Origin of the sequence: Pseudocoprococcus catus, from assembly GCF_019734885.1 — a bacterium.
Classification (GTDB): domain Bacteria; phylum Bacillota; class Clostridia; order Lachnospirales; family Lachnospiraceae; genus Coprococcus_A; species Coprococcus_A catus.
On the sequence record NZ_JAAXCM010000020.1, the window covers coordinates 148,800 to 264,142 of the forward strand.

A 115,343-nucleotide genomic window follows, 5' to 3' on the forward strand; every position below is an offset into this window, starting at 1 on the left:
CCATGAACTATGTACCTTGAAAACTGCATATCAGAAACACATCAAGCCGTAAATCATCGAAAAGAAAAGATTTACAGATTTCAATGAAATCGAAGAAATAGAACCGACCGCATCATGACGCTACATGGTGTGGGAACAAAAGGTCAAGCAAGATAGGGCACAGGGCGGATGCCTTGGCACTGAGAGCCGACGAAAGACGTGATAAGCTGCGAAAAGCCGCGGGGAGGAGCAAATATCCATTGAGCCGCGGATGTCTGAATGGGGGAACCCGGCAGGAAGAACTCCTGTCATCATGCACTGAATCCATAGGTGTATGAAGGGAACCCGGGGAACTGAAACATCTAAGTACCCGGAGGAAGAGAAAGAAACATCGATTTCCTGAGTAGCGGCGAGCGAAAGGGAAAGAGCCCAAACCGGTGTGCGTGCACACCGGGGTTACGGACTGTCGTAAGTGAGCTGGAAGTTAGCCGAACGGTTTTGGGAAAGCCGGCCAGAGAGGGTGAAAGCCCCATAGGCGAAAACGGAAGGCAGCGGACAGGATCCAGAGTACCACGAGACACGTGAAACCTTGTGGGAAGTCGGAGGGACCACCCTCCAAGGCTAAATACTACTCAGTGACCGATAGCGCATAGTACTGTGAAGGAAAGGTGAAAAGGACCCCGGGAGGGGAGTGAAAGAGCACCTGAAACCCTGTGTCTGCAAGCTGTGGGAGGACGTTAAGGTCCGACCGCGTACTTTTTGTAGAACGGTCCGGCGAGCTGCCACATCCGGCGAGGTTAAGCACTTAAGGTGCGGAGCCGGAGGGAAACCGAGTCTTAACAGGGCGTTAAGTCGGATGGGGCAGGCCCGAAACCGGGTGATCTATCCATGTCCAGGATGAAGCTGTCGTAAAAGACAATGGAGGTCCGAACACACATCCGTTGAAAAGGGTGGTGATGAGGTGTGGATAGGGGAGAAATTCCAATCGAACCCGGAGATAGCTGGTTCTCCTCGAAATAGCTTTAGGGCTAGCCTCTTAAAAGAGTAACGGAGGTAGAGCACTGAATAGCCTAGGGGGCGTCAAAGCCTACCGAAGCTTATCAAACTCCGAATGCCGTATACTTGATTTAAGGGAGTCAGACTGCACGAGATAAGTTGGGCAGTCAAAAGGGAAAGAGCCCAGACCGCCAGCTAAGGCCCCAAAATGCATGTTAAGTGGAAAAGGATGTGGGATCTCTAAGACAACTAGGATGTTGGCTCAGAAGCAGCCATTCATTCAAAGAGTGCGTAATAGCTCACTAGTCGAGAGGTCCTGCGCCGAAAATGTCCGGGGCTGAAACATGCTGCCGAAGCTGCGGAACCGCAAGGTTGGTAGAGGAGCATTGAATGCGGGAAGAAGCTGTACCGTAAGGAGCAGTGGACTGCATTGAAGAGAGAATGCCGGAATGAGTAGCGAGAAATAGGTGAGAATCCTATTGGCCGAATATCCAAGGATTCCAGGGTAAAGCTGATCTGCCCTGGGTAAGTCGGGGCCTAAGGCGAGGTCGGAAGACGTAGCCGATGGACAACAGGTGGAGATTCCTGTACTGCATATGGTCAGAACTGTGGGGACACGGGGTGTTAACGGAAGCCGGGAAAGGAAAGACCGGCCCAAGCACAGGAGGCGTTGCGCAGGCAAATCCGCGCAACAAGCCAGAGGTGTGACGGGGAGCGAAATATAAGTAGCGAAGTCCGGATACATGCTGTCAAGAAAAGCCGCTATTGCGCCATATGTACCCGTACCGTAAACCGACACAGGTGGATGAGGAGAGGATCCTAAGGCCGGCGGGAGAAGTGTTGTTAAGGAACTCGGCAAAATGGCCCCGTAACTTCGGGAGAAGGGGCGCCCAGAAATGGGCCGCAGAGAAAAGGCTCAAGCAACTGTTTAGCAAAAACACAGGTCTATGCGAAACCGAAAGGTGAGGTATATGGGCTGACGCCTGCCCGGTGCTGGAAGGTTAAGGGGAGAGGTTAGCCGCAAGGCGAAGCTTTGAACTTAAGCCCCAGTAAACGGCGGCCGTAACTATAACGGTCCTAAGGTAGCGAAATTCCTTGTCGGGTAAGTTCCGACCCGCACGAAAGGCGTAATGATTTGAGCACTGTCTCGACAACACACCCGGTGAAATTGAAATACCAGTGAAGATGCTGGTTACCTGCGCCAGGACGGAAAGACCCCATGGAGCTTTACTCTAGTTTGATACTGGGACCCGGTATGACATGTACAGGATAGGTGGGAGGCTGAGAATTAATGACGCCAGTCATTAAGGAGCCGCTGTTGGGATACCACCCTTGTGATGCCAGGTTTCTAACGAGCTGCCGTGAACCGGCAGGCGGACAATGTCAGGCGGGGAGTTTGACTGGGGCGGTCGCCTCCGAAAGGGTATCGGAGGCGCTCAAAGGTTCCCTCAGAATGGTTGGAAACCATTCGGAGAGTGCAAAGGCAGAAGGGAGCCTGACTGCGACACCGACGGGTGGAGCAGGTACGAAAGTAGGACTTAGTGATCCGGTGGTATAAAGTGGGATTGCCATCGCTCAACGGATAAAAGCTACCCTGGGGATAACAGGCTTATCACTCCCAAGAGTTCACATCGACGGAGTGGTTTGGCACCTCGATGTCGGCTCATCGCATCCTGGGGCTGGAGTAGGTCCCAAGGGTTGGGCTGTTCGCCCATTAAAGCGGTACGCGAGCTGGGTTCAGAACGTCGTGAGACAGTTCGGTCCCTATCCGGCGCGGGCGTAAGAGATTTGAGAGGAGCTGTCCTTAGTACGAGAGGACCGGGATGGACGGACCACTGGTGTATCTGTTGCACCACCAGGTGCACGGCAGAGTAGCCAAGTCTGGAAGGGATAAACGCTGAAGGCATCTAAGCGTGAAGCCCCCCTCAAGATAAGATCTCTCATTCGAAAGAAGTAAGACCCCTTGAAGACGACGAGGTAGATAGGGCAGGGGTGGAAGGGCAGCAATGTCCGGAGCTGACTGTTACTAATCGGTCGAGGGCTTGACCTGAGACCTTAACGAAGGCGGAACGCAGTGGAGACTGAGTTTAGTTCGAAGGTCGTTCTCAGAGCGGAGCGAAGAGAACATACCCGAAAAGAGCCAGAGTTAAGAGAGCGGTTCTATGGCAGAGTGTTTTATGATATGCAGTTTTGAAGATATGTAATAAAAAAAGACCAGAAGTCACAAGATTTCTGGTCTTTTTTTGTGCAATTTGCGAAAATCAAAAAATCAACAATTTAGTTATTGACATAAATAGTTAGCTAGGATATAATTAGCACACAAAGTATTAGTAAGCTAAAAATGCTTCAACAAACTGAAAGGGGTTATAAGCAATGATAGGGTTTAATTTAACAGAAGAACAGAAAGAAATGCAGGCATTTTACCGTAAGTTTTCTCAGGAACGCGTAAAAGCAGCAGCTGAGAAGATGGACGAAGAAGAGAAGATGGATATGGATCTCATCCATGAGATGCAGAGCCTGGGTATGTTTGGTATTCCATTCTCAGAAGAAATCGGTGGTGCAGGCCTTGATGTTATGAACTATGTTCTTTTAATGGAAGAACTTTCCAAAGTTGATGCCAGCACAAGTATTACAGTATCTGTACATACTTCATTATGTGCATCCAGTATTGAAGAATTTGCAACACCTGAACAGAAAGAAAAATGGCTTCGTCCACTGGTTGACGGCAGCAAGATTGGATGCTTCGGTTTAACAGAGCCAGATGCAGGTTCTGACGTTGCAGGTGCTAGAACAGTTGCAGTTAAAGATGGCGATGAATATGTCATCAACGGCAGCAAGATTTTCACAACAAACTCTGGATTTGCTGATACATTCCTTGTATTTGCTTTAACAGATAAAGAAGCTGGCCCTCACAAGGGTATGTCCGCTTTCCTTGTTGACAGAAACACACCAGGTATTTCCGTACAGCCAGATATCAAACGTATGGGTATCCGCGGTGCATCCAACTCAGAAGTTGTTTATACAGATGTACGTGTACCTGCTGCTGATTTACTTGGTGGCGAAGGCAAAGGTTTCAAGATTGCTATGAAAGCACTTGACGGCGGCCGTATCGGTATTGCAGCTCAGTCTGTAGGTCTTGCTCAGGGCGCTTTAGACGAAGCAATCGCATACTGCAAAGAAAGAAAACAGTTTGGTAAACCAATTTCTGCATTCCAGAATACACAGTTCAGATTTGCAGAATTACAGGCTAGAATTGATGCAGCTCGTCTCCTGACATGGCGTGCAGCTACAGCTAAAGACAATGGCGAAGCATACAATGTATATGCAGCAGAAGCAAAACTGGTTGCATCTGATGTTGCTAACGATGTATGCCGTGCAGCTGTTCAGTTCATGGGCGGCTATGGCTACTGCCGTGAATACGGTGTTGAAAGAAAACTTCGTGATGTTAAGATTACAGAGATCTATGAAGGTACATCTGAAGTTATGAAGATGGTTATCGCAGGTGCATTACTCAGATAATTGCATCACTGATAATATAAAAATTAATTCATGTGAAAACAAAAAAACTCCCTAAAGTTAAAATGATTTAAAAGTAATGAACAGGACTGGCAGTCGAAAGATTTGCCAGTTTTGTTTGTATTTTTGAAAAAATTTTCGAATAATTGTAAAAATTCACAAAAAAGACTTGTATGAAGGGTAATAATGAGGTATAATAACACAGGAAAATGAATAGAATCTTCAGGGCAGGGTGAGAGTCCCTACCGGTGGTAAAGCCCACGAGCCGCGAGGTTGATTCGGTGAGAGTCCGAAGCCGACAGTATAGTCTGGATGAAAGAAGATAAATTGACGTAAGTTTGTGACTGAATTTATTGACTGCTCTGGTTAGTGTATATTGACCGGAGCATTTCTTTTATTATCGCATTGTATGTACATCCGGTACATACAGTTTTGTTGCAAGTTGACTGCGCACTGCGCAATTGAATGTAAGTTGTGATGCCTCTGAAGAATAGATTCAGGGGCATTTTATCGTTTCGCAGGAAATTTTTTCTATAAATTATAACGTAGATGATAAGGGGTTGAAGAATATGACAGACAGAGATCAGGAAGATCGTCAGTATATGCAGATGGCGCTTGATATGGCAAAGCTTGGGCGTGGTTATACAAACCCTAATCCAATGGTGGGTGCCGTGATTGTTAAAGAGGGCAAGGTGATCGCAAAGGGCTATCATCATTGCTGCGGTCAGGGACATGCTGAGGTTGAGGCATTTAAGGATGCCGGTGATCAGGATGTAACAGGAGCAACCATTTACGTCACGCTGGAACCGTGTTCTCATTATGGCAAGACACCGCCTTGTGCGGATAAGATCATTGAGAAAAAGATCGGACGTGTTGTTGTCGGTGCCCTTGATCCGAACCCTCTGGTGGCAGGACGGGGAATTGAGAAAATCCGCAATGCCGGTATCGAAGTAAAGACCGGTGTTCTTGCAGAAGAAAGCATCAAACTCAATGAGATTTTTATGAAATATATTGTGAACAAAGAGCCTTTTGTTCTGTATAAATCAGCAATGTCACTGGACGGAAAGATTGCAACATCAACAGGAGAATCACAGTGGATTTCCTGCGAAGCGTCAAGGCGGGAAGTGCATGAACTCAGACATCAGTATATGGCGATCATGGTTGGTTCACAGACAGTTCTGGATGACGATCCGATGCTGAATTGCAGATTGATTGAAGGAAAGGATCCAATCAGGGTTGTGGTTGATTCTGCATTGCGTATTCCTATGACTGCCAGACTGGTGAAAACTGCCAGAGATATCAGAACGATTGTGGCATGTACGCCGAGAGCTGATGAGAAGAAAATCAGAGATCTGCAGAATGCAGGTGTTGAGATATTAATTATTGAAGAAAAAGACGGCCATGTGGATCTGAAGAAACTGACGGAAGAACTGGGACGTATGCAGATTGACAGTATTTTGCTGGAAGGTGGAGCAACGCTTGCGGCGGCAGCTTTTGAGTCTGGAATTATTGACAAGGTTCAGATGTATATTGCACCGATGATCATTGGTGGCAATGCGGCAAGGACGCCTGTAGGCGGCAATGGAATTGAACATCTCACGGATGCCTGGCAGCTTACAGGCATAACAGCGAGAAACATAGGCAATGATATATGTATCACTGGCTATATCAGACAGGAGGCATGATATGTTTACAGGTATTATAGAAGAAATCGGGACAGTCAAGCAGCTTGTACCGGGAAAGGTATCTTACCGGCTGACGGTGAGTGCCGGTAAAGTACTGGAAGGGACTCAGGTCGGCGACAGCATTGCGACTAACGGTATCTGTCTGACAGTAACAGCAATCCACGGTAATAATTTTGATGCGGATGTGATGGCGGAGACTGTCAGAAGAACGAATTTTTCTTCACTGCATGCAGGAAGCCGGGTGAATCTTGAACGTGCATTGACACCGATGAGCCGGTTAGGCGGACATATTGTCAGCGGACATATTGATGGAACTGGTACAATTTCCGATATGACACGAGAAGATAATGCAGTGTGGGTGACTGTACAGACAAAGCCTGATCTGCTGAAGTATATGATAGAGAAGGGCTCCATTGCCATTGACGGCGTGAGTCTGACCATTGCCTATGTGGATGGCAGCTGTTTCAAGGTATCTGTTATTCCACATACAGGGGAAGAAACCATTTTACTTAAGAAAAAACCGGGAGATACAGTCAATCTTGAGTGTGATCTCATTGGTAAATATGTCGAGAAATTATTACTCGGCAAAGCGGAAGAAGAGAAACAGACGGCTTCCGGCGGCATTACAGAAGCATTTCTGGCAGAAAACGGATTTATGTAGGAGGAATTATAGAAATGAAGGAATTTGATCCAGTAGAGGAAGTCATCGAGGCTGTTCGTGGCGGCAAAATTGTTGTGGTTATGGACGATGAAGATAGAGAAAATGAAGGAGATGTGATTTGTGCTGCAGAGTTTGCAACACCTGAGAATGTGAATTTTATGGCATCCTATGCCAAAGGTCTGATTTGTATGCCTATGCACGTAGATTATGTGGAAAAACTTGGTCTGGATATGATGTGCTCAGTGAATACAGATAATCATGGTACAGCATTTACAGAATCCATCGATTACAAAGACACAGCAACAGGCATCTCTGCTTTTGAGCGTTCCATGACAGCCATGAAGGTTGTTGAAGATGGTGCAAAACCGGAAGATTTCAGAAGACCGGGGCATATGTTCCCACTGGTTGCCAAAAAGGGCGGTATCTTTGAACGTCCGGGACATACAGAGGTGACTGTTGACCTGATGGAGATGGCGGGACTTAAGAAAGTTGGTCTTTGCTGTGAAATCATGAAGGATGACGGCACGATGGCAAGAAGAGATGATCTGTTGGCATTTGCAGAAGAACATGATTTGAAGATCTGTACAATTGCGCAGATCAAGCGATACAGAAAAGAACATGAGAAATTGGTTGAATGTGTGGCAAAGGCAAAACTTCCGACAAAATACGGCGATTTCATGATGTATGGCTATATCAACAAGCTGAATGGTGAACATCATGTGGCACTGGTTAAGGGTGAAATCGGCGATGGCAAGGCTGTATTATGTCGTGTCCATTCAGAATGCCTGACAGGTGATGCGTTTGGCTCACAGAAATGTGACTGCGGTGAACAGCTCCAGACAGCACTTCGTATGATTGAAAAGGAAGGCCGAGGGGTATTGTTATATCTGAGACAGGAAGGCCGAGGCATTGGCCTGATCAACAAGATCAAAGCCTATGCACTGCAGGATCAGGGATATGATACGATTCAGGCCAATATTATGCTTGGTTTCCCGGCAGATATGAGAGACTATACCATCGGTTCCCAGATTCTTGAGGATCTCGGTGTTCATGAACTGAGACTGATGACCAACAATCCTGAAAAGATTGATGGTATTGCAGCCTTTGACCTGAAGATTATTGAAAGAGTCCCGATCCAGATGAAATTAGGCAAAAATGATGCTTTCTATCTTTTAACAAAGAAAGAGAAGATGGGCCATCTTCTGACATATCCGATGACACTGGAAGAGGAAGAACAGGCGAAAAAAGACAACAAGGATAACAAATAAATTATTTATATAAAATGAAAGGAAGTATAGAGATGAACGTATTAGAAGGAAAATTAGTCGCAGAGGGCATGAAGATTGGTATTGTATGCGCACGTTTTAATGAATTTATTACATCCAAACTGCTTGGCGGTGCCATGGATGCACTTGTAAGACATGGTGTTGCTGACAGCGATGTTGATGTGGCATGGGTACCGGGAGCATTTGAAATTCCTCTGGCTGCTCAGAAGATGGCTGCAACAGGAAAATATGATGCGATCCTTTGCCTTGGTGCGGTTATCAAAGGTTCTACATCTCATTATGATTATGTATGTGCAGAAGTATCCAAAGGTATTGCAACTGTTTCATTATCTTCAGGTCTTCCGGTTCTCTTCGGTGTTCTGACAACAGATAATATTGAACAGGCAATTGAAAGAGCCGGTACAAAAGCAGGCAATAAGGGCTATGATGTTGCTGTTAGTGCAATTGAAATGGTCAATCTGTTCAAAAATATGTAAAAATATCAACAAATATACAGCGTAATGCTATATTACCTCAAAATACCTGTCAGATTGATCTGACAGGTATTTTTTGCATCCAAACTGACCATGAAAAAAGAGAAAATACTAAAAAATGTTGTTCAATCTGCAAAGAAAATTGGAAAAAGAGAAAAGTCAACAAAGTTCCGGGAGTTTCTTTGGACAAAGCATCCATGGCTCTTTTGTCAAAAGTGTTGTAGTATAATAACAGTTATGACGATGAAGCAGTAGCGATACTGATTGTGAGGAGGAGCTTATGGCAAGTTTATCATTAAGAAATATTTATAAAGTGTATCCAAACGGATTTAATGCAGTTAAAGATTTTAACCTTGAAATTGAAGACAAAGAATTTATTATTTTCGTTGGTCCTTCCGGCTGCGGTAAATCAACAACACTTCGTATGATTGCAGGTCTTGAGGAAATCTCAAAAGGTGAGCTTTACATTGACGGCAAATTAGTCAATGATGTAGAACCCAAGGACAGAGATATTGCAATGGTATTCCAGAGCTATGCACTGTATCCGCATATGTCCATTTATGATAACATGGCATTTGGTCTGAAGCTGCGTAAGATGCCAAAGGCTGAAATTGATAAACGAGTAAGAGAAGCGGCAAGAATTCTTGATATTGAACATTTGCTTGACAGAAAACCGAAGCTGCTGTCCGGCGGACAGAGACAGCGTGTGGCAATGGGACGTGCCATTGTCCGTGAACCGAAGGTATTCCTGATGGATGAACCGCTTTCCAATCTGGATGCGAAGCTGCGTGTTCAGATGCGTCTTGAGATTTCAAAACTTCATCAGAGACTGCAATCTACCATCATCTACGTTACCCATGATCAGACTGAGGCGATGACATTGGGAACAAGAATTGTTGTTATGAAAGACGGCGTGATCCAGCAGGTGGATTCTCCTCAGAATCTTTATGATTATCCGGACAATCTTTTTGTAGCAGGCTTTATCGGTTCACCGCAGATGAACTTCATTGATGCAACAGTTGTTAAGGAAGGCGGAGAATTGTTCCTTGAATATGGTAATCATCACAGAGTGATCCTTACACCAGAGAGGGCAGCGAAACTGGCAGATTATGTCGGTAGGGAAGTGACATTTGGTATTCGTCCGGAAGATGTTTTTGCATCTGAGAAGTATGAAGCCGCACATGAACACAATACGGTAGAAGCAAGTGTACGTGTATTTGAGATGCTGGGTGCAGAGGTGTTCTTGTATCTGACAGTGGATGGATTTGATGTGACATGCCGTGAACATCCAAGTACAAAGGCTAAACCGGGTGATATCATGAGTATTTCTTTTGATGTGAATAAGATCCATGTCTTTGACAAAGAGACACAGATGACTATTACCAACTAGATAAAGAATTTTAACAATTTTAGAGGGAATGCAGGTTGTATTCCCTCTTTTTATGGTTTATGATTATAGCAGCTCAAAATCAGATAACAGAAGAAAAGGAGGAGTTGCAGATGGCATATAATCAGATGCTGCAAAGTACGATTGAAGGGGTTAAATCCATTGCCAGAACCGATCTGTGTCTGATGGACACAGAGGGCAATGTGATTGCGGCTACCAATGAGGATGCACAGCAGTACAAAGAATCTGTATTGGCATTTGTTGATTCACCTGCAGAAATTCAGGTTGTACAGGGATATCAGTACTTTAAAATTATGGATGGCACAAGTGTTGAATATGTCATGCTGATTCACGGTGATGGTGATGATATTTATACGATCGGTAAACTGGTGGCATTTCAGATCCAGAATTTATTGTCCGCATACAAGGAAAAGTATGACAAAGAGAATTTTATTAAAAATGTTCTTCTGGACAATATGCTGTTGGTGGATATTTATAATAAAGCAAAGAAGCTGCATATAGAAGCAGAGGCCAGAAGACTGGTATTTGTCATTGAGACAAACAAACATCGTGACAGCAATGCCATGGAAGTGATGAAGAGTTTATTTACAGGCAGACATGGTGCTTATATTACAGCGGTGGATGAAGAGAATATTATTCTTGTGAAAGAGTTAGAAAAGCGTGATACTTATGAGGAGATGCATCAACTGGCCAAAACGATTGTCGATCTGTTGAATACAGAAGCCATGATCAATGCCAAAATTGCCTACGGTACCGTTGTGCAGAATATCAAGGATATTTCCAGATCTTACAATGAAGCGAAAATGGCAATGGATGTGGGGAAGATTTTCTACGATGAGAAATCCGTGATCGCATATAATAAGCTTGGCATTGGGCGATTGATTTATCAGCTGCCGATCCCGCTGTGCAAAATGTTTATGGATGAGGTTTTTCCGGGCACAACACCGGATGAATTTGATGAGGAAACATTATTAACGATTCGTAAATTTTTTGACAATAGCCTGAATGTATCTGAGACTGCAAGACAATTGTATATCCACAGGAATACGCTTGTATACCGCCTTGACAAGGTAAATAAGGCCACAGGTTTGGATCTGAGGGTATTTGAAGATGCCATTACCTTTGAGATTGCGCTGATGGTTGTGCGTTATATGAATTACATGGAAAGAAAGCATTACTAATTTTGTCCATGAAAAAAAGTGATTTAATGATGAAACTTTGCATTTTTACTTAAAATTTGTAAAGTGTGCTTGAAATTGTCGGGCTTACATAGTAAAATGTGTATAGTATACACAAGGTTTGTATACTATACAATTTACGTGTTAAAAATGTAACAATGAGGTGCATATTTTGAACAGCAAATGGAGAAAAAGACTTGGTGCATGGGCATTTCTGATCGTGTTTGTTTTTCAGTTAACAGCGTGTCAGCAAGTCACGGGGCAGAGCAGTACCTCAGATGATGGGACGGCTTCTTCCTATATCTTTACGATGGGAACCGTTTTTGACATCAGAGTGTTTGCAGATGATGCCGATGATGTTATGCAGCAGGCGGAACAGGCAATCAACGGATGTGACAGGCTTCTTTCCTGGAGGGAAGAAGGGTCATTGGCTTACAAGTTTAATACGGAACATCAGACAGATATGTCTGAGATTAAGGAAGTGCTGGAAGATGCACTCCGGGTCAGCAAAGATAGTCAGGGCGCATTTGATCTCACTGTTTTACCGCTTTCACAGCTTTGGAATTTTGACAGGTTCGGGGACAGTGATTTTGATGTGTCAACCATGGAGGTCCCTGACCAGGCAGACATTCGCGAGGCCATGAAGAAAGTGGATTATACACAGCTTCGTTATAATGATGAGACAGGTATCCTTTCCACAGAGAATACGGATATTCAGATTGAGCTTGGCGCCATCGGCAAGGGATATGCTATTGAGCAGGCGAAGGAGATACTGACATCTTCAGATGCATCCGGCGGCATGATATCTGCCGGCAGTTCCATTTATGTCTATGGAAAGAAACCGGATGGCAGCAAGTTCAGAGTGGCATTGAGGGATCCCCGGGGCGATGAGAACTCGGCAATCGGTGTACTGACATTGTCGGACACCACGATTTCTACATCCGGTGACTATGAACGCTACTTTGAGAAGGATGGCGTGAGGTATCATCATATATTGGATCCGCGGACCGGTTATCCGGCGGACAGCGGTTTGATGCAGGTTACGATCATCAGCGATGACAGTGTGATGGGAGATGCTTTATCCACAGCATGCTTTGTGTCAGGCCTGGATGAAGGCATGAAGCTGGCGGAAAAATATGGTGTTGATGCGATTTTTGTTGATACAGACAAGAATATCTGGTACAATAATCCGGATGTCCTGAACAGCTTCGAATTTACAGGCAAAGATTCGGGATATGTTTTAAATGAATATAATCAGGCTCACAGTTGAGGCTGTGGACTGGTTTATATAATAAAGTTTTGCGGACGCAAGTCCAAAAATATCTAGAGGAGGATTCAAATGGCAAAACAATCAAGTGGACTTCTTGGCAGTTTAGGATTTGTTAAAAGCCCTGGAGCACCCGTACCTCACAGAAAACATACCAGTGCTTGTGAGACAGTTGAGATGCCGGTACCGGCATCTGTAACTATCGTTATGTCACAGCACATTGGTGCACCTTGTACACCATGCGTTAAAGCAAAGGATCAGGTGTTTGTAGGTACGCTTGTGGGAGAAAGCACTGCATTTATGTCAGCGCCGATACATTCCAGCGTGTCAGGTACAGTCAAAAAAATTGACACAGTTTTAATGCCGAATGGTACAAAGGCACAGGCAATCGTCATCGATACAGATGGTGAACAGACTGTTGACCCGGCTATTCAGCCACCAGTAGTGAATTCAAAAGAAGAATTTATTGAAGCTGTTAAACAGTCAGGTCTTGTAGGTCTTGGTGGTGCCGGTTTCCCTGCACATATCAAGTTAAATCCTAAAGACAAGATTGAATATCTCTGCATCAATGCGGCAGAATGTGAGCCTTATATCACAGCCGATGTCAGAGAAATCATGGAGAACCATGAGAACGTTCTTTACGGTATCAGCCAGGTTATGAAATATGTCGGTATCGACAAGGCTTTAATCGGTATCGAAGACAACAAGCCTGAAGCAATCAAACTGATGCAGGAGAAGACAGCACAGATGAGTAATGTTGAAGTTGTGACATTACCTTCACGTTATCCACAGGGTGCTGAGAAAGTTCTTATTGAACAGTGTACAGGACGTCAGGTGCCTCCTGGCAAACTTCCATCCGATGTGGGATGCATCGTTATGAACGTTGCATCTGTAGGTTTCCTCGGCGGTTATCTGAAGAATGGTATTCCTTTGACAACAAAGCGTGTCACTGTTGATGGCTCTGCAATTACAGAAGCTAAGAATGTCAGAGTTCCGATCGGTGCTCCGATTAAAGATATTATTGCATTCTGTGGCGGATACAAAGGTACACCGGCCAAACTGATTAGTGGTGGTCCTATGATGGGTACTGCATTGATGACCGATGACTTCCCTGTTCTGAAACAGAACAATGCTTTCCTTGCTTTCGATGAAGCAGAAGCAAAATCCCTTGAACCAACAGCATGTATCAGCTGTGGTCGCTGCGTTAATGCATGTCCTATGAATCTGATGCCTACAAAGCTTGAGGCGGCTACAATCTACAAGCGAGTAGACGACCTGAAGAAATATAGCGTCATGACATGTATGGAATGCGGCTGCTGTGCATTCGTATGTCCAGCAAACAGGAAACTCGTTCAGTCTATGAGAATTGGTAAAGCCATTCTTCGTAATGCAGGAAAGTAGGTGTACATAATGGATGGTAAATTAATTGTTTCTTCATCCCCTCATATTTCGAGTCCGGTGAAAACAAAGAATATCATGCTTGATGTTATCATCGCATTGATTCCTTCTTTGATTGCATCAATTTATTTCTTCGGACCGAGAGCTGCTGTGATTGTTATCGCTTCAGTAGCAACTTGTGTGATTGCTGAGTATATCTGCCGTAAAGTCATGAAACGTGAGCAGACAATCGGTGATCTCAGTGCAGTCGTAACTGGTATTCTTCTGGCATTCAACCTGCCTTCAAGTGTACCAATCTATGTGCCGATTATCGGTGGTCTGGTAGCCATTGTTATGGTTAAGCAGATGTTTGGTGGTCTTGGTCAGAACTTCGTTAACCCGGCTCTGCTGGCACGTATCATTCTGATGAACTCCTTCCCTGTACTGATGACAACATGGTATCCATCAGGCAACTTTGGAGCTGATACAACAGCAATGGCTTCACCACTTGCTAACATTGCAACAGGCAATGTGGATGCGCTTCCATCATACATGGATATGTTCATTGGTAACATCCCTGGATGTTTAGGTGAAACAAGTGCCCTGGCACTTTTGATCGGCGGTATTTATCTGATCGCCAGAAAAGTTATCTCCCCGATCATCCCTGTTACTTATATCGGTACAGTATTTGTTCTGTCCGCAATCCTCGGACAGGATCCTGTTGCTCAGATCCTCTGCGGCGGTCTTTTCATTGGCGCGATCTTCATGGCAACAGACTATGTAACAAGCCCTCTGACGAATAAAGGCAAATTCATCTACGCACTTTGCTGTGGTATCATCACTTGCCTTATCCGTGTATTTGCTTCCCTTCCGGAAGGTGTATCTTACTCAATCGTTCTGATGAATATCATCGTTCCTCTGATTGAGAGAGCTACAGTTCCTAAACCGTTTGGTACTGTAAAGGAGGCTAAGTAATGAATTTTAAAACGATTGGTATTCCTACAATTAAATTATTAGTCATTGCAGCAGTCATTACAACACTTCTGTTCCTGACAAACAATACAACAGAAGCGAAGATTGCACAAAATCAGGCAGATGCGAATGTTGCTTCCCGTAAGGAAGTTCTTCCGGATGCAGATGATTTTGATGAGAAAACAGTTAACGTTGACGGTGTGGATTATACATATTATGAAGCCAAGAATGGCGCAGGTTATGTATTCTCCGGCTCCAACAAAGGTTACGGCGGTGCGGTAGTTGCCATGGTTGGTATTTCTTCAGATGGCAAAGTTGTTGGTGTCAAAGTTACAGAAGCTTCTGATGAAACACCTGGTCTTGGTGCAAAATGGGTCGCAACAGATGCATCCGGTGATGAGAGACGTGCTCAGTTTATCGGTGATATCCCTGAAGGCGGTTCTTTTGCAGTTGCAAAAGACGGCGGTAAAATTCAGGCAGTAGCCGGTGCTACAATTACATCACGTGCTGTTACACATGATGTCAATGATGCGATCGCACAGTATAATGCTGTAGTAGGAGGTGCTAACTAATGGCTAAAAAAGAGAAAAGTTATGGCGAGATTCTGACAGCCGGTTTTATTAAAGAAAACCCTGTACTTCGTCTTGTATTAGGTACCTGTCCTACATTGGCCGTTACAACACAGGCTTTTAACGGTCTTGGTATGGGTGCCGCAGCAACACTGGTACTGATCGGTTCCAATGCTGTTATTTCATTACTGCGTAATGTTATTCCTGATAAAGTACGTATCCCGGCTTTCATCACAATCATCGCCGGTTTCGTTACAATTATTCAGATGCTTGTTAAGGCATTTGTACCAGCTCTGGATTCAGCGCTTGGTATTTATCTGCCGCTGATCGTTGTTAACTGTATCATTCTTGGCCGTGCAGAAAGTTTTGCCAGCAAGAATAAAGTCCTTCCATCCATTCTCGATGGTCTTGGAATGGGTATCGGTTTCACAATCGCTCTTGTACTGATGGGTTCCATCCGTGAGCTGATTGGTAATGGTTCTATCTTTGGATTTGTTGTCAACAGTGGTTCTGTAATTCAGCCAATGCTGATTCTTATCCTCCCACCTGGCGGTTTCTTTGTATTTGGTATGCTGATTGCACTGTTCAATCGTCTTGCTGAAGGTAAAGGTAAAGAACCTGCAACATTATCATGCTGTAATTGCCCACAGGCTGCCAGCTGTATGAAAGCATCAGAAGGAGGTTGTGAATAATGTCAATTACTGGTTTACTTTCAATTTTCCTTGCAGCCATTCTGACAAACAACTATATCCTGAGTAAATTCCTTGGTATCTGTCCTTTCCTGGGCGTTTCCAAGAAACTGGATACAGCAGTCAGCATGAGTGCTGCCGTTATCGTTGTAATGGTTGTTGCCACAGCTGTTACATGGCCAATCCAGACATTCTTACTTGATCGTTTTGGCCTTGGTTACTTACAGACAATTGTATTCATCCTGATCATTGCAGCGCTTGTTCAGTTCATTGAAACATTCATGAAGAAGAACATGCCGCCTCTTTATCAGGCACTGGGTGTATACCTTCCTCTGATCACAACTAACTGTGCAGTACTTGGTGTTACAACTCTGAATATCAGTTCTGGTTACAACTACCTTGAATCTCTGATTAATGCAGCTGGTTCAGGTTTTGGTTTCCTTGTTGCCATGGTCCTTTTTGCAGGTGTCAGAGGCAGACTGGAAACAGCAGATATCCCTAAATCATTACAGGGTCTGCCAATTACATTGGTATCTGCTTCTATCGTCGCTTGTTCATTCCTTGGCTTTGGTGGCCTTGTAGACGGCATTTTCAAATAGGAGGGATTGGACATGTATGGTATTTTAATCGTAGCGGTTATCGCGATTGTAGCAGGTTTGCTTCTGTCATGGGCTTCCATTCAGTTTGCAGTACCTGTTGATGAAAAACAGGCAGCAGTCAGAGAAGCACTTCCGGGTGCAAACTGTGGTGCCTGCGGTTTCTCTGGTTGTGATGGTTATGCAGCAGCACTTGCTGCCGGCACAGCAGAAATCGGTCTTTGTTCTCCTGGTGGTCCGGATGTTGCAGAAGAATGTGCAACAATCCTGGGCAAAGCAGCAGGTGAGATGGTCAGAAAGGTTGCGCTTGTACAGTGTAACGGTACTTGCGCCAATGCAGGTCAGAAACTGATCTATGATGGTGTTGACACATGTCAGGCAGTCAGCCTGATGTTTGCCGGCGACAGCACATGTGCATATGGCTGCCTTGGCCATGGTGACTGTGCAGCTGTTTGCCCTGAGAAGGCAATCATTGTTCATGACGGTCTGGCTATGATCGATCAGGACAAGTGTGTTGGCTGTGGTATCTGTGTGAAGACATGTCCTAAGCATGTGATTGCTCTTGTACCATTTGAGAAGAAACATCATGTACTTTGTGTCAATACAGATAAAGGTGCAGAAGCAATGAAAGTCTGCAAGACAAGCTGTATTGGCTGTATGAAGTGTGTGAAGACATGTGAACATGATGCAATTCATGTTACAAACTTCAATGCATCAATTGATTATGACAAGTGTACAAACTGCGGAGCATGTGCAGAAGTGTGTCCAAAGCACGCAATCTGTTAATTGCGGTCAATGCAGAATACTTGAATTAAGGCGGATGTCGAAAGGCATCCGCCTTTTTTTCTGAAATCGATCTTAGTATTTGCGATATAAGTGGTCATTCGATATAATAAATTATCATAAAGGTTAAAATCAGTAGGTATCGTCAGATATGCAGAGCAAAGAAAAGACAGACGAACTTAACTGTAAGAAAACTGAAAGAAATAACTGGCATTATTTTCAGAAATTTACGATAGAATCATAAATATCAAAAAACTGGCATATGAATTAGAGAGGCAGAGTATGGAACAGCAGACAATACTTATTGTGGATGATGACAGAGAAATTGTCAGAGTCATTTCAAAAATACTGGAGCTGGAAGGCTACAAAACATTGAAGGCTTATGATGGGCTTGAAGCTATGGACATGCTTGTGGGCAATGTGGTGCATCTGATTATGATTGACATTATGATGCCGAAGATGAATGGTCTTGCGGCGGTTATGAAAATCCGGGAGACAAACAATATCCCGATTATTATTTTATCAGCGAAGACCGAGGAAACAGACAAAGTGCTGGGATTATCCATGGGAGCGGATGATTATATCAGTAAACCTTTTAATACCCAGGAGATGATCGCAAGAGTGAAGGCTCAGCTCAGACGATATATGCGGCTTGGTGCCATGAATTCGGAAAGTATGCAGGACAGTATTCGTATCGGAGATCTTTATCTGGACAAGCATGCAAAAGAGCTGAATGTCAATGGCGAGACTGTCCATTTGACAGCAACAGAGTACAAGATCATGGAATTGCTGATGAGCAATCCGGGCAGAGTTTTTCCAGCAGAAGAAATTTATGAAAGAGTATGGCAGGAACCGGCGTATTCTGTTGAAAATACGGTCATGGTACATATTCGGAGAATCCGTGAAAAAATAGAGATTAATCCGAAACAGCCAAAATATCTGAAGGTGGTGTGGGGCATTGGATACAAAATTGAAAAAGATGACAGCAAATATTAAAGGGGTAAAAGGCTGGTTTATACTGACGGTTTTCGGATTGGATGTACTCCTTGGAATTGCCGGCGGAAATCTAATAAGCTCTTTTTATGGAGATGTCATTATTTATGTCGGTTTTCTTGTGACGGTTGCAGCAGGCATCATGTTGACGGTCAGCCTAAAGTCGGATAGCAGAGAATGGTCTTCTTTGACTATTTTTGACAGCTTTAAGACAGATACATTATTTTGGCTGGAGGTTTTTATTGTCACCTGTACAATGGCTGCCTTTGCCTGGATTGCCGGTTTATATGAGTCCTGGAGCTGGGCCTATCCTGCAATCTCAAGACTGAGAAAGCTTTTGTTTTTGGTGCTGGTGCTGCCTGAAGCATTTGTTGTGGTCAGCTGCTATGCTATATTTATCCGGCGCATGAAGGATCGGGAGAAACGCAGGATGTTGTGGATCCGATCTGTTTTTCCAAAACACGAAAAAAAACAGAAAGTCAAAAAGAAAAATCCTGTAAAAAAATTATATGACAAATTCAGAGAAGGTATTGTCTCTTTAAAAGCAGAATATGAACATTCTCTGGATTATGAAAAAAAACAGCTCATTTGCACAATTTTGATTGTAGGCGGCAATCTTTTTATCATCTGGGCTGTACTTTTTGCCAATAGCGGTATCCTTGTACTTATCCTGCTGATCATCAATATCGTCTATTTTATAAGGCAGAGAGGTTTTTATCGGAATGTAGGTGAAATTATCAGGGAACTGCATCACCTTTCTATGGGAGAGAAAGTGCGCCCGGTCAACATTTCTGAGACATCACCGCTTTATGAGGCAGGATGTGATCTTGAAAAGGTTAACGAAAGTCTGGATAAAAGTGTGAAGCGTCAAATTAAGAGCGAACAGATGAAAATAGAGCTGATCACGAATGTATCTCATGATCTTAAAACACCATTGACATCGATTATCGGATATATTGATCTGCTGAAAAAAGAGGATATGTCCCCGGAAGCCCAGGATTATGTCAGTGTCATCTCGCAGAAGTCTGAGCATTTAAAGGAAATGATCCAGGATCTTTTTGAAATCTCAAAAGCTACCAGCGGTAATGCTGAACTTGTTCTGGAGAAGCTGGATATGGTAAAACTTCTTCAGCAGACATTGGGGGATATGGAGGATCGTATCATCAGCAGCGGGCGTACCATTAAGACTGTACTGCCGGAAGAATCCCTTTATATCAGTGGTGACGGCAAGCGATTGTACCGTGTTTACCAGAATCTGATTGAGAATGCTCTTAAATATTCTATGGAAGGAACACGTATTTTTGTGGAAGCACGCGTGGAAGACCAAAAGGTCGTGACGGAAATAAAAAATATTGCATCTTATGAGATGGATTTTACTGCAGATAAGATTGTTGAGCGGTTCCAGCGAGGAGATGTCAATAGAACAACAGAGGGACATGGACTGGGGCTGGCTATTGCTAAAAGTTTTTCGGAAGCCTGCGGCGGCCATCTGGATATTGTGATTGACGGAGATTTATTTAAAGCGATTATTTCCTATCCATTATATTGGGAATCTTAGTGAAAGTGTCTGACTTGTTATTGTGAAATTGTACATTTTCTGATATAATTATAAAGAAATCAGTAATTTTTATGCGGGATATGCTTAGGCAGAGGTAATAGATCAATGGAGACAAGTGAACGGGCATATGAGAAAATTATAAATTATGTTGAGCGGCAGATCATGCAGGGTTCTTATAAGAAGGGGGATAAGCTTCCGCCGGAACGTGAACTTGCGGCACTTCTCGGTGCCAGCAGGAATTCTGTAAGAGAAGGACTCGGCATCCTTGAACGTATGGGAGTTATCTCCAGCCAGCAGGGGGCCGGGAACTTTATTTCAGATAATTTTGAGAAGACATTAATTGAAGTTATGACACTCATGTTTATCCTGGAAGAAGGAACTTTCAGAGAAATCAGTGAATTTCGATATGCACTGGAGACGCAGGCACTGTCATTGGCGATGAAGAATATCACAGAAGAACAGCAGACGGATATTGAGTATTATATGTCAATGCTGGAACAGACACCGGGTGAGGAACAGAAAGCTTATTATGATAAGAAGATTCATTACACCATCACAGCTGCATCCGGCAATCGGTTTATCATAGATAATCTTCAGGCACTGACGGAGGTGATGGATGTCTTCATCAAAGATATGCGTGCGAAGATCCTGAGTGACGGGAGCAACAGTGAAGGACTTATGTCAGCCCACAGACAGATGGTTGAAGCACTTCGGGAGAAGGACGAAAGCAAGGGATTAAAGGCATTGAAGGTCCATTTTGAATACATATATGCCTACATTGACGGTTAACCGTTATTGTTAACCTTAGATGAAGAAAACCCTTTAAAAACATGACAAAACCGACATGTTTACGTAGATGTGAAAGTAAGAAATGTGTAAATTATATGGAATGGGAATATGAACTCTTAAAAAAGAAGACAAAATTAATAAAATTCACTAGACAAATTGGAAATAATATTCTATAATAATAGACGTAAGTGGTAGGGCCAATGGTACAGAAACTTGTGCCCATTTTAAAAAAGTAGGAGGAAGTAAAAATGAGTGAGTATAGCAAAGTGACTCCGGAAATCGTTGAACAGATTAAAGCTGTCGTTGCTCCTAACAGAGTTTATACTGGCGCTGATATCAACGAAGACTTTTCTCACGACGAGATGTCAATTTATGGTAAGGCTATGCCTGAATTAGTAGTTGATGCTGTTTCTACAGAAGAGATTGCAGCAGCAATGAAGATTGCTTATGAAAACAACATTCCTGTAACAGCAAGAGGAGCAGGTACAGGCCTTGTAGGTGCTTGTGTTCCAATCGCTGGAGGTATTGTTATCAATACAACTAAGATGAACAAGATCCTTGAATATGATCTTAACAACTTCGTAGTTAAAGTTCAGTGTGGTGTTCTTCTGAATGACCTGGCTGAAGACTGCGTAAGCAAAGGCCTTATGTACCCACCAGATCCAGGTGAAAAGTTCGCTACATTAGGCGGTAACGTTTCTACAAATGCCGGTGGTATGAGAGCATGTAAATATGGTGCTACAAGAGATTATGTTCGTGCTATGGAAGTTGTTTTACCTACAGGTGAAGTTACACGTTTCGGCAGCACAGTATCCAAGACATCTTCAGGTTATTCTCTGTTAAATCTCATGATCGGCTCTGAAGGTACATTAGGTATCATCACAGAACTGACTCTGAAGATTATTCCTGCACCTAAGGAAGTTATCAGTTTGGTTATTCCTTTTGAATCTCTGGAAGATTGTATCGGTACAGTTCCTCAGTTCAAGAAGAACGGACTTGATCCTCAGGCTCTCGAGTTCATGGAGAAAGCAATTGTTCAGGCGTCTGAAAGATATATCGGCAAGAGCGTATATCCTCAGAAGATCGATGGTGTAGAAGCTGGTGCATACCTGCTTGTTACATTTGACGGCAAGACTAAAGATGAACTTGACAACATTATTGAAGAAGCTTCTGAAATCGCACTTGAAGCTGGTGCAATCGATGTTCTTGTAGCAGATACTCCTGCAAAGATCAAAGATGCATGGGCAGCAAGAAGCTCATTCCTGGAAGCTATCAAAGCTGAGACAAACTGGAAAGATGGTCTCGAAATGCTTGATGAATGTGACGTTGTTGTTCCTCTGGACAAGATCGCTCCATATGTTGAGTATGTATACGGTGTAGGCGAGAAATTCGGTCTTAGAATTGAATCCTTCGGTCATGCCGGCGATGGTAACCTTCATATTTACATCATTGGTGATGATAAGATCTCTGTTGCTGATTTCAAGGCTAAAGCAGATGAATTCTTCGATGATATCTATGCTGAAGCTACAAGAGTAGGCGGTCTGGTATCCGGCGAACATGCAATTGGTTCAGGTAAACTTGATTACCTTGCTAAATCTGTTGGACCAACTCAGATGAAACTGATGGAAGACATCAAGAGAGTATTTGATCCGAAGATGATCCTTAACCCTGGTAAAGTTTGCTACAAACTGTAATTTAAGTAATTATATATTGAGTGCAAAATCATGTGAAAGTGTTAACGTTTTCACATGAATGCACCCGTTTTAAGACAGTTGAAGCAACCTACATACAAAATAAATTACTTTTAAATCATTAGGAGGGATAGTAATGAATTTTCACTTTAATGAAGAAGAACAGGAAATTCTCAACATGTTACATGACTATGCAGTCAAGGAAGTAGCTCCTAGAGCTCACGAAATTGATGAGGAAGAAAAATTCCCTATGGAAGCTCGTAACGGTCTTGCTGAAATGGGTATGATGGGTATGTATTTCCCAGAAGAGTACGGCGGTGCTGGACTTAGCTACCTTTCTTACATCGCAGTTTGCGAAGAACTGGCTGTTCATTGTGCTACAACATCTGTTGTATTATCCGCTCATGAATCTCTTTGCAGCTGGCCTATTTACAAATATGGTTCAGAAGATCAGAAGAAGAAATACCTTACAGCTCTTGCATCAGGCGAGAAGTTAGGTGCTTTCGGTTTAACAGAGCCAGGCGCTGGTACAGATGCTGCTATGCAGAAGACAGTTGCTAAAGATGAAGGCGATCATTGGGTACTGAATGGTTCCAAAGTTTTCATCACAAACGCTCAGTATGCTGATATCTTCGTAGTATTCGCTATGGTTTACAGAGATGACTACAAAGAAAGACCATACACAAACAAAGATATCTCCGCTTTCATCATCGAAAAAGGTTTCGAAGGTTTCTCAGTTCAGGGTCATGAAATGAAGATGGGTATCCGTGGTTCATCAACATGCTCACTGTACTTCGATAACTGCATCGTTCCTAAGGAAAATCTTCTTGGCGAACAGGGCAAAGGCTTCAAAGTTGCTATGACAACACTTGATGGTGGTCGTATCGGTATCGCAGCTCAGGCTATCGGTATCGCTCAGGCAGCTATCAACGAAACAGTTGCTTATACAAAAGAACGTGTACAGTTTGGTAAACCAATCTGGAAATTCCAGAATACACAGTTCCAGTTAGCTGATATGCAGGCTAAAGTAGATGCAGCTCGTCTGCTTGTTTACCGTGCAGCTCAGGCTAAACAGGATGGCGAACCACACAGCCACTTAGCAGCTATGGCTAAGTTAGTTGCTTCTGAAACAGCTTCAGATGTATCTCGTCGTTGTGTACAGCTTGTTGGTGGTAATGGTTACTCTCGTGAATATCCATTCGAGCGTCATATGCGTGATGCTAAGATCACAGAAATTTATGAAGGTACAAGCGAAGTTCAGCGTATGGTTATCGCTGGCTGGTTAGGTGCTACAAAATAATTTTCAGGCTTGATACCTGTCAATTAATAAAAGATAAATTCTGAGGTTTCCTGTGATTAAAATTCATTTAGGAAAAAATTAAAGAGTTTTCACATGACTGGTGTGCAGGATACTTACTACACACCAGTTGTGCTATAAAGAATGAGGAGTAGATAACAATTATGGAAATATTAGTTTTGATCAAACAGGTTCCAGATGATTCCGTTGAAGTTAAGCTTGATCCTGCAACAGGTGCACCAAATCTGAATGGTGTAGAGGCTGTTGTAAATGCATTTGATACATATGCACTGGAAATGGCTAAAAGATATATTGAAGATAATGGCGGTAATGTTACAGTCGCTACAATCGGTGACGACGATGCAACAGCTGCTTTAAGAACATGTCTGGCTGTAGGTGCCGGCAAAGCTTTCCTGATTAAGGATGCTTCATTTGCAGGTTCCGATACAACAGCTAAGGCTTATATCCTTTCTAAAGCCGTTGCTAAGATTGAAGAAATCAACGGCGCTAAATTTGACATTATATTCTGTGGTAAAGAAGCTACAGATTTCTCTAAAGGTATGGTTGGTGTACAGCTTGCTTCTGAACTCGGCGTTGGCGTTGCAACAGATGTTATCGCTGTTAATCCTGCAGAAGGCGGTGTAACTGTTAAACAGGAAACAGAGACAGGCTACAATGTAATTGATCTGGCTACTCCTTGTGTTGTAACAATTCAGAAGCCTGATTATGATCCAAGATACCCAACTATCAAGACAAAGATGGCTGCAAGAAAAGCTACAATCAACGAGATTACTGCTGCAGATCTTGCAGTGGATGCAGCTAAAGTTGGTGAAGCAGGTTCTCTGACAAAAGTCCTTAAATTATATGAGCCACCTAAGAAACAGGCTGGTGTTAAGATTCAGGAAGAAACTGTTGCTGATTCTACAATGCGTGCGCTTGCTATGATTGCAGAAGCAAAAGTACTTTAATTTAAGGAGGAATTACAATGGATTTCGCAGAATATAAAGACGTTCTTGTTGTTTTAGAGCTTGATGAAGGCAAGCCGGTTAATGTCAGCCTTGAAAATATCGCTGCTGCTAAATCAGTAGCTAATGGCGGCAAGGTTATTGCTGTTACAGTTTGTGAAAATGCTGCAAAGGCAGCAATCGAATATGGTGCAGACAGCGCAATCGTAATTGAAGGCGCTCAGTTTGAAGCTTACAATGCAGATGCAGTAGCAGATGCAGTAGCTCAGATTGCTGCAGAAGTTAAACCAGCTGCAATCTTTACAGGTGCAACTGGCAAAGGCAAAGATTTAGTACCTAGAATCGCTGCTAAACTGGCTACAGGTTCAGTTTGTGATGCAACAGGTGTTAAATTAGATGAAGCTGGCAATATCGTATTTACAGTTCCTGCATATGGCGGCACTATCCTGACAGACGTTGTTATCGACAGCGTAAGACCTCAGGTAGCATCTATCCGTGGCGGTTCTGTTCAGAAACTTGAGCCAGAAGCTGGTAAAGCTGGTGATATCGCTAAGAAAGCTATCACAGTTGCTGATGATCAAATCAAACTTCAGATCAAAGAAGCTGTAAAAGAAATCGCTGAATCCGTTAATCTGGAAGAAGCAGAAGTTATCGTTGCCGGCGGTCGTGGTATGGGCAGCAAGGAAAACTTCGATAAATTACAGGAACTGGCAGACATCCTTGGCGGTGTTGTTGGTTGTACAAGACCTGCAATGGAATCTGGCTGGATCAGCCGTGCACATCAGGTAGGCCAGTCCGGTAAGATCGTAGCTCCAAAGGTATACTTTGCATTCGGTATTTCAGGTGCTACACAGCATGTATCCGGTATGATCGGTTCCGGTTATATCATCGCTGTTAACAAAGATGAAGATGCACCTATCTTTGATGTTGCAGATGTAGGTATCGTTGGCGGTGCTACAGAAGTTCTTGATATCATGATCGAAGAATTCAAGAAGAACAAATAATAGAATTTTATGTGACAGGAGAGGCTGATACTTCGGTATCAGCCTTTTTGTTTCTTAATTGTTTATAATTATTATATACTTCCTTCATTGACCGGAGAGGATTTTTGTTGTACTATTATCCTTAGAATATAGAAGTTAAACGAAAGAAGGTATTTCATGAAAGAGCGGTTACAACGGTTCATGATTGGGCGTTACGGCAACGATCAGCTGAATCAGTTTATTTTCATATTGGCCATTATCAGTATGGTACTTGAGATTTTTACGAGACAGTCTCTGTTTTATACATTGACATTGATTTTATTGATTATCGGATACGCGAGAACATTGTCCCGGAATATCAATAAACGTTATGAGGAGAATATGAGGTTCCTTGAGAAGAAAGATGCGATATTGAATAAGTTCCGCAAGCAGAAATATTATGCGGCGCAGCGCAAGGATTTTCATATTTATACATGTCCGACCTGCAAACAGAAAATTCGTATTCCGAAGGGAAAGGGTAAGATCAGTATTACCTGCCCGAAATGCAAGGCATCTTTCATAAAAAAGAGTTGATAATATCCAATTATTTTGTAATTTTTTTGAAAAATAAGATGTTTTTACCTGAAAAAGATGGTATAATAAATCTGTTGTATAATTTTTATGTACAGCAGGTTTTTATTTTACGCGAGCAACGAGCCAAAGTCCGTGCTTGCACGAGACCTTGGCGACTGCCGCGATAACTTGAGAAACTCGCGGAGCGTGTTTCTCATAGTTTTGATAGGTGTGAAGATTGGCTATCCTATTTGTACGGAGGGATGATTGAATATGGTTGAAAGGAAGGTTAAGGTTGCAATTCCATGCGGTATGCATATCAGGCCGGCTGGGATTGTATCACATACGGCAACAGGGTTTGAATCTGAATCAAAAATTATCTTCGGATATCATGTGATCAATACTGCCAGTATACTCAATCTTGTTGCCAGCGGTATTCAATGCGGGGATGTTGTAAGTGTTGAATGTGACGGTCCGGATGAGCAGGCTGCATTGGATGGTATAACGGCCGTATTGCAGGATTCAACGATCAAACAATAAAATATCATTGATAAAGGAGTATGAAGATGTTAGAGAAGATTAAGGCGCTTTTAGCAGAAGAACTTGGTGTGAATGAGGATGAGATCACAGAGGCAACTTCTTTCAAAGAAGATCTCGGTGCGGATTCTCTGGATTTATTTGAACTGGTAACAAATCTTGAAGAAGAATACAATATTGAAATTCCTGCGGAAGAGTTGGAGAAACTGACAACAGTTGGGAAGGTTATTGATTATCTGAAGAGTGTGAATATCGAAGCTTAGTTTTTGTGCTGCAGCAGAGAATCAAGGACTGATAGGAGAAAAAGTAGAATGAGTAAGAACAGCACCAAGAGTGCAAAAAAGGGCACAAAGAATGAGAAGAAAAAAGGTGTTAATTTTTTCTTTGTACTGGTTGAATTTGTACTGTGCAGTTTCCTTATAGCCAGTATTTCCATGAAGATGATTCTTCCGGGAATCCTCAGTGCGTTTCTGGCGGTCTTTATCACATCATTTCCGGATACAGTATTAGAGAAGCTTGGGAAAGAACCAATGAACAGGAATATCCGCTTCGCCGTCGGTGCGATTGGATTTGTTCTTTTGTGCTATATCGTTCCTGACGGTAAGATTGCTGAAGTGCGTCAGCGTCAGGTGGATGCGGCAGTAGCCAAGCAGAAGGCTGCGATGCAGTCGACAGAGTCGGAGAGCAGTATGGAGACAGAAATCGAATCAGTTTATGAATCTGCATCTGAGTAAGAATGGCCGAAATAGTTAGAGGACAAGTAAAACAGAGAGAATGGCAAAGCTTTCGGGCTTTGCTTTTCTAAAATTCGAATTATGAAAAAAATTCATAGCTTAAATGGACATAAAAGCTTCATGGTGTTATTCGGAAATGGTATAATCAATTTATGGAATGTAAATAATTGGATTATACTTTTTATGTAAATTTTATGTTTAGCGAATGGCATCATGATGGACGGTGTTATTTTTTTGTATTTCTCACTAAAGAGAAAGAGAGGAACAGGATGTATTATGAATTTGAAGCATTTATCGTATTTTGTGGATATATCAAAGCGTGAAAGTTTTACTAAAGCAGCAGACGATATTTATGTTTCACAATCTGCATTAAGTAAATCGGTGAAATCGTTGGAACAGGAATTGAATGTTACATTGATTGACCGTACAAGTAAGAGCTTTAATCTGACAGAAGAAGGCAGGATTCTTTATGCAGAAGGAGAGAAATTGCTGCGATATATAGATGAGAGTCAGGATGAGATTATAGAGAAGATACATCGGAGCAGGAGAAGACTCAGAATAGGTATTCCACCGGTTATTTCAACTGTTTATTTCAGCCATCTTTTATTTCGCTTTATCAAACAGTATCCTAATATTGAACTGGAAATCTCGGAAGTTGGTGCGAATATTGTCCAGAACCAGGTAGATGCGGGAAGCATTGATATCGGTGTTGTTATTTTACCTATTATTAATGAAGAGAATTATCAGATCATTCCGGCGATGTCCTCGGATAATGCATTGATTGTTAATAAAGATCATCCTCTGGCCAGCCATGATGAAGTCAGTTTCAGGGAATTGGTACATGAGGATTTTCTGATATTAGACAGTACCTATATGCTCCATGACAGGATCATCAAGAATTGTGAGATTGCAGGATTTTACCCTCATATTACAACAGAGAGTTCCCAGTGGGATTTCCTGGCAGAGATGGTTGCTTACAATCAGGGCATCAGTATTTTGCCGGTTCCGATTATGGAGAGATTTTATTCCAGTGAGAGAATTAAGATGGTCCGTTTGAGAGAACCGGAATTCCCATGGAATATTGCTATGATTTTCAAGAAAGAGAAATTAATCACAGCTCAGATGAAAGATTTTATACATTTTGTTGTCGATAATAAAGACACTGTTAAAGAATATACATAGTTTATTCAACTATTCCAATATGGAAACAAGTATAGAATTAATTCATGACCAATTGAATTATGCATACTTTACAAAATGGGGTGATATTTGTTAAAATGAAGATGCAAATTCACAGTACCTTTATATATTTATTTCACAATTATGTGGGTAAATGTTCATAAAAGATTGTATGCAGTTGCAGTGAATGACGATAGAGAGAAAGTTATTACTCGAATTGTATGTGATTTTTATAACAAAAGGTGCTTGTTCCATGTGAGAAACTGGAAATCTATTCCCTATCTTATATGGTTGCCGTACAGATAGTGATATTTGTCGTTAAGGTGTAAAAAGGGAGAAAAATCTTTAAAAAGGAGGGTATGATTATGACAATTCAGGAAATGAAGATTGGTGATCATGCAAGTGTAACTAAAACTGTTTCAGAAACAGATGTTTATCTCTTTGCTGGTATTACAGGTGATTTAAATCCTGCACATACCAATGAGGTAGCTGCTTCTAAGACAATGTTTAAGACAAGAATCGCACATGGTATGCTGGGTGCAGGTTTTATTTCTGCAGTACTTGGCATGTACCTGCCGGGCCCGGGAACAATCTACATGGGTCAGGAGCTGAAGTTCACTAAGCCGGTTCATATTGGTGATACTGTTACAGCTACTGCTACAGTTGAAGAGATCATTCTTGAAAAGAACAGAGTGATCCTGGATACTACAGTTGTTAATCAGGATGGCGAAGTCGTTATCAAAGGTAAAGCAACTGTTATGCCTCCAAAGGCTTGATCTTGCGGAAAAACTGCTTAGAAAAATTACATAAATAAGGGAGAGAAAATTATGTTATCAGTATTGGCGATTGTTATATCATTGGTATTGTTGATTTATTTGGGTTATAAAGGATGGTCTATCGTCCTTCTTGCACCGATTCTTGCTCTGCTTGCAGCTGTTCTGACTGCAATCGTTACAGGTGGTCAATTCCACATTCTTGCAACTTATACGGAAGTATTTATGACTAACATGGCTGGTTATGTTAAGAGCTACTTCCCATTCTTCCTGCTTGGTGCTATTTTCGGTACTGTAATGGATCAGTCTGGTTCAGCTATGGCGATCGCAGATTTTATCTTCGATAAGCTTGGTAAAGGTAAAGAGGCATTAGCTGTTGTTCTTGCTTGTGCAGTTATCACATATGGTGGTGTATCTCTGTTCGTAGCAGCATTTGCTATTTACCCAATCGGCGCTGTACTTTTCAGAAAAGCTGGTATTCCAAAGCGTTTCCTTCCAGGATGTATCGCTCTTGGTGCTTTTACATTCACAATGACAGCTATTCCGGGTACACCTCAGATTCAGAATACAATTCCTATGAAGTATTTCGGTACAGACGTTTTCGCAGCTCCTATTCTTGGTATTATCGCAGCCCTGATCATGTTCCTTGGTGGTATGGCTTGGCTGACAACACGTATCAAACATGCAATGGCTAAGGGTGAAGGCTATGGTGATCATCCAAACGAAACACTGGCTCAGATCGACCATTCTAATCTGCCATCCTTTGGTACAGCTATTATCCCGGTTATCGCAGTTATCGTTGTTAACTTCGTATTATCCAAGGTTGTATTTGTTGCTGCAAATGCAGACAAGTATGCTTATCTGGAAGGTGAACCATACAACACAGCACTTACTTCTGTAGCTGGTACATGGGCACTTGTTATTGCTTTGATCGTTGGTATTATTCTCGTTATCATCTTCAATGCGAAGAGATTCAAGAAAGGTATCGTTGAGACATTAAAAGAAGGTGTTTCCGGTTCTTTCCTTGCAGTTATGAATACAGCATCTGAGGTTGGTTACGGTAACGTTGTTAAGACACTTGCTGGTTATGAAATCCTTGCTCATGCAATGCTGGCATTATCAGCAGGCAATCCACTGGTTGGTGGTGCGATTTCTACATCTGTTCTTGCCGGTGTTACTGGTTCTGCTTCCGGTGGTATGTCTATCGCTCTTGCAACATTTGCAGAAACATTCAGCAAACAGGCCGAAGCAATGGGTATCAGCCACGAAGTACTGCATAGAGTAGTTGCTGTTGCTTCCGGTGGTATGGATACTCTGCCTCATAACGGCGCCGTTATCACACTGCTTGCAGTAACAGGTATGACACATAAGGAATCTTATATTGATATCGGTATGAATACAGTTATCATTCCTTTGATTTCTTGTGTAGTTATCATTATCCTTGGTTCAATTGGTATCTGCTAATCCAGGAAAAGGCAAATCTGTTTTTGACAGACTATACATATGAACATAATAAAAACTGCCGTTTTGACGAGCAATCGTCAGACGGCAGTTTTTTTGCTGTGTTCAGAATTTATTCCCAGACGGCGGTGCGGGATCCGGATACGTTGTCTGTGGAAAAACGAAGCGGTCCTATTTATTATGTAGCCGGCCGGGAGACGGTCACGTGACACAGAACTGACCCTGCAGTCTGTACTTATCTCATCCGGCCGTAAAGAATGTATTCTTTCTTCATTAACAGTCTATGCATCTGCAGGTGTATTTTATACATATAAATAGCTTGATTATCATGAAAATAAATGATAAAGTTGTACATGACATAATGATTTATAGAAATAGATGAAGATATAGGAGTAGATAAAATGGGACAGGCAGTTGTAGTGCTGAAAAAAGGTGAAGGACGTACCTTAAAGTCCGGCGGTGCATGGGTCTATGATAACGAGATCGCATCCGTAACAGGCAGCTATGAAGATGGTGATATGGTGATCGTAAGAGATTTTGATGGTTATCCTATGGGCCGTGGTTTTATCAATCGTCATTCCAAGATCAGAGTCCGTTTGATGACACGCCATGTGGATCAGGAAATTGATCGGGATTTTTTGAGGGAAAGACTTCAGGCTGCATGGGATTATCGTAAGAAAGTAACAGATGTATCCAGCTGCAGGCTTGTGTTTGGAGAGGCAGATTTTCTGCCGGGCCTGGTAGTTGATAAATTCTCAGATGTACTGGTGGTACAGGTGACAGCCCTGGGTATGGATCGAATGAAACTTGATATTGTCGATCTGCTGAAGGAGATTCTTCTGGAAGACGGTATCAATGTCAGGGGGGTCTACGAGAGAAGCGATGGCAAATACCGTGACCAGGAGGGGATGGAACGTGTCAAAGAGTTTATTGGTGAGCCTTTTGACACCAACGTTCCGATTATTGAGAATGGTGTCCGTTATATCGTTGATGTTAAGGACGGACAGAAGACAGGCTTTTTCCTGGATCAGAAGTATAATCGACTGTCTATTCAGAGACTGTGTAAGGGCGCCAGAGTGCTTGACTGCTTTACACATACAGGCTCTTTTGCATTAAATGCAGGTATTGCAGGTGCAGCTGAGGTCACAGGTGTGGATGCATCCGAACTGGCTGTGCACCAGGCAGAAGAGAATGCAGCTCTTAATGGTCTGCAGGATACAGTGCATTTTCAATGTGCGGATGTATTTAATCTGCTCCCTGAACTAGAGAAGCAGGGGGAGAAATATGATGTTGTGATTCTGGATCCGCCTGCATTTACCAAATCAAGAAATTCTGTTAAACATGCCATGAAAGGCTACAGAGAAATCAATATGCGTGGTCTGAAACTTGTGAAAGACGGAGGCTTTCTGGCAACATGTTCCTGTTCACATTTCATGACCTATGAACTTTTTACTGAAATGCTGCATCAGGCAGCAAGAAGTGTCCATAAACGTCTGCGTCAGGTAGAATACCGTACACAGGCTGCGGATCATCCGATCTTGTGGTCAGCGGATGAGTCTTATTACCTGAAATTCTATGTGTTCCAGGTTGTGGATGAGAAGTAAGCTTCAGATAAAAGTTAACCAGATGCAGGATGAATGGAATAAAGGATGTTTGAGAAGATAGTCATGAATGGAGGCCGATCATGAATTATGATGAGGCAATAGAATATATAGAAACAGTCAGCTGCAACGGGATTATGCCGGGACTGGTGAGAATTCAGGCATTGCTTGAAAAAACGGAACATCCAGAGAAAAAGTGCAATGTGATTCATGTGGCAGGAACTAATGGCAAAGGATCTGTTTGCAGCTATATTTCTTCTATATTGATGAAGGCTGGATACAGAGTGGGACGATATGTATCTCCGACACTTTTTGATTACAGAGAACGGATACAGATTAATGACAGCTGGGTTTCCAAAGCGGATACGGCTTATTGGATGAGCAGAGTGCGTGAGGCCGATGAAAAAATGCAGGCTGAAGGTATGGAAGGGGCATCAGCCTTTGAGTTGGAGACAGTGATGGCTTTTCTCTATTTTAAAGCATCAAGATGTGATTTTGTTGTTCTGGAGACAGGAATGGGGGGAAGACTGGATGCCACGAATGTGGTGCCGCATCCCCTTGTTTCGGTAATCACTTCTATTGGTATGGATCACATGAAATTTTTGGGGGATACCATCGAGGCCATTGCCTCCGAAAAGGGAGGAATCATCAAAGACAAACGTCCGGCGGTTATTGGGGCCGGGCGCAGGGAGGCTGTCGATACATTGGTTGAAATTTGTCATCAGAAACACTGCCGGTATCGGATTGTTGACAGAGACGCAGCAGTTATTCATACTGCGGATCTTTATGAGGGACAGATATTTGATTATGAGAACTGCCGTAATGTCAGAACCGTTATGGCAGGATGCTGTCAGCCCTGGAATGCATCCATTGCCATGGCTGCGGTGGAATTGCTCTGCGAACTTCCGGCAGGTGATTTTCCTGCGGGCATTTCAAAGCTGCCGGGGCAATGGATAGATCAGCAGAAGATGGCAGAGGGAATCGCATCTGCCAGATGGCCGGGAAGATTTGAGGTACTGGAAGATGTGCCGCCGCTTATCATTGACGGGGCACATAATCCGGATGGGGTAAAGAGTCTCATAGATTCTATAGCCCTATATTTGCGGGATTGGCCGGTGATTTTGGTTATGGGAGTTTTTGCAGATAAGGATTATACACAGATGCTGGAGATGGTATCGGCATATTCGAATACATTGATCGCGTTTAAACCCGGGAATCCAAGAGGTCTGTCATCCGACGCCCTGGCAGAGCGGGCGTCGCATTATTTTAAACAGGTGACGGCAGCAGCCAGTCAGGAAGAAGCCCTGAAGACGGCGAGAAAGCTTGGTGCGGGAAAGGCAGCCATTGTATGTTTTGGATCACTTTCCACAATGGCAGGGTGGTATCAATTAACAGGAAGGAAATCTTCAGATGGAGAATATTGACAGAATTATTCATCATCCCATTTTCAAAATGTCCATGAAAAAGATTGGTGAGTGTGAGAAGAACAGAGAATTCTGTTGCCATGGTATATCCCATAGTCTGGATGTGGCACGGATGGCGTATATTGTCAATCTGGAACAGCACCTGGGTATTTCAAAGGAAATGATCTACGGGGCAGCGCTGCTGCATGATATCGGAAGATGGCGGCAGTATGAGGAGGATATTCCCCATGAAGAGGCTGGAGCTGCCCTGGCGGCAGATATTTTGGAGGATACATCTTTTAGCAGGAATGAGATCAGGCAGATTCTCGAGGCAATAGGCAGCCACAGAGAAAAGCCATCTAAAGAAGTGGAAATTTTTTCGCATCTGCTTTATCAGGCAGATAAAAGATCAAGAGTATGCTGGCTTTGTGAAGCACAGGATGCATGCTATTGGCCGAAGGAGCAGAAAAACAGGACGATCATGGATTAACGGGAGGCATAGAATGCAGATTGGCAATAAAATATTTGATACAGCAAAGCATACGGCGATAATGGCTATTTTAAATGTGACGCCGGATTCTTTTTCAGATGGCGGCAGTTATAAAAGTATGGATGATGTCAGACATCGCGTGCAGCAGATGATCAAAGAAGGTGCAGAGATCATCGATATCGGAGGAGAATCAACGCGGCCGGGACATGTACAGATTTCAGATGATGAGGAAATTGCAAGGGTTGTGCCGGTGGTTGAATGTCTGAAAAGGGAGTTTGATATCCCGCTTTCTGTGGATACTTATAAATCAGCGGTAGCGAAAGAAGCGATTGGAGCAGGCTGTGATCTGATCAATGATATATGGGGGTTGCAGTGGGATTCGAAGATGGCAGGGCTGATCTCTGAGTCAGGTGTGGCCTGCTGCCTGATGCATAACCGCAAGGAGGCAGATTATCAGGATTTTCTTTTGGACTGCATGCAGGATATGAAGAAAATCATACAGACTGCAAAGCAGGCCGGTATAGCAGATGATAAAATCATTCTTGATCCGGGTGTTGGTTTTGGCAAGACCCTGGAACAGAATCTGTTGGTAATGAAAAATCTTGAACGTTTCAATGATTTCGGATATCCGGTGCTGCTTGGTACATCCAGAAAATCTATGATCGGCCTGACCCTTGATTTGCCGGTTGATCAGAGAGTCGAAGGAACGCTTGTCACTTCCGTGTGGGCCGTGCAGGCACATAATGGTTTTGTTCGTGTTCATGATGTGGCTGCCAATTACCGTGCCATTCGTATGGCAGAAGCCATCAGAGATGTCAGATAGGAAAGTGATGGATGCCGGGAAAATGTTCGGTAAAAATACAGCGATCCATTGTTTTTTTGTAACTGTTCAGAGCCAAGCAAAATTTCAAAAACAGGTATAAAATGCTTACATTTTTAAGTCTGTTTTTGAAATTTTATTTGGCGGATACGCCACACCGACGAAATGCGTAGCATTTTGGAGGTTAGCTCTGAACAGATACGATTTTTTAATAAATGGAAAGGGGAGACCTGATTTTGGATAAGATATGCATAAGAAGACTGGAAGTTTATGCCTATCATGGTGTTTATGAAGAAGAAAAGCGGTTGGGCCAGAAATTTTATATTACGGCAGAATTGGAATTGGATACTAGAAAAGCAGGTGTGACGGATGATCTTCAGGCATCTGTCAACTATGGTGAAGTCTGCCAGAGAATGGCAGAGTGGACAAAAAAGAACAGAAGAAAGCTGATCGAGGCAGCGGCTGAAGATCTGGCCAGATATTTGCTGCTGCAATACCCGATGGTCAGGAAAGTGACGTTAGAGCTGGAGAAACCGGGTGCGCCGGTGCCGTATGCATTTGATACGGTATTGGTTCATATTGCACGAAGCAGACACAGAGCACTTCTTGGCATCGGAAGTAATCTTGGAGATCGGCAGATGAATCTTGCGGCTGCCATTCAGCTGCTCGATACAGTGCCGGATGTAAAGGTATTGAAACGTTCGCCTTTTTATGAAACAGCACCGTATGGCTATACGGATCAGCCGGCGTTTATCAATGGATGCCTTGAAATTGAGACATTGTATACACCGGAAGAGCTTCTTGTACTGCTTCATGATATCGAACACAAGCTGGGAAGAACAAGAGAAATCCATTGGGGACCAAGAACGGTGGATCTGGATATTCTTTTTTATGATGATCTGATCCTGGATACACCGGATCTGCAGATACCGCATATTGATCTGGCCAACAGAGAATTTGTGTTAAAGCCGCTATCGGATATTGCCGGTACATTCAGACACCCGCTGCTTAATCAAACAGTCAATGAACTGCTGGCGGTATTGAAGAAAAAGAACAAATAATTACAATTGAGACAGAGGACAAACAGATGGATTTAGGCGTATTAAGAGACCATATAGATGACATTGACAAACAGATCATTCGTCTTTTTGAGGAAAGAATGGATGTGGCAGAACAGGTGGCCCGGTATAAGATCGGCTGCGGAAAACCTGTCTATGATCCGGTGAGAGAGCGCAGCAAAATTGAGAGAGCAAAGGATATGGCAACGAGCAGTTTCAACGCCCGGGGCGTGGAAACATTATTTAATCAGCTGATGGCCATTAGCCGTGTGCGGCAGTATGAACTGGTTGCAGAGGCACATCAGGACAATTTTGGCTTTGTGGAATACAGCGGGGATCATTCAGGGGCCAGGGTCGTCTTTCAGGGCGTAGAAGGGGCTTACGGCCATCAGGCGACACTTGGTTACTTTGGTAAAGATGCGGACTGCTATCATGTTAAAACCTTTGAGGATGTCATGAAGGAGGTTCATGAGGGTCGTGCGGATTATGGTGTTCTGCCGGTGGAGAATTCTTCAACAGGTATTATTACGGATGTCTATGATCTGATGCATCTTTATGACAATTACATTGTGGGTGAATATGTTGTGAAGGTGGAGCATGCGCTGCTTGGTCTTCCGGGAACAGAGATCGATCAGATCAAAACGGTTTATTCACATCCGCAGGGATTACTTCAGTGCAGCAGATTTCTTGATGAAAAGCCGGAATGGGAACAGGTCAGCCTGCAGAATACAGCGGTTAGTGCAAGAAAGGTGCTTGTGGAGCAGGATAAAACACAGGCGGCTATCGCATCACCTGCAGCAGCAGAATATTATTCACTGTCCGTGTTGAAGGAAAAGATCAGTGACAATGACAATAATTCCACGCGATTCATTATCATTCGCCACAAAAAGGAATATGTAAAGGGTGCGGACGGCATCAGCATTTCCTTTGAGCTGGCCAATGCCCATGAGACAGGAAGTCTTTATCATGCACTTGGCTTTATTATTTATAACAGTCTGAATATGACAAAGATTGAATCCAGACCGATCCAGGGGGCAAAATGGCGCTATCGTTTTTTCATTGATTTTGACGGCAATATCGGAGAAGCACCTGTTCAAGATGCCTTAAGAGGTATGGCGCAGGAAACAATTAATTTTAAGATACTTGGAAATTATATTCAGGTTGAGTAAATTAACAGGGGGGATCAGCATGTCATACAAAACGCTTGCTGCCATTAATGTGGGGTCCGGAGAGGTCAGTATGAAAATCTATGAGATTTCCAGAAAGACGGGTATCCGGGAAATAGACTACGTTCGTTACTATATCGAACTTGGCAGTGATACTTATACGAAAGGCTATATCGAATATGATCTTGTCAGAGAACTGTGTGATGTTTTGGAACGCTTTTCCATGAAAATGGAAGAATATAAAGTTGAAGATTATCTTGCTCTGGGCAGCAGTGCGCTGATCGAGGCCAGCAATTGTGAACTCATTGTAGACCAGATCCGTGTGCGGACAGGCCTTGAGGTGGGAACCATTGACAATGCCCAGCAGCGTTTCCTTTTGCTGAAATCGGTAGCCCGGGGGATGGAAAACTTTGAACAGCTGATTCGTGATGGGACAGCGATTGTGGATATGGGATCAGGAAGCCTTCAGATTACGATTTATGATGACGGCAAACTGATCTATACCCAGAATCTGAAGCTGGGGTCTCTTCGAATCAGGGAAATTCTGGCAGACTTAGAAGGGCAGACAGATAATTTCGTCAACGTCATGGAAGATTATATCGGCAATTATATCGATACATTTTCAAGACTTTTTATGCATGGGCGCAAAGTCCGGCATATTATTGCTGTCGGTGAGGAAATGGAGTCCATTGTCAAAATTATAGGCAGTGACGGCAGGAAGAGTTTTATGGAGCGACCTGCTTTTGATGCAGTATGCGATAGTGTGCTGGCAGCCGGAGAAGAAGAATTGTCTGCAAAGTTCAGCATTCCTTATGAACTGGCAACGGTTTTAAAACCGGCCATCATCGTTTACAGAAAGATCATCGAGATTTCCGGTGCGGAGAAAATATGGGCAGCAGGCTGTGATCTCTGCGATGGCATGATTGTTGATTATGCCGAAAAGCAGGAGGAGATCGAACCTGCCCATTATTTTGCGGATGATATTGTTTCTTATGCAAGAACAATTGCCAAACGTTATGACAGCAATAAAGAGCATACAGGCAATGTAGAAAAGACTGCGCTTGCAATATTTGACGGTATCAAAAAGAGGGCAGGACTGGATCCGAGGGACCGTATGTTGCTTCAGATGGCCTGTATTCTTCATGACTGCGGCAAATATGTCAATATGCTTGGGGGCACGGATTACAGCTGTGATATTGTCAGGGCCACGGAATTTGTGGGTCTTTCGGAACAGGAAAAGAGAATTGTTGCGGACACTATTAAATATAATGCCTGGAAATCTGTGCCGAAGCTTTCAGAGCTGAAGGCTCCGTTAAAGCGGATGAATTATATTCGTATGCTGAAACTGGCGGCGATTCTTCGTCTGGCTAATGGTATGGACAGAAGTCATAAACAGAAGATACGCAAGGTGACCACAACCTTTAAGGAGAAAGAATTGATCATTCGTGCGGATACGATCTATGATATAACTCTTGAGCAGAGTACGATTGAGAACAAGAGTCATTTCTTTGAGGAAATTTATGGATTTAAACCTGTATTGAGAATGAAGAGGAGGTAGGATCATGAGCCGTCGATTTGAACAGCCGGAAAATTACAGAAACCGTGAACTGAGTTGGCTGGAGTTTGATTACAGAGTACTGAGTGAAGCCAGGGACAAGAGTCTGCCGCTTTTTGAACGGCTGAAATTCCTAAGTATTACGGCCTCCAATCTGGATGAATTTTTTATGATCCGTGTGGCATCTTTAAAGGATATGGTCCATGCAGGATATACAAAACCGGATATTGCGGGCATGAAGCCTCAGGAGCAGTTAAAGCATATCGGCAAAAAGACTCATGAACTGGTGGGTGTTCAGTACAGCACGTATAATCGCTCTTTCCTGCCGGTTTTAAAACAAAATCACATGGTCATTATCGATCAGTTTGAAGATCTGAGCCCGACACAGGCGGAATTTGTCGATGAATACTTTATGAGAGATGTTTACCCTGTGCTGACGCCGATGGCAGTTGATTCATCGAGACCTTTTCCTTTAATCCGCAATAAAACACTGAATATCGGTGCGCTGATCAGAAATGAAGAGCAGGCGGGAGAGTATGATTTTGCAACAGTCCAGGTGCCGAATGTGCTGCCGAGAATTGTCATGATTCCTTCCGAAAATGAAGAGGATACGACAGTCATTCTTCTTGAGCAGATCATAGAGAAAAATATCCAGAAGTTATTTTTAAATTATGAGGTAATCTGTGCGCATCCGTACAGAATTATGCGAAATGCGGATTTGTCTATTGATGAGGAAGATGCGGCGGATCTTTTGAAAGAAATCCAGAGGCAGCTGAAAATGCGGCAATGGGGAGAGGTTATTCGTCTGGAAGTGGAAGAAAATATGGACCGGCGTCTGCTGAAGATCCTGAAAAAAGAACTGGATGTAGCGGAAGAGGCTATTTATCGGATCGGCGGTCCGCTGGATCTGACATTTCTGATGAAAATCAGTGGTTTTGAAGGCTTTGACCATTTAAGATATGACAAATATATTCCTCAGCCGGTAAAGGGCATGAATACCGAGGAAGATATTTTTACCCAGATCAGGAGAAAAGATATTCTGCTGCATCATCCCTATCAGACATTTACACCGGTTATAGAATTTGTCCGTCAGGCATCCAAAGATCCGGATGTGCTGGCAATTAAGCAGACGCTCTACCGTGTCAGCGGTAATTCTCCGATTATTGCTTCCCTCGCAGCGGCTGCAGAAAACGGCAAACAGGTAACTGTACTTGTGGAGCTGAAAGCACGTTTTGATGAGGAGAATAATATCCTTTGGGCAAAGATGCTTGAAAAGGCAGGATGCCATGTTATTTACGGTCTGAGGGGGTTAAAGACTCACAGCAAGATTACCCTTGTTGTCCGCAGGGACGAGGACGGTATCAGACGATATGTCCACCTTGGTACGGGTAATTACAACGACCAGACGGCCAAACTGTATACAGATATGGGTTTGCTTACCTGCTCAAAACCAATCGGCGAAGATGCGACTGCTGTCTTTAATATGCTGTCGGGCTATTCGGAACCGCCGTATTGGAATAAGCTGGTGGTGGCACCGATCTGGCTGAGAGACAAATTTTTAAAGCTGATTCAGCGGGAGGCGGAGCATGCCAAAGAAGGAAAGGCTTCTCGGATTATTGCGAAGATGAATTCGCTGTGTGATGCGAAGATTATTGCAGCACTTTATGAAGCTTCCTGTGCAGGTGTAGAGATAGACCTGATTATCAGAGGCATCTGCTGTCTGAAAGCCGGGATTCCGGGACTCAGCGAGAATATCCATGTGCGTTCCATCGTAGGTAATTTTCTTGAGCACAGCAGAATTTTTTATTGCTATAATGATGGCTGGGAAGATATTTATATGGGAAGTGCAGACTGGATGCCGAGAAATCTGGACAAACGTGTAGAAATCATGTTCCCTGTGGAAGACGAGGAATGCAAGAAGGCTGTCAAGCATATCCTCAGTGTTCAGCTGGCAGATAATGTAAAGGCCCATATCCTTCAACCGGATGGCAGTTATGTCAAAATTGACAAACGCGGCAAAACCCTTGTTAATTCGCAGGCATATTTTTGCAAAGAAGCAGTGGGAGAGGCAAAAGACATGGAAGAAGAAAGTCTGCAGATACGGAGAGTGTTTGAACCATTGTATCATGTGGATGAGTAGAAATTCTCTGAGGAATCTCTGTTTAGATTAACAGTTCAGATTCGCGCGAGTGCGCATCACAGTCGCGTTAGTGCCTTTTTATGTAATAGAGAATTCCTCAGAATTTCCTATTACATAAAATAATGGCGGTCACATGTGAATCACATATGCGGCCGCCATTTGAATGAGGGTGTGCTAATTATTCAATCGAAAGCATACGGTCGATCATTGTACCGTATTTTTCGTAAAATCTGAAAACATCTTCGGACTGATAGACATTACAGAAAGATTCAGACTTCAGTGTATCAAAATACTGACTGATTTCGCTGATCAGGCTTTCATTCTGTATGGTATAAAAGCTTGGTCCGCACTGGGTGGTATAATGCTCCATATTCTTCAAAAACAGTTTGCGCTTATTGTTGTAAACGGACATCTGGAAAAGATATTCGGAGTTCGGGATACATTCATCATCAATGATGAAGAAACGTATTTTGGGATTCTTCTGGACCAGTTCCAGCACATGCTGAATGTGTTCTTTGCGTTCTTCAACAGACATATGGTAGACAACATCCGCAAAATAGATGGTACCGTCGGTAATGTAACGCAGCAGGTTGGTCTTTAAAAGATAGAAATCAATTTCACCCTTTTCAAAGATTTCTTCCCAGGTGATACCAAGATGTGCCACAAGCTGTGCCATGCTTTCGTCAAACCCCTGATTTCTGGCAGCCTGAATGAGCCTTGGGTTGATTTGGGCAGGAAGAAGGAATTCGAATCCCCGGGTAACCATAATCTGAAAACTGTTGTGGGCATAAAATTCTGTTCGATAGCCATTATAAAACAGTTCTTCAGAATCTGAAGAGTGGATCATCAGGCGACTCAAGGTGAATTCAGAATTGATTTTCTGGTACAGACTGTTGACCTGTGAAATATCCGTGATAATATGAGCAATGCTGATGCGGTAATCCTTATCAAGAGCACACTGAACAGCCACGCAGTTTTTGACAATAAACAGATTCATGTAATCCATACAGCTGTTGTTATAAAAGTCAAAATTGATATCATTGTAATTGTTCAGAAAATAATACAGCTTCGGGATGTAAGAATGATCGACGCCTCTTCGCTCGGGATTAATGCCCATTTTAATATGGACAGGTGCATTGTAATGATTGGTGTGTCTGGCTTCATAGGATAGATCCGGGAGAAATCCGCAGATATCCATGGTGCATAAAATATGACATGGCTCGTTCAGGCACTTTAACATCTGAGGCAGTTCAGTGACAAAAAAATTCTTGATATCCAACTGCCACAGCAGCATGCGCGGTGCAGTCAAACCGGACATATTAGGGTTTTCGGCGGTATCCTCATAGGAACGTTTATACGCATCTTTTAATAGCTGGAAAATTGTTGACGAAATTGAACTTTCATCATACGGACCGGAAGCGTTGAATTCAGCTGCAAACAGTGTTGCGTCCTCCTGGGCAACAATTTCCCGAGCAAAAACATCAGCAAGACATTTATTGACATTAGGGGCGGCTTTAGCAGCAGGCAATTTGCCTTTGTTGCACCATTTGCTTATGTACGATGTGTCATAACCTACGATTTCGGCAAGATTTGTTAATTTAATATTGGTGAAACGGATCAGTTTCTTTAACAAAGTGCCATAGGCGTTCATTGTGCATACCTCCCTCATGGTTTTCTGATATCCAGTATAACACTTAGAAATTGAATTTTCAATCAAAATTGAATAATATTGATTCATAATTGATTGAAATGATGAAAAAAGACGAAAGAGATGTCTTGCTTGATTTCATTTCTATATACAAAAAAACGGAGTACAATAGAGTTATCTGATGAAGGTAATTGTCAGATTTTGACGCACAGTTATATCAGATCGGAAAACTGTGCAGGTGATGATTCATATTCTACCAAATCGAATCATACCCGGAATGAATAATTTTAGAATAACATAATGAGAAATCTCCTCCTTAACCCTACCACAATCTTAGAAGAAGATTGAACAGTATATTTTCTGATTTATTCACAGAAGAAACCTTCCATATTATTGCTTTATGGGCGCAATAATATGGAAGGTTTTTTTGCTGCACAGGAGATTATGTTCTATGCAGCAAAAATCATAAATTTTTACTAAAATAAATAAAAACAAATTATGAAACATCATTAAAAAATAGACGTTATGTTGACTTTTAAAAATCCTCCGTTATAATTAAAATAAATTACGGTAACTGTTGAGAGCTAACCTCCAAAATGCTACGCATTTCGTCGGTGTGGCGTATCCGCCAAATAAAATTTCAAAAACAGTCTTAAAAATGCAAGCATTTTATACCTGTTTTTTGAAATTTTGCTTGGCTCTGAACAGTTACAAATTACGAACAAATGCTGGAAGGAGGATGTGCCTGTGGATAATATGAATCATTTATTATTTGATTTTCTGGAATCACATGCCAATCTGTATGAAGGAAAGGATGCCATTGATCCGGAGCTGTATGATACGTACAAAGTAAAACGCGGGTTAAGAGATAAGAATGGAAATGGTGTTGTAGCAGGCTTGACAACGATTTCAACCATTGAAGCCTTTGACATGAAAGATGGTGAGAAGATTCCCTGCGACGGGCGTCTTTATTATAGAGGATATGATGTAAGAGAGCTTGTTTCCGGAGCAGTACGTGAGAAACGCTTCGGTTTTGAAGAAGCTGCTTATCTGCTTCTGTTCGGTTGTCTGCCGGATCAGAGAGAATTAAAGCAGTTTTGTGATGTATTGGGAAGTATGCGGACATTGCCGACAAACTTTGTCAGGGATGTTATCATGAAAGCACCAAGCAAAGATATTATGAATTCTTTGATGAAAAGTATCCTGACACTGGCATCTTATGATGACCGTGTGAATGATCTGAGCGAGGCCAATGTGCTTAGACAGTGTCTGATGCTGATCAGTGAAGTGCCGATGATGGCTGTATATGGCTATCATGCCTACAATCATTATGAGCGTGAAGAGAGTATGTATATTCACAGACCGTCACCGGAATTGTCCACGGCAGAGAATATTCTGATGATGCTCAGACCGGATAAGAAATATACGGTACTGGAAGCGAAAGTACTGGATGTGGCACTGATGCTTCATATGGAACACGGCGGCGGTAATAACTCTACATTTACGACCCATGTGGTGACTTCATCGGGATCAGATACCTATTCTGTCATGGCAGCAGCACTGGCTTCACTGAAGGGGCCGAAGCATGGCGGGGCCAATATCAAGGTTATGGAGATGATGAGTGATCTGAAGCACAATGTGAAGGACACAAAAGATGAAGATGAGATCCGGGTTTATCTTGAGAAATTGGTAGACAAACAAGCCTTTGACAGGAAGGGCCTGATTTATGGTATGGGACATGCTGTCTATTCTTTATCAGATCCGAGAGCAGTTGTATTTAAGAGCTTTGTGGAGAGTCTGGCAAAAGAGAAGGATCGGATGGATGATTATCAGCTCTACAGTACCATTGAACGCCTTGCGCCGGAAGTCATTGCAGATAAGCGTAAGATTTATAAAGGGGTTAGTGCCAATGTGGATTTCTACAGTGGTTTTGTGTACAGCATGCTGGATATTCCGGTTGAATTATATACACCAATCTTTGCCATGGCAAGAGTTGTGGGATGGAGTGCACATCGAATGGAAGAGCTGGTAAATGCAGACAAGATTATTCGTCCGGCTTATAAGAGTGTTGCCGGAAGGAAGCCATATCAGCCGATGACCAAGAGACAGGAACGTGAATTGGGCGGCGGAAATTACCACAAAATAGAAGAAAAATAAAATGTATGAGATTTAGTACAATCCCAAAAATGCATAACAAAATGAAAAAATAAAATAACTAAAACTTCTTTTAATAGGAAGAAAGACGATAACTGATTGTTAAAAAAATATCACACCTTTATGATGAAGGTGTGATATTTTTTTAGTTTGCATGCGAAATTTCTATAATAATTTCTGGCTATAATTTAATAATATACCATAATTGTTAAAAAAATAACGAAATAATAAATTGAAAATAAATAAGATCAAACGTTTTGTATGTTTTAATATTTATGGACAATAAAAAATAGAATATGTTATAATTATTGCATAAAAAGTAGGAGAAGAGGTTGCTTATGTTTGTATTGTTCTTTTTATTCTGGGTGATGCTCAATGGACGGATTACAGTTGAGATCACCATCTTTGGTCTGGTTATCTCAGCAGCGATGTACGTATTTGTATGCAAATTCACAGGCTTCAGTTTCAAAAAAGATATGCTGATTCTGAAAAAGCTGCCGTTGATCGCTGCCTATTGTCTGGTGCTGGTGAATGAAATTGTTAAGGCCAATCTGACAATGATTCATTATCTTCTTTCACCGCAGATTCTTCCGGAGCCGGCATTGGTGCGGTTCAGAACGGATCTGAAAACGCATACAGCACAGGTGCTTCTGGCGAATTCTATTACATTGACACCGGGTACGATCACAGTAGAAATGAAAGATGGAGAATATCTGATCCACTGTTATGACAAGACAATGGGGGAAGGTCTTGATTCATCTGTATTTGTTTCTATGTTAAAGAAACTGGAGGGATAGTATGGATACAGCTTTTAAATCTTTTTTTCTGATATGCATTATTATTTTAGCAGTTCTGACATTTCTTTGCCTGATCAGAACGATCAAAGGCCCTAGGCTTGTGGACCGTATCGTGGGCACGAATATGATCGGAACAATGACCATTGCGATTATTGCACTTCTTGCAGCTTATCTGAATGAGAGCAGTATTCTTGATATTTGTTTGATTTATGCCATTATGAGTTTTGTGGCAGTTATTGTATTAACGAAGATTTATATCGGCATTTATAATGAGAAGAAGAGTGCACAGCACAAAAAAGAGGAGGAGAGTCAGGATGAGTATTAGTCCGGTTCGTTTTATTATAGCGGCAATCTTGATCATGACTGGTATCTTGATCATGGTGATACAGACTTTCGGTGTATTTAGGCTGAAATATGCACTGAATCGTATGCATGCTGCGGCAATGGGAGACTCTCTCGGAATTATGATGATTATTCTGGGAATGATGGTTATCTATGGTTTTTCCTTTGCCTCCCTGAAGCTTTTGACAGTGCTGATTGTTTTCTGGTTTGCGTCGCCGGTGTGCAGTCATCTGCTCGCAAAACTTGAGGTCAGTACCAATGAACAGATTGAAGAAGAATGTGAGGTGCCTGAGGAATGACAGAGTTAAGAATTATATTGCTTGTGTTTCTGCTTGTCTGTGCTATAGCAGTCAGCTTTTCAAAGAATCTGCTGATTTCCGTAGTCATTTACATGGCCTTCAGTTTGATCATGGCGATTATATGGCTGATTCTGGAATCTCCCGATTTGGCGATTACGGAAGCGGCTGTAGGCGCGGGAGTGACAAGTATCCTTTTCTTTGTAACACTTAAAAAGATACGATCGATCAAGACGACAGCAGAGGAGGATATTGATGAGTAAGAAAAATCCCAATTATCAAAATAGTTTTGCTGACAAGTTTACAAGATGGGTAAAGGGAGATTACGATCCTATCGAAGGTCAGATGGAGATGAACGCACCGGATAAGGAAGTTTTCGGTGATGAGAGAATCCGATATGTTCATTTACATATTGTTAAGTCCAACAATTACAGTGAGCGTATGTTTGAAGAGGGACTGGCAAAGAATGTCAGACGTTTTACAGGTCTGTACAAGATATTTGGTGTGATTGTCTCTGTTTTTATTGCCTGTCTGCTGCTCTGGACGGTGAGCTTTCTGCCGAAATTCGGTGATCCGAATGCACCGGAGAACAATGAAGTGGCGACCCGATATATTGAGCAAGGACTCAGTGAAACCGGTGCTGTCAATATTGTAACAGGTATGATCCTTGATTACAGAGCGTTTGATACATTCGGCGAATCCTGCGTGCTGTTTGTGGCATCGTGTTGTGTTTTGATTCTTTTGAGAGTGGATAAGGATGAAGATCCGGAATCCAGAGCCATTGAGGATATGAATGACAGACATTATGAACCGCGAAATGATACGATTCTTCAGAAGGTTGCCGATTTCCTTGTTCCGCTGATGATCATCTTCGGTATCTATGTGGTGCTGAATGGACATATTTCACCGGGCGGCGGTTTCTCCGGAGGTGCCATTATCGGTTCCGGTCTGATCTTGTATCTGACGGCCTATGGTTTTGAAAAAACACAGCGTTTTATGAATGAGAAGGTTGTAAAAGCACTGACGGTGGGGGCACTGACATTTTATTGCTTCGCAAAAAGTTATTCATTTTATACAGGAGCCAATCATCTGCACAGCATTATCACACCGGGAACACCGGGTAATATCCTCAGTGCAGGTCTGATTGTTTACCTGAATATCTGTGTCGGCATTGTTGTTGCCTGCACGATGTACTCATTTTATACATTGTTCAGAAAGGGAGGAATTTGATATGGGCTCATTTGCCACCAATTATGAAGAAATCGTTGCGGTTCTTCTATTTGTTATCGGTATGAGTAATCTTGTTTTCCAACCGAATCTGCTCAAGAAGATTATTGGACTTGATATCATGGATGCAGCTGTCTATCTTTTTCTTGCAGCAAAGGGATATATAGAGGGCAGAACAGCACCGATTGTCGTTGATGGTATTTTGGATGCCAGTCATTATATCAACCCCGTACCGGCGGGTCTGGTGCTTACAGGTATCGTTGTATCTGTCAGTGTCAGTGCCTTGATGATGGCGTTGACGGTCTGTCTCTACAGAGAATATCATACCCTGAATATCGATGAGATTATGATGAAGCTCAGAAAGGAGGAAGACTAAATGGAATTTGTCCAGAATTTTCCGTTTTTCTGCATTATTTTGTCCATGTTCTCGGCAATTATTTCTTTTGTAATGAACGGCAGAATTGCAAAATACATTCACGTGGCCATGGTTACGGCAGTGCTGATACTTTCCCTGGCAACCCTTTCCTTTGTGGCAGGAACCGGTGAGAGCTACACCTTTATGATGGGGCATTTTCCGGCACCATGGGGCAATGAGATCCGTATTGGTGAACTGGAGGCACTGATGGCAGTCTTTTTCAGTCTGATCATGATGCTATCCGTTTTCGGCGGTATGGCACATATCGACAGAGAGGTGCAGGATTCCAAGAAGAATCTTTTCTATATTTTACTGGATCTGCTGATGGCTTCTCTGCTGGCGCTGATCTATACCAACGACCTTTTTACGGCTTATGTATTTATCGAAATCAATACAATTGCAGCCTGTGGTCTGATTATGATCAAAAAACAGGGCAGAACTTATGTATCGGCACTGAGATATATGATCATGAGTCTTGTGGGATCAGGGATGTTCCTGATCGGCCTGACATTACTTTACAGTATTACCGGACATCTCCTGATGTCTCCTGCCAAAGTAGTACTGGAACAGATTATTGCCGAGCACAGTTATCAAGTGCCGTTGATGGTCATTATCATTCTGGTAACAGTGGGACTTGGAATTAAGAGCGGTCTGTATCCTTTCCATACATGGATTCCGGATGCTTACGGTTATACAACGCCATCAGCCAGTGCGATTTTGTCATCACTTGTATCCAAAGGGTATATTTTTCTGCTGATCAAGATTTTTTACAGAGTACTTGGATTTGATTCAATTATCAGCAGTCACATGGTCAATATCCTGTTTGCATTTGGTGTCATCGGAATGATTATGGGTTCTGTGGCAGCGATCAAGGAACGCAACATTCGAAGAATGACAGCCTATTCTTCCGTTGCACAGATCGGATATATTTACATGGGTCTCGGGCTCGGTACAACCGCAGGGGTTGTTGCGGCAGTTTTCCATATTATTTCTCATGGTGTTATGAAGTCACTGCTGTTCCTGAGTATTTCCGGTCTGACAGAAGTATCCGACGGACGTTCTGATTATCTGTCCTTAAGAGGTGCAGGACTTCGCAATAAGATCGCAGGTGTGGCCTTTACAGTGGGTTCACTTTCTATGATCGGTATGCCGCTGCTGACAGGATTTATCTCCAAATATTTATTTGCATCTGCGGCGACAACAGCAGGCAATAAGATGATCACAGCATGGGTGGTGCTGGCTGTCAGTACGGTGTTGAATACCATGTACTTTATGCGTACGGTGCTGACACTATACAGACCTGTGTCTGCGGAGGTTCACAAAGAATATACGGTTGAGAAATCCAAAATAGAAAAAGCAGCAATTGTTGGATTGATCTTATTAAATATCGGACTTGGTGTGGCTTCCCAGCCTGTGATCAAAGCCATCGAAGCCGGTCTTGCAATGTTTGGCTGATAAGGAGGAAAAAATGGATATTAATAATTATTTTTTAGTTTTTCCGGTACTTCTGCCAATATTTGCAGGCGTACTGCTGATGTTTCTCAAGTTTGGGAAGAGAGAGCATATGCAGCTGTATATTCTTACAATTCTCATTGTTGATCTGGCCAGTATCGGCTGGATCGCACTTCAGCCGGAAGATACGCTGACACTGAGTCCGTTCTTTATTGCAGAGGGACTTCATGTGTTCTTTCATGTGGATATACTTTCAAAGATTTTCTCGGTGCTGACGGCTTTTGTATGGCTGATGGTTGGCATTGCATCCTTTGAATATATGGCTCATGAAAAGAATGAGCAGAGATTTTATTGTTTCTATCTGGTTGTAGGCGGTGTTTTATCGGCGCTTGCTTTTTCAGGTAATCTGCTGACGATGTATGTGTTCTATGAATTGATGACATTGACATCTATGCCGCTTGTCATGCACAATCTGAGCCATGAGGCCATCATGGCGGGTCTGAAATATCTCTTTTATTCCGTGGCAGGTGCCTTTATGGTACTTTTCGGATTCTTCCTGTTCAATGCAGAAGGAAGAGTACTGTATTTTTCACCGGGAGGCATTATCAATGAGGCTAATCCGCCGGGCATCATGCTGTTTGCGGTATTTTTGATGATTGTGGGCTTCGGCACGAAAGCAGGTATGTTCCCAATGCACGGATGGCTGCCGACAGCCCATCCGGTAGCTCCGGCTCCGGCCAGTGCAGTTTTATCCGGTGTCATTACAAAGGCCGGTGTGCTGGGCATTATCCGATCCGTTTATTATGTAGCCGGTCCGGATATGATCAAAGGCACATGGGTTCAGTATACATGGATCATCCTGTCTGTTCTGACAATCTTTATGGGCTCTATGATGGCCTATAAGGAGAAGATACTGAAGAAACGTCTGGCTTACTCGACAGTCAGTCAGGTATCTTATATTTTATTTGGCCTTTCTGTGATGCAGCCGGTGGCATTTGTAGGTGCTCTTATGCATGTGATCTTCCATTCACTGGTTAAGAATACACTCTTTGTGTCTGCTGGTGCGATTATCTGCAAAACAGGCAAAACAAAAGCACGCCAGCTTGTAGGCATCGGCAAGGAGATGCCTGTGACGATGTGGTGCTTTACTCTTGTGTCGCTGACATTGATTGGTATTCCGCCTACAAGTGCTTTTGTCAGCAAATGGTATCTGATTTCGGGTGCGCTTGATTCAGGTATCCTGGGGCTTTCATGGATCGGACCGATTGTATTGCTGATTAGTGCACTGTTAACTGCCGGTTATCTGCTGACGATCTCTATCAAGGCCTTTCTTCCGGGAGAAGATTACAACTATGCGAAACTTGTTAACCATGAACCGACATGGCGTATGCTGATGCCAATGATCGTGATGACTGCCCTGGCAGTGATCCTTGGTATCTGGCCTGGCGGTCTGATGAAAATGTTTGCAGATATCGCTGCATCAGTACTTTAAGGGAGGAGAAGAAGTATGCCATCTTATTTTATACTTGTACCGATTCTGCTGCCTGTGATCGCAGGTGTTCTGCTGCTGGTTTTCCCGATTGAGGATGCCAGAAAGAGAAATATCTGTATTGAGATTATTGTTGTCATCAATACACTGCTTGTCTTATGGCTGCTGACACACCGTCCGTCTGAAAGTTTTTATATGTTTTCGCTGGGAGCACGTCTTCCGCTGACATTAAATGTAGATGGACTGGCAATGTTCTTTGCGGGTCTGGTGGCCTGTCTCTGGCCTCTGGCTTCTTTGTATGCCTTTGAGTATATGAAGCATGAAGAACGTGTCAATACATTTATGGCGTTTTATACCATCACTTATGGTGTGACACTGGGTGTTGCCTTTGCAGGCAATATCATTACCATGTATTTGTTTTATGAATGTCTGACAATGGTCACACTGCCTCTGGTTATCCATACGATGACGAGAGAGGCCAGAAAGGCAACCAGACAGTATCTGTATTACATGATTGGCGGTACGGCCTTTGCCTTTATTGCCATTGTCTTTTATTCACTGTTCTGCAATGACATCGCCTTCGTCCTTGGCGGTAATCTGAATCTTGCAGCTATCAGCAATCATATGGATATTGCATTGCTGGTGTATGTATTCGGATTCTTCGGATTTGGTGTCAAGGCGGCCATTTTCCCATTCCATGGCTGGCTGCCGGCAGCTTCTGTAGCACCGACACCTGTAACGGCGCTGCTGCATGCGGTGGCAGTGGTTAAATCCGGTGCGTTCGCTATTATGAGACTGACGTATTATTGTTTTGGAGCAGAGACACTGCATGGAACATGGGCACAGATTGTCGTGCTGATTGCAGCACTGATCACGATTACCTATGGTTCCACACTGGGTGTCAGAGAGACACATTTCAAGAGACGACTGGCTTATTCAACGATCAGTAATCTTTCTTATATTCTTCTGGCGGTGGCCACTATGTCTCCGTTAGGATTGATTGCAGGTCTCAGTCATATGGTTGTTCATGCAATCATGAAGATCAGTGCTTTCTTCTGTGCAGGTGCCGTTATGCATCAGACAGAGAAGAATTATATCTATGAGCTGGATGGTCTTGGATTTGAGATGCCGGTAACATTTGTGGCGTTGTTTATATCCGGTCTGTCGCTGATGGGTATGCCGTTGTTTGCAGGATTTGTGAGTAAATGGAATATTGTCCATGCATTGCTGGAACATGAGTCTATGCTTGGTTATATCAGCGTGCTCGTTCTGCTTTATTCAGGCCTTATGACAGGTATTTATATGTTGACGATCATTGTCCGTGCCTGGTTCCCGCATGTGGGTTATCATAAGGATCTGGTGGAAGATTTTAAGGATCCGAACTGGCTGATGAAAGGGCCTTTGATTATCTTTTCCGTATTAACTGTCGTGATTGGCTTCTATGCACAGCCGATGCTCGATTTCATCCAAAAAATTGCTACTGGCATTTATTAACAGGAGGGACAGAAAATGATTGGTAATCCGATTTTATTATTATTAGTTGTCGGTCCCATGGCAGCAGCAGTCATAGGCTATCTGATCGGGCGGGTGAATAAATCTGCCAGGGATTATTTTGCAGACGCTGTGACAATACTGGCTTTTCTGACAATGGTGTATTTTTTCCTGACCTACAAAGAAGGGCAGCCGGTATCATTGTATGTTCCTGAGATCTGTGGGATGGGACTGTCCTTTAAACTGGACGGTTTCAGAATCATCTTTGCTTCAGTGACAGCCTTTATGTGGATGATGACCACTATTTTTTCAAAAGAATATCTTGCCCACGCAAGGAACAGAAACAGATATTACTTCTTCCTTCTGGTGACATTTGGTGCCACCATGGGCGTGTTCCTGTCAGATGATCTGTTTACAACATTTGTTTTCTTTGAAATCATGTCGCTGGCTTCCTATGTCTGCGTGATCCATGATGAGAAGAAGGAGACGATGTATGCAGGCGCTGTTTATCTTGCAGTTGCCGTAATCGGCGGTATGGTTACCCTCATGGGCCTTTTGATGCTGTACCATGCGGCGGGAACACTGCAGTTAGATGCGCTGCTTCCGGTCTGTGAAGAAATTTTCCCGGAGAATGCCAGATGGCTCTATATTGCAGGCGGCTGTATTCTCTTCGGCTTTGGTGCCAAAGCGGGTATGTATCCGCTTCATATATGGCTGCCGATGGCTCATCCGGTGGCACCGGCGCCGGCCAGTGCGTTATTGTCCGGTATTATTACCAAAACAGGTATCTTTGGTGTTATTGTAATTTCATCCCGTATCTTTTTACACAACGGATACTGGGGAATGGTCATTCTGCTGTTTGGCGTGATTACAATGATGTTAGGCGGTATTCTGGCTATTTTTTCTCTGGATCTTAAGAGAACGCTGGCATGTTCGTCCATGTCACAGCTTGGTTTTATCTTTGTGGGTATCGGTATGCAGGGACTTCTCGGGGAAGAGAATGCTCTGGCAGTCAGGGGTACCATGCTGCATATGTTTAACCATTCCAACTTAAAGCTGGTGCTTTTTATGGCAGCCGGCGTGGTTGTGATGAATCTGCATAAACTGAATCTCAATGATATCAGAGGTTTCGGACGTAAGAAGCCATTGCTGCTCTATACGTTTCTGATGGGTTCACTGGGTATCGGCGGTATCCCGCTTTTTAACGGTTATGTCAGCAAAACATTGATCCATGAGAGTATTGTGGAATATATTGAACTGCTGAAGGAAGGACACGGTGCAGCAACCTTTGCTTTTGCTTCAGGCGTGGATGCGGCGGTTCTGTTTAAGGTGATTGAATGGCTTTTCATTGTCACGGGTGCCATGACAGTGGCTTATATGACCAAATTGTTTGTTGTACTTTTTGTGGAGGAAAACAGCGATCCGGAGATCCAGAAGCAGTATGAAGCAAAGACACATTACTGCAATAAGGTGACAGCAGCTGTTCTTGCGGTGACAGCGACAATCCTGCCGATCCTCGGCGTATTTCCGACAAGAACGCTGGACAAACTGGCGGATATGGGACAGGGCTTTATGTTCGGTGTTTCACCTCATCATGCCGTTCACTATTTTTCACTGGTTAATTTAAAGGGCGGTCTTTATTCCATCGTGATCGGTGCATTGATTTATGTTGTGATCATCCGTGGATGGATGATGGTGAAGATGAAGACAGGTACAGTAATTTATATGAATCGCTGGCCGGAACGTCTTGACCTGCTGGAACTGATCTACTATCCGGTGATCATGATTATTTTGCCGAATGTGGCAGCGTTTATCTGCAGATGTATGGATTTTATGATGGACGGACTGATCCTGCTGGCAAGAAAGACAACACACCGTCAGCTCCACGGAGGCAAAAATCCGCCGAAGGGTTACAGACTTTCCTTCTGGTTGGGTGGTTTCTGCAATAAAATCGCTTTGTGGCTGAACAAGACGATTTACAAGAAACATCCGCTGAAGCGAGACTATATTCTTCGTTTTGCAGAAAAAGAGAGAGTGATCAAAGATGCCAACAAGATTATTGTGGCAAGTGTGTCATTCAGTTTACTGATGTTTGGCATCGGTATGATTATCACGGTTATCTATCTGTTTATGGCAGTATAGAGTATATACGAATATAGGAAATAAACAAAAGGTACAGTTTTTCGGGACTGTACCTTTTTTGATAGAAAATAAGCCTGATCGCAGTGTAATAAAAATCTAAGCACATATCACTATGTGCTTAAGAAGAGGAAGGTATATGAAAAAGATTTTCAGCAGACCAGATCTGATGAATTCCGGTTGTCAGATATGACCTGTTGTTATTATGCAGTATATCGGAGAAATGTAAATACTGCTATCAGCAGAGCATAAATTGCAGGTAAAGTTTTTGTGAACAAAAACAAAACATGTGTTTGAAGTACTAAATACTTCTTTCTTTTTACTGTCAAATGCGATATAATGAAAGGCATAAAATGACGGAGGAAAAGCAGATATGCCAGAGAAGGATAATCCCGGAATGGGCGAAAGAATTCAGTCGATGGTGGAAGACGCCATCAATTCCATGGACTTTGAACAGTTGAATAAGAATATCACAGGTTCTATACAGTCCGTTTTTGAAGAATTGAATATACAGCCGCCTGCGGGAACCAGATCAAAGGTCAGCAGCACTTCAAATGTGAGATATCATTACGGTACAGAGAAGAAGACCGGCGAGCGTGGGATGACCAGGTATGTGAAGAATCCGCCGGGCACAGTGACAGGGCCTCTCTGCACTGCATTAGGCGGTATGTTTACAGGCATATTTGGCATTACATCCATTGTGATGGCTGCTGTGCAGAGTGCGGTCCCTGCTGCTGTTATGCTCGGACATATTACTTTGTCCCTTACAATTCCGTTTACAGTTGCTTCAGCACTGGTATTGGCAAAGGGAATTTCCCTCAGCAGACGGGTGAGAAGATTTAGGAGATATACGAGAACGATCGGAGAGAGGACGTATTGTCAGGTGAAGGAGCTGGCATCCGCGGTGGGAAAGAGTGAGAAGGTTGTTGTGAGAGATCTCCAGAGACTGATCGAGAACCGGGCTTTTACCAATGGACATCTGGATATACAGAATACCTGTCTGATGCTTGATGATACGACTTACAGGCAGTATCTTGAGACACAGGAGGCTTACAGACAGCGAAGACTTGAGGAACAGGCGCGTCAGAGCGCAGACAAAAGCATTTTTTCATCAGAAGGCATTGAGAATCAGGATCTCATCCGGGCTATTGAAGAGGGCAATCGCTATATCGAAGCCGTCCGAAGAGCCAATGATGCGATACCGGGAGAAGAGATATCCGAGAAGCTATACAGACTGGAAACACTGATCAGGAAGATATTTGAAGTGCTGAAGCAGAAGCCGGAACAGCTGCCGAAGCTTCGCAAGTTTATGCAATATTATATGCCGACAACACTGAAACTCGTGCAGACTTATCAGGAACTGGATACGCAGCCTGCAGCAGGAGAGAATATCCAACAGTCAAAGGCGGAGATAGAGAAGACGCTGGATACCATCAATCTGGCCTATGAAAAGCTTTTAGACAGTTTTTTTGAGGATGCAGCCATGGATATCAAGTCAGATATCACAGTTCTTGAAACGATGCTGGCACAGGAAGGGTTGACAAAGAATCCATTTGATACAGAATCAGGGAGTGAGCGCAGATGAGTGAGATTAAATTAGATGAGACACCGACATTGACATTTGAACCATTTATAGAGGAAATGCAGCCGCCGGCCCGGGAACAGAAGAAACAGGTGACTGAAACTGTTCAGGCTTTTGATGACAGTATGCTCAGCGATGAAGAGAAGAAGATGGTTGAGGATTTTGCCGCGAAGATTGATATTGCCAATTCCACACAGGTGATGCAGTATGGTGCAGGTGCACAGCAGAAGGTGGCCGGTTTTTCGGAGAAGGCACTGGAGAACGTGAGAACAAAAGACCTCGGTGAAGTGGGGGATATGATCACAGGTGTTGTCACAGAATTAAAGAATTTTGATGCAGGAGAAGAAGAGAAAGGTCTCTTCGGATTTTTCAGGAAAAATGTGGATAAGCTGACAACCATGAAGACGAAGTACCAGAAGGCAGAGACGAATGTGAACCATATCGTGGAGGCTCTTGAACAGCATCAGGTTCTGTTAATGAAAGATGTTGCGACATTGGATCAGCTGTATGAACTGAATATGACCTATTACAAAGAGCTGACAATGTATATTCTTGCCGGGAAGAAGAAGTTATATCAGGTTGAGCATGTGGATATCCCTGCACTGGCAGCGAAGGCACAGGCATCAGGTCTACCTGAAGATGCACAGGCTGTCAGTGATCTGACTGCATTGGCGAATCGTTTTGAAAAGAAGCTGCATGATCTTGAACTGACGCGAACCATCGCTATGCAGATGGCACCTCAGATTCGTCTTGTGCAGAACAATGATACGATGATGTCTGACAAGATACAGTCAACCATTGTGAATACGATTCCCTTGTGGAAGAGCCAGATGGTGATCGCACTGGGAATTGCACATTCAGAGCAGGCTGCAAAGGTTCAGCGGGAAGTATCGGATTTCACCAACGAGATGCTGAAGAAGAATGCAGAGCGATTGAAGACAGCATCTGTGAATGTGGCCAGGGAATCTGAAAGAGGTATTGTGGATATAGAAACATTACAGACGACAAATGAACAGCTGATCAGTACATTGGATGAAGTGCTTCAGATCCAGAGAGACGGAAGAGCAAAGCGTCAGGCAGCTGAAGTTGAACTTCAGAAGATCGAAGGCGATTTAAAGGCAAAGCTTCTTTCAATGAGAGGTTCTGTACAGGGGTAGGAATGCTGTATGTCTGTGAAGCAGACTGAAAATCTACCCGCGGATTCGTAAATGGATCTTGAACTTCAGGTGATCAGCATAGTGTAGGGCAGGGCAGTTTTGAATATCAGAGCTGCCTTGTTCTGATAAAACAGACAGAAGATATATGAGTTAAAGGGGGCTGTTATGACAGAAGAAGGATATAAAGAGGCAGCGCAGAATGTGACAGCCTGGTATCGGAGCCATGGGCGCGATCTTCCATGGCGCCGGACGAAGGATCCATATGCCATATGGGTCAGTGAGATTATGCTGCAGCAGACGCAGGTAGAGACAGTGAAGCCTTATTATGAACGCTTTATCAATGAATTGCCGACGGCAGCGGATTTGGCCGAGGCGGAGGAGCAGCGTGTTTTTAAATTGTGGGAGGGGCTTGGATATTACAGGAGAGCTTCCCATCTGAAAGAAGCGGCCGAGACGGTTGTCAGGGATTATGCCGGCAGGTTTCCGGATACGTATGAAGAATTGCTGAAGTTAAAGGGTGTCGGCATGTACACGGCCAGTGCCATCGCAAGCATTGCATTCGGCATTCCAAAAGGTGTTGTGGACGGCAATACACTGAGAATTGTTTCGCGTTTACTGAACAGGGAGGACAATATTGCCCTTCAGAAGACAAAGAATGCTTTTGGAGAGGTAATGGATGCCATGATCCGTTATGCGGATCCTTCGGACTTTAATCAGGGAATGATGGATCTTGGAGCCATGATCTGTACACCTGCCAAACCGGTCTGTGAAGCCTGTCCCATCGCTTCATTGTGTCAGGCCAGATTGGCTGGAACAGTGGGACGTCTTCCGGTCAACAACAAGAAGATCAACAAGAGTATTTTGGAGTATATGACAGTGGTCATCAGAGAGAGTGACCGATATTTTATGATACCGAATGAAAACGGCCTGCTGCAGAATTTATACGGTTTTGCACAGTACAGCTGTGACACACCATCGGAGTTTGAGCAGCTTTTTTATGACCAATATGGTGTGAGAATACGCCTGACGGAGTATGTCAGCGATATAAAGCACGTTTTTACACACAGGGAGTGGCGGATGCATGTCTATGGCGGTGAAGTTGCCGGGGAGCGATCATTTGGGAACAGAACAGATTTTTACACCCTGGAAGAGATAGAGAAACTGCCTGTTTCAACGGCACATCTGAAGGTATTAAAGAGTTATTTGAAAGCTGTGAATTGACGACTTTTCGAAAAGGGGGAACCGGCAATGAATATTCGTGAGGAGAGAGAGGCATGGGAGCAGAGTTATCTGAGCCCATATGCGTCAAAGAGCAGTGAGACCATGGGAAGGGATCGTCAGGAAGATAAATGTGATATCCGTCCCGAGTATCAGCGTGACAGAGACCGGATTCTTCATTCGAAAGCATTCAGACGGATGAAGCACAAAACACAGGTGTTTCTGGCACCGAGAGGTGACCATTACAGAACAAGACTGACGCATACACTGGAAGTATCACAAACAGCGAGAACGATTGCAAGGGCGCTGAGGCTTAACGAAGACCTGACGGAGGCAATTGCCCTGGGCCATGATCTGGGGCATGCCCCTTTTGGACACGCCGGAGAAGCTGTATTGAATGAAATTTGTCCGGAGGGGTTCAGACATTACATACAAAGTGTCCGTGTCGTGGAAGTTCTGGAGAAGAATGGATTGGGACTGAATCTGACAAAAGAGGTCAGGGATGGGATGATGAATCATTCCACGTCGAGAATGCCAAAGACACTGGAAGGCAAAATTGTGAGACTTTCAGACAAAATTGCTTATATTAATCATGATATAGATGATGCGATTCGCGGGAAGATCATCATTGAGGAAGAATTGCCGGTGAAGTATACGGATATTCTCGGGCATGATTCCAAGGAAAGGCTCAATACGCTGATTCATGATGTAATCGACAACAGCATGAACAGGCCGGATATTCTGATGTCGGAGCATGTGGAGGATGCGATGCTTGGTATGCGTCGATATATGTTTGAACATGTATACAATAATCCGAAAGCCAAGAATCAGGAGACAAAGGCACAGAATGTGCTGAGAGAACTCTATGGGCATTATATGAAATATACAGAACAGATGCCGGAAGAATACAGAAGGCTTATTGCAGAGGGGCGCTGTTCGAAGGAACGGGCGGTGTGTGACTATTTGTCGGGAATGACAGATCAGTACACAATAGAAACCTATGAGGCACTTTATATTCCAAAGGCATGGAAGATTTACTAGAAGGATGTGACAGGGATGTATTATCCTGATGAAGTAATAGAAGAAGTCAGAAGCAGCAATAATATCGTGGATGTGATTGGCAGTTATGTACGGCTTCAGAAAAAGGGCAGTTCTTACTTTGGCCTCTGCCCGTTCCACAATGAGAAGTCGCCGTCGTTTTCCGTCAGCCCCAATAAACAAATGTATTATTGTTTTGGCTGCGGAGCCGGGGGCAATGTATTTACCTTTATTATGGAATATGAAAATCAGACGTTTCCGGAGGCTATGAAAGTACTGGCAGACAGAGCGGGAATCGCACTTCCGGAAGCGGAACTGACAGAAGAACAGAAAAGGGAAAGAAATAAACGGCAGCTGCTGTTGGAGATCAACAAAACAGCAGCCAACTATTTTTATTATCAATTGAATAATGAACAGGGACAGCAGGCCAGAGAATACCTGGAGAATAGAAAGCTGTCCAAGGAGACGCAGATCCATTTTGGACTGGGATATGCCAGCAAATACAGCAACGATCTTTATCTGTATCTGAAAAAGAAGGGATATTCGGATCAGATTCTGAAGGAGACGGGACTGCTCACTTATGATGAAAAACATGGTGCTCATGACAAGTTCTGGAATCGTGTCATGTTCCCGATCATGGATGTGAACAATAAAGTGATCGGTTTTGGCGGGCGAGTCATGGGTGACGGAACACCGAAGTATCTGAATTCACCGGAAACCATGCTTTTTGATAAGAGCAGAAATCTCTATGGGCTGAATTATGCCAGAACATCCAGAAAGTCATATATGATTATCTGTGAAGGATATATGGATGTGATCGCTATGCATCAGGCAGGTTTCACCAATGCGGTGGCTTCTCTTGGTACGGCCTTTACCATGCAGCACAGTGTTTTGCTGAAACGGTATACTCAGGAAGTCCGTCTGGCCTATGACAGTGATGGTGCAGGACAGAAAGCGGCCCTCAGAGCGATTCCGATCCTGAAATCTGCCGGTATCAATGTGCGGGTGATCCATATGAACCCCTATAAAGATCCGGATGAATTTATCAAAAATCTTGGGACAGAGGCCTTTCAGGAAAGAATTGATGCAGCGGAGAGCAGTTTTATGTTTGAAATCTCCGTATTGGAGAAAAATTATAAACAGTCGGATCCGGAAGGCAGAGCTTCTTTTATGAAAGCGATGGCAAGGAGATTGCTGCAATTTCCGCAGGAACTGGAGCGAAACATTTATATTGACGCCATTGCCGGACGTTACGGCATTGCATCGGAGGAACTGAAGCGGATGGTGAACAGTTTCGGTGCATCTATGAGCAGAGAACAGGTGGAAGAAGCTATTTATCAGCAGCAGGAGCAGGAAGAGATGCCTGTGAAGAAGCGTGCTGAGAAGGAAAACAGCGTACTGACTGCTCAAAAACTGTTTCTGACATGGCTGATTGAAGATCCGTCGCTTTATGATAAAATCAAAGATTATATTGATGAGGATGATTTTGAAGATCCGCTTTATCACAAAGCAGCAACACTTGTCTTTGAGGAATTAAAGGTAACCGGTCAGGTGACCCCTGCCAGAATATTGAATCAGTTTGAAGATGTGGAGGAACAGAAAACAGCAGCGTCGCTGTTCAATACAAAGCTCAAGACAGATGATGACCCTGCCATTCGTGAGAAGGCGTTGAATGAAACGGTGAAGCGGATCAAGAAAAACAGTCTGGAACTGAAGAGCAGAAGCGTCAGGGAGATTTCGGATCTTCAGAAAATCATCCAGGAGAAAGCAAAGCTTCAGAAGCTGTATATTTCTCTTTAATAATGGAAAACTACTAACAATATGCCCGGAGGAAAACAAATGGACGAAAATATGGCACTTTTTATGGATAAATTAAAAGAATTGGTTCCTTTTGCAAAAGAGAAGGAGCAGGAGCTGACACCGGATATGATCAGTGACTTTTTCGGTCATATGCCGCTGACAGAGGATCAGATAGAGAAGATATATGATTATCTGGAATCAAATGGTATTTTTGTGGATCGAAGCAATGATGAGCCGGATCGGAGAATGCTGGATGAGGTGGAGGAAGATATTGACCCGAATGATATTTCTGTCCCTGAGGGAATCGGAACGAATGATCCTGTCCGTATGTATCTGAAGGAGATCGGGAATATTCCGCTTCTGACACAGGAAGAGGAGATTGAACTGGCCAAAGAGATGAAGGCAGGAAGCAAGAAAGCTGCCAAAAAGATGGCAGAAGCAAATCTTCGTCTTGTTGTCAGCATAGCCAAGCGTTATGTGGGACGCGGCATGCAGTTTCTGGATTTGATCCAGGAGGGCAATGTCGGACTGATCAAAGCAGTTGAGAAGTATGATTATACCAAGGGTTACAAATTCAGTACCTATGCTACATGGTGGATACGCCAGGCAATTACCCGTTCTATTGCAGATCAGGCAAGAACCATCCGTATTCCTGTACACATGGTTGAGACGATGAATAAGATTACGAAGGCACAGCGTTCACTGACACAGGAACTTGGCAGAGATCCTTCAGTGGAAGAAATTGCGGAGAATGTGCATATGGACGCCGGCAGGGTGCGTGAAATCCTGAAACTGGCTCAGGAAACAGTCTCACTGGAGACACCGGTGGGAAGTGAAGAGGAGAGTCATCTGGCAGATTTTATTGAGGATGAGCATACACCGCTGCCTTCTGATGAAGCTGCATTCGGACAGCTCAAAGATGATATCAGAAGTGTCCTGGACAAATTAAATGAGCGTGAACAGAAGGTTCTCAGGATGCGTTTTGGCTTGGATGACGGCCATGAGCATACCCTTGAGGAAGTGGGTCAGGAACTCAATGTTACTCGTGAACGTATCAGACAGATTGAGGCTAAAGCGCTGCGCAAGCTGCGCCAGTCCGGCAAATCGGCGGGCCTTGAAGGTTATCTGAATCAGTAAGCGGAGGAAATATATGCAGTTATCAATACGAATGCAGGCGGTGGCCGATATGGTGACTCCCGGAGGAAAAGTGGCGGATGTCGGTACGGATCACGGATATGTACCGATTTATCTGATTGAACAGAACAAAGCCTTTCACGCCATCGCCATGGATGTGAGAAAAGGGCCGTTGGCAAGAGCGGGAGAGAATATTGTCCGGTTTGGCTGCAGCGGCCGGATAGAGACGCGTCTCTCAGATGGTTTGGAGAGACTTGAACCAAATGAGGCGGATACAGTGATCATTGCAGGAATGGGGGGCTTGCTTACTGTTCGTATTCTGGAAGCGGGACTGGAAGTGCTGAAGACGGTCAAAGAGTGTGTTCTGCAGCCGCAGTCCGATCTGGACAAAGTCCGTCAGTTCCTGCATCAGCATCATTTCTGCATTGTACAGGAAAAAATGTTGATTGACGAGGGAAAGTACTATACGGTTATGCGTGTAGTTCATGGAGAAGAATCGCCTTATACAGAGGCGGAGGATTTATATGGCAGACACCTGATCGATGATAAGAGCCCGGTATTGGCAAAATATCTTGCAGGGCAGAAGAATGTCAAAGAAAAACTACTTGAAGCACTTTACAGCAAAGATTCCGAGAAGAGCCTCAAGCGGCAGCAGGAGCTTTTACATGAGCTGCAGATGATAAATGATACAATAGCAAGGATGGTGGATGAGAATGCAGAGCAAAGAGCTGATTGAGAAATTAGAAAGACTGGCACCGCCTGAATATGCGGAGAGCTGGGATAATCCGGGACTTCTTGTGGGCAGTGCAAAACGTGAAGTCCATAAGGTATACATAGCACTGGATGCGGATGGAGAGGCTGTTGACCGGGCTGTCAGATGCGGCTGTGATATGATTCTGACACATCATCCGCTTCTGTTTTCTGCCGTCAAATCTATCAGGGATGAGGATTTTATCGGTCATCGCCTGATGATGATGATTGAGAACAGAATCAATTATTTTGCCATGCATACGAATTTTGATACAGCAGTGATGGCAGATCTGGCAGCAGACAGACTGAAACTGCAAAATAAGCAGCCGCTTGCCATGGTCAGAGAAACAGAAAGCGGATTAAAGGGCATTGGCTCAACCGGTGATCTGACAGAGGAGATGACATTGGCCGATCTGGCCATCTTTGTCAGAAAAGCATTTAATCTGCCTCAGGTGAGATGTTACGGAAAACCTGATACAAAGATCCGACGGGTATCTATGTGTCCGGGATCCGGCAAAGGGATGGACGGAGATGTATTAGAAGCCGGCGGCCAGGTCTTTATTACAGGCGATGTGGATCATCATTATGGTATCGATTGTGTAGAAAAAGGAATTTGTGTGATCGATGCGGGGCATCATGGACTGGAACATATTTTTGTGCCCTTTATGGAGCAGTGGATGCAGGAAAACTGTCCGGAAATTGAGACAGTGACAGATGGCAACCAGTCACCTTTTTTTGTTGTATAAATGACCGGAGGACGTTGCCATCCTGAACAAAGGAAAACACACAGAATTTTGACAGTGGGGGGATGCAAATATGCCAAAAATTCATTTAAAAGTGAGAGAAAAAATTTTTGAATATGAAGCCGGACTGACACTGGAAACAATCAGCAGGGATTTTCAGAAGGCTTATCCGCATGATATTATTCTAGCCCGGGTAGACGGTAAGCTGGCTGAATTGATGAAGACAATTGATGAGGATGTATCAGTGGAGTTTATTACAACCGGAGAGATCATCGGCAATGAAGCTTATCGACGAACGGCCAGTATGATGATGCTGAAAGCTTTCCAGGACGTGATGGGTAGAGAAAATTTTGAACGTCTGACGGTTCAGTATTCTCTGGACAGAGGATACTACTGCGAATTAATATCGGATACGTCACTGACAAAGGAGCTTTTGGATCGTGTGAAGCTGCGTATGCAGGAAATTCAAAAAGAAAATATACCGATTATCAAAAAATCAATGCCGAAAAGAGAGGCCATTGAAATCTTCCGGGAACATAAAATGTACGATAAAGTCAATCTGTTCCATTATCGGCGCAGTTCCAGGATCAACGTTTATACTCTGGAAGATACCGTTGACTACTTTTACGGCTATATGGCACCAAATACCTCTTATGTCCGATATTTTGATTTATACTTGTATGACGATGGATTTGTACTGCAGATGCCGGAACCGGCATCACCGGAGACAGTGGATGCCTTTGAACCGCCGGAAAAACTGTTCAATGTGCTGAAACAGTCCGCCAGATGGGGGGAACTTCTTGGTGTGCGTACTGTGGCAGATATCAACAATGCCCTGGCAGACGGCAGCTTTTCAGAATTGATGCTTGTACAGGAAGCACTGCAGGAAAAGAAAATTGCGGAGATCGCGGAGAGTATCATTGAAAGCGGCAAGAGGATCATCTTGATCGCCGGTCCTTCTTCATCAGGTAAAACGACTTTTTCACATCGTTTATCCATTCAGCTGCGGGCTCATGGACTGAAACCACACCCGATTCCTGTAGATAATTATTTTGTAAATCGGGAAGATACACCTCTTGATGAGTACGGAAAACCGAATTTTGAATGTCTTGAGGCACTGGATATCAAAGAACTGAATAAAGATCTGCATGGGCTTCTGGCGGGTGAAGAAGTAGAGCTGCCTGTTTTTAATTTTGTCACAGGCAAACGTGAAATGAGCGGCGAGAAGATGAAGATCGGCGATCGGGATGTGCTTGTAATAGAAGGTATTCATTCATTGAATGATGCCATGACCTATTCTATTGATCAGAGCAATAAGTTTAAGATTTATATCAGTGCGCTGACTCAGCTGAATATTGACGAACATAACCGTATACCGACAACAGATGCAAGACTTCTTCGAAGAATTGTCAGGGATGCAGCCAAACGCGGTACCAATGCGGCAAAGACGATTTCCATGTGGCAGTCTGTCCGTCGCGGAGAGGAGGAGAATATCTTCCCTTATCAGGAAAACTGCGATGTGATGTTTAATTCTGTGCTGATTTATGAACTGGCGATTCTGAAGCAGTATGCAGAACCGCTGCTGTTTTCTGTCAGAGAGGATCAGCCGGAATATGAGACAGCCAAATATCTCATCAAGTTCCTGGGATATTTCCTTGGTGCGAGCAGTGAGAATGTGCCGAACAACTCTATTCTCAGAGAGTTTATCGGCGGCAGCTGTTTTAACGTCGGATAAAAGTGTTTACTTTTGAAAATGAATATGATATGATAGGGAACGTAAGTCTGTCGGATAATCGCGGCTGCAAGCGTCGAAAGACCGCAGGTGAGGAAAGTCCGAGCTTCTTAGGGCAGAGTGCCGGATAACGTCCGGTGGAGGCAACTCCAAGGCCAGTGCAACAGAAATAAACCGCCTGCTTCGTCAGGTAAGGGTGGAAAGGCGAGGTAAGAGCTCACCGCTTCTCTGGTAACAGAGGAGGCTCTGTAAACCCCACTCGGAAGCAAGACCGCATATAAAACGATACGTCGGCCCGGCGTGTTTTAGGGTAGGTCGCTCGATCCTGCTGGCAACAGCAGGGCTAGATAGATGATTATCGTATCCGGTTTCCGGATTCACATAACTCGGCTTATAGACAGGCTTACAATGCAATGATTTTCAGAAGGGAGCTGTCGCTTTAACTAAGAGATTAGTGAAGCGTCAGCCCTTTTTGTTGTCGGCCTTTTTTTCTTTCAGAGTATGTTAAGGTTTTTGTAAGGACTTAAAAGGCGGGGCTGTGCTAGAATAAAAACAGATGAGAGAATCGTTAAGAACGGAGGAAAGATAAATGGCTGAACAGATTGAAATTCTGGTAGTAGATGACGACAAAGAGATTGCGAATCTTGTAGAGATATATCTGTCAAGCACCGGATATATTATCTATAAAGCATATAATGCCATGGATGGATTGGCACTATTGCAGAAGCATGATATTAAACTGGCAATTATCGATGTGATGATGCCGAAGATCGACGGCATTGAGATGTGCCGGAGAATCCGGGAATGCAGAAATATTCCGATTATCATACTGAGTGCTAAATCAGCAGATGTGGATAAGATTCTCGGGTTAAGTGTAGGGGCGGATGATTATATGATCAAACCGTTTAATCCGATGGAACTTCTGGCGAGAGTGAAGTCTCAGCTTAGAAGATATTTGGAATTGAATCCGGGGGTGTTGGCAGATAGCAATACAATCGAAGTACAGGATGTGGTTATTGATACGAAGAAACACCGGGTAACGGTGGATGGCAGGGATGTGGTACTGACACCTATTGAGTTCAGTATTCTGCAGCTTTTGGCCAGTCATCCCGGCCGCGTATTCAGTACAGATGAGATTTATGAGAATGTCTGGAATGAGAAGCTTTATGAGGCCAACAATACAGTTATGGTACATATGCGGAGATTGCGGGAAAAGGTTGAGAAGAGTCCGAGATCACCGCAGCTGATCAAAACAGTCTGGGGAGTGGGATACAAGATTGAAGGTTAAATTTACAGAAAGTTTCAGAATGCGTGTCATGATGTATACATGCATCAGCCTGCTGGCGGCGGTACTGACGGATCTGGCCGTATTGTTTTTGTGTATCCGTTCGCGCATACTGGTCAGTGATTATGGCCTGAATAATATGAATATTCATGCAGGCAATAATAACTATGTGCTTAACAACAGTCGTATCCAGGCATCCACTAAAAGTATGCTGAGTGAATCGAATATTTTTTACAGAATTTTTGGGGTAGGTATCAAAGTACAGCTGATTATCATCTTGTTCATCCTTGCTCTTGTTGTCTTTTTGCTGGTCTTTTTTGCACTGACTCACCAGGTAACGGGTTATATTACAACTATTCTCCAGGGAGCCTGTAAAATGGCAGACGGGGATTTTTCCCACAGAATTAAAATGGCAGACGGGGATTTTTCCCACAGAATTGATGTCCGGTATCAGGATGAATTTTCCTGCATTGCCGATAGTATCAATCGGATGGCAGATACGGTTGAGACGATGAAGAAGAAAGAGGAAGAGGCCGAGGAGACAAAGAATGAGCTGATTACCAATGTGGCACATGATCTTCGTACGCCGCTGACATCTATTATCGGCTATATTGACATTGTCAATAATATGCCGGATCTGACGGAAGCGCAGCGTTCAGAGTATCTGAAGATTACATGGGAGAAAGCCAGAAAGCTTGAGAAACTGATCAATGAACTGTTCAGTTTTACAAAGATCAGCTATGGCGGTATGCCCATGCATATGGAGAAGATCGACCTGATCAAGCTGCTTGAGCAGGAGGTAGATGAACTCTATCCGACATTCAAAGACAACGAGTTGGAGTGTGTACTGGAGACGGATACGGACAGCTGCATGGTTATGGCAGACGGAGAACAGCTGGTGAGAGTATTTGATAACCTTCTCGGGAATGCAGTCAAATACGGCAGATACGGCAAGATGATCAGAGTGCGCACCGTGACAGAGCAAAGTCAGATCCGAATTCAGGTTGTCAATTATGGCAGTGTGATACCGGCGGAGAATCTTCCGTTTCTGTTTGAAAAGTTCTACAAAATAGACACATCCAGACAACCCTCCAGTGAGGGAATAGGGCTGGGACTGGCTATTGCAAAAAGCATTGTTGAAAGTCACGGCGGCAGTATTTCTGTGAAGAGTTCCTTTGACGGGACTGTTTTTGAAGTTATTCTTCCGACAGCGGAAAAGGCTCAGAATGAGGTGGCATAATGACAAAACAATTAAAAAGACTGATCTGGCTGGCTGCATTGTTTATGATTCTTATTCCTGCTGTTTATGTTTTGGCAGATGAGACTGAGGCGGATCATGACAGATTTACTGTCAGCTGCTCTGAAGTGGAAAATGATATTATTCCGGAAGACAATACATGGGCATGCAGCGTCAGAATGCAGATAACAAACAATGGAGAAGATTTTGACGGTACCATCAAAATACTTGCGTTTGAGGGCAGTGAAACGGATGCTGTGAATGCCATCGGGAAAACCCTTGAGTTTAAAAGCGGAGAGACAAAGCCAATTTATTTTAAAGTTCCAAATGTTTCCTATGACGGTACACCGTATAGAATTCCGCTGCGTGTAGATTTCCTTGATGAAGATGGTAAACTGCTTTGTCGGACAATGACAGATTTTCAGGCGGCGTCGGATGATAACTATACAGTTGCTGCAGGCATTTATACCGATGATACCCGGAAAATGACGGTGATCGATCAGTCGAAGATCAAATATGAGACGGCCTCTATCAGTGGTGATGTGACCATGAAGTCCCGCAGGATGACAGAAGAGGAATTGGACAATATCCAGGAAATGAATGTGAACCTTCTGATATTGGACAAAGCACTTTCTAAGAGTGAGTGGGAATATATTTCAAAATGGGTGATGTACGGCGGTCATGTGATGGCGGAACAGAGCGTTTATGACCGTTTGATCGCAAAGACACTGAATGACGAGAATATGACAGATTGGGGAAAAGGCAGGATTCTTGTGTATACATCGGAGGAATGGAGCGGTACATTTTTTTTGAAAGCTGTCAGAAATATATTTGGCGATGAGGGCTTTAACGCACTGTTTGGCGGTGATTATACCGATAATTATTGGAATGTAACGTCTATGCTCAATTATGATACTGGCAGTGAACTGCCATCTGTATCTGTTTATGTGTTCTGTCTGCTGATTTATATTTTATGTATGGGTCCGGCTGTCTATCTGTTCCTTAAGAAAAAAGATAAGAGAGAGTATATGTGGCTGGTTATACCATGTACAGCAATTTTATTTTCGGTGATTATCTATATGGCAGGAAATTCAACCCGCTATACAGAACCTTTTATACGCTATTATTCCTCAGTGGATCTCACGGATGAGGCGACGGTAGAGAATACCAAAATACTGCTGACAAGTCCGGATAAGGAAAGGTCGGTGATGAGTATTGAAGGAGATTGCCGCATGGTGCTGCTCAGTGATGAATATTATCTGCCGCTTCAGACGGGAATGAAGGAAAGATTTCAACGTATGAAGACAAAACTGGGTGAAGCAGAATACAATACGGCCATGTCTGTTTCTGATACAAGAACGGACGTGCTTGTCAGGGGCAGAAGTGCTTTCGACAAAAATTATTTTTCAAATTCAAGAATATTGAAGACGGAAGGCAGTATCAGTGCTGATATGTTCTACTACAAAGGTGCATTGTCGGGAACCGTAACCAACACAACAAAATGGAATCTTCATAATGCCTTTGTCATCCATAAAGGATTGATTTTTATGATCGGTGATCTGGCGGCCGGTGAGACAAAGACACTGGATCAGCTGCAGAATGTACAGTTACTGAAAAGCCGCAGTGTCAAGTTAGATACATGGCAGATGGACAATCCGGGCAATACAGCTGCAGTTTCCTCGGTAATGAGCGGCATGATGGATAACCTGTCTTCTAATATTTCACGGGAAGAAGATATGGTGGGCGGTTTTACCATGGATTATGATATCGGTGTACAGGATAACGACCAGATTTCTTCCGTTTGCGGTCTGGCATTGATCAAATCCGGAATTGAAGTGGCAGACAGTGGAAAGGGATGGTCGTCCCAGGTTATGCTTGAACCGCAAGAGGCGGAGAATGAAGAAGAACTCTATAATTTTGATCCCTTCAGTTATCTCATTTACGGTTCGGATACATTGAATGCCAGATATATTGTCGGCGATGTAACGGGAATGCTTTACATGAAGTGGCTGAACAAAGATGATTTGATGAATGTGGCTTTTTATAATCTGTCCACCGGTGTGTATGATATAGTGATGGAAGACAGTGACATGATGACGTCAGAGCAGCTGAAGGACTATATCTCAAAGGATAATGTCATTAAAGTGCGTGTTCAGCTTGAGAATATGGATGAGGATCATTATATGCCTGTATTTACCCTGTCAGGAGGTGAAAAGAATGATTGAGATCAAACATCTTTACAAAGCTTTTGACAATCATATGGTGCTCAGAAATCTGAATATGAAGATCAATGATGGTGCCATCTATGGTTTTGTTGGTCCAAATGGAGCAGGCAAGACAACGACAATGCGGATTATCGCCGGACTGCTGAAAGCTGACAGCGGACAGATCCTTATAGATGGCATGGATATTGGCAGCAGACACAAAGAGATGATCGGGTATATGCCGGATTTCTTTGGTGTTTATGATAAACTCAAGGTGAAAGAGTATATGGCTTTTTTTGCATCCATTTATAGTCTTGACCGGGAAAAAACACAAGAAAAAACAGAGCAGTTGCTGTCACTGGTAAAATTAACAGAAAAGAAAGAGGCCTATGTGGACAGCCTTTCCAGAGGTATGAAGCAAAGGCTGTGTCTGGCAAGATGCATGATCCATGATCCGAAGCTGCTGATTCTTGATGAACCGGCTTCTGGTCTGGATCCAAGAGCCAGATATGAGTTTAAGGAAATTATCAGGCAGCTGCGAAAACAGGGAAGAACGGTTATGATCAGTTCACACATCCTTTCAGAACTTTCGGAAATGTGTACGGATATTTGTATTATTGATGAAGGAAGAGCTGTTATGGATGGCAGTGTGGAAGAAATTGAATATCATATGATTACGGCTTCTCCCCTGGTTATTCATACTGCAGGCAGGCAAGAGGATGCCATCGCCCTGATCAGAAAGAACGAGATGGTCGAAACGCTGTCTTATAATGAGAATGAGATACGGGCGGTATTTAAAGGCGGTCGTGAAGATGAGGTCATGTTGCTTCATGAGCTGGTAGCAGAGGGTATTCCGGTCTGTTCTTTCGGGAGAGACAAAAGCGGCCTGGAAACATTGTTTATGCGTATTACAGATCCGGAGGTGAAAGAGCATGCATATGAATCCGGTCTATAAAAATGAACTGAAGATGTCAGCCAGATCCATGCAGATACCTGTTCTGGCAGTGATCTTTAACAGCATATTATCCGTTGTGACTTTGAGCGTTCTGTATTCTATTCGGCAGGGATATATCAGAAATGGATCAGAACCCTATTCTTCCATGATGCTTCTTTATGTGGTGGTCCTGACAATAGAGGTTGTCCTGCTGTGTCTGTTTGTACCCTCGGCGGCAGGAGGAAGTATAGCAGGAGAAAGGGAAAGGCAGACACTGGATATTCTGCTGTCATCGAGAATGTCAGTGGGGGAAATCGTCATGGGAAAACTGCTGTCCTGCATCAGTACGGCTGTTTTGCTGGTGTTTACAAGTGTTCCGATTCTGGCTGTTACTTCCATGTATGGCGGTATGCAGCTGAGCGTGCTTTATCAGTCTGCGGCCTATGTAGGATTTTTTATTTTATTTATCGGCAGTATCGGAGTTTTTTGTTCATGCCGCTTTAAGAAAACAACTTATGCCTCCATATCAGCCTATGGCGTGATCATTGCGTTGACAATAGGCACGGGACTGCTGGTTGTTCTGCTGAATATGGCTGTCGGCGGTTTTTACGGCAATTATTTTATAACATCTTCAACAAGTGAACTTTCTTATGCCTACAGCAGTATGGTGGATACTGCCTCCAGTGCTTCTGCGTCACATCCGGTTGCCGGTATCATTTATCTGTGGCTTCTGAATCCGGCAGTTACCTATGTATTGATTGTTTTTCATCAAATTGGAGAGATGAGTCTGGTAGAGAACTTTCTGCATGAGCTGGGGGCAGCTGATGTTGTCGTCAGTCACTGGCTGTTTATCAGTTTGATTTTCCAGGCAATTTTTATTATAGTGATGATTGTTCTGGCGACAAAATATCTGAATCCGCAGAATGAGCGTTTTAAGACAGGCACAAAAATCTTAAAAAAGCATAAAACAAAATAAAATCTGTTGCATAACCTGAAGGAATCGTGTATAACAGATGAGAGATGCGTGAGGGCATTGGTTCGATCTTGAGATAAAGGAGTTTGGGTTATGACACAGGAGAGCTGGTTTCGAAGGATATGGGGGCTGATCACACCGGAGTTGATTTATCTGGCTATATGCTACTTGATTGATATTGCAGCAGCGGGATACTGGGCTTTTTCCATGGCCGGAGATTATTCTCAGAGCAATATGGATGCTTTTGTGACGGCGTTGTCGGATAAACTGATTAAATATGCGATGGTTCTGCAGTCGGCAGCGGCGTTTTTCAGTATTCTGATCCTGCTTCGGATGTACTTTAAAGACTACAAGAAGCGGCGTTTTGTATTTGACAGAAAGGGTACGGCGCCGGGATGGTGGCTGATACTGATCCCCATCGGGGTATTTGTTTCGCTGGCAGGTAATCTGCTGATCAATGTTTCGGATTTGGCGGCTATGTCAGAAGGCTTTGAACAGTCACAGCAGATGTTGTTTTCCGGGCCGTTGGCTGCACAGATCATTGGCATAGGTGTTATTATTCCTATTTGCGAGGAACTAATCTACAGGGGACTGATCTTTATGCGTCTTCGCCAGTACTGCAACGTGAACCTGGCTATCGGTATTTCAGCCCTTCTGTTTGCTGCTTTTCACGGCAATATTGTTCAGGGAATCTATGCTTTTGTCACAGGGATACTGTTTGCTTATGTTTATGAGAAGTATGGTTCGCTGAAGGCACCGATGATTGTACATATTTCTGCCAATTTGCTGTCTCTTGGGCTTGCGTGTCTGAATTATACTTTTGAAAGCAGGATGAAAGTATTGGTGGTCGGCGTTATTGCAGCAGTAATCTGTCTGGCATTTGTCTGGGTGATGGACAGACATGTGTCTGCAAAGCGGATTTATTTGAACCAGGCAGAAGCATCAGAAGCTTAATTTGAGAAGAGCTAGAAGAAATATTTGAGAAGGCGGAAAATTTCGACGGACAAACTCGAAATTTTCCGCCTTTTGTTTTTTAGCGCAGAAAACTTTGTCAATGAATGATAATTGCCGTATATTTTTGGATATGCTATACTTTTTATGTCATCAGGGATTCGAACATTTTGAAAAGGGCATTGACTTTTCAAACGGGATAGTGTAATATAAACATTAGTTCGAAGAACGAATGTTCACAAAACATATGAACGATAATTTTATCATATACAAGAATGAAGCAGAGTCATGAAGGCCAGTTGGCTGCCACAGAATAAAGGAGATTTGGAATGGATAACAGTGAAAAGTTGAAAGCTTTGGATGCGGCGATTTCGAAGATTGAGAAGGATTTCGGCAAGGGTGCCATTATGAAGCTTGGTGATAAGAGCAAGAACATGGATGTTGAGACAATTCCGACAGGCTCCTTGAGTCTGGATCTTGCCCTGGGGCTTGGAGGACTTCCGAAGGGACGTGTTGTGGAGATTTACGGACCAGAATCTTCAGGTAAGACAACCGTTACATTACATATGGTTGCAGAAGTGCAGAAGCGGGGCGGCATCGCGGGCTTTATTGATGCAGAGCATGCCCTGGATCCGGCTTATGCACGCAGAATCGGCGTAGACATTGATAATCTGTACATTTCTCAGCCGGATAATGGTGAACAGGCACTGGAGATTACAGAGATGATGGTTCGTTCCGGTGCGGTAGACATTATTGTTGTGGACTCGGTTGCAGCCCTTGTTCCGAAGGCTGAGATCGATGGTGATATGGGTGATTCCCATGTGGGCCTTCAGGCGAGATTGATGTCACAGGCTCTTAGAAAGCTGACAGCTATCATCAGCAAGTCTAATTGTATTGTTATCTTTATCAATCAGCTGCGTGAGAAGGTCGGCGTTATGTTCGGAAGTCCGGAGACAACGACAGGTGGTCGTGCCCTGAAGTTCTATTCATCTATTCGAATGGATATCCGCCGTATTGAGGCAATTAAGCAGGGTGGTGAGATTGTCGGCAACCGTACACGTGTGAAGGTTGTGAAGAACAAGGTGGCACCTCCGTTCAAGGAAGCAGAATTTGATATCATGTTTGGCAAGGGAATCTCCAGAGAAGGTGATATTCTTGATCTTGCAGCCAATACCGGTATTGTCAACAAGAGTGGTGCATGGTATTCCTACAATGATGCGAAGATTGGTCAGGGACGTGAGAATACAAAGACTTATTTCCGTGAACATCCGGAGATTATGGAAGAAGTAGAACATAAGGTTCGTGTCCATTTTGGTTTGGAGACGGATGGCAGCGATGAGAATTCAGGCAGTCAGAGAGCAGACAGTGTGAAAGCTGATTCTGATGTGACAGCTTCAGAGACAATGATGGAGAATGAATAAGAATAATGACAGTTACAGCAATTGAGTCTGTGACGCGACATAAGATGCGGGTTTCCCTGGACGGGGAACCTGCATTTGTGTTCACAGACAGGGAGATCAGAGAGTGGAATCTGACAGAAGAGATGGAATTTGATAGAGCAGAAGAAGAGGCACTGGTTCAGTATGTCTGCCGCGAGGCAGCCAGAACAGCGATGAATCTTCTGGTGAAGAGGGATTATGCTCAGGCAGAATTATATCGAAAGTTGAGAGAAAGAGGATATAGTGAATATTTTGCACGGCAGGGAATAGCGTATGTATCCTCGTATCATTATCTGGATGATGAACGTTATGCAAGACAGATGATCGGAAGATACAAGGGCACAGCGAGTCGGAAGATGATGATGAACAAGATGAAGCAGAAGGGGCTTTCAGATGATGTCATCCGTGAGGTGATGGAAGCATCCGAATGGACAGATGAGATGGGAATTACCAGAGAGCTTCACAGACGTTTTTCATCGGCAGAGCAGATTGAAGAAATGGCAGATAAAGAGCGTCAGAAGCTGATCCAGTCACTGATGCGCAAGGGTTATGGTTATGGTGATATCACGCATGTGATGCGGTATTTTGAGGAAATAGACCAGGAAAGAGTATAGGACTGGGATTTTTTTCATGGGATTGATTTTTATAAAAATGATGTCAGGTGAGAGTGCACAAAATTATGATTAACCCAAAATAAATCGTCACAAAATTTTGACAATTCAAGGGGTTTTATGCATAGGATACTTGACATAAGTTCAAAAAAAGTATAAAATTTAAGTGTTGTATTCTAATACAATGAAATTAAATAAGGAGGTGCTCCTGTGCCAGTAATAGCTATTATTGTGCTTGTTCTTGGCATTCTCCTCATTTTAGCTGGACTTTATCTGATCAAAAGCAATAAAGATAAAGCTGAGAAGATTGGCAATGCAGAAGAAAAGGCCCGTAACATTATTGATGAGGCTTTGAAAGCTGCAGAGACCAAGAAAAGAGAAGGTTTGTTGGAACTTAAGGAAGAGACTTTAAGAAATAAAAACGAACTGGAGAGAGAGAGTAAGGAACGTCGCGCAGAACTGCAGAAGTTCGAGAAGCGTGTTCTTGCTAAGGAAGAAGCACTTGACAGAAAGGGAGACTCACTTGAGAAGCGCGAGAGTCAGCTGGCTTCCAGAGAAGATAAGCTGAACAAACGTCAGGCTGAAGTGGATGCCCTGAGTGAAAAGAGAGTACAGGAACTTGAACGAATCTCAGGATTGACCTCCGAACAGGCAAAAGATTATCTTCTGAAGACTGTGGAAGATGAAGTGAAACATGAAACAGCAATGTTAGTGAAGGAACTTGAAACCAGGGCAAAGGAAGAGGCAGGCAAGAAAGCCAAGGAATATGTGGTAACAGCGATTCAGAAATGTGCTGCTGACCATGTAGCAGAGACAACAATCTCTGTTGTACCGCTTCCGAATGACGAGATGAAAGGTCGTATTATCGGTCGTGAAGGCCGGAATATCCGTACACTTGAGACGATGACAGGTGTTGATCTTATTATTGATGATACACCGGAAGCAGTTATCCTTTCGAGCTTTGACCCGATCCGCCGTGAGGTTGCCCGAATTGCCCTTGAGAAATTAATTGTCGATGGACGTATCCATCCGGCCAGAATCGAAGAGATGGTAGAGAAGGCTCAGAAGGAAGTCGAGACAATGATTCGCGAGGAAGGTGAAGCTGCTACACTGGAAGTCGGTGTACATGGTATTCATCCGGAACTTGTACGTCTCCTGGGTAAGATGAAGTTCAGAACAAGCTATGGTCAGAATGCTTTGAAGCATTCTATTGAAGTGGCTCAGTTATCAGGATTACTGGCAGCTGAGATCGGCGTTGATGTTCGTATGGCGAAACGTGCGGGATTATTGCATGATATAGGCAAGTCTGTTGACCATGAGATGGAGGGATCTCATATCCAGATTGGCGTTGATTTATGTAAGAAGTACAAAGAGTCACCGATTGTTATTAATGCTGTTGAATCACATCATGGTGATGTAGAACCGACATCGTTGATTGCATGTATTGTACAGGCTGCAGATACAATTTCAGCTGCAAGACCTGGTGCAAGACGTGAAACACTTGAAACCTACACAAACAGATTGAATCAATTAGAAGATATTACCAACAGCTTTAAGGGTGTTGAGAAATCTTTTGCAATTCAGGCAGGTAGAGAGATTCGTGTAATGGTAGTTCCAGAGCAGGTAAGTGATGCAGATATGATCTTACTTGCAAGAGATATAGCGAAGCAGATTGAAGCGGAGCTTGAATATCCAGGCCAGATTAAAGTAAATGTAATCAGAGAGTCAAGAGTGATGGAATATGCAAAATAGCTTGCGGTAAGTGAGTGTATATCCGACAAACGATTTGTTTATAAACTTTGATAGGGAATAATAGAGGCAGAATAGATCGATGATCGGTGTTCTGCCTCTTTTTAATGACAATACGATTCAGAAGACGCAGGTATACTTGGAAAAATCCTAGTACTATGCATAAAAAGTGAAATGTGGTATAGTTGTACTATACGTTGAAAATAAGAAAGGGTGTAAATACAATGAGTGAAGCATGTAATGAATCAAGCTGCAGTTCATGTTCTGTAGAGGGATGTTCATCAAGAAAAGCAGCAGATATGAAAGAACCGGCCAACCAGTATAGCCATATTAAACATGTAATTGGTATTGTCAGCGGTAAAGGCGGTGTAGGAAAGTCACTTGTAACATCAGAATTGGCAGTGAAGCTGCACAGACAGGGATATAAAGTCGGCATTTTGGATGCAGATATCACGGGTCCTTCTATTCCGAAGGTATTTGGTATTCATGAGAAGGCTGTAGGCAATGATAAGGGTGTTTTCCCGGCTCAGACACCGGAAGGAATTAAGATTATTTCGGTTAATCTGATGCTTGATAATGAAGAAGATCCGGTTGTCTGGAGAGGCCCGGTTATTGCAGGTGTGGTAAAACAGTTCTGGAATGAAGTTATCTGGGGCGATCTGGACTATCTTCTTGTTGATATGCCTCCAGGCACCGGGGATGTTCCTCTGACAGTATTCCAGTCTCTGCCGGTAGATGGCGTTATCATTGTTACGTCTCCTCAGGAACTGGTTGAAATGATTGTCAAGAAAGCCTATAACATGGCGAAGATGATGAATGTACCGGTACTTGGTCTTGTTCAGAATATGAGTTACCTGCTTTGCCCGGATTGCGGCAGAATGATTTATATTTACGGTGAGGGCAAGGGAGAACAGACAGCTAAGGAACTTTCTATTCCATCCTATGCAAGTCTTCCAATCGATCCGTCCATTGCAGCTTTATGTGATGCCGGCAGGATTGAGGAATTCGATCATCCTTATCTGGATGCAATGGTGAAATACTTGTCATCTTTAAATTAATTCACACTAAAGGGAGAGAACATGTTTACTATCAGAGAATATGCCATGCCTGAGACACTGGATGAGGCCTATACAATACTGAAATCCAGAAAAGGCAATCAGATCCTTGGCGGATGTGCATGGTTACGATTAGGGAAAAAAAGAATTAATATCGCAGTTGATCTGACAAAATGTGGTCTTGATTACATTAGAGAAGATGACGAACAGATAGAGATTGGGGCCATGACTTCTTATCGCAGTGTGGAAACCTGTGATATTCTGAAGAAGTATTTTAACGGTGTGATCGCCGACTCAGTTTCTTCTATTATCGGTACACAGTTTAGAAATACGGTGACAGTGGGCGGTTCTGTCTACGGCCGTTTTGGTTTTTCGGATTTTCTGACACCGCTTTTGACGTTGGATACATCTGTTGTACTCTACAAGAGAGGAAGCATTTCGCTGGAGACATTTATGACGATGCCTTATGAAAAGGAGATCATTGAGAAGATCGTGATCAAGAAAGACGGACGGAAGTCCTCTTATCAGATGTTTCGCAATTCCAGAGGGGATTTTCCTATTCTGAATCTTGCAGCCAGCAGGACAGAAGCAGGACAGTGGATTGTGACTGTGGGAGCCAGAGGACCGAAAGCCATCAGGGCGGAGAAGACAGCGGCTTTTCTGAGTGACAAATTGTCACAGAATGCATTGAAAGCGGAAGATGTTGAAGCTGTTATTCAAGAAGCAGGAGAAATCCTCGTCAGTGAAGTGACGTTTACAAGTAATATGCGGGCAAGCGCAGAGTACAGACGTATTCTTGGCAAAGTGCTCTTAGGTAAGGCAGTCAGGGAGGTGATGGCATGCTAGTTCATATTTTTATCAATGGAGAAAAGAGAAAAGTGCATTGCCAGCCTGATGCCATGCTTTTGGAAGTACTCAGAGATGCTGGCTGCAAGAGTGTCAAATGCGGCTGTGATACGACCAACTGCGGTCTTTGTACCGTATGGCTGGACGGCAAACCGGTGCTGTCCTGTTCTGTTCCGGCAGCCAGAGTGAATGAACGACATGTGACGACACTGGAAGGTATTCAGGATGAAGCGGAAGCTTTCGGTAAGTATCTGGTGGGTGAAGGCGCAGAGCAGTGCGGTTTCTGCAGTCCGGGACTCATTATGAATGTCGTTGCCATGAAGAAAGAACTGGATCATCCGACAGATGATGAGATTCGTCACTATTTGGAGGGCAATCTCTGCAGATGTACCGGATATATGGGACAGATGCGTGCCATCAGACAGTATGTGGATGAGGAGGTAGAAGCATGAGATATGTCAGCCAGCCTGTAAAGAAACTGGATGGTATGCCGATCGTCAAAGGCAAGCCTCTTTATACCAATGACCTGGCTCCGAATGAGTGTCTGATAGTTCTGGCCCTCAGGAGCCCTTATGCTTACGCAAGGATCAAATCCATCGATACAAGCAAAGCAATGCTGGTTAAGGGTGTTGAATGTGTTCTGACGTACAAGGATGTCCCACATGTGAGATTTACCAATGCCGGACAGACTTATCCGGAATGCTCGGCTTATGACCGCCTGATCCTGGATGAATATGTCCGTTATGTGGGTGACGAAGTGGCATTAGTGGCTGCCAACAATGAGAAAGCAGCCCAACAGGCACTGAAGATGATCAAGGTTGAATATGAAGTCCTTGAGCCGGTCCTGGATTATAAAAAAGCTGTGGATAATCCAACGATTGTGCATAATTATGATGATTATTTCATGCATATTCCAAGCTTCAATGCGGACAATAAGCGTAATATTGTTGTTGACGGCGTGGAAGAGCACGGGGATGTGGAGAAGGAATTTGCTGAGAGCGAAGTCATCGCGGAGGGCGAATATGAAGTTCAGGCTCAGGAACAGTGTATGATGGAGTCTTTCAGAACTTATACTTATCTGGATCATATGAATCGTCTTGTTGTGGTATCTTCAACGCAGGTGCCTTTCCATGTCAGAAGATCCCTTGCTAGAGCGCTTCAGATTCCACAGTCCAGAATCCGTGTTGTGAAGCCTCGAATCGGCGGTGGTTTTGGAGCCAAACAGACCATTGTTTCCGAATATTACCCGGCGATTGTGACTTTGAAGACCGGCAAGGCAGCGAAGATGATCTATTCCAGAAAAGAGACTTTTTCCTGTTCCAACAGCCGTCATCAGATGTGCATCAAAGTCCGTGTCGGCGCAGATAAAGAGGGCAATATCCATGTGATTGAGTTGGATACATTGTCTAACCAGGGGGCTTACGGCGAACATGGTACAACGACCATTGGTTTGTCCGGTCATAAAGCAATCCCTCTGTACAATCAGGCGAGAGCCCATCGATTCAAATACCGCGGTGTTTACACGAACATGATGCCTGCGGCTGCATTCAGGGGCTATGGTGCGACACAGGGGCAGTTTGCACTGGAATCCACTGTGAATAAACTGGCACATATGCTGGATATGGATCCGCTTCTGCTTCGTGAGAAGAATATGCTGCGTATGGGCGAAATCATGCCGGCTTATTACAATGAACCCCTTAACAGCAGTGCATTGGATCGTTGTATCCAGCGTGGTCGGGATATGATCGGATGGGACGAGAAATATCCATGCAAAGAGATCAGTCCGACAAAAGTCAGAGCTGTCGGTATGTCTATTTCCATGCAGGGTTCCGGTATTTCAAATGTAGATACAGCCGGTGCTGAGATCAAGCTCAATGATGATGGCTTCTATACACTGAAGATTGGTGCAACGGATATGGGAACCGGATGTGATACATCTATGACCCAGATTGCGGCTGAAACGCTGCTGGCTGACATTGATCAGTTTATTGTTGCCGGTGTAGATACAGATATTTCACCTTTTGACCCAGGGTCTTATGCCTCCAGCACAACCTATGTGACAGGTATGGCTGTTTATAATGCAGCCTGTGACCTGAAGAACAAGATTATCACTGCCGGAGCGAAGATGATGTATCCGGAACGTTTTCTTGATGAGACAGACAAGGTGAATCCGAAAAAATTTTACTTTGACGGCAACAGAGTGATGGAAGTGTCAACGGGCAAGACAATAGCCCTTCATGATATAGCCGTGCATTGTGCCGGCACAAGCGACGGTAATTATTTAAACGGCACAGGTTTTTATTCAAGTCCGGTGTCACCGCCGCCTTTGATGGCTGGTTTTGTTGAGATTGAACTGGACAAAGAAACAGGTAAGTTTGACATTGTAGATTATGTGGGCGTTGTTGACTGTGGTACGATCATCAACAGCAATATTGTCCGCGGACAGACAGAGGGCGGTATCTGTCAGGGTATCGGTCTGGCCATGTATGAGGACGTTCAGTATGATGCCAAAGGTCGTATGATGACAGATTCCTTTATGCAGTATAAGATCCCGAATCGTGTGGATGTGAAGAAGATCCGTGTTGAGTTTGAATCCAGTTATGAACCAACAGGACCTTACGGAGCAAAGTCCATCGGTGAAATTGTTATCAATACACCGGGACCGGCCATTGCAGAAGCTGTTTATAATGCCTGCGGTGTACGTGTCACATCATTGCCGATCACACCTGAAAAGGTCAAGATGGGTATGATGAAGAACGAACTGGAGAAACAGAAATAATGAAAGATTATCGGATTCATGTTGAAGAATTGCTGGATCCGCTGTACAGGCATGGCTGCAGGGTGTTTTCAGTCGTTGGTTCCGGCGGCAAAACAACATTGATCCGTCAGGCGGCTATGCATTATGCCAGATTATATCAAGTGGGAGTTGCTGCTTCAACAAAAATGTGTCTTCCGGATGGGCAGTGGGAATATAAAGGCTGTCCTCCGGCTGTTGTGTCGTCTGACGGGCAGGGAGATGCGAAGAGGCAGGCGGCTCCTATTTGTTTTTATACGGAACATATTCTGCCGTCAGGCAAAATCTGGAATCTGGGGGAGCAGATGTTAGGGCAGGCACTGGAAGAAAGTGATCTGCTTTTGATAGAAGCAGACGGATCCAACCGAAAGCCCTTAAAGGGCTGGAGAGAAGATGAACCGGTCATTCTTCCGGCAACAGAAGCCACCATTGGTGTTTTGCCGATGCATTGTCTGGGAGAAATCATAGATGCGACAAAGGTGCATCGCATGGAGAAATTCACTGCAATAACAGGATTAAAATCCGGTGATGTGATGACGGAGGAGGCCTATCTGCAGCTGATTACATCGGAAAATGGTCTTTTTGGGCATAGTCTTGGCAGCAGATGGCTGGTACTTAATCGAGTAAATGATCCGCAGCTTTATCAGTCCGCAAAGAGGATTGCCGAAGCTGCTGTGACATCAGGTGTCATAGACGGATGGATTGCGGGGTGTCTGGAGAATGAATAATCCGACAGCAGGGATAACGGCTGTAATATTGGCATCCGGTTTTTCAAAAAGAATGGGGTGCAATAAGTTATTGCTGCCTGTGGAAGGCAAAGCGATGATTGCACATGTTTTTGATGCGGTCAGACAGGTGGGATTTGAGCAGACGGTTGTGGTGACGGGATTTGACAGCATTGCACAGTTGGCAGTTGGAAATGGCTTTCTGACGGTGGATAATGACAGCCCTGAGATAGGACAAAGCCATTCGGTTGTGTTGGGGGTACAGAAAACGTCACAATCGGCAGGATGGATGTTTTTTAATGGCGATATGCCCTGGCTGAAATCGGATACCATTGGAAAATTGCTGGAATATGCGGATGCAGCGCATATTGTGGTGCCAAGGTATGGCAGCCGTCCGGGGCAGCCGGTTTATTTCCCGGCTGCTTTTAAAGCAGAATTACTGGCTTTGACAGGAGATCATGGCGGACGGACCATCATACGCAATCATCCGGATCGAGTCTGCTATGTGCCCATTGACAATATCAGACAGGGCGTGGATGTTGATACGCCTGAGGGTTATGAGAAGGTAAAAGGGGGAGATTGGGTTGAATAAGACGATTATTATCAGAGGCGGCGGAGACCTGGCAACAGGAACTATCAGCTGTCTGCATCAGTGCGGATATCAGGTACTGGTTCTTGAAATCGCAAAACCGACGGCTATTCGGAGAAGTGTTGCTTTTTCTGAGGCTATGTATGATGGGGAGACAGAGGTTGAGGGGATCAAAGCCAGAAAAATTACGCAGTTTTCAGAGGCAGAGGCCTGTTGGCAGGATGGGGTTATCCCGATTATCTGTGATGAAAAAGCAGAAGCAGTCAAAGCAGTACCACATTTTGCTTTTGTGGATGCGGCTATTGCCAAGAGAAATCTCGGAACCACCATTGATATGGCGGATTTTGTCATTGGACTGGGGCCGGGATTTACTGCCGGCGTGGATGTGGATGTGGTCATTGAAACAAAGAGAGGACATCGTCTCGGACGTATTATCCGGGAGGGTCAGGCCATTGCCAATACAGGTATCCCGGGTATTATCGGCGGTTATGGCAAAGAGCGTGTCATTCATTCCGAGAATGCAGGTGTTTTCCATGGTATTGCCCATATCGGAGATCTGGTGAAAAAAGGCGATCTCATTGCGAAGGTTGATGATGCACCGGTGTATGCGACACTGGATGGCGTACTCAGAGGTATTCTAAGAGATGGCTTACCGGTACCGGAGCATTTTAAGATTGCGGATATTGATCCGCGTTTATCAGAAAGAGAAAATTGCTTTACTATTTCAGATAAAGCAAGAGCCATTGCAGGCGGTGTTCTGCAGGCCATTTGTATCTATGAAAACGGGCTTCGCAGCGGAGAAGGGAGAAAATAATTATGAAATGCATACCTGTTCAAGAGGCAGTGGGGGCTATTTTGTGTCATGATATTACCCAGATTCTGCCTGGAGAATTTAAGGGACGTCGTTTTAAGAAGGGACATATTATTCAGGAAGAGGATATTCCGGTGCTTTTGTCCCTTGGTAAGGATAATATTTATGTCTGGGAAAATCTGCCAGGGATGGTCCATGAAAATGATGCGGCTACTTTTTTGAAAGATATTACCATGGGAGACGGTCTGACTTTTGGAGAAATCAAGGAAGGCAAGATTACTTTTACAGCAGCCCATGACGGCCTTCTGAAGGTGGATGCAGACCGGCTATTCCAGCTTAATATGCTGGGAGAGATTTCATTTGCCAGTCTTCACAATAATCTGCCAGTGAAAAAGGGTGAAGCTGTTGCCGGAACCCGTGTCATTCCGCTGGTCATTGATCAGAAGAAACTGGATGAGGCCAAAAATCTTCTGGATGGCCATAAGATTATTGAAGTGAAGCCAATGAAGTCTTTTAATATCGGTATTGTGACAACGGGCAGTGAAGTTTATTATCATCGTATTGAAGATAAATTCGGCCCAATCCTCAGAGGCAAAATGGAAGGCTATCATTGTACGGTTGCCGGTCAGACTTTTGTGCCGGATAATAAAGAGATGATTGAACAGGCCATCAAAGAATGGTTGGATAAGGGTGCAGATATGGTCTTCTGTACAGGCGGTATGTCTGTGGATCCTGATGATCTGACACCATCGGCTATTCGAGATACGGGATGTGAAATCATTACTTATGGTACGCCGGTGCTTCCGGGAGCCATGTTCCTTTTGTCCTATTATACAGACGGCAGACCGGTACTGGGACTTCCAGGATGCGTCATGCATTCCAAAGTAACTGTATTTGATCTGATCTTTCCGAGAATCCTGGCGGGAGAGAAGATTACAATGGCAGATATTGCGGCCTTTGGACATGGCGGTCTGTGCAGCAACTGTGCGGAATGTCATTATCCAAACTGCCATTTTGGCAAATAGGAGGCGAAACATCGGTAGTTCTTGGTGGACATAAAAAATATCAGTTTCAGAGCAGGCACGTTTGCACTGCCCATTTCTGGCAGCGGTACGTAAGGTGCTAAAGGACAGCCCCTAAGTACCGGCCGAAATGGAAGCACCTGCTCTGAAGCTGATATTTTTTATGTCCATTCGAGGCTATTGACGTTTCGCATAGATGTTATATGCAGCTCCTGCTTTTGAATGGCTGTTTTTATGTTCTAACAGAAGAATTATTGACGTTTTGCAGTGAGATTAGCAGGAAAATGGCAAGTCTGGATAATGACTTTGGGATATTATTAAGAAGAATTATAGATATTTTGCAAATAAGATAACGCCTGAACAAAGACAATTGCTGTTCTATGTTCAGGCGTTTGTACACTATAAGTAAATATAAAACTTTCAGAGAATGTTATAAGTCTGCTTCTGTGAATTCGATGAGTCCGCGTCCGAGCTTGGATACTCTGGCGAGGGAGCGCACTTCGTAGCCGTTGTCTTCAAGACGCTTACGGCCGCGCTGGAAAGCCTTCTCGATGAGGATGGCAATTCCTGCGATGCGGGCACCGCCCATTTCAACAAGGCGTGTTGCGCCGGTGGCAGCTTCGCCATTAGCCAAGAAGTCATCGATAACAAGAACAACATCATCCGGCTGAATATAATTCTGAGATAATGTCAGTTCATAGCTGGTTCCCTTTGTGAAGGAAGTGATGTTGGTCTGGAATACATCGCCTGTCAGTATCTTGGATGTCTGCTTCTTCAGGATCACCATTGGTACACCAAGTTCCATGGCTGTGTAAACAGCCGGTGCAATACCGGAACTCTCAATCGTAAATACTTTGGTAATGCCTTTATCCTTGTAATAAGAAGCAAGTGTCTTGCCAATTTCACTCATCAAAACAGGATCAACCTGATGATTGATGAAGCCATCTACCTTAAGAACGGTTTCGCTGAGAGCCCTACCCTCGGATCGTATCTTTTCCTCTAATAGTTTCATTATTTTATACCTCACAACTCTTTTATGACATTATAGCACATAAAATTCGCCAATTAAAGTTAATTTGTCACTAAAAAAAGATATTTTACTCTGAAAATATTATAACATAGTCAGAATATATAAATCTATAGGGCATTCAAAGTATTGCTGGTTTTGAATCAGAGGTGACATTGACAATTCCATGTGAAAAAATCACACATTTATCATAAATCTCTGGTATACTGTAAATACAATATGAAAATGGAAAAGAATACCCAAGCGGAATGTGAGGTAGAGTATATATGGAAAGTTTGAAGATTTTAGTGGTAGATGATGAGAGCAGAATGAGGAAGCTTGTGAAGGACTTTTTGACGAAGAAAGGATTTACTGTTATTGAGGCCGGAGACGGCGAGGAAGCGGTGGACAAGTTCTTTGAAGTGAAGGATATTGCACTGATCATTCTGGATGTGATGATGCCGAAGATGGATGGTTGGCAGGTATGCCGTGAAATCAGACAGTATTCCAAGGTTCCGATTATTATGCTGACGGCTAAGAGTGATGAGAAGGATGAACTGCAGGGCTTTGATCTCGGCGTGGATGAGTATATTACGAAACCTTTCAGCCCGAAGATCCTTGTGGCGAGAGTCGAGGCCATCCTTCGGAGAAGCAATGTGCTGGCGGCAGATGATACCATGGAAGCCGGCGGTATTGAACTGAATAAGGCTGCCCATGAAGTACTGATTGATGGCAAGTCTGTAGAACTCAGCTATAAGGAATTTGAATTGTTGGCTTATTTCATGTCCAATCAGGGTGTGGCCTTGTCCAGAGAGCGTATTCTGAACAATGTATGGAATTATGATTATTTTGGTGATGCCAGAACCATTGATACCCATGTGAAGAAGCTCAGAAACAAGCTGGGAGCTAAGGGCGAGTATATTAAGACAATCTGGGGTATGGGCTATAAATTCGAAGTCGATCAGTAAGAGGCGGTAGTATGTTTCGAAAAAAATCATTAAAGGTCAAATTATCGTTGATCCTCATCGGAATGGTATTGCTGATATCTGTTTCGTCTGTGCTGCTCAGTAATATTTTTCTGAAGAGGTTTTATCTGGCCAAGAAGAATCAGACGCTGATTTCTACATTTGAGAAGATTGACGATATGTATGCGGCGGAGCTGCAGGGAAAGACGACAGAATCCGGGGAAAGCAGCAGTACAGATGAGAGTTTGGGAAGCTATGCTATACCAGACAGCGGTATTTCCGATGAACTTTATCTGCAGTTGGACAAACTGAGCCAGACAAGAAATCTGTCGGTTATTATTTACAGGGATATGAGCAGCCCGATTTTTGATTATATGCTCAAGAGCAATACGAAACTGCTTTTATATTCATCTCTGGGTATGAATCAGAACAGCAAGGTTGAGAGCAGTAATATTTACAGCGATTATATCAATGCGGACAAGTCCGGTGATGCAGCCTCGGTTAAGACGGATAGCTATGAGATTGAGAAAGTCAATGTTAAGCGTCTGGGTGCATCGTATATCTATCTTGCCGGTACATTTAAGAATGGAGATCATATTTTGATCCGTGCCTCTTTCTCAAGCATTACAGAAAGTGCAGCACTGTCGAATCAGTTTTTCCTATATATTTCCCTGGTTGCCGCGCTTATCGGGTTTGTGGTGATGTATTTTGTCAGCAATCGCTTTCTGGGGCCGATCACTGTGCTGACGAATATTGCAAAGCGAATGTCTGAACTGGATTTCACGGCCAAATACGAAGTGAAGACAGAGGATGAAGTCGGTGTTCTCGGAAATAGCATGAATATGTTGTCTGAGACGCTGGAACAGGCGCTGGCAGAATTGAAAGAGGCCAATACGGAGCTGAAGAAGGATCTTGAGAAGAAGGAACAGATCGATGCTATGCGTAAAGAGTTCCTGTCCAATGTATCCCATGAGTTGAAGACGCCGATCGCTTTGATCCAGGGATATGCAGAGGGCCTGATGGACAACATCAATGACGATGAGGAGAGTAAAGAGTTTTACTGTGAAGTCATTGTGGATGAAGCCCGCAAGATGAATCAGATGGTGAAAAAGATCATGGATCTGAATCAGCTGGAGTTTGGCTACAATACAGTGACTATGGAACATTTTGATATCATTGCCATGATTCGCGCAGTGATCGCCAAGTCAGATATTTTATTGAAGCAAAAAGAGATCAATCTTGCCTTTGAGGAGGATGCACCAATCTACGTATGGAGTGATGCGTATATGTCAGAAGAGGTATTTACGAATTATCTGACCAATGCCATCAACCATGCAGATGGGGAGAAACGCATTGATATTCAGCTTGAGAAGAAGGAAAAGACGGTTAAGATTACGGTTCACAATACCGGTGAGCAGATACCGGAGGAAGATCTGTCAAAACTCTGGGATAAATTCTACAAGGTGGATAAAGCGAGAACAAGGGAGTACGGCGGCAGCGGTGTCGGCCTTTCCATTGTCAAGGCATCCATGGAGCAGCTGGGACAGCCATACGGCGTTTACAACTGTGAGGACGGCGTTTCCTTCTGGTTTGAACTGGATTGCCAGGATGCGGCGGAGATGATCCAGGAACAGGCATAAGGGAGTTTTGGCGGAATGATGGATGTCAGAATCTTTATAAAGATCATAGAATTCTGATAATGATAAAGAGGCTTTTGCATCAATTGATCCAGAAGCCTCTTTGCTGTTTGTATGTAGAAATCGATTCGCAATAACGTGTTGGGTTATGCTGCCATTATTCATACAATTTGATATGACCTGAAAAGTCGCCGTTAATAGTATAGTAGCAGGCGTCATCTTCAGGTTTTGCATAAATATTTAAATCCTTGATGTCTTTGATCTTGTTGCCTTCTGCAACCCAGATCTCTTTGATCTTGGCGATCAAAGCCTTTTCTTCAACCTGTCTGCCATAAGATTCTACGTAAAATGCCGTTTTCATATAAATAGCCTCCTTACTTTACCTTATGAATAAAAACATACATATTTATCATATTACAAAACGTCTTAAAAAGCAAATGTAAATGTAACATAAATTTCCTTTGGATTTGAAGAAATACAGACAAATATAACTAAATTGCGGATAATTTGATAAAATATCTGGCACAGATGGTGATGATGTGGTAAAATCGAAGAAACATTAACTGTTGCGTGCTAACGTAAGAAAGTATGGCAGCCTGAAAAAGGATTTTGTTTGCTATACCTTGGGAAGCGAGTTTTGAAATAAATGGAGGATAACCTATGATAGCGATCATCGACTATGATGCGGGCAATATGAAGAGTGTGGAGAAGGCTTTTCAGTATTTAAATGAAGATGCAGTCATTACAAGAGACAGGAAAGCGATTTTGGAGGCTGACCGGGTGGTACTTCCGGGCGTAGGTGCCTTCGGTGATGCTATGGAGCGGCTTCACAGCTATGACCTTGTGGAGACCATTCAGGATGCTGTGAAGTCAGGAAAGCCGTTTCTCGGTATCTGTCTCGGATTGCAGCTGTTGTTTGACAGCAGTGAAGAGACGCCGGGGGTAAAGGGCCTTGGTCTGCTTCCGGGGGAAATCCTTCGTATACCGGCGGCAGAAGGGCTGAAGATTCCGCATATGGGCTGGAATTCTATTGATATTAAGGAAGGCAGCAGGCTTTTTGAAGGAATAGACCGTCAGTCGTATATGTATTTTGTACATTCTTATTATCTGAAAGCAAGAAATCTTGAAGATGTGGCGGCAACAACCTGGTACAGTACGGATATCCATGCTGCTGTGGAACATGATAATATTTTTGCCTGTCAGTTCCATCCGGAGAAGAGCAGTGAACTGGGTCTTAGAATTTTGAAGAATTTTGCTGATTTACGGCTGTAGGACGGAGGAAAGATATGTTTACAAAGAGAATTATTCCATGTCTGGATGTCAATAACGGACGTGTTGTCAAAGGTGTGAATTTTGTGAATCTGAAGGATGCCGGTGATCCGGTGGAGATTGCGGCAGCTTATGATCAGGCCGGTGCGGATGAAGTTGTCTTTCTGGATATCACAGCTTCCAGTGATGGAAGAAATACAGTGGTGGATCTTGTGCGAAGAGTGGCAGAAAAGGTGTTTATTCCTTTTACTGTCGGCGGTGGTATCCGTACAGTAGATGATTTCCGCGCGGTTTTGAGGGAAGGTGCAGATAAGGTTTCTGTTAATTCAGCGGCTATTGACCGTCCGGAGCTGATCCATGAGGCGGCAGAGAAGTTCGGTAGCCAGTGTGTGGTAGTGGCCATTGATGCCAAGAAAAGAGTAAACGGCGAAGGCTGGACAATTTATAAACATGGCGGTAGAATAGATACAGGTATTGATGCTGTTGAATGGGCGAAGAGAGTCTGTGATCTCGGTGCAGGTGAAATCCTTCTCACCAGTATGGACTGCGATGGCACAAAGGCCGGATATGATATTGAACTGACAAGGGCTGTAGCAGAAGCAGTTTCAGTTCCTGTCATTGCTTCCGGTGGTGCAGGTACAATGGCGCATTTTTATGATGCGTTGACGGAGGGAAAGGCAGATGCTGCACTGGCGGCTTCACTGTTTCATTACAAAGAGCTTGAAATCCGGGATTTGAAAGAATATCTTGCCTCCCGTTCAGTCAGTGTCCGATTATAAATAGTTATTATTTTATGAATGGGGGAACTTTGCATGGGAGCAATCGCCAATGACTGGCTGGAACCGTTGAAACCGGAATTTGCCAAGCCTTATTATGCGCAATTATATAAGAAAGTGAAAGAGGAATACACGACACATCAGATTTTCCCGCCCTCGGATATGATTTTTCATGCTTTTGAGGTGACACCTTTAGAGGATGTCAAGGTGGTTATTCTGGGGCAGGATCCTTATCATGGGGATGGACAGGCACATGGACTGTGTTTTTCCGTTCAGCCTCAGGTGGCGATCCCGCCGTCACTGGAAAACATCTACAAGGAACTGCAGGATGATCTCGGATGCTATATTCCAAATAACGGCTATCTTGAGAAATGGGCGAAACAGGGTGTTCTGCTCTTGAATACAGTTTTGACCGTTCGTGCTCATCAGGCGAATTCCCATAGAGGAATCGGCTGGGAACAGTTCACAGATGCAGCTATTAAGATATTGAATCAGCAGGACAGACCGATCGTGTTTATTCTCTGGGGGCGTCCGGCACAGCAGAAGAAAGCCATGCTGAACAATCCGCATCATCTGATACTGGAAGCACCGCATCCAAGCCCTCTTTCGGCTTACAGAGGATTTTTCGGCAGCAAACCATTCAGTCAGACAAACAGGTTTCTGGAGGAGCATGGTGTAGCACCTATTGATTGGCAAATTGAAAATATATAACTGTTCAGAGCCAAGCACAATTTCATATAACTGACATAAAATGTTTGCATTTTTAAGGCAGTTTATGAAATTGTATTTGGCGGATACGCCATACTGACAAAATGCGAAGCATTTTGGAAGTTGGCTTTGAACAGTTGTTTTATAGAAAAACAGCGGTTGTTTTTTGACAATTCACGTTATACAATTCATTCGCTAAATGTTTATTGGATGAATTGTATAATGTTGTAAATGTGAATTGATTCAAGAGACAGGCTGTTTTTCTTTTATATAAAAATAGTTGTCGAATTATGAAACTGTATAATAGTATGTGTAAGAAGTCGTCGATTTCAGTATGGCAATGAGCTATAAAAGAACAACAGCGCTTTCCTGTGGTGCAAGTATAATATCCTGACCAATTTCTGTGCGGTTCATGTTAGATAAAAGGAGCTTCTTTGGTTCGGCTGACAGATGAAGCGCTTCTTTCTTTTCACCGAAGTTTCCAAGAACAAGAATACGTTTGTCGTCTTTTTCGCGGCAGTAAGCCATCAACATCTCTTTTTCCAGAAATACAGGAATAGTTTTTCCGTAGGTAAAAATATCTTTGTATGTATCGGATTTACGCAGTGCTATCAGTTTTTTATAGTAGTTTAAAACAGAGTCGGCGTCTTTCTCCTGGGCGGCCACATTGACATCCGGGTAGTTGTCATTTAAGCGGAGCCATGGTATTCCTGTTGTAAACCCTGCATTGGAAGAAGTGTTCCACTGCATTGGGGTTCTGGCGTTATCACGGCTGAGTCTGCCGATTTTATCTAAGGCATCTTTTTCTGATAAACCGGCTTTCAAAGCTAGATGATATTGATCAACGGTATTGAGATCGTCAAATTCATCAACACTTTGCCAATTTGTGTTGGTCATGCCGATTTCCTGCCCCTGGAAAATAAATGGCAGACCGCGAAGCAGCAGACTCATAGTGCCGAGCATTTTGGTGCCGCAGGAATTACGGGCATAAACCGGAAGATATCGAGAAGCACCCCGGGGTTCGTCATGATTCTCGATAATATTGGATTCGAAACCACAGCCATAAGCTTGATCCTGGGCATGAAAAATAGCTTTTTTCCATGCAGGGAAAGCAACGTCAGGGGCATCATACCAACCGTGTTCACCGGCGGAGAGAAGTTCCGTACTGAAGTCGAAAATAGTTGAAAAATAACCATTTTCTCCGATAAAATCAGACAGATCATCATCAGTAATATTAAAAACTTCACCCACAGTAAAAGCACCATGCTTATCAAAGGTTTCACGTTTTAATTCGCCGAGCATTTCGGAGACCCCGTCTTTTGTACCAAGGGTTTTGGTACAGAAAGCAAGACCGTCCAGGCCGTCCGGCTCAAGCATTGGAAAATCAAGATTCTTTTTGATATTGATAATAGCATCAATTCGAAAGCCGGCCAGTCCTTTGTCCAGCCACCAGTTGACCATTTTGTAAATCTCCTGTCGAACCTTTGGATTCTCCCAGTTGAGGTCAGGCTGTTCTTTGGCAAACATATGAAGGTAATATTTGTTAGTACCCGGAATCGGTTCCCAGATATTGCCGCCGAAATAAGAGCGGGCATTGTTGATGGGCTGTCCGTTTTTACTCTCGCGGATATAAAAATAATCGCCGTATTCACCTTCAGGGTCGGCCATGGCTTTTTTGAACCATTCATGTTCACTGGAACAGTGATTCACAACCAGATCCATCAGCACATACATATTTCTTTTCTTCGTTTCTGCGATTAGTTCATCAAATTCCTCCATGGTACCGAACTGCTCACCAATGGCATAATAATCAGAGATATCATAGCCCTGATCAACAAGGGGAGAGCGGTAGATGGGGGAAAGCCACAGAATATCGATACCAAGTTCTTTCAGATAATCCAGTTTTGAAATAATACCACGCAGATCGCCAATGCCATCACCATTGCTGTCCATAAAGCTCTTCGGATAAATCTGATAAGTCACCTTGTCGTGCCACCATTGCTTCTTCATATCAAAACCTCCTAAAGGAAAATAAAATCAAAATTGCGTAAATATTCTAACATGAAATCCGTTACATTGGAAGAAAACTTGATCAAACAAATATATTGCTGCAAATGGAAAAATCCCAAGCCTTCAAATTGATACTCAGAGTGGAATAAAATTGCCATAAAAATATCGGGATAGGAGTGAACCTATTATGAATATAGAAAAAATACAACACGTCAAAATAATTACGAGATGTATAACTTTCTGAAAACGTTTGGCGATGAGCCTGTTTGTAGAAAGTTATACGATCTGTAATGACTGGACGTGTTGTATTTTATCTTTTATGCGTCAAGTTTCTTATGTAAGTTTTTGTTGGCTGTTGCCAGCATCAGTTTGATTCGGTTGACCTGGTTGACTTCACTGGCACCCGGGTCATAATCAATGGCTACGATATTGGCTTCAGGATGCTGATGGCGCAGTTCCTTGATAACACCTTTGCCAACGATATGATTCGGCAGGCAGCCGAATGGCTGTGTACAAACGATGTTCGGTGCACCGTTGTGGATCAGTTCCATCATTTCACCTGTTAGGAACCATCCTTCACCGGTCTGATTGCCGATGGAAACAATTGGTTCTGCGTATTTTGCAAGATCACGAATGTTGGCAGGCGGGTCAAAGCGTTTGCTGGCTTTTAATTCATCGTTGGCGGTCTTGCGGATGGCTTCAAGGAAAGCGATACCGGCATTGCCGAGAATCTGTCCCTTCTTGGATTTGCCAAGCTTCTCATACTTAAAATTCGAGTTGTAGAATGAGTAGAGAAGGAAGTCCAGAAGATCAGGCATGACAGCTTCAGCACCCTCGGATTCGAGAAGATCCACAAGATAGTTGTTGGCAGACGGTGAGAACTTAACAAGAATCTCGCCTACAATACCGACTCTTGGTTTCTTGATGGTTTCATCCAGCGGAAGATTATCAAAGTCATGGATAATACCTTTGACGTTCTGTTTGAAACTGTTTTTGCCTTTGCCGATCATGGAATCCAGACAGATATTCTTCCATTTCTCATGGAGCGCATTGGCAGAACCTGGAACCTTTTCATAAGGACGTGTCGCATAAAGTACGCGCATGAAAAGATCACCGTAGACAATCGCCTGGAGGGCATTCTTTAACATTGGCAGTGTGTATTTGAATCCAGGATTCTTCTCGATACCCTGCGCACTGATGGAGACAACCGGAATCTGTGACATACCGGCATTGCCAAGGGCACGGCGGATAAATCCAACATAGTTGGTTGCACGGCAGCCGCCGCCGGTCTGGGTCATGGCGATAGCTACATGATTTAAGTCATATTTGCCGGAGAGCAGTGCCTTCATAATCTGGCCGACAACGCAGATGGATGGGTAGCAAGCATCGTTGTTGACGTATTTCAAACCGGTATTGATGGCTTCTTTATCACAGTCAGGCAGCAGTTCGCAGTTCAGACCTTCATGGCGAAGAGCCGGAATCAGCAGATCGAAATGAATCGGTGACATATTTGGAACAAGAATGGTGTAGTTGTCTGCACGCATTTCTTTTGTGAACAGCTGACGATGATGGGCACTGCTTTCAATATGACCGTGGATACCATGCTGCTCACGCAGACGGATAGCTGCAATCAGAGAACGGATACGGATACGGGCAGCACCGAGGTTGCTGACTTCATCAATCTTCAGACATGTATACAGGCGTCCGGAACCGTTTAAGATATCCTTCACCTGATCTGTTGTAACTGCATCCAGACCGCAGCCGAAGGAGTTCAGCTGAATCAGTTCCAGATCTTCGTGTTCTTTGACATATTCAGCGGCACAATAGAGTCTGGAATGATACATCCACTGATCGGAAACGATGAGCGGACGGTCCGGTTTGGCCAGATGGGAGATGGAATCCTCTGTCAGCACTGCAAAGCCATAAGAAGTGATCAGCTCAGGAATACCATGGTTGATCTCTTTATCAATATGGTAAGGACGTCCGGCAAGGACAATACCTTTCATATGGTGCTGCTTCATGTAAGCCAGGGTCATCTCACCGTGGCGCTGAACAGAAGTGTGGACAAGTTCAAGCTCTTTCCAGGACTTCTGGACGGCTTCTTTGATCTCACGAGGGTCAATACTGAAGCGTGCAGCAAACTCTTCAACAAGACGTTCTTCCAGATGACGTTCACTTTCAAAAGTCATGAAAGGATTCATAAACAGAATGGAAGGATCAGCCAGTTCTTCAACGTTATTCTTGATATTCTCAGCATAAGAAGTAACAATCGGGCAGTTGTAGTTGTTGGTGGCACCTTCTGTTTCCTTGCGCTCATAAGGAATACATGGATAGAAGATGAATTTCACATCATGCTGCAGCAGCCACATAATATGACCATGAACAAGCTTGGCCGGATAGCAGGCAGATTCACTCGGAATGGATTCAATACCAAGATTGTAGATTTCATGGGTAGATTCCGGTGAAAGCACAACAGAAAATCCGAGCTCAGTAAAGAAAGTATGCCAGAACGGATAGTTCTCATACATATTCAGAACTCTCGGAATACCGACGATGCCTCGTGGGGCAGTGGCCTTGTCTAATGGTTTGTAGTTAAAAATACGATTGTATTTGTATTCAAAAAGGTTCGGCACGTCGCTGTTGGTCTTAGCACGACCGAGGCCGACTTCACATCTGTTGCCGGAGATATAGCGTCTGTTGCCGGTGAATTTGTTCACTGTCAGACGGCAATGATTGGTGCATCCGCCGCAGCGAGTCATACTCGTTGTGTATTTCAGGTTGATGATGTCATCAAGAGAGAGCATTGTTGTTGCTTCGCCTGTATAACGGTCACGGGCAATCAGGGCAGCACCAAAAGCACCCATGATGCCGGCGATGTTCGGACGAACAGCCTTGCAGCCGGAAATCAGTTCAAAGCTTCTCAGTACGGCATCATTGTAGAAGGTACCGCCCTGTACAACGACTTTCTTACCCAGATCCTTCGGGTCTGTAAGTTTGATAACCTTCAGCAGCGCATTCTTGATAACGGAATAAGCCAGTCCGGCGGAGATATCGCCGACTTCGGCCCCTTCCTTCTGAGCCTGTTTGACATTGGAATTCATGAAAACAGTACATCTGGAACCAAGGTCAATCGGATGTTTGGCAAAAATGGCAATCTTTGCAAAGTCTTCCACAGAATAATTCAGAGAATGGGCGAATGTTTCGATGAAAGAGCCGCATCCTGAGGAACATGCTTCGTTCAGAAGCACATTATCAACGGTTTTATTGCGAATCTTGATACACTTCATATCCTGTCCGCCGATGTCGAGGATACAATCCACGTCCGGTTCAAAGAAAGCGGCAGCATAGTAATGAGCTACTGTCTCAACTTCGCCTTCATCCAGCATAAATGCAGACTTCATCAGTGCTTCGCCGTAACCTGTTGAGCATGAACGAACAATTTCGGCATCTGCAGGGAGAATATTCTTAATCTCCTGGATGGAACGGATTGCTGTCTTCAAAGGGCTGCCGTTGTTGTTGCTGTAGAAGGAATAGAGCAGGGTGCCGTCTTCGCCGACAACAGCAACCTTTGTTGTTGTGGAACCGGCATCGATGCCAAGGAAACATTTGCCGTGGTAATCAGCAAGATTGCCTTCTGTTACAGTATGTACGGAATGCCATTTCTTAAAGGCATCGTATTCTTCCTGATTCTTAAAGAGCGGATCCATACGAGCGGTCTCTGCCTGAATCTTGATATCGGAAGAGAGCAGACGAATCAGCTCGTCAATGGAAGTGGTCACATCAGCCTTGTAGTTCATAGCGGCACCCATAGCTGCAAACAAATGGGAATTGGCCGGTGCAATGACTTCTTCGTCTGTCAGGTGAAGCGTGCGGATAAAAGCTGCCTTCAGCTCTGAAAGGAAGTGGAGCGGACCGCCAAGAAATGCCACATGACCGCGGATCGGTTTACCGCAGGCCAGACCACTGATGGTCTGATTGACAACGGCCTGGAAAATGGAAGCAGATAAGTCTTCCTTGGAAGCGCCGTCATTGATCAGAGGCTGGATATCTGTCTTGGCGAAAACGCCGCACCTGGCGGCAATCTGATAAATCGCTTTGTAATTCTTCGCATATTCATTTAATCCAGGGGCATCTGTCTCAAGAAGACTGGCCATCTGGTCGATAAAAGAACCTGTACCGCCGGCACAGATACCGTTCATACGTTGTTCCACATTGCCGTTTTCAAAATAAATGATCTTCGCATCTTCACCGCCAAGCTCAATGGCAACATCTGTCTTCGGCGCAAAATAGCCAAGGGCACTGGAAACGGAGATAACTTCCTGAACAAAAGGAACATGAATATATTTGGAGATGGACATACCGCCGGAACCGGTGATCATCGGGTGAAGATCGCGGTCTCCAAGTTCCGCACGGGCTTTTGTCATCAGATCGAGCAGTGTCTCTCTGATATTGGCAAAATGTCTTTCGTAATCGGAAAAAAGGACGTTGTTGTCTGCATCCAGAATGGCTACCTTGACGGTAGTAGAGCCGACATCAATACCTAAAAATAAAGTTGCATCCATAAATAAAAGCTGATTCCGAAAGGGGAATCACTACCCTCCTTATGTAAATATATGAATAGACAAAATAGTCTATATAAAATAGGAAACTACGAATTGCGTGATAGCAAGTCCATCTTATTATACGACATGATGTTTTAAAAAACAACCGTCAACTTTTTTGAAAACCATTAAAAAAAGGTAAACATTTCTATAAAAAAGAAGAAAATTCTCTTTGCACATTTTAAAAATGAGCCGCATAGATTATAATAAAAAGGCAGGAATTAATGACCATGAATTATTATGTCAGCGGTGAGAATGTTAATGGACGCCCCTGCAGAGGCGTTGTTCATGTGGTTAAAAAGGGAGATACCCTATACAAAATAAGTCGTGTTTATGATGTGAAAGTTGCGGATCTGATCTGGATGAATCCGGGGGTGCGTATCTATAATCTTCAGGTGGGTGACAAAATCTGTGTCCCGGTGAGCAGTTGGGAGATGCCGGATGCAGATCATGACAATGCCGAGACATTGCCGTATATTGTCCGGGCCGGAGAGACACTGGATGAAATCCTTCAGACCTTCAGATTGACTTATGAGGAGCTTCGACAGCTTAATAAGGACATTTCTCCGGCCTATGCCGAAGGAACAGTCTTGAATATTCCTTCGAATCGGATTCTTCGTCGAGGACAGGAAGCACAGTAATAGTAGCAGCAGCGGATGAATATTGTCCATCCGCTGCTGTGCGGCTGTATATTTTACACCGTATTGATTGACAAAAATTCATGGAAAATCTATAATTACAGCATAGCTTATAAGAATAAACGTAAAGGAGAGAATCTATTGGAGAAATTTTTAAATAAAATGGAGAGAAAATTCGGCCGTTATGCGATTCCCGGTCTGATGAAATACATCTGCGTTTTATACATTATCGGTTTATTTATCAACATTGCATCACCACAGATTTACTATTATTATCTGAGCTTGAATCCCTATCGGATCCTGCACGGTGAAGTATGGCGACTTGTGACATTTCTGATCCAGTCACCGAATTCGAATGTGATCTTTTTTATTTTTACTTTGTATCTTTATTATATGCTTGGACAGACACTGGAGCGCGTTTGGGGGGCGTTTAGATTTAACCTGTATTATTTTGCAGGTGTTTTATTTACCATTATCGGTTCTTTTGCTGCCTATTTCATGACTGGACAGGTTTATCTCATGGATACCTATTATATTAATATGTCTCTGTTCCTGGCCTTTGCGTTTGTTTTTCCAGATATGGAGATGCTTTTGATGTTTTTGATTCCGATTAAGATTAAATGGCTGGCATATCTGGATATTGCATTGTTTGTGTATGAGATGGTCGTCGGCAACATCGGGACGAAGATTTCTATTGCCATGGCACTTCTCAATTTTGTAATCTTTTTCTTTGGCTTCATGAGAAAGAGAGTTTCACCGGCCCAGATGCACAGACGGGCGGCTTACAAGAAGGCTGTGAAGAAGATGCCGAGCAGACATCGCTGTGCGGTATGCGGCAGAACGGAGGAGACGAATCCGGAGCTGGAATTCCGCTTCTGTTCCAAGTGCAACGGCAACTATGAATATTGTCAGGACCATCTTTTTACCCATACCCATGTCCAGTAGAGGGGGTGCCCTTCAGCTGTAAAAGATAAGCCGTTGTGTTTAATTATGATAAAAGTGGAAAGACTATCAATGATTAGCAGGAGTTAATGATGCGCTGGTATAACAAAATGTATTTGGGAAAATCCATTCAGGGAAAGAAAATGTATTATCAGTATGCGATCCGGCATACAAAACGGCTTACAGGCACCTATTGTCTGATGCCGGCTGCCTGTAAGGATGATCTGATAGATATATGTGGCAGCGACCTGCTTCGTGTATCGAAGCAGTATCCGAAGGACCAGCTGGTTATCGGACTTGCCGGCAGTTACAGGGAGGCCTGTCTGCTGGCGGGAGAGATTGTGCTTGATGTTCTGAAGAAGACAGGAAGCACAGATATCAGGGCATATTTAAGAGATTCCGGAGAGGATATCTGATCGAGATCGACTGTAAGAAACATCTGAAGCGGTCGATTGGATAATAAAGTGAATAGAGAATCTCAGCGTGAAAAAGGGGTGTAGAAGTGCTGTTATTACATATACTGCTTTTTCTTCTGAAACTGATCGGCATTGTACTGCTTGTCATTCTTGGTTTGATTGTGCTGGTATTGACCATCGTCCTTTTGACACCGATTCGATATCGAATCGGTGCTTCGAAGTATCAAACAATACAGGCGGAAGGAAAGGTTACGTGGCTCTTTCGTCTGATTGAGATGGTATTTAAGCTGGATACAGGTGCTGAAGAAGGAAAGCGTCTCCATCTGAGTTTCAGGATTGCGTGGCTGAAGCTGTATGACAATCAGAAACTGAAGGAAAAACGTATAAAACAGAAAAAAACAAGAAAAACTAAATTAAAGCCGGAATCTAAGCAGTCGGAAAAGGTAATTCAGGCAACAAAGCCTGAACAGCCGGAGGCAAAGGTACAGCCAATAAAAACTGAACAGGCGGCTGAAATGAAGAATGAAATGCCGAAAGCGGTGCATCCGGAGAGGATATCTTCGGAGAACCCGGGAAATGAATCAGCAGAGAAGCATGAAGAGAAGCTGATTGAAGGACCGAAGGAATCTGCGGTGGAGAAAATCCTTCGTCTGGCTAAGAACGCAGCCAATAAGATTCTGTCGTTGATCCGGGGTGTTTTCTCTCTGATCTGCAGCATTTTGGGCATTCCGTCAAAAATCATGAATGGACTTGAAAAGCTTGAGAATTTCTTTACAAAACTCCGTGAGAAGAAGGAAGCAGTTCTTGCGTTTTATTATGAAGAGCATAATCATCAATGGTTTGCGGCTTTCTGGCACCGGCTGAAGAAACTACTACTTAGAATATTACCGAGGGCAGACAGATTGTATCTGCATTTTGGCTTTGAAGATCCGGCGACAACGGGCCAGGTGCTTGGAGGTTTAAGTATTCTTTATCCGATCTGCGGCGAGAAGATGGAGCTGTGCCCGGAGTTTAATGAAGAAGTATTGGAGGGCGAAGTAAAGTTTCATGGCTGTATACGGCTGGTTACTCTAGTTGTATTTGCAGCTAAAAGCTTTCTAAATAAACAATTTTTTGCGATAGTGAAGCAGTTTAAAGGCCTGTTAAGGGGCGAATAAGAGGATGGAGGAATTGGATATGTCAGATCACACATTTAATGAAACAGTTGAATCTCTCTTTAAAGGAATGGACAATTTTTTGACAACAAAAACTGTTGTTGGTGAGGCCATTCATGTCAACGATACATTGATTCTGCCTCTGGTGGATGTTTCATTCGGCGTTGGTGCAGGTGCATGGAGCCAGGAACATAAAAACAGTGCAGGCGGCGGTATGGGCGGCAAGATGACGCCAAGTGCGGTGCTTGTCATCAAAGACGGTTCTGTTCGTATGGTGCCGGTCAACAACAATGATCCTGTCAGCAAGATTATTGATATGGCACCGGATGTGATTCATCGCTTTATGAACAAGTCAGAAGATGATGCAGCTGTGGAAGAGGCAGTTGAACATATTTCAGAAGAAGAATAAAGAATGAATAGCAGAATAAACCAATGGGCATAAAATAAAACAGGCGAGTCTTGGATATAATGGTGAATGCTATGAAAAAGATGTGTGGTTTTGTCCTGTTCTGGATAGCTGCGGGCATGACCATTATGCTGTTTGTCAAGTCCTGTGTATTGGGTATTTGCCTGATTATTTTCTGTCTGGTATTGGCTTATAATCTGTTTTGTTCAAAATAGAAAACGAAGGGTGAAAAAATGAATCAGTTATTACAAATGCAGTCTGAAGGTAAAAGAGAGCTGCTTGTTTACCATTATCAAAAAATACAGGATGTGGATGAAGTCATTTTGCAGCTTCTTAATGAAGCGGGGCTGGATGGCTTTATCAAAAGTTCAGTGGATAAATCGACATTGGTTATTAATTACGATATAACAGGATACAAAAAATGGGCAGATATGACAGCGGAGAATACGACGGCAGATCATATGGCATCTGTGCTGGAAGATTTATACCGGCTGTTGGCTTATCTGGAAGATTCTTTTATTGATATTGAATATGTTTTGCTGGATACAGATTATTTGTTTATCAATCCTGATACAGGCAAAGTTCAATTGGTTGTTATACCTTGTCAGTCAATCGTGAATGAAGGATATACGCTGGAAGATTGTGTGAATAAAATGTTTGAGAAGTTTTCATATGATCAAAATGGAGATATAGGCAGACAGATCTGTGAAAAGTTGAATTCCGGCATTCGTTCACTTCGTGATTTGAAAGAGATTGCGGAAATACTGCTTTCTTCAGATAATGAGGTAAAAAATACAACAGATAGTAAAGCGATACTTCCTGAGCTGACTGAGCAATTTGAAGGAACAAGGGATTCTGAGAATTCTTTGATTTTTGATGAAAAATCAGAAATAGAGAATGAAATAGGAACACCTGCAGAATCGGTAGAAGAACAGGAGACGGATGTACCGCTGTTTGATTTTAAGGAATATAAATTCATGTCTGATGAGGAGAATGCAGCAGAGAAAAAAACTAAGTTATCGGATGAGACTGCGATTTTGGAAGAAATAGCAAAAGATGCAGAAATGGCCAAACAGAATGAAGCAGATCTTTCCAGTGATGCGGAATTTATGCGCCAGCAGCTGAGAGCGGATATCCGTCGTGATTTGGAAGAAGAGTTAAGAGAAAAAGCTAAACAAGATATTCGTTCCGAAAGTGAGAATAAACTCCGGGAGAAGATATGGGCAGAATTGTCGGATACTTTTACTCAGAATATGCGGCATGATATAGAAAATGAATTGAGAGAAAAAATCCGGAAAGAACTGGAAGAAGAGTATGCGGAGAAAGCCAAAGCTTTAGAAGCAGAGAAAAACAAGGAAGAAACAAAGCAGGAAGCGGATGAAAAATCGTCATATCTGATCCGTAAGAAAACAGGAGAAATTATCCAGCTGAATAAACAGACATTTATTATCGGTAAGCTGGATACATGCTGTGATTATGTGATCAGAGGCAACAATGCGATCAGCCGTCTGCATGCGGTGATCAAATACAGAGAGGATTCAGACAGTTATTTTATTGTGGACTGCAATTCAACAAATCATACATATCTCAATGGACGACGCATCGAGGCAGAACAGCCTGTAGAACTGAAAGACGGCATGCATATCCATCTGGCATTGGAAGAGTTTATCTTTCAACTGACTTAAATGCAAACTATGAGAAACGCGCTCCGCGAGTTTCTCAAGTTATCGCGGCAGTCGCCTAGGTCTCGTGCAAGCACGGACTTTGGCTCGTTGCTCGCGTAAATGAAAAAAAGCCCTGTTTCAAATGAAACAGGGCTTTAAGTTTGCATATTAAGCTCTTTCAACTAATCCTGATCTTAAGCAGGAAGTACAAACGTACATCTTAGATGGTGTACCGTTCACGTTCACTTTCACTTTCTTAATGTTGGATTTCCACATTTTATTTGATCTTCTATGTGAATGAGACACCTGAATACCAAAGTGAGCTCCTTTTTCACAGATTGCACATTTTGCCATTGTAAAACACCTCCTCGTGCCAAATTAAACCTTAATGAGACGCACAAAAACGCCTTACAGGCTTACAACAAATCAATCATAACAGATTCGACCGATAATTGCAAGCATAGATTTCATAAAATATAAAAAAAATATTTTCTTTTCGGCAAAAAGCGGTTATAATAGTTGAGTAGAAAGTAAGAATAATATTGGAGGTACCATATGAAGGGACGTATTATTACAGATATAGGTCAGGTTTCCGTTGATACAGATGTTATTGCCAAGTACGCAGGAATGGCAGCGGTTGAATGCTTTGGTGTTGTCGGTATGGCGATGATCAGTGTGAAGGACGGACTGGTTAAGCTTCTCAAACGCGAGAGCATGACAAAGGGTGTCGGTGTTACGGTCAACGAAGATAATCAGATTACGATTGATTTCCATATTATTACAGTTTACGGCATAAGTATCGCAACGATTGCAGATAATTTAATGAATAACGTCAAATATAAGGTGGAAGAGTTCACAGGTATGAAGGTTGAGAAGATTAACATCTTTGTTGAAGGCGTACGTGTGATTGACTAGTATAACGATTAAGGAGGACCCTGTTGTGGGAGTAAATACAATTGATGCGAACATGTTGAAGAATATGTTCCTTGCAGGTGCAAAACGCATTGAAGCAAAGAAAGAATGGATTAATGAACTGAATGTTTTCCCTGTTCCTGACGGAGATACAGGAACAAATATGACCATGACCATCATGTCAGCGGCACGGGAAGTGAGTGCTTTGACGAATCCTGATATGGAGAGCCTTTCCAAGGCAATCTCCCAGGGAGCTTTGAGAGGTGCAAGAGGTAATTCCGGTGTCATCCTTTCACAGCTGTTTAGAGGATTTACACGTCCGATCAAGGATGAGAAAGTGATCGACAGTGTAATTGCGGCTGAGGCATTCAAGAAAGCCAGTGAGACAGCATACAAGGCGGTTATGAAGCCGAAGGAAGGTACGATTCTTACTGTTGCCAGAGGTATGGCTGAGAAGGCGGCAGACGTTTTTGACACAACAGATGATCTGGCAGAGGGGCTCCGTCAGATTATTGAATACGGTGATTATATGCTGAGTCTGACGCCGGAGATGCTGCCTGTTCTGAAGCAGGCCGGTGTTGTGGATTCCGGCGGCCAGGGATTGATGACCGTGCTGAAAGGTGCTTATGATTGCCTGATGGGTATTGAGACAGTGGATGGCTTTGTTGCTGAGGTTAAACCAACTGCGCCTGCAGGCAATGCCGGAAAGATGGGGCTTGATGAGATCGAGACAGCGAATATCCGTTTCGGATACTGTACAGAGTTTATTGTGATGCTTGAGAAGCCGTTTGATGAGAAGGATGAAGAGGAATTTAAGGCATTCCTTTCATCTATTGGAGATTCTATTGTATGTGTTGCCGACAGCGATATCGTGAAGGTACATGTACATACCAATGATCCGGGCCTTGCGATTCAGAAGGGCTTAAGTTATGGCTCACTGACAAGCATGAAGATTGACAATATGCGTGAAGAGCATCATGAGCGTCTGTTTAAGGATGCGCAGAAGCTGGCATCCGCTCAGGCTCAGGCTCAGACACAGAGAGCGGCAGAGGCTGAACCTGAGAAAGAAATCGGCTTTGTTGCGGTTTCCATGGGTGATGGTATGAAGAAGATATTTTCGGAACTTGGTGTAGATGAGATCATTGAAGGCGGACAGACCATGAATCCGAGTACAGCAGATATTCTTGATGCTGTGGAACGTGTGAATGCAAAGACAGTTTTTGTTCTTCCTAATAATAAGAACATTATTCTGGCAGCTCAGCAGGCCAGGGAACTGGTTGAAGGAAAGAAAGTGATCGTTATTCCGTCAAAGACTGTGCCCCAGGGAATCACAGCTGTCATCAATTATATTAACGGCAGCTCCGCAGAAGAGAATGAAGCGGCTATGAACGAAGAGATGCAGCGTGTAAAGAGTGGCCAGATTACGTATGCAGTCAGAGATACAGTGATTGATGATAAGACCATCAAGGAAGGCGATATCATGGGACTTGGTGATGACGGACTTCTGGCTGTGGGAGAGAATATCGAAGATACAACCCTTGAGACAATAGCAGCACTTGTAGATGAAGACAGCGAGATTATCAGTCTTTATTACGGGGAAGATGTGTCAGAAGAGGATGCTGAGAATCTGACAGAGAAACTCGAAGAGAAGTATCCGGACTGTGAAGTTGAATTGAATCAGGGCGGACAGCCGATTTATTATTACGTTGTTTCAGTTGAATAAGGAATGAGATCAGGATGGGTGATTATCCCGGTGCTGATATTTGTAATGACTGCTGCAGGCGTGTTTGCGGCAGTCATTTGCTTTCATTTGCGCGTGATGTGCGCAGAATAGATCCGCAATAGAAAGGAGGGTATCAGATGAATTCCGAAGACAGGGTCTCAGCAGTGAAAGGAATCGGAGCCAAAACAGAAAGTCATCTGGCCCGCATCGGTATTTATACAGTTGGAGATTTTATAGAACATTATCCAAGGGAATATCATACCTATGATGTGCCGATTTCCATTGACAATACAGAGTTCGATAATTGCAGGCAATATGGCTACAGTGTTGTGTTGTCAGAAATACCGAAGCTTTTAAAACGAGGCAGAACAGCGATTGTATCCGTAATGCTTCATGAGGGTACAGCATCTGTACAGGCGGTCTGGTATCACAGCCCTTATATTCGTCAGCAGCTACAGCCGGGAAAACGGATTGTACTTTATGGGAAAATCATACGAAAGGGCAGTCGGAGAATTCTTGAACATCCGGATATTTATACAGAAGAACAATATGCGCTGCTTCAGAAAAGCCTTCAGCCGGTCTATGGTCTGACAGAGGGGGTGACACAGAATTTTTTTATCAAGACGATGCATCAGATCCTTGACAGCGGTATGCTGGTGCCGGATCCGCTTCCGACAGATATTCGCAGAGCGTATCATCTGGCAGAATATAATTATGCACTCCGTCAGATCCATTTTCCAGAGAATGAAGAAAGCTGCAGACTGGCGAGAAGACGTCTGGTTTTTGACGAATTTCTTGTGTTTGCATTGTCTGTTAAGCGATTAAAAAAGGAAAATCATCAGATACAAAATCATTACCCGATTCGGGAGGAAAGTGCAGTTGAAGATTTTATGGCATCGTTGCCTTATACATTGACAAGGGCACAGCTGCGTGTCTGGCAGGAAATTGCGGGTGATCTGAAAAGTCCTGTGGTTATGAACAGACTTGTGCAGGGGGATGTGGGATCAGGCAAGACTATGATTGCTGCACTGGCGATGTTTGCAGCTGCCAGCGCCGGGTTCCAGAGCTGCATGATGGCACCCACAGAAGTACTGGCAAAACAGCATTATGAAAATCTTCAGGCATTATTTGAGCCTTTCCATATAACAACAGTGCTTTTAACAGGTTCCATGACCGCATCGGTTAAAAGAAAAGTATATAACAAGATTGATAATCATGAAGCAGATGTGATTATTGGTACGCAGGCACTTTTTCAGGAAAAAGCGGTATATGATAAACTGGCATTGATCGTTACAGATGAACAGCATCGCTTTGGTGTCCGTCAGAGAGAGCAGCTGGCGATGAAAAGTCAGGATGGAGAGCCCCATGTGCTTGTTATGAGTGCGACGCCGATTCCAAGAACACTGGCGATTATTCTTTACAGTGATCTGGATATTTCGGTTGTGGATGAAAAGCCGGCTAACCGGCTGCCTATTAAAAATTGTGTGGTGGGAACCGGTTATCGACCGACGGCCTATCGTTTCCTTCAGCAGCAGGTGATGTCCGGACATCAGGTGTATGTGGTCTGTCCAATGGTAGAGGAAAGTGAAAATATTGAAGCGGAAAATGTTCAGGACTATACAGAAAAACTGAGACAGGCACTGCCTCAGAACATCAAAGTGGAATATCTTCACGGACAGATGAAACCTGATCAAAAGAATCAGATCATGGAACGTTTTTCAGCAGGGGAGATACAGATTCTTGTATCTACAACTGTTATCGAAGTCGGTGTGGATGTGCCGAATGCAACGGTGATGATGATCGAGAATGCGGAGAGATTCGGGCTCGCCCAGCTTCATCAGCTGCGGGGCCGTGTGGGCCGGGGGGATGCCCAGTCTTACTGCATCTTTATCTATGGTCAGGACAACAAGAAAGTCAAAGAACGTCTGGATATCATGCTGAACACGAATGATGGATTTAAAATCGCATCAGAGGATCTCAAGCTGCGGGGACCGGGAGATATGTTCGGTATTCGTCAGAGCGGCAGTATGATTTTCAAAATAGGCGATGTATTTGTGGATTCAGCATGTCTTGTGGAAGCGGGAAAAGCCGCAGATACCATTTTCGAGGAAGATCCGGAACTGGAATCGGAGAAATATGCACCTTTGAAAAGAAGAATCACAGTAAACCTGTCGGAAAATAGTGAGCAGATCATTCTCTAAATAAAGTCGAACAATGCTAAAAAATACATGAAATATTTGATAACCGGTTGACAAATGAGTCAAAAAATATACAATATAACTAGCGCGATTATTCTGCATATCGGATATGCAGAATGGGCAATAAAGAACAGGATGTGATGACATGCGAGTGATTGCAGGCAAAGCGAGGCGTATACAGCTGAAGAGCATGGAGGGGATGAATACGCGCCCAACCACAGACAGAATTAAAGAGACCTTGTTTAATATGCTGTCGCAGAATATCTATGGATGTCATTTTCTTGATCTGTTCAGCGGAAGCGGGGCCATCGGCATCGAAGCATTGAGCCGTGGTGCTTTGTCTGCCGTCTTTGTGGAGAATAACCGGCAGGCTGTGACATGTATCAGGGAGAATCTGACGAAGACAAAATTAATGCCTCAGGCAGAGATTATGTCTGTAGATTGTCAGACGGCCATTGACCGTCTGGAGAATGGAAAGCGGCATTTTGACATTGTCTTTATGGATCCACCATATAATAAGCAGCTTGAGAAAGAGATGCTGGAAAGGATGCAGCATGTATCTTTTATAGATGAAGATACAATGATCATCATTGAAGCATCGCTTGAGACTGAATTTGACTGGCTGGAAGCATATGGTTATGAAATCACGAAGGTAAAAAAATATAAAACGAATCAGCATGTATTCGTTCAGAGGGTATTGGAGAAATAAAATGAGAACAGCAATTTATCCGGGCAGTTTTGATCCGGTCACATATGGACATATTGATATTATTAAGAGATCTGCAAAGATGGTCGATAAGCTGATTATCGGCGTTTTAAGCAACAGCTCAAAAACACCGTTGTTTTCTGTTGAAGAACGTGTTAAGATGTTAAAGGAAGTGACAAAAGACATACCGAATGTCGAAGTAACCTCTTTTGCAGGGCTGCTGATTGATTTTGCAGATGCCTGTAATGCGAAGATTATTGTCAGGGGGCTGAGAGCAGTAACTGATTTTGAATATGAATTGCAGTGGGCACAGGCCAACAGAGCTGTCCGTCCACATCTGGATACTTTGTTTTTGGTAACTAATGTTGAATATTCCTATCTGAGTTCCAGTGCGGTACGTGAACTGGCGAGATATCATGGTGATGTCAGTCTTTTTGTGCCTCCGTATATTTCTCAGATGTTAGATGAAAAGTTAGATTCGAAGGAGAATGAAAATGAGCAGAATTGAGCAATTGATTGATGAAATAGAAGAATATGTAGAAGGATGTAAACCGGCACCTTTTTCACAATCAAAGATTATTGTACAGAAAGAGCAGCTGTATGAATTACTCACAGAACTGCGCCTGAAGACACCGGATGAAATTAAGCGTTATCAGAAGATTATCGCTCAGAAAGACAAGATTATCAGCGATGCTCAGGCTCAGGCAGAACAGATGATTGAAGAGACAACAAATTACGCAAATGCTCTGGTTGAAGAGCATGAGATTATGCTGAAAGCTTATGAGAAGGCAGAGCAGACAATTAATGCAGCCAATGCACAGGCAGAAGAGATTGTTGCAGCGGCCAATCAGAATGCAGAAGAGATGCGTATGAGCGCACTTTCTTATACACAAAGCCTTATTGGTAATATTCAGGAAGTTGTACAGAGATCCCTTGATATTGCAAAGACGAATTCAGAAGGACTGATCAACGGCCTTTCAGAGAATCTGAATATTCTTGTCAGCAACAATGAAGCCCTGGTTTCACAGCTGAATGAGAAGCAGCCTGAACCTGCAGATGAACTTCCTGAGGTTGAGGATGATGAGGAAGACAATGTCTCCGATGTGACGGGTTACGATGAAGCTGAAGAAGACAAGGAAGAAGTTCAGCCGATTCTTGAGGAACCGAAGAAGGAAAAAGCCATCGAAGAGGAAGACGAAGAAGAAATCGACGATGACGAGTATGATGACGACGATTACGATGACATTGACTAATTGCCTGTTTCATATAATTTGATACAGAAGCCATACAAGCGCTGCGGTAATGATGCCGACAGCGCTTTTGTCTGCCATATACTGAATGAAGGACAGCTTTTTGGCATGCAGAAGCGGATATGTCTGAAAGGCAATGCATAAACCGCCGAATGCAGTACCGCCCATGATCAGGGATGTTTTTATTTCCTCAGGCCATGGAAGTGTGCTGAGAGCAGAGGTACCGCTTGTGATTTCAAGCAGGAGGGCGAGAACAGCCGCTGCAGAATGACTGATAAAGGGCAGAATATGGATCAGCTCCTGAAAAATAGCAAAAAACATCATGCATACGCCGATTCTCAGCATGAGTTCCGAACTATTTAAAAGAATTTTTCTGAAAGGAATTGTACTGTGACTGACAGATAGAAGATTGCTTTCTGCCAATGGTGAAAGACGGTGGAAATGGTGGAGCATGCAGCACCGGATCCATAGCCAGAGAAAAGGGCTGATGTAGAAAATCAGTATGAGACAGTGTTGAAAGGGTGGGTCCGAAAGCACTTGGTGGAGAATATAACCGGTCAGAAACATGGGACTGGCATGATTACAGACAGCGGACAGAAGCTGGGCCTCATCCCGGGTGATCTGTTTATTCTCAAGAGCCTGGGATGTTGTCACGGCACCCATCGGAAAACCACACAAAAAACCGGCCAGTATACAGAAACTGCAAAAGGGTGATAAATGAAGCAGTCTGCGGGTCAGAAAGCCGGCATGCCTGCTGATACCGGCCAGCGTGTCGGCTGACATGATGATCTGAAGCAGGAATGAAAATGGAAAAAGAACCGGCAGTACGTTGTTAAACCAGAGCAGGAGACCGTTTTTGGCACCGGTGGCTGCCTGGGGAGCAAAAATAATGAGAAAAATAATCAAGGCTAAAAGAAAAAACATCTGTATTTGATTTTTTATGGCTGTCATCTCTAAAAGTCCTTTGATTGTTATAGTATATATATGCCGAAAGACAATGGAATTATGTGTCCGGGATTTCTGCAGTCTGTTAAATGAGAATAACAGGTTCAGATGTAATGTCAGGCAAATTTTTCAGGGAACGATTTCTGAGTATCTGCCGATAAAGCCGGGATGCATAGAGTTCAGCTTCATAAGATGCATATCCGATCTCGGACAGGCGGCCGCTGACTTCAGAAGTCCGGGTGATCATGCAGTCTCTGAAAGTCGGGTCGATGGCTTTCCATAGGCGTCCGGAAGATTTTTTGAAACCGAGAACACGCAAATAACCGGCATATTGGTGTGCTTTCCATGTATCCAGATGACTTTTTCTGTGCTCCAGAATAATATGAAAAAGGCATCTGCCAATACGGGTGGCGGTAAGGTTTCTGGCAGACAAAAGTGTCATAAATTGTTCCACGGATAAAAACTGATATCTAAAACTGTCAATACGGTTGGCAAGATCCGGGGTGATATCTGTATAGTTCGTCAGACTGGTCCGGGTATCCAGAAGGTGTGCGGCCAGAATATCCGAAAAATCATTGCGTGTCAGTACCGGATAGTCTGCCAGATAGTCCTGAAGGATCGCCTTAGAGGTATCTGGTATGTCCAGCGCACGGATGACCACCTCGGGGGAGAAAAGGTTTTTGGATAATTGACGGCGGATGGCTGTGGCGGAACAAAAACCGACGTCAGTATCTGTGCTGTGATAGCCGGCACCACTGCGTCTGATGGGAAATGGACGGATTGTACTTCCGGATTTGTATAAAGCTTTCATATATTCTATGGCCAGAATATTATTGGGCTGATTCAGAATGTCGCTGCATTGTGCATCACCGAGAATGGAACACAGAGCCCGGCTTCTGGCAGCTGGAAAGTTCATGCCGGTTTTTAATCCGGCCTGCAGAAATGCTTTATATTCATCCGGTTCGTCGGACAATATTGGAATGATGGCATCAAATAAAGAGGGAGCGATGGTCTCTGCACCGAAGCAGAGATAATCGATGCATCCAAGACGATTTAAGAGAGAGACTGCTGACTCTGCAAAGATTTCTGCGCTGCCGATGGCACCGTAAACCGGAAGTTCACAGACCATATCTGCACCGGCAGCCAGGGCCATCCGACATCGGGCGTATTTGTCAACGCAGGACGGAGCCCCTCGCTGAACAAAATCGCCGCTCATCATGACCAGGATCAGATCTGCCCCGGTCTGTCTGCGGATCTCTTTGAGTTGATAAGCATGTCCGTTATGAAAAGGATTGTATTCGGCGATAACTGCTGCAATCATCATAAAAATCTCCAGTCTTTTTTATTTTATAGGTACTATTATAGGGACTTTGGTGGAAAAAACAAGCGGAAAAATCATAAAAATCGAGACTTATCCAAGCTGTCAAGTAATAATACTTGACACAAATTCAAATTTACTGTTGACAAATAATACATTCATATGTATAATTACAAAGGTATGAAACTTAGGAGATATCTATGCAAATCAATATATCTGAAATAATATCAACTGATTATAAGGTACAGAGGTTTTCGCCGGAGATTGAGATGGAAGCATTTTGTCTGGATGGCGAGCGTTATGAATTTATCCGGAAGAGTCCGGTGGAACTGAAGGCTCAGAATGAGGGCCACAGTGTCGTGAATTTTTCCGGCCATGTGGATGTTACAATCGATATACCGTGCAGCAGATGTCTGACATCTGTTCCGACGCGACTGGATTTTGATTTCAGTCAGAAGGTGGACTTTGAGAAGCTGAAGGCGGAGCAGTTGGACGACCTGGATGAAACCAGTTTTATGGAAGAAAGCTCTCTGGATGTAGACAGATTCGTTTACAACGAGATTTTAATGCGTTTTCCGATGAAGACACTTTGCAGGGAAGACTGCAAGGGTTTATGTCTGAAATGTGGGAAGAACTTAAATGAGGGTGAGTGCGGCTGTGACCGTGCATCATTAGACCCAAGAATGTCAGCTATCCGGGATATTTTTAATAATTTTAAGGAGGTGTAAACCATGTCTATTTGTCCAAAGAATAAATCATCAAAAGCTAGAAGAGACAGCCGTAGAGCTAACTGGAAGATGTCTGTTCCTTCATTATCCAAATGCAGCAAATGTGGTGCTTTAGTAATGCCTCATAGAGTCTGCAAAGCTTGCGGAGCTTACAATAAAAAAGAAGTTGTTAAAGTTCAGTAATCATATACTGCAACCGTCAGAAAAGAGACTCTTCGGAGTCTTTTTTTTGTACTCTCAGGCACATGGGGATGGTTGTCTGATAAAAAAGGCTGTATTTTCTGAAAAATTATGGTACTATATTAAGGTGTATGCCGGCGTCAGTGCGCAGGATATTTGAAACTTGATAAAAACAGGCTGATTTTGTTTTGTAAGGAGGATAACATATGCGTAAGAAAATAAAACAATATGTATCAATGCTGATGGTTATGTTGATGGCAATATCTGCCGTTGTGTTCTGCGGTGCAGAAAAAGCCTATGCCGGAAGTTTTTCGGGCGGCTATATATCGTTAGGGGCCGATCTTACCAGTGATGAGAAGGCGAAGGTGCTGGCGCTTTTCGGTGTAGATGAGAAGGATCTTGATAATTATAAAGTGGTTTATGTCACGAATCAGGAAGAACATCAGTATCTTGACAGCTATATTTCAAGTTCACAGATTGGAAATCAAGCCTGGTCCTCTGTATTGATCACGGAAGGCAAGAAAGGCAGCGGCATCAATGTGACAACAAAGAATGTTATTTACTGTACAACAGGTATGTATGCCAATGCACTGGCAACGGCAGGGGTGGAAGATGTGAATGTTGTAGTAGCCGGTCCTTTCAATGTATCCGGTACAGCTGCATTGGTAGGTGCATTAAAAGCTTATTCAGAGATGACAGGTGAGACTGTGGATGAAGATGTTGTGGATGCGGCTGTGGATGAAATGGTGACAACAGGAAGTCTTGAGGATGGCACGGATGCGGACAATGAAAAGATTGAAGGCATGGTTGCTTATCTGAAAGAGCAGATTGCCAATAGTGACAATAAAGATAAAGATCTGGATCAGATTATCAATGATGCAGCCAATAAGTTTGAGATCACATTGAATGAAGATCAGTTTAATCAGCTGAAATCACTTCTGGAAAAATTAGGTGGACTTCATCTTGATCTGGGCTCTTTGAAGAGTCAGGCTCAGGCAGCCTATGATACGTTGAAGGACATGGGGTTTGATATCAGTAAGATCCACATCGATACAGAAGAAGCAAGAGGCCTTCTTCAGCAGATTATAGAGACAATTAAGGGATGGTTTAATTAAACAGGAAGGAAATAGGCAATGAGTGAATTGGTAAGAGTGGCTGTAGACGCCATGGGCGGTGACAATGCACCTGAAGCAGTTGTACAGGGTGTAGTGGACGCATTGAATGCAAGTAAGGAAATCGAAGTACTGTTGGTGGGTGATCAGAAAACAGTTGAAAAGTGTCTGGCAGGGGCACAGTATGACAAGGAACGGCTTCAGGTGATTCATGCATCTGAAGTGATCACGAATAATGAAGCACCGACGGTTGCCATCAAGAAGAAGAAAGATTCTTCTATTGTTGTCTCACAGAGACTTGTCAGGGAAGGAAAAGCAGATGCATTTGTTTCTGCGGGAAGTACAGGCGCAGTACTTGTGGGAAGTCAGGTGCTGATCGGACGTATCAGAGGGATTGAGAGACCGGCACTGGCACCGCTGATCCCGACAACAAAAGGTTTTTCTTTGCTGATTGACTGTGGTGCCAATGTGGATGCGAAGCCTTCCAATCTGGTGCAATTTGCAAAAATGGGTTCTATCTATATGGAGAATATTATGGGCCGGAAGAATCCGCGCGTCGCTATTGTCAATATCGGTATTGAAGAGGAAAAGGGCAATGCCCTTGTCAAACAGACGTATCCGCTTTTAAAGGAATGCAAAGATATTAATTTTATCGGCAGTATTGAAGCACGCGAGATTCCAAATGGCTATGCGGATGTCATTGTCTGTGAAGCCTTTGTGGGCAATGTTATTCTGAAGATGTATGAAGGGGTGGCCGGTGCATTGATGGGCAAGGTCAAGGAAACGATGATGTCTTCTTTGAAAACGAAGATTGGTGCACTTCTTATTAAAAAGGATTTGAAGAAAACATTAAAAGCCTTTGATGCATCTGCATACGGCGGTGCGCCGATGCTGGGACTGAAAGGACTGGTGGTGAAGAGCCATGGCAGTTCTAATGCCAAAGAAATCAAACAGTCTGTTTTACAGTGCATTGCATTTAAGCAGCAGAACATTTCGGGAAAGATTGCTGAGACAATTACAATAGACAAAAAAACGACGGCAGGATCAGAGGAAAAACCGGCGGCTGAATA

General features: G+C 43.6%; 104 protein-coding genes, 1 rRNA gene, 1 other RNA gene and 1 riboswitch (1 of these 107 only partly in view). Of the genes, 98 read left to right on the forward strand and 8 right to left on the reverse strand.

Annotation, left to right across the window (positions count from 1 at the left end):
• Positions 1–141 precede the first annotated feature (141 nt).
• The 38 genes from HED67_RS02675 to HED67_RS02860 all read left to right on the forward strand — a co-directional run bounded on the left by HED67_RS02675 (position 142) and on the right by HED67_RS02860 (position 41,180).
• Positions 142–3,025: ribosomal RNA gene (locus HED67_RS02675) — 23S ribosomal RNA — on the forward strand.
• A 323-nt stretch (positions 3,026–3,348) separates the two neighbouring features.
• Entirely contained in the window at positions 3,349–4,494 is a 1,146-nt protein-coding gene (locus tag HED67_RS02680) for an acyl-CoA dehydrogenase family protein (protein ID WP_246612083.1), read from the forward strand.
• Positions 4,495–4,705: 211 nt separating this feature from the next.
• Positions 4,706–4,819, forward strand: a riboswitch (FMN riboswitch).
• A 241-nt stretch (positions 4,820–5,060) separates the two neighbouring features.
• Positions 5,061–6,176, forward strand: coding sequence for a bifunctional diaminohydroxyphosphoribosylaminopyrimidine deaminase/5-amino-6-(5-phosphoribosylamino)uracil reductase RibD (ribD, locus tag HED67_RS02685; RefSeq protein WP_221717443.1), 1,116 nt, complete (start codon positions 5,061–5,063; stop codon positions 6,174–6,176).
• Between the two features lies 1 nt (position 6,177).
• Entirely contained in the window at positions 6,178–6,837 is a 660-nt protein-coding gene (locus HED67_RS02690) for a riboflavin synthase (RefSeq protein WP_221717444.1), read from the forward strand.
• A 14-nt stretch (positions 6,838–6,851) separates the two neighbouring features.
• On the forward strand, positions 6,852–8,105 hold the full coding sequence (locus HED67_RS02695; RefSeq protein ID WP_178439756.1) for a bifunctional 3,4-dihydroxy-2-butanone-4-phosphate synthase/GTP cyclohydrolase II: 1,254 nt from the start codon (positions 6,852–6,854) through the stop codon (positions 8,103–8,105).
• A 32-nt stretch (positions 8,106–8,137) separates the two neighbouring features.
• Positions 8,138–8,599 (forward strand): 6,7-dimethyl-8-ribityllumazine synthase, encoded by a 462-nt coding sequence (gene ribH / locus HED67_RS02700; RefSeq protein ID WP_178439753.1) that lies wholly within the window; start codon positions 8,138–8,140, stop codon positions 8,597–8,599.
• 277 nt (positions 8,600–8,876) lie between these two features.
• Positions 8,877–9,986 (forward strand): ABC transporter ATP-binding protein, encoded by a 1,110-nt coding sequence (locus tag HED67_RS02705; RefSeq protein ID WP_221717445.1) that lies wholly within the window; start codon positions 8,877–8,879, stop codon positions 9,984–9,986.
• Positions 9,987–10,096: 110 nt separating this feature from the next.
• Entirely contained in the window at positions 10,097–11,185 is a 1,089-nt protein-coding gene (locus HED67_RS02710; protein WP_215632708.1) for a PucR family transcriptional regulator, read from the forward strand.
• Positions 11,186–11,354: 169 nt separating this feature from the next.
• Positions 11,355–12,452 carry an FAD:protein FMN transferase gene (locus tag HED67_RS02715; protein ID WP_178439744.1) on the forward strand — a complete coding sequence of 366 codons (1,098 nt, stop codon included), beginning with the start codon at positions 11,355–11,357 and terminating at the stop codon, positions 12,450–12,452.
• Positions 12,453–12,521: 69 nt separating this feature from the next.
• On the forward strand, positions 12,522–13,850 hold the full coding sequence (gene rsxC / locus HED67_RS02720) for an electron transport complex subunit RsxC (RefSeq protein ID WP_221717446.1): 1,329 nt from the start codon (positions 12,522–12,524) through the stop codon (positions 13,848–13,850).
• A 9-nt stretch (positions 13,851–13,859) separates the two neighbouring features.
• Positions 13,860–14,801, forward strand: a complete 942-nt coding sequence (locus HED67_RS02725) for an RnfABCDGE type electron transport complex subunit D (RefSeq protein WP_221717447.1) — start codon at positions 13,860–13,862, stop codon at positions 14,799–14,801.
• Positions 14,801–15,370 carry an RnfABCDGE type electron transport complex subunit G gene (locus tag HED67_RS02730; RefSeq protein ID WP_221717448.1) on the forward strand — a complete coding sequence of 190 codons (570 nt, stop codon included), beginning with the start codon at positions 14,801–14,803 and terminating at the stop codon, positions 15,368–15,370. Before HED67_RS02725 ends, HED67_RS02730 begins: the two co-directional genes overlap by 1 nt.
• Positions 15,370–16,059, forward strand: a complete 690-nt coding sequence (gene rsxE, locus HED67_RS02735) for an electron transport complex subunit RsxE (protein WP_221717449.1) — start codon at positions 15,370–15,372, stop codon at positions 16,057–16,059. Before HED67_RS02730 ends, rsxE begins: the two co-directional genes overlap by 1 nt.
• Positions 16,059–16,655: an electron transport complex protein RnfA gene (locus HED67_RS02740; protein WP_221717450.1), complete on the forward strand. Its 597-nt coding sequence runs from the start codon at positions 16,059–16,061 to the stop codon at positions 16,653–16,655. The genes rsxE and HED67_RS02740 overlap by 1 nt, the downstream gene beginning before the upstream one ends.
• Positions 16,656–16,667: 12 nt before the next feature.
• Positions 16,668–17,438, forward strand: coding sequence for an RnfABCDGE type electron transport complex subunit B (locus tag HED67_RS02745; RefSeq protein WP_221717451.1), 771 nt, complete (start codon positions 16,668–16,670; stop codon positions 17,436–17,438).
• 279 nt (positions 17,439–17,717) lie between these two features.
• Positions 17,718–18,431, forward strand: a complete 714-nt coding sequence (locus HED67_RS02750; protein WP_221717452.1) for a response regulator transcription factor — start codon at positions 17,718–17,720, stop codon at positions 18,429–18,431.
• Positions 18,394–19,986, forward strand: a complete 1,593-nt coding sequence (locus HED67_RS02755) for a sensor histidine kinase (RefSeq protein WP_221717453.1) — start codon at positions 18,394–18,396, stop codon at positions 19,984–19,986. The genes HED67_RS02750 and HED67_RS02755 overlap by 38 nt, the downstream gene beginning before the upstream one ends.
• Before the next feature lie 105 nt (positions 19,987–20,091).
• Positions 20,092–20,775, forward strand: coding sequence for a FadR/GntR family transcriptional regulator (locus HED67_RS02760; protein ID WP_178439724.1), 684 nt, complete (start codon positions 20,092–20,094; stop codon positions 20,773–20,775).
• 248 nt (positions 20,776–21,023) lie between these two features.
• Entirely contained in the window at positions 21,024–22,469 is a 1,446-nt protein-coding gene (locus tag HED67_RS02765; protein WP_221717454.1) for an FAD-binding oxidoreductase, read from the forward strand.
• Positions 22,470–22,602: 133 nt separating this feature from the next.
• Complete coding sequence (locus HED67_RS02770; RefSeq protein ID WP_178439719.1) at positions 22,603–23,766, forward strand: acyl-CoA dehydrogenase family protein; 1,164 nt, start codon at positions 22,603–22,605, stop codon at positions 23,764–23,766.
• A gap of 161 nt (positions 23,767–23,927) precedes the next feature.
• Positions 23,928–24,731, forward strand: coding sequence for an electron transfer flavoprotein subunit beta/FixA family protein (locus HED67_RS02775; RefSeq protein ID WP_178439716.1), 804 nt, complete (start codon positions 23,928–23,930; stop codon positions 24,729–24,731).
• A 17-nt stretch (positions 24,732–24,748) separates the two neighbouring features.
• Positions 24,749–25,732, forward strand: a complete 984-nt coding sequence (locus HED67_RS02780) for an electron transfer flavoprotein subunit alpha/FixB family protein (RefSeq protein WP_178439712.1) — start codon at positions 24,749–24,751, stop codon at positions 25,730–25,732.
• A gap of 156 nt (positions 25,733–25,888) precedes the next feature.
• Complete coding sequence (locus tag HED67_RS02785; protein WP_178439709.1) at positions 25,889–26,284, forward strand: hypothetical protein; 396 nt, start codon at positions 25,889–25,891, stop codon at positions 26,282–26,284.
• A gap of 252 nt (positions 26,285–26,536) precedes the next feature.
• Positions 26,537–26,803, forward strand: a complete 267-nt coding sequence (locus HED67_RS02790) for an HPr family phosphocarrier protein (RefSeq protein WP_178439706.1) — start codon at positions 26,537–26,539, stop codon at positions 26,801–26,803.
• 26 nt (positions 26,804–26,829) lie between these two features.
• Positions 26,830–27,063, forward strand: a complete 234-nt coding sequence (acpP, locus tag HED67_RS02795) for an acyl carrier protein (protein ID WP_178438976.1) — start codon at positions 26,830–26,832, stop codon at positions 27,061–27,063.
• A gap of 48 nt (positions 27,064–27,111) precedes the next feature.
• On the forward strand, positions 27,112–27,534 hold the full coding sequence (locus HED67_RS02800) for a hypothetical protein (RefSeq protein WP_178438973.1): 423 nt from the start codon (positions 27,112–27,114) through the stop codon (positions 27,532–27,534).
• A 276-nt stretch (positions 27,535–27,810) separates the two neighbouring features.
• Positions 27,811–28,716: a LysR family transcriptional regulator gene (locus tag HED67_RS02805; protein WP_221717455.1), complete on the forward strand. Its 906-nt coding sequence runs from the start codon at positions 27,811–27,813 to the stop codon at positions 28,714–28,716.
• 362 nt (positions 28,717–29,078) lie between these two features.
• Positions 29,079–29,489: a MaoC family dehydratase gene (locus HED67_RS02810; protein ID WP_215632721.1), complete on the forward strand. Its 411-nt coding sequence runs from the start codon at positions 29,079–29,081 to the stop codon at positions 29,487–29,489.
• A gap of 51 nt (positions 29,490–29,540) precedes the next feature.
• Positions 29,541–30,950: a GntP family permease gene (locus HED67_RS02815; protein ID WP_221717456.1), complete on the forward strand. Its 1,410-nt coding sequence runs from the start codon at positions 29,541–29,543 to the stop codon at positions 30,948–30,950.
• 23 nt (positions 30,951–30,973) lie between these two features.
• Positions 30,974–31,156 carry a hypothetical protein gene (locus HED67_RS02820; RefSeq protein WP_221717457.1) on the forward strand — a complete coding sequence of 61 codons (183 nt, stop codon included), beginning with the start codon at positions 30,974–30,976 and terminating at the stop codon, positions 31,154–31,156.
• A gap of 192 nt (positions 31,157–31,348) precedes the next feature.
• Positions 31,349–32,551 carry a class I SAM-dependent rRNA methyltransferase gene (locus HED67_RS02825; RefSeq protein ID WP_221717458.1) on the forward strand — a complete coding sequence of 401 codons (1,203 nt, stop codon included), beginning with the start codon at positions 31,349–31,351 and terminating at the stop codon, positions 32,549–32,551.
• An 80-nt stretch (positions 32,552–32,631) separates the two neighbouring features.
• Entirely contained in the window at positions 32,632–33,972 is a 1,341-nt protein-coding gene (locus HED67_RS02830; RefSeq protein WP_221717459.1) for a bifunctional folylpolyglutamate synthase/dihydrofolate synthase, read from the forward strand.
• Positions 33,959–34,441 carry an HD domain-containing protein gene (locus HED67_RS02835; protein WP_215632725.1) on the forward strand — a complete coding sequence of 161 codons (483 nt, stop codon included), beginning with the start codon at positions 33,959–33,961 and terminating at the stop codon, positions 34,439–34,441. The genes HED67_RS02830 and HED67_RS02835 overlap by 14 nt, the downstream gene beginning before the upstream one ends.
• Before the next feature lie 13 nt (positions 34,442–34,454).
• Complete coding sequence (folP, locus tag HED67_RS02840; protein WP_178438955.1) at positions 34,455–35,264, forward strand: dihydropteroate synthase; 810 nt, start codon at positions 34,455–34,457, stop codon at positions 35,262–35,264.
• Positions 35,265–35,497: 233 nt separating this feature from the next.
• Positions 35,498–36,322, forward strand: a complete 825-nt coding sequence (folK, locus tag HED67_RS02845) for a 2-amino-4-hydroxy-6-hydroxymethyldihydropteridine diphosphokinase (RefSeq protein WP_178438952.1) — start codon at positions 35,498–35,500, stop codon at positions 36,320–36,322.
• Between the two features lie 26 nt (positions 36,323–36,348).
• Positions 36,349–37,488 (forward strand): bifunctional chorismate mutase/prephenate dehydratase, encoded by a 1,140-nt coding sequence (locus HED67_RS02850; RefSeq protein WP_221717460.1) that lies wholly within the window; start codon positions 36,349–36,351, stop codon positions 37,486–37,488.
• A gap of 19 nt (positions 37,489–37,507) precedes the next feature.
• The gene (locus HED67_RS02855) at positions 37,508–39,043 is read left to right on the forward strand and encodes a Ppx/GppA phosphatase family protein (RefSeq protein ID WP_221717461.1); all 1,536 of its coding nucleotides are present in this window, start codon (positions 37,508–37,510) and stop codon (positions 39,041–39,043) included.
• A 4-nt stretch (positions 39,044–39,047) separates the two neighbouring features.
• Entirely contained in the window at positions 39,048–41,180 is a 2,133-nt protein-coding gene (locus HED67_RS02860) for an RNA degradosome polyphosphate kinase (RefSeq protein WP_221717462.1), read from the forward strand.
• Positions 41,181–41,358: 178 nt separating this feature from the next.
• Here the strand turns inward: HED67_RS02860 and HED67_RS02865 are convergent, their stop codons facing one another.
• Complete coding sequence (locus HED67_RS02865) at positions 41,359–42,831, reverse strand: hypothetical protein (RefSeq protein WP_178438939.1); 1,473 nt, start codon at positions 42,829–42,831, stop codon at positions 41,359–41,361.
• 753 nt (positions 42,832–43,584) lie between these two features.
• Here HED67_RS02865 and HED67_RS02870 point away from each other — a divergent pair.
• The 38 genes from HED67_RS02870 (at position 43,585) to HED67_RS03055 (ending at position 85,012) form a co-directional block, all read left to right on the forward strand.
• Positions 43,585–44,985: a citrate/2-methylcitrate synthase gene (locus HED67_RS02870; RefSeq protein ID WP_178438236.1), complete on the forward strand. Its 1,401-nt coding sequence runs from the start codon at positions 43,585–43,587 to the stop codon at positions 44,983–44,985.
• A 335-nt stretch (positions 44,986–45,320) separates the two neighbouring features.
• A complete protein-coding gene (locus HED67_RS02875) occupies positions 45,321–45,779 on the forward strand; it encodes a Na+/H+ antiporter subunit E (protein ID WP_178438146.1) in 459 nt (152 codons plus the stop codon).
• A 1-nt stretch (position 45,780) separates the two neighbouring features.
• The gene (locus HED67_RS02880) at positions 45,781–46,104 is read left to right on the forward strand and encodes a monovalent cation/H+ antiporter complex subunit F (protein WP_178438148.1); all 324 of its coding nucleotides are present in this window, start codon (positions 45,781–45,783) and stop codon (positions 46,102–46,104) included.
• Positions 46,094–46,420: a cation:proton antiporter gene (locus HED67_RS02885; RefSeq protein WP_178438150.1), complete on the forward strand. Its 327-nt coding sequence runs from the start codon at positions 46,094–46,096 to the stop codon at positions 46,418–46,420. Before HED67_RS02880 ends, HED67_RS02885 begins: the two co-directional genes overlap by 11 nt.
• Positions 46,417–46,680 carry a hydrogenase subunit MbhD domain-containing protein gene (locus HED67_RS02890; RefSeq protein ID WP_178438152.1) on the forward strand — a complete coding sequence of 88 codons (264 nt, stop codon included), beginning with the start codon at positions 46,417–46,419 and terminating at the stop codon, positions 46,678–46,680. Before HED67_RS02885 ends, HED67_RS02890 begins: the two co-directional genes overlap by 4 nt.
• Complete coding sequence (mbhE, locus tag HED67_RS02895; protein WP_178438154.1) at positions 46,673–47,647, forward strand: hydrogen gas-evolving membrane-bound hydrogenase subunit E; 975 nt, start codon at positions 46,673–46,675, stop codon at positions 47,645–47,647. Before HED67_RS02890 ends, mbhE begins: the two co-directional genes overlap by 8 nt.
• A 1-nt stretch (position 47,648) precedes the next feature.
• Positions 47,649–48,020 (forward strand): sodium:proton antiporter, encoded by a 372-nt coding sequence (locus tag HED67_RS02900; RefSeq protein ID WP_178438156.1) that lies wholly within the window; start codon positions 47,649–47,651, stop codon positions 48,018–48,020.
• Positions 48,021–49,514 carry a complex I subunit 5 family protein gene (locus tag HED67_RS02905; RefSeq protein ID WP_221717463.1) on the forward strand — a complete coding sequence of 498 codons (1,494 nt, stop codon included), beginning with the start codon at positions 48,021–48,023 and terminating at the stop codon, positions 49,512–49,514. It begins immediately after the preceding gene.
• Positions 49,515–49,527: 13 nt separating this feature from the next.
• Positions 49,528–51,003, forward strand: a complete 1,476-nt coding sequence (locus HED67_RS02910) for a complex I subunit 5 family protein (protein WP_221717464.1) — start codon at positions 49,528–49,530, stop codon at positions 51,001–51,003.
• A 15-nt stretch (positions 51,004–51,018) separates the two neighbouring features.
• Positions 51,019–52,494, forward strand: coding sequence for a complex I subunit 5 family protein (locus HED67_RS02915; RefSeq protein ID WP_221717465.1), 1,476 nt, complete (start codon positions 51,019–51,021; stop codon positions 52,492–52,494).
• A gap of 15 nt (positions 52,495–52,509) precedes the next feature.
• Entirely contained in the window at positions 52,510–54,633 is a 2,124-nt protein-coding gene (locus HED67_RS02920) for a complex I subunit 5 family protein (RefSeq protein WP_221717466.1), read from the forward strand.
• A 370-nt stretch (positions 54,634–55,003) separates the two neighbouring features.
• The gene (locus HED67_RS02925; protein ID WP_221717467.1) at positions 55,004–56,215 is read left to right on the forward strand and encodes a 5-bromo-4-chloroindolyl phosphate hydrolysis family protein; all 1,212 of its coding nucleotides are present in this window, start codon (positions 55,004–55,006) and stop codon (positions 56,213–56,215) included.
• Entirely contained in the window at positions 56,212–57,369 is a 1,158-nt protein-coding gene (locus HED67_RS02930; RefSeq protein WP_221717468.1) for a toxic anion resistance protein, read from the forward strand. The genes HED67_RS02925 and HED67_RS02930 overlap by 4 nt, the downstream gene beginning before the upstream one ends.
• Positions 57,370–57,534: 165 nt before the next feature.
• The gene (gene mutY / locus HED67_RS02935) at positions 57,535–58,590 is read left to right on the forward strand and encodes an A/G-specific adenine glycosylase (RefSeq protein ID WP_221717469.1); all 1,056 of its coding nucleotides are present in this window, start codon (positions 57,535–57,537) and stop codon (positions 58,588–58,590) included.
• A 27-nt stretch (positions 58,591–58,617) separates the two neighbouring features.
• On the forward strand, positions 58,618–59,628 hold the full coding sequence (locus HED67_RS02940; RefSeq protein ID WP_215632740.1) for a deoxyguanosinetriphosphate triphosphohydrolase: 1,011 nt from the start codon (positions 58,618–58,620) through the stop codon (positions 59,626–59,628).
• Positions 59,629–59,643: 15 nt separating this feature from the next.
• Positions 59,644–61,425: a DNA primase gene (gene dnaG / locus HED67_RS02945; RefSeq protein WP_178438173.1), complete on the forward strand. Its 1,782-nt coding sequence runs from the start codon at positions 59,644–59,646 to the stop codon at positions 61,423–61,425.
• A 39-nt stretch (positions 61,426–61,464) separates the two neighbouring features.
• Positions 61,465–62,562 (forward strand): RNA polymerase sigma factor RpoD, encoded by a 1,098-nt coding sequence (rpoD, locus tag HED67_RS02950; protein WP_178438175.1) that lies wholly within the window; start codon positions 61,465–61,467, stop codon positions 62,560–62,562.
• A 13-nt stretch (positions 62,563–62,575) separates the two neighbouring features.
• Positions 62,576–63,295: a tRNA (adenine(22)-N(1))-methyltransferase gene (locus HED67_RS02955; RefSeq protein ID WP_178438177.1), complete on the forward strand. Its 720-nt coding sequence runs from the start codon at positions 62,576–62,578 to the stop codon at positions 63,293–63,295.
• Positions 63,273–64,055: a Nif3-like dinuclear metal center hexameric protein gene (locus HED67_RS02960; protein ID WP_221717470.1), complete on the forward strand. Its 783-nt coding sequence runs from the start codon at positions 63,273–63,275 to the stop codon at positions 64,053–64,055. Before HED67_RS02955 ends, HED67_RS02960 begins: the two co-directional genes overlap by 23 nt.
• A 70-nt stretch (positions 64,056–64,125) precedes the next feature.
• Positions 64,126–65,787, forward strand: a complete 1,662-nt coding sequence (locus tag HED67_RS02965) for a nucleoside kinase (protein WP_221717471.1) — start codon at positions 64,126–64,128, stop codon at positions 65,785–65,787.
• A gap of 42 nt (positions 65,788–65,829) precedes the next feature.
• An RNA gene (gene rnpB, locus HED67_RS02970) (RNase P RNA component class A) lies at positions 65,830–66,194 on the forward strand.
• 179 nt (positions 66,195–66,373) lie between these two features.
• Positions 66,374–67,072, forward strand: coding sequence for a response regulator transcription factor (locus HED67_RS02975; protein WP_178438188.1), 699 nt, complete (start codon positions 66,374–66,376; stop codon positions 67,070–67,072).
• Positions 67,062–68,309 carry a HAMP domain-containing sensor histidine kinase gene (locus HED67_RS02980; protein WP_221717472.1) on the forward strand — a complete coding sequence of 416 codons (1,248 nt, stop codon included), beginning with the start codon at positions 67,062–67,064 and terminating at the stop codon, positions 68,307–68,309. The genes HED67_RS02975 and HED67_RS02980 overlap by 11 nt, the downstream gene beginning before the upstream one ends.
• Positions 68,309–70,531 (forward strand): hypothetical protein, encoded by a 2,223-nt coding sequence (locus HED67_RS02985; RefSeq protein WP_221717473.1) that lies wholly within the window; start codon positions 68,309–68,311, stop codon positions 70,529–70,531. The genes HED67_RS02980 and HED67_RS02985 overlap by 1 nt, the downstream gene beginning before the upstream one ends.
• Positions 70,524–71,465, forward strand: coding sequence for an ABC transporter ATP-binding protein (locus HED67_RS02990; RefSeq protein ID WP_221717474.1), 942 nt, complete (start codon positions 70,524–70,526; stop codon positions 71,463–71,465). The genes HED67_RS02985 and HED67_RS02990 overlap by 8 nt, the downstream gene beginning before the upstream one ends.
• Entirely contained in the window at positions 71,443–72,420 is a 978-nt protein-coding gene (locus tag HED67_RS02995; protein ID WP_221717475.1) for an ABC transporter permease, read from the forward strand. Before HED67_RS02990 ends, HED67_RS02995 begins: the two co-directional genes overlap by 23 nt.
• 90 nt (positions 72,421–72,510) lie before the next feature.
• Positions 72,511–73,371: a CPBP family intramembrane glutamic endopeptidase gene (locus tag HED67_RS03000; RefSeq protein ID WP_221717476.1), complete on the forward strand. Its 861-nt coding sequence runs from the start codon at positions 72,511–72,513 to the stop codon at positions 73,369–73,371.
• Between the two features lie 326 nt (positions 73,372–73,697).
• Complete coding sequence (gene recA, locus HED67_RS03005; RefSeq protein ID WP_178438200.1) at positions 73,698–74,789, forward strand: recombinase RecA; 1,092 nt, start codon at positions 73,698–73,700, stop codon at positions 74,787–74,789.
• A gap of 5 nt (positions 74,790–74,794) precedes the next feature.
• Complete coding sequence (locus HED67_RS03010; RefSeq protein WP_178438202.1) at positions 74,795–75,421, forward strand: regulatory protein RecX; 627 nt, start codon at positions 74,795–74,797, stop codon at positions 75,419–75,421.
• A 243-nt stretch (positions 75,422–75,664) separates the two neighbouring features.
• Complete coding sequence (rny, locus tag HED67_RS03015; protein ID WP_408639816.1) at positions 75,665–77,170, forward strand: ribonuclease Y; 1,506 nt, start codon at positions 75,665–75,667, stop codon at positions 77,168–77,170.
• Positions 77,171–77,391: 221 nt separating this feature from the next.
• Positions 77,392–78,225 carry an Mrp/NBP35 family ATP-binding protein gene (locus tag HED67_RS03020; protein ID WP_178438207.1) on the forward strand — a complete coding sequence of 278 codons (834 nt, stop codon included), beginning with the start codon at positions 77,392–77,394 and terminating at the stop codon, positions 78,223–78,225.
• Between the two features lie 21 nt (positions 78,226–78,246).
• Complete coding sequence (locus HED67_RS03025; protein WP_221717477.1) at positions 78,247–79,068, forward strand: FAD binding domain-containing protein; 822 nt, start codon at positions 78,247–78,249, stop codon at positions 79,066–79,068.
• The gene (locus tag HED67_RS03030; protein WP_015514012.1) at positions 79,062–79,520 is read left to right on the forward strand and encodes a (2Fe-2S)-binding protein; all 459 of its coding nucleotides are present in this window, start codon (positions 79,062–79,064) and stop codon (positions 79,518–79,520) included. The genes HED67_RS03025 and HED67_RS03030 overlap by 7 nt, the downstream gene beginning before the upstream one ends.
• Positions 79,517–81,847 (forward strand): xanthine dehydrogenase family protein molybdopterin-binding subunit, encoded by a 2,331-nt coding sequence (locus tag HED67_RS03035; protein ID WP_221717478.1) that lies wholly within the window; start codon positions 79,517–79,519, stop codon positions 81,845–81,847. Before HED67_RS03030 ends, HED67_RS03035 begins: the two co-directional genes overlap by 4 nt.
• The gene (gene yqeC / locus HED67_RS03040) at positions 81,847–82,590 is read left to right on the forward strand and encodes a selenium cofactor biosynthesis protein YqeC (protein WP_221717479.1); all 744 of its coding nucleotides are present in this window, start codon (positions 81,847–81,849) and stop codon (positions 82,588–82,590) included. Before HED67_RS03035 ends, yqeC begins: the two co-directional genes overlap by 1 nt.
• Complete coding sequence (locus HED67_RS03045; RefSeq protein ID WP_221717480.1) at positions 82,583–83,179, forward strand: nucleotidyltransferase family protein; 597 nt, start codon at positions 82,583–82,585, stop codon at positions 83,177–83,179. The genes yqeC and HED67_RS03045 overlap by 8 nt, the downstream gene beginning before the upstream one ends.
• A complete protein-coding gene (gene yqeB / locus HED67_RS03050) occupies positions 83,172–83,990 on the forward strand; it encodes a selenium-dependent molybdenum cofactor biosynthesis protein YqeB (protein WP_246612084.1) in 819 nt (272 codons plus the stop codon). Before HED67_RS03045 ends, yqeB begins: the two co-directional genes overlap by 8 nt.
• Positions 83,991–83,992: 2 nt before the next feature.
• Positions 83,993–85,012 (forward strand): molybdopterin-binding protein, encoded by a 1,020-nt coding sequence (locus HED67_RS03055; RefSeq protein ID WP_221717481.1) that lies wholly within the window; start codon positions 83,993–83,995, stop codon positions 85,010–85,012.
• A 427-nt stretch (positions 85,013–85,439) separates the two neighbouring features.
• Here HED67_RS03055 and HED67_RS03060 read toward each other — a convergent pair whose 3' ends face one another.
• Positions 85,440–86,021 carry a xanthine phosphoribosyltransferase gene (locus HED67_RS03060; protein WP_178438217.1) on the reverse strand — a complete coding sequence of 194 codons (582 nt, stop codon included), beginning with the start codon at positions 86,019–86,021 and terminating at the stop codon, positions 85,440–85,442.
• A 281-nt stretch (positions 86,022–86,302) separates the two neighbouring features.
• Between HED67_RS03060 and HED67_RS03065 the strand changes: the two genes are divergently transcribed.
• Both HED67_RS03065 and HED67_RS03070 read left to right on the forward strand, forming a co-directional pair.
• A complete protein-coding gene (locus tag HED67_RS03065) occupies positions 86,303–86,983 on the forward strand; it encodes a response regulator transcription factor (protein WP_178438219.1) in 681 nt (226 codons plus the stop codon).
• A gap of 11 nt (positions 86,984–86,994) precedes the next feature.
• Positions 86,995–88,620: a sensor histidine kinase gene (locus tag HED67_RS03070; RefSeq protein WP_246612085.1), complete on the forward strand. Its 1,626-nt coding sequence runs from the start codon at positions 86,995–86,997 to the stop codon at positions 88,618–88,620.
• A 154-nt stretch (positions 88,621–88,774) separates the two neighbouring features.
• Here the strand turns inward: HED67_RS03070 and HED67_RS03075 are convergent, their stop codons facing one another.
• Positions 88,775–88,978: a DUF6465 family protein gene (locus HED67_RS03075; protein ID WP_015514020.1), complete on the reverse strand. Its 204-nt coding sequence runs from the start codon at positions 88,976–88,978 to the stop codon at positions 88,775–88,777.
• Positions 88,979–89,277: 299 nt separating this feature from the next.
• On the opposite strand from HED67_RS03075, the gene hisH reads away from it, so the two are divergent.
• From hisH to HED67_RS03090, 3 genes are read left to right on the forward strand one after another with little or no spacing between them, the layout of a single operon-like run.
• On the forward strand, positions 89,278–89,889 hold the full coding sequence (gene hisH, locus HED67_RS03080; RefSeq protein ID WP_221717482.1) for an imidazole glycerol phosphate synthase subunit HisH: 612 nt from the start codon (positions 89,278–89,280) through the stop codon (positions 89,887–89,889).
• A gap of 14 nt (positions 89,890–89,903) precedes the next feature.
• Entirely contained in the window at positions 89,904–90,665 is a 762-nt protein-coding gene (hisF, locus tag HED67_RS03085; RefSeq protein WP_015514022.1) for an imidazole glycerol phosphate synthase subunit HisF, read from the forward strand.
• Positions 90,666–90,698: 33 nt separating this feature from the next.
• Complete coding sequence (locus tag HED67_RS03090) at positions 90,699–91,373, forward strand: uracil-DNA glycosylase (protein WP_015514023.1); 675 nt, start codon at positions 90,699–90,701, stop codon at positions 91,371–91,373.
• Between the two features lie 342 nt (positions 91,374–91,715).
• Here the strand turns inward: HED67_RS03090 and HED67_RS03095 are convergent, their stop codons facing one another.
• Positions 91,716–93,380 carry an alpha-glucosidase gene (locus HED67_RS03095; RefSeq protein ID WP_221717483.1) on the reverse strand — a complete coding sequence of 555 codons (1,665 nt, stop codon included), beginning with the start codon at positions 93,378–93,380 and terminating at the stop codon, positions 91,716–91,718.
• Positions 93,381–93,697: 317 nt separating this feature from the next.
• Complete coding sequence (locus tag HED67_RS03100; RefSeq protein ID WP_221717484.1) at positions 93,698–97,942, reverse strand: 2-hydroxyacyl-CoA dehydratase; 4,245 nt, start codon at positions 97,940–97,942, stop codon at positions 93,698–93,700.
• Between the two features lie 269 nt (positions 97,943–98,211).
• On the opposite strand from HED67_RS03100, the gene HED67_RS03105 reads away from it, so the two are divergent.
• The 7 genes from HED67_RS03105 (at position 98,212) to HED67_RS03135 (ending at position 103,222) form a co-directional block, all read left to right on the forward strand.
• The gene (locus HED67_RS03105) at positions 98,212–98,622 is read left to right on the forward strand and encodes a LysM peptidoglycan-binding domain-containing protein (protein ID WP_221717485.1); all 411 of its coding nucleotides are present in this window, start codon (positions 98,212–98,214) and stop codon (positions 98,620–98,622) included.
• 159 nt (positions 98,623–98,781) lie between these two features.
• Positions 98,782–99,564 (forward strand): rhomboid family intramembrane serine protease, encoded by a 783-nt coding sequence (locus HED67_RS03110; protein ID WP_334300933.1) that lies wholly within the window; start codon positions 98,782–98,784, stop codon positions 99,562–99,564.
• Between the two features lie 86 nt (positions 99,565–99,650).
• A complete protein-coding gene (locus HED67_RS03115) occupies positions 99,651–99,977 on the forward strand; it encodes a hypothetical protein (RefSeq protein WP_221717486.1) in 327 nt (108 codons plus the stop codon).
• An 86-nt stretch (positions 99,978–100,063) separates the two neighbouring features.
• Positions 100,064–101,134, forward strand: a complete 1,071-nt coding sequence (locus HED67_RS03120) for a DUF2953 domain-containing protein (protein WP_221717487.1) — start codon at positions 100,064–100,066, stop codon at positions 101,132–101,134.
• A 19-nt stretch (positions 101,135–101,153) separates the two neighbouring features.
• Positions 101,154–101,540 carry a GerW family sporulation protein gene (locus HED67_RS03125; protein WP_215632771.1) on the forward strand — a complete coding sequence of 129 codons (387 nt, stop codon included), beginning with the start codon at positions 101,154–101,156 and terminating at the stop codon, positions 101,538–101,540.
• A gap of 71 nt (positions 101,541–101,611) precedes the next feature.
• Positions 101,612–101,752 (forward strand): hypothetical protein, encoded by a 141-nt coding sequence (locus tag HED67_RS03130; protein WP_215632776.1) that lies wholly within the window; start codon positions 101,612–101,614, stop codon positions 101,750–101,752.
• A gap of 18 nt (positions 101,753–101,770) precedes the next feature.
• Positions 101,771–103,222: an FHA domain-containing protein gene (locus HED67_RS03135; RefSeq protein ID WP_221717488.1), complete on the forward strand. Its 1,452-nt coding sequence runs from the start codon at positions 101,771–101,773 to the stop codon at positions 103,220–103,222.
• A gap of 147 nt (positions 103,223–103,369) precedes the next feature.
• On the opposite strand, the gene rpmB is transcribed toward HED67_RS03135, so the two are convergent.
• Positions 103,370–103,555, reverse strand: a complete 186-nt coding sequence (rpmB, locus tag HED67_RS03140; RefSeq protein ID WP_015514032.1) for a 50S ribosomal protein L28 — start codon at positions 103,553–103,555, stop codon at positions 103,370–103,372.
• 201 nt (positions 103,556–103,756) lie between these two features.
• On the opposite strand from rpmB, the gene HED67_RS03145 reads away from it, so the two are divergent.
• The 6 genes from HED67_RS03145 to HED67_RS03170 all read left to right on the forward strand — a co-directional run bounded on the left by HED67_RS03145 (position 103,757) and on the right by HED67_RS03170 (position 109,993).
• Entirely contained in the window at positions 103,757–104,116 is a 360-nt protein-coding gene (locus tag HED67_RS03145) for an Asp23/Gls24 family envelope stress response protein (RefSeq protein ID WP_178441791.1), read from the forward strand.
• A 25-nt stretch (positions 104,117–104,141) separates the two neighbouring features.
• The gene (locus tag HED67_RS03150) at positions 104,142–105,836 is read left to right on the forward strand and encodes a DAK2 domain-containing protein (protein ID WP_221717489.1); all 1,695 of its coding nucleotides are present in this window, start codon (positions 104,142–104,144) and stop codon (positions 105,834–105,836) included.
• Positions 105,837–105,973: 137 nt separating this feature from the next.
• Positions 105,974–108,037: an ATP-dependent DNA helicase RecG gene (gene recG, locus HED67_RS03155; RefSeq protein ID WP_221717490.1), complete on the forward strand. Its 2,064-nt coding sequence runs from the start codon at positions 105,974–105,976 to the stop codon at positions 108,035–108,037.
• Positions 108,038–108,179: 142 nt separating this feature from the next.
• Positions 108,180–108,743, forward strand: a complete 564-nt coding sequence (gene rsmD / locus HED67_RS03160; protein ID WP_178441788.1) for a 16S rRNA (guanine(966)-N(2))-methyltransferase RsmD — start codon at positions 108,180–108,182, stop codon at positions 108,741–108,743.
• 1 nt (position 108,744) lies between these two features.
• The gene (coaD, locus tag HED67_RS03165; protein ID WP_178441787.1) at positions 108,745–109,248 is read left to right on the forward strand and encodes a pantetheine-phosphate adenylyltransferase; all 504 of its coding nucleotides are present in this window, start codon (positions 108,745–108,747) and stop codon (positions 109,246–109,248) included.
• A complete protein-coding gene (locus HED67_RS03170; protein ID WP_221717491.1) occupies positions 109,235–109,993 on the forward strand; it encodes a hypothetical protein in 759 nt (252 codons plus the stop codon). The genes coaD and HED67_RS03170 overlap by 14 nt, the downstream gene beginning before the upstream one ends.
• A 9-nt stretch (positions 109,994–110,002) precedes the next feature.
• On the opposite strand, the gene HED67_RS03175 is transcribed toward HED67_RS03170, so the two are convergent.
• Both HED67_RS03175 and HED67_RS03180 read right to left on the reverse strand, forming a co-directional pair.
• On the reverse strand, positions 110,003–110,941 hold the full coding sequence (locus tag HED67_RS03175) for a hypothetical protein (protein ID WP_221717492.1): 939 nt from the start codon (positions 110,939–110,941) through the stop codon (positions 110,003–110,005).
• A gap of 79 nt (positions 110,942–111,020) precedes the next feature.
• Positions 111,021–112,259, reverse strand: a complete 1,239-nt coding sequence (locus HED67_RS03180; RefSeq protein WP_221717493.1) for a tRNA(Met) cytidine acetate ligase — start codon at positions 112,257–112,259, stop codon at positions 111,021–111,023.
• Positions 112,260–112,453: 194 nt separating this feature from the next.
• On the opposite strand from HED67_RS03180, the gene HED67_RS03185 reads away from it, so the two are divergent.
• The 4 genes from HED67_RS03185 to plsX form a co-directional block, all read left to right on the forward strand.
• Entirely contained in the window at positions 112,454–112,981 is a 528-nt protein-coding gene (locus HED67_RS03185; RefSeq protein ID WP_221717494.1) for a YceD family protein, read from the forward strand.
• Between the two features lie 3 nt (positions 112,982–112,984).
• Positions 112,985–113,164: a 50S ribosomal protein L32 gene (gene rpmF, locus HED67_RS03190; RefSeq protein ID WP_015514042.1), complete on the forward strand. Its 180-nt coding sequence runs from the start codon at positions 112,985–112,987 to the stop codon at positions 113,162–113,164.
• A 203-nt stretch (positions 113,165–113,367) separates the two neighbouring features.
• The gene (locus HED67_RS03195; protein WP_221717495.1) at positions 113,368–114,276 is read left to right on the forward strand and encodes a DUF1002 domain-containing protein; all 909 of its coding nucleotides are present in this window, start codon (positions 113,368–113,370) and stop codon (positions 114,274–114,276) included.
• Between the two features lie 18 nt (positions 114,277–114,294).
• On the forward strand, positions 114,295–115,343 hold the 5' portion of the coding sequence (gene plsX / locus HED67_RS03200; RefSeq protein WP_221717496.1) for a phosphate acyltransferase PlsX. 1 nt of this gene lie beyond the right edge of the window; only the first 1,049 of its 1,050 coding nucleotides appear in the window; its start codon is at positions 114,295–114,297; its stop codon straddles the right edge of the window (only 2 of its three bases are visible, at positions 115,342–115,343).

Excerpts from the sequence above, each read along its gene's own strand:
- HED67_RS02815 (WP_221717456.1), top strand. The coding sequence starts at position 29,541 with ATGTTATCAGTATTGGCGATTGTTATATCATTGGTATTGTTGATTTAT.
- coaD (WP_178441787.1), top strand. The coding sequence starts at position 108,745 with ATGAGAACAGCAATTTATCCGGGCAGTTTTGATCCGGTCACATATGGA.
- mutY (WP_221717469.1), top strand. The coding sequence starts at position 57,535 with ATGACAGAAGAAGGATATAAAGAGGCAGCGCAGAATGTGACAGCCTGG.
- rpmB (WP_015514032.1), bottom strand. The coding sequence starts at position 103,555 with ATGGCAAAATGTGCAATCTGTGAAAAAGGAGCTCACTTTGGTATTCAG.
- HED67_RS02740 (WP_221717450.1), top strand. The coding sequence starts at position 16,059 with ATGTCAATTACTGGTTTACTTTCAATTTTCCTTGCAGCCATTCTGACA.
- HED67_RS02825 (WP_221717458.1), top strand. The coding sequence starts at position 31,349 with ATGGGACAGGCAGTTGTAGTGCTGAAAAAAGGTGAAGGACGTACCTTA.
- HED67_RS02930 (WP_221717468.1), top strand. The coding sequence starts at position 56,212 with ATGAGTGAGATTAAATTAGATGAGACACCGACATTGACATTTGAACCA.
- HED67_RS02750 (WP_221717452.1), top strand. The coding sequence starts at position 17,718 with ATGGAACAGCAGACAATACTTATTGTGGATGATGACAGAGAAATTGTC.
- HED67_RS02765 (WP_221717454.1), top strand. The coding sequence starts at position 21,024 with ATGAGTGAGTATAGCAAAGTGACTCCGGAAATCGTTGAACAGATTAAA.
- recG (WP_221717490.1), top strand. The coding sequence starts at position 105,974 with ATGAATTCCGAAGACAGGGTCTCAGCAGTGAAAGGAATCGGAGCCAAA.
- HED67_RS03115 (WP_221717486.1), top strand. The coding sequence starts at position 99,651 with ATGATGCGCTGGTATAACAAAATGTATTTGGGAAAATCCATTCAGGGA.
- HED67_RS02860 (WP_221717462.1), top strand. The coding sequence starts at position 39,048 with ATGAGCCGTCGATTTGAACAGCCGGAAAATTACAGAAACCGTGAACTG.
- HED67_RS03130 (WP_215632776.1), top strand. The coding sequence starts at position 101,612 with ATGAAAAAGATGTGTGGTTTTGTCCTGTTCTGGATAGCTGCGGGCATG.
- ribH (WP_178439753.1), top strand. The coding sequence starts at position 8,138 with ATGAACGTATTAGAAGGAAAATTAGTCGCAGAGGGCATGAAGATTGGT.
- HED67_RS02940 (WP_215632740.1), top strand. The coding sequence starts at position 58,618 with ATGAATATTCGTGAGGAGAGAGAGGCATGGGAGCAGAGTTATCTGAGC.
- HED67_RS02995 (WP_221717475.1), top strand. The coding sequence starts at position 71,443 with ATGCATATGAATCCGGTCTATAAAAATGAACTGAAGATGTCAGCCAGA.
- HED67_RS02910 (WP_221717464.1), top strand. The coding sequence starts at position 49,528 with ATGGATATTAATAATTATTTTTTAGTTTTTCCGGTACTTCTGCCAATA.
- dnaG (WP_178438173.1), top strand. The coding sequence starts at position 59,644 with ATGTATTATCCTGATGAAGTAATAGAAGAAGTCAGAAGCAGCAATAAT.
- HED67_RS03030 (WP_015514012.1), top strand. The coding sequence starts at position 79,062 with ATGCTAGTTCATATTTTTATCAATGGAGAAAAGAGAAAAGTGCATTGC.
- HED67_RS02775 (WP_178439716.1), top strand. The coding sequence starts at position 23,928 with ATGGAAATATTAGTTTTGATCAAACAGGTTCCAGATGATTCCGTTGAA.
- HED67_RS02730 (WP_221717448.1), top strand. The coding sequence starts at position 14,801 with ATGAATTTTAAAACGATTGGTATTCCTACAATTAAATTATTAGTCATT.
- HED67_RS02900 (WP_178438156.1), top strand. The coding sequence starts at position 47,649 with ATGGGCTCATTTGCCACCAATTATGAAGAAATCGTTGCGGTTCTTCTA.
- HED67_RS02870 (WP_178438236.1), top strand. The coding sequence starts at position 43,585 with ATGAATCATTTATTATTTGATTTTCTGGAATCACATGCCAATCTGTAT.
- HED67_RS02975 (WP_178438188.1), top strand. The coding sequence starts at position 66,374 with ATGGCTGAACAGATTGAAATTCTGGTAGTAGATGACGACAAAGAGATT.
- HED67_RS03145 (WP_178441791.1), top strand. The coding sequence starts at position 103,757 with ATGAAGGGACGTATTATTACAGATATAGGTCAGGTTTCCGTTGATACA.
- hisF (WP_015514022.1), top strand. The coding sequence starts at position 89,904 with ATGTTTACAAAGAGAATTATTCCATGTCTGGATGTCAATAACGGACGT.
- HED67_RS03075 (WP_015514020.1), bottom strand. The coding sequence starts at position 88,978 with ATGAAAACGGCATTTTACGTAGAATCTTATGGCAGACAGGTTGAAGAA.
- mbhE (WP_178438154.1), top strand. The coding sequence starts at position 46,673 with ATGAGTAAGAAAAATCCCAATTATCAAAATAGTTTTGCTGACAAGTTT.
- HED67_RS02850 (WP_221717460.1), top strand. The coding sequence starts at position 36,349 with ATGGATTTAGGCGTATTAAGAGACCATATAGATGACATTGACAAACAG.
- HED67_RS03065 (WP_178438219.1), top strand. The coding sequence starts at position 86,303 with ATGGAAAGTTTGAAGATTTTAGTGGTAGATGATGAGAGCAGAATGAGG.
- HED67_RS03055 (WP_221717481.1), top strand. The coding sequence starts at position 83,993 with ATGAAATGCATACCTGTTCAAGAGGCAGTGGGGGCTATTTTGTGTCAT.
- HED67_RS02880 (WP_178438148.1), top strand. The coding sequence starts at position 45,781 with ATGGATACAGCTTTTAAATCTTTTTTTCTGATATGCATTATTATTTTA.
- HED67_RS03100 (WP_221717484.1), bottom strand. The coding sequence starts at position 97,942 with ATGGATGCAACTTTATTTTTAGGTATTGATGTCGGCTCTACTACCGTC.
- yqeC (WP_221717479.1), top strand. The coding sequence starts at position 81,847 with ATGAAAGATTATCGGATTCATGTTGAAGAATTGCTGGATCCGCTGTAC.
- HED67_RS02835 (WP_215632725.1), top strand. The coding sequence starts at position 33,959 with ATGGAGAATATTGACAGAATTATTCATCATCCCATTTTCAAAATGTCC.
- HED67_RS03170 (WP_221717491.1), top strand. The coding sequence starts at position 109,235 with ATGAGCAGAATTGAGCAATTGATTGATGAAATAGAAGAATATGTAGAA.
- HED67_RS03000 (WP_221717476.1), top strand. The coding sequence starts at position 72,511 with ATGACACAGGAGAGCTGGTTTCGAAGGATATGGGGGCTGATCACACCG.
- rsxE (WP_221717449.1), top strand. The coding sequence starts at position 15,370 with ATGGCTAAAAAAGAGAAAAGTTATGGCGAGATTCTGACAGCCGGTTTT.
- acpP (WP_178438976.1), top strand. The coding sequence starts at position 26,830 with ATGTTAGAGAAGATTAAGGCGCTTTTAGCAGAAGAACTTGGTGTGAAT.
- rpmF (WP_015514042.1), top strand. The coding sequence starts at position 112,985 with ATGTCTATTTGTCCAAAGAATAAATCATCAAAAGCTAGAAGAGACAGC.
- HED67_RS02905 (WP_221717463.1), top strand. The coding sequence starts at position 48,021 with ATGGAATTTGTCCAGAATTTTCCGTTTTTCTGCATTATTTTGTCCATG.
- HED67_RS03045 (WP_221717480.1), top strand. The coding sequence starts at position 82,583 with ATGAATAATCCGACAGCAGGGATAACGGCTGTAATATTGGCATCCGGT.
- HED67_RS02985 (WP_221717473.1), top strand. The coding sequence starts at position 68,309 with ATGACAAAACAATTAAAAAGACTGATCTGGCTGGCTGCATTGTTTATG.
- HED67_RS02710 (WP_215632708.1), top strand. The coding sequence starts at position 10,097 with ATGGCATATAATCAGATGCTGCAAAGTACGATTGAAGGGGTTAAATCC.
- HED67_RS02865 (WP_178438939.1), bottom strand. The coding sequence starts at position 42,831 with ATGAACGCCTATGGCACTTTGTTAAAGAAACTGATCCGTTTCACCAAT.
- HED67_RS02785 (WP_178439709.1), top strand. The coding sequence starts at position 25,889 with ATGAAAGAGCGGTTACAACGGTTCATGATTGGGCGTTACGGCAACGAT.
- folP (WP_178438955.1), top strand. The coding sequence starts at position 34,455 with ATGCAGATTGGCAATAAAATATTTGATACAGCAAAGCATACGGCGATA.
- rsxC (WP_221717446.1), top strand. The coding sequence starts at position 12,522 with ATGGCAAAACAATCAAGTGGACTTCTTGGCAGTTTAGGATTTGTTAAA.
- HED67_RS02965 (WP_221717471.1), top strand. The coding sequence starts at position 64,126 with ATGCCAAAAATTCATTTAAAAGTGAGAGAAAAAATTTTTGAATATGAA.
- HED67_RS03010 (WP_178438202.1), top strand. The coding sequence starts at position 74,795 with ATGACAGTTACAGCAATTGAGTCTGTGACGCGACATAAGATGCGGGTT.
- HED67_RS02680 (WP_246612083.1), top strand. The coding sequence starts at position 3,349 with ATGATAGGGTTTAATTTAACAGAAGAACAGAAAGAAATGCAGGCATTT.
- HED67_RS02875 (WP_178438146.1), top strand. The coding sequence starts at position 45,321 with ATGTTTGTATTGTTCTTTTTATTCTGGGTGATGCTCAATGGACGGATT.
- HED67_RS02770 (WP_178439719.1), top strand. The coding sequence starts at position 22,603 with ATGAATTTTCACTTTAATGAAGAAGAACAGGAAATTCTCAACATGTTA.
- recA (WP_178438200.1), top strand. The coding sequence starts at position 73,698 with ATGGATAACAGTGAAAAGTTGAAAGCTTTGGATGCGGCGATTTCGAAG.
- HED67_RS02690 (WP_221717444.1), top strand. The coding sequence starts at position 6,178 with ATGTTTACAGGTATTATAGAAGAAATCGGGACAGTCAAGCAGCTTGTA.
- HED67_RS03110 (WP_334300933.1), top strand. The coding sequence starts at position 98,782 with ATGGAGAGAAAATTCGGCCGTTATGCGATTCCCGGTCTGATGAAATAC.
- HED67_RS02925 (WP_221717467.1), top strand. The coding sequence starts at position 55,004 with ATGCCAGAGAAGGATAATCCCGGAATGGGCGAAAGAATTCAGTCGATG.
- HED67_RS02855 (WP_221717461.1), top strand. The coding sequence starts at position 37,508 with ATGTCATACAAAACGCTTGCTGCCATTAATGTGGGGTCCGGAGAGGTC.
- HED67_RS03135 (WP_221717488.1), top strand. The coding sequence starts at position 101,771 with ATGAATCAGTTATTACAAATGCAGTCTGAAGGTAAAAGAGAGCTGCTT.
- HED67_RS02745 (WP_221717451.1), top strand. The coding sequence starts at position 16,668 with ATGTATGGTATTTTAATCGTAGCGGTTATCGCGATTGTAGCAGGTTTG.
- HED67_RS03195 (WP_221717495.1), top strand. The coding sequence starts at position 113,368 with ATGCGTAAGAAAATAAAACAATATGTATCAATGCTGATGGTTATGTTG.
- HED67_RS03060 (WP_178438217.1), bottom strand. The coding sequence starts at position 86,021 with ATGAAACTATTAGAGGAAAAGATACGATCCGAGGGTAGGGCTCTCAGC.
- HED67_RS03185 (WP_221717494.1), top strand. The coding sequence starts at position 112,454 with ATGCAAATCAATATATCTGAAATAATATCAACTGATTATAAGGTACAG.
- hisH (WP_221717482.1), top strand. The coding sequence starts at position 89,278 with ATGATAGCGATCATCGACTATGATGCGGGCAATATGAAGAGTGTGGAG.
- HED67_RS02805 (WP_221717455.1), top strand. The coding sequence starts at position 27,811 with ATGAATTTGAAGCATTTATCGTATTTTGTGGATATATCAAAGCGTGAA.
- HED67_RS02725 (WP_221717447.1), top strand. The coding sequence starts at position 13,860 with ATGGATGGTAAATTAATTGTTTCTTCATCCCCTCATATTTCGAGTCCG.
- HED67_RS02920 (WP_221717466.1), top strand. The coding sequence starts at position 52,510 with ATGATTGGTAATCCGATTTTATTATTATTAGTTGTCGGTCCCATGGCA.
- HED67_RS03090 (WP_015514023.1), top strand. The coding sequence starts at position 90,699 with ATGGGAGCAATCGCCAATGACTGGCTGGAACCGTTGAAACCGGAATTT.
- rsmD (WP_178441788.1), top strand. The coding sequence starts at position 108,180 with ATGCGAGTGATTGCAGGCAAAGCGAGGCGTATACAGCTGAAGAGCATG.
- HED67_RS02830 (WP_221717459.1), top strand. The coding sequence starts at position 32,632 with ATGAATTATGATGAGGCAATAGAATATATAGAAACAGTCAGCTGCAAC.
- HED67_RS02885 (WP_178438150.1), top strand. The coding sequence starts at position 46,094 with ATGAGTATTAGTCCGGTTCGTTTTATTATAGCGGCAATCTTGATCATG.
- HED67_RS03105 (WP_221717485.1), top strand. The coding sequence starts at position 98,212 with ATGAATTATTATGTCAGCGGTGAGAATGTTAATGGACGCCCCTGCAGA.
- HED67_RS02790 (WP_178439706.1), top strand. The coding sequence starts at position 26,537 with ATGGTTGAAAGGAAGGTTAAGGTTGCAATTCCATGCGGTATGCATATC.
- HED67_RS02915 (WP_221717465.1), top strand. The coding sequence starts at position 51,019 with ATGCCATCTTATTTTATACTTGTACCGATTCTGCTGCCTGTGATCGCA.
- HED67_RS02990 (WP_221717474.1), top strand. The coding sequence starts at position 70,524 with ATGATTGAGATCAAACATCTTTACAAAGCTTTTGACAATCATATGGTG.
- rpoD (WP_178438175.1), top strand. The coding sequence starts at position 61,465 with ATGGACGAAAATATGGCACTTTTTATGGATAAATTAAAAGAATTGGTT.
- HED67_RS02960 (WP_221717470.1), top strand. The coding sequence starts at position 63,273 with ATGCAGAGCAAAGAGCTGATTGAGAAATTAGAAAGACTGGCACCGCCT.
- HED67_RS02760 (WP_178439724.1), top strand. The coding sequence starts at position 20,092 with ATGGAGACAAGTGAACGGGCATATGAGAAAATTATAAATTATGTTGAG.
- HED67_RS03175 (WP_221717492.1), bottom strand. The coding sequence starts at position 110,941 with ATGACAGCCATAAAAAATCAAATACAGATGTTTTTTCTTTTAGCCTTG.
- HED67_RS02705 (WP_221717445.1), top strand. The coding sequence starts at position 8,877 with ATGGCAAGTTTATCATTAAGAAATATTTATAAAGTGTATCCAAACGGA.
- HED67_RS03020 (WP_178438207.1), top strand. The coding sequence starts at position 77,392 with ATGAGTGAAGCATGTAATGAATCAAGCTGCAGTTCATGTTCTGTAGAG.
- HED67_RS03180 (WP_221717493.1), bottom strand. The coding sequence starts at position 112,259 with ATGATGATTGCAGCAGTTATCGCCGAATACAATCCTTTTCATAACGGA.
- HED67_RS03025 (WP_221717477.1), top strand. The coding sequence starts at position 78,247 with ATGTTTACTATCAGAGAATATGCCATGCCTGAGACACTGGATGAGGCC.
- HED67_RS02890 (WP_178438152.1), top strand. The coding sequence starts at position 46,417 with ATGACAGAGTTAAGAATTATATTGCTTGTGTTTCTGCTTGTCTGTGCT.
- HED67_RS03095 (WP_221717483.1), bottom strand. The coding sequence starts at position 93,380 with ATGAAGAAGCAATGGTGGCACGACAAGGTGACTTATCAGATTTATCCG.
- HED67_RS02800 (WP_178438973.1), top strand. The coding sequence starts at position 27,112 with ATGAGTAAGAACAGCACCAAGAGTGCAAAAAAGGGCACAAAGAATGAG.
- HED67_RS02955 (WP_178438177.1), top strand. The coding sequence starts at position 62,576 with ATGCAGTTATCAATACGAATGCAGGCGGTGGCCGATATGGTGACTCCC.
- HED67_RS02810 (WP_215632721.1), top strand. The coding sequence starts at position 29,079 with ATGACAATTCAGGAAATGAAGATTGGTGATCATGCAAGTGTAACTAAA.
- ribD (WP_221717443.1), top strand. The coding sequence starts at position 5,061 with ATGACAGACAGAGATCAGGAAGATCGTCAGTATATGCAGATGGCGCTT.
- HED67_RS02780 (WP_178439712.1), top strand. The coding sequence starts at position 24,749 with ATGGATTTCGCAGAATATAAAGACGTTCTTGTTGTTTTAGAGCTTGAT.
- HED67_RS02695 (WP_178439756.1), top strand. The coding sequence starts at position 6,852 with ATGAAGGAATTTGATCCAGTAGAGGAAGTCATCGAGGCTGTTCGTGGC.
- HED67_RS03070 (WP_246612085.1), top strand. The coding sequence starts at position 86,995 with ATGTTTCGAAAAAAATCATTAAAGGTCAAATTATCGTTGATCCTCATC.
- HED67_RS03125 (WP_215632771.1), top strand. The coding sequence starts at position 101,154 with ATGTCAGATCACACATTTAATGAAACAGTTGAATCTCTCTTTAAAGGA.
- HED67_RS03035 (WP_221717478.1), top strand. The coding sequence starts at position 79,517 with ATGAGATATGTCAGCCAGCCTGTAAAGAAACTGGATGGTATGCCGATC.